Source organism: Fictibacillus sp. Mic-4 (assembly GCF_049843615.1).
In the GTDB taxonomy this organism is placed as follows: domain Bacteria; phylum Bacillota; class Bacilli; order Bacillales; family Fictibacillaceae; genus Fictibacillus_A; species Fictibacillus_A gelatini.
Window position 1 is genome coordinate 1 of sequence record NZ_JBBHZM010000015.1, and the last position, 91,077, is coordinate 91,077.

90 protein-coding genes and 3 pseudogenes are annotated in these 91,077 nt (G+C 43.1%); 22 read left to right on the forward strand and 71 right to left on the reverse strand.

Annotated features, from left to right (window positions below; all coding sequences use genetic code 11):
- The first annotated feature begins 610 nt into the window (after positions 1-610).
- Entirely contained in the window at positions 611-1,462 is an 852-nt protein-coding gene (locus WD019_RS11265; protein WP_425711542.1) for a pentapeptide repeat-containing protein, read from the forward strand.
- Positions 1,463-1,505: 43 nt separating this feature from the next.
- Here WD019_RS11265 and WD019_RS11270 read toward each other — a convergent pair whose 3' ends face one another.
- Together WD019_RS11270 and hutP are read right to left on the reverse strand one after the other, a co-directional pair.
- Positions 1,506-2,903, reverse strand: a complete 1,398-nt coding sequence (locus WD019_RS11270; RefSeq protein ID WP_081412697.1) for an amino acid permease — start codon at positions 2,901-2,903, stop codon at positions 1,506-1,508.
- Between the two features lie 450 nt (positions 2,904-3,353).
- Positions 3,354-3,803, reverse strand: a complete 450-nt coding sequence (hutP, locus tag WD019_RS11275) for a hut operon transcriptional regulator HutP (RefSeq protein ID WP_026678629.1) — start codon at positions 3,801-3,803, stop codon at positions 3,354-3,356.
- A 206-nt stretch (positions 3,804-4,009) separates the two neighbouring features.
- Between hutP and WD019_RS11280 the strand changes: the two genes are divergently transcribed.
- Positions 4,010-4,804 carry a serine hydrolase gene (locus WD019_RS11280; RefSeq protein ID WP_425711543.1) on the forward strand — a complete coding sequence of 265 codons (795 nt, stop codon included), beginning with the start codon at positions 4,010-4,012 and terminating at the stop codon, positions 4,802-4,804.
- A 245-nt stretch (positions 4,805-5,049) separates the two neighbouring features.
- Here the strand turns inward: WD019_RS11280 and WD019_RS11285 are convergent, their stop codons facing one another.
- A complete protein-coding gene (locus tag WD019_RS11285; protein WP_425711544.1) occupies positions 5,050-6,063 on the reverse strand; it encodes a S66 family peptidase in 1,014 nt (337 codons plus the stop codon).
- 329 nt (positions 6,064-6,392) lie between these two features.
- Here WD019_RS11285 and ftsW point away from each other — a divergent pair, with 329 nt between their 5' ends.
- A complete protein-coding gene (gene ftsW, locus WD019_RS11290) occupies positions 6,393-7,565 on the forward strand; it encodes a putative lipid II flippase FtsW (RefSeq protein WP_425711545.1) in 1,173 nt (390 codons plus the stop codon).
- Positions 7,566-7,625: 60 nt separating this feature from the next.
- On the opposite strand, the gene WD019_RS11295 is transcribed toward ftsW, so the two are convergent.
- Entirely contained in the window at positions 7,626-8,144 is a 519-nt protein-coding gene (locus WD019_RS11295) for a YbaK/EbsC family protein (RefSeq protein WP_425711546.1), read from the reverse strand.
- Between the two features lie 116 nt (positions 8,145-8,260).
- Positions 8,261-9,001 (reverse strand): GNAT family N-acetyltransferase, encoded by a 741-nt coding sequence (locus WD019_RS11300; protein ID WP_425711547.1) that lies wholly within the window; start codon positions 8,999-9,001, stop codon positions 8,261-8,263.
- Between the two features lie 129 nt (positions 9,002-9,130).
- On the opposite strand from WD019_RS11300, the gene glmS reads away from it, so the two are divergent.
- The 4 genes from glmS to WD019_RS11320 all read left to right on the forward strand — a co-directional run bounded on the left by glmS (position 9,131) and on the right by WD019_RS11320 (position 13,083).
- A complete protein-coding gene (glmS, locus tag WD019_RS11305; protein ID WP_425711548.1) occupies positions 9,131-10,966 on the forward strand; it encodes a glutamine--fructose-6-phosphate transaminase (isomerizing) in 1,836 nt (611 codons plus the stop codon).
- A gap of 218 nt (positions 10,967-11,184) precedes the next feature.
- Positions 11,185-11,559, forward strand: coding sequence for a GntR family transcriptional regulator (locus WD019_RS11310; protein WP_425711549.1), 375 nt, complete (start codon positions 11,185-11,187; stop codon positions 11,557-11,559).
- 2 nt (positions 11,560-11,561) lie between these two features.
- On the forward strand, positions 11,562-12,440 hold the full coding sequence (locus WD019_RS11315) for an ABC transporter ATP-binding protein (RefSeq protein WP_425711600.1): 879 nt from the start codon (positions 11,562-11,564) through the stop codon (positions 12,438-12,440).
- Positions 12,424-13,083 (forward strand): ABC-2 transporter permease, encoded by a 660-nt coding sequence (locus tag WD019_RS11320; RefSeq protein ID WP_425711550.1) that lies wholly within the window; start codon positions 12,424-12,426, stop codon positions 13,081-13,083. The genes WD019_RS11315 and WD019_RS11320 overlap by 17 nt, the downstream gene beginning before the upstream one ends.
- Before the next feature lie 94 nt (positions 13,084-13,177).
- Here the strand turns inward: WD019_RS11320 and WD019_RS11325 are convergent, their stop codons facing one another.
- The gene (locus WD019_RS11325) at positions 13,178-13,594 is read right to left on the reverse strand and encodes an Lrp/AsnC family transcriptional regulator (RefSeq protein ID WP_026678620.1); all 417 of its coding nucleotides are present in this window, start codon (positions 13,592-13,594) and stop codon (positions 13,178-13,180) included.
- 137 nt (positions 13,595-13,731) lie between these two features.
- Between WD019_RS11325 and WD019_RS11330 the strand changes: the two genes are divergently transcribed.
- Positions 13,732-14,313 (forward strand): DJ-1/PfpI family protein, encoded by a 582-nt coding sequence (locus WD019_RS11330; RefSeq protein WP_425711601.1) that lies wholly within the window; start codon positions 13,732-13,734, stop codon positions 14,311-14,313.
- A gap of 46 nt (positions 14,314-14,359) precedes the next feature.
- Here WD019_RS11330 and WD019_RS11335 read toward each other — a convergent pair whose 3' ends face one another.
- From WD019_RS11335 to ybaK, 3 genes are all read right to left on the reverse strand, one after another.
- Positions 14,360-14,797 (reverse strand): transporter, encoded by a 438-nt coding sequence (locus WD019_RS11335; RefSeq protein WP_425711551.1) that lies wholly within the window; start codon positions 14,795-14,797, stop codon positions 14,360-14,362.
- A gap of 68 nt (positions 14,798-14,865) precedes the next feature.
- A complete protein-coding gene (locus WD019_RS11340) occupies positions 14,866-15,069 on the reverse strand; it encodes a zinc ribbon domain-containing protein (protein WP_026678617.1) in 204 nt (67 codons plus the stop codon).
- Positions 15,070-15,211: 142 nt separating this feature from the next.
- Entirely contained in the window at positions 15,212-15,688 is a 477-nt protein-coding gene (gene ybaK / locus WD019_RS11345; protein WP_425711552.1) for a Cys-tRNA(Pro) deacylase, read from the reverse strand.
- 182 nt (positions 15,689-15,870) lie between these two features.
- On the opposite strand from ybaK, the gene WD019_RS11350 reads away from it, so the two are divergent.
- Positions 15,871-16,575, forward strand: a complete 705-nt coding sequence (locus tag WD019_RS11350; protein WP_425711553.1) for an MBL fold metallo-hydrolase — start codon at positions 15,871-15,873, stop codon at positions 16,573-16,575.
- Positions 16,576-16,707: 132 nt separating this feature from the next.
- On the opposite strand, the gene WD019_RS11355 is transcribed toward WD019_RS11350, so the two are convergent.
- Together WD019_RS11355 and ltaE are read right to left on the reverse strand one after the other, a co-directional pair.
- Positions 16,708-17,460: a Cof-type HAD-IIB family hydrolase gene (locus WD019_RS11355; RefSeq protein WP_425711602.1), complete on the reverse strand. Its 753-nt coding sequence runs from the start codon at positions 17,458-17,460 to the stop codon at positions 16,708-16,710.
- A 668-nt stretch (positions 17,461-18,128) separates the two neighbouring features.
- Positions 18,129-19,160 (reverse strand): annotated as a pseudogene (gene ltaE / locus WD019_RS11360) (low-specificity L-threonine aldolase); the annotation flags it as partial.
- A gap of 163 nt (positions 19,161-19,323) precedes the next feature.
- On the opposite strand from ltaE, the gene WD019_RS11365 reads away from it, so the two are divergent.
- Positions 19,324-19,731 (forward strand): VOC family protein, encoded by a 408-nt coding sequence (locus WD019_RS11365; RefSeq protein WP_425711554.1) that lies wholly within the window; start codon positions 19,324-19,326, stop codon positions 19,729-19,731.
- Positions 19,732-19,786: 55 nt separating this feature from the next.
- On the opposite strand, the gene WD019_RS11370 is transcribed toward WD019_RS11365, so the two are convergent.
- Positions 19,787-20,668 carry a YitT family protein gene (locus WD019_RS11370; RefSeq protein ID WP_425711555.1) on the reverse strand — a complete coding sequence of 294 codons (882 nt, stop codon included), beginning with the start codon at positions 20,666-20,668 and terminating at the stop codon, positions 19,787-19,789.
- A 426-nt stretch (positions 20,669-21,094) separates the two neighbouring features.
- Between WD019_RS11370 and WD019_RS11375 the strand changes: the two genes are divergently transcribed.
- On the forward strand, positions 21,095-21,601 hold the full coding sequence (locus tag WD019_RS11375) for a hypothetical protein (RefSeq protein ID WP_425711556.1): 507 nt from the start codon (positions 21,095-21,097) through the stop codon (positions 21,599-21,601).
- Between the two features lie 134 nt (positions 21,602-21,735).
- On the opposite strand, the pseudogene WD019_RS11380 reads toward WD019_RS11375, so the two are convergent.
- The 3 genes and pseudogenes from WD019_RS11380 to WD019_RS11390 form a co-directional block, all read right to left on the reverse strand.
- Positions 21,736-22,633 (reverse strand): annotated as a pseudogene (locus tag WD019_RS11380) (VanW family protein); the annotation flags it as partial.
- A 149-nt stretch (positions 22,634-22,782) separates the two neighbouring features.
- Positions 22,783-23,568 (reverse strand): glyoxalase/bleomycin resistance/dioxygenase family protein, encoded by a 786-nt coding sequence (locus WD019_RS11385; RefSeq protein WP_425711557.1) that lies wholly within the window; start codon positions 23,566-23,568, stop codon positions 22,783-22,785.
- A gap of 81 nt (positions 23,569-23,649) precedes the next feature.
- On the reverse strand, positions 23,650-24,717 hold the full coding sequence (locus WD019_RS11390) for a Gfo/Idh/MocA family protein (RefSeq protein WP_425711558.1): 1,068 nt from the start codon (positions 24,715-24,717) through the stop codon (positions 23,650-23,652).
- 345 nt (positions 24,718-25,062) lie between these two features.
- Here WD019_RS11390 and WD019_RS11395 point away from each other — a divergent pair, with 345 nt between their 5' ends.
- On the forward strand, positions 25,063-25,941 hold the full coding sequence (locus WD019_RS11395) for an AraC family transcriptional regulator (protein ID WP_425711559.1): 879 nt from the start codon (positions 25,063-25,065) through the stop codon (positions 25,939-25,941).
- Between the two features lie 198 nt (positions 25,942-26,139).
- On the opposite strand, the gene WD019_RS11400 is transcribed toward WD019_RS11395, so the two are convergent.
- Together WD019_RS11400 and WD019_RS11405 are read right to left on the reverse strand one after the other, a co-directional pair.
- Complete coding sequence (locus WD019_RS11400) at positions 26,140-27,564, reverse strand: amino acid permease (protein WP_425711560.1); 1,425 nt, start codon at positions 27,562-27,564, stop codon at positions 26,140-26,142.
- A gap of 233 nt (positions 27,565-27,797) precedes the next feature.
- A complete protein-coding gene (locus WD019_RS11405; protein WP_425711561.1) occupies positions 27,798-28,562 on the reverse strand; it encodes a MerR family transcriptional regulator in 765 nt (254 codons plus the stop codon).
- A gap of 427 nt (positions 28,563-28,989) precedes the next feature.
- On the opposite strand from WD019_RS11405, the gene WD019_RS11410 reads away from it, so the two are divergent.
- On the forward strand, positions 28,990-29,190 hold the full coding sequence (locus tag WD019_RS11410) for a cold-shock protein (protein WP_026677963.1): 201 nt from the start codon (positions 28,990-28,992) through the stop codon (positions 29,188-29,190).
- A gap of 35 nt (positions 29,191-29,225) precedes the next feature.
- On the opposite strand, the gene WD019_RS11415 is transcribed toward WD019_RS11410, so the two are convergent.
- The 9 genes from WD019_RS11415 to WD019_RS11455 form a co-directional block, all read right to left on the reverse strand.
- Entirely contained in the window at positions 29,226-30,431 is a 1,206-nt protein-coding gene (locus WD019_RS11415; RefSeq protein ID WP_425711562.1) for an acyl-CoA dehydrogenase family protein, read from the reverse strand.
- A gap of 128 nt (positions 30,432-30,559) precedes the next feature.
- A complete protein-coding gene (locus WD019_RS11420) occupies positions 30,560-31,825 on the reverse strand; it encodes a serine hydrolase (RefSeq protein WP_425711563.1) in 1,266 nt (421 codons plus the stop codon).
- 171 nt (positions 31,826-31,996) lie between these two features.
- On the reverse strand, positions 31,997-32,119 hold the full coding sequence (locus WD019_RS11425) for an FbpB family small basic protein (protein ID WP_081412656.1): 123 nt from the start codon (positions 32,117-32,119) through the stop codon (positions 31,997-31,999).
- 161 nt (positions 32,120-32,280) lie between these two features.
- Positions 32,281-32,526, reverse strand: a complete 246-nt coding sequence (locus WD019_RS11430) for a hypothetical protein (RefSeq protein WP_425711564.1) — start codon at positions 32,524-32,526, stop codon at positions 32,281-32,283.
- Between the two features lie 28 nt (positions 32,527-32,554).
- A complete protein-coding gene (locus tag WD019_RS11435) occupies positions 32,555-34,018 on the reverse strand; it encodes an NCS1 family transporter (RefSeq protein ID WP_425711565.1) in 1,464 nt (487 codons plus the stop codon).
- An 88-nt stretch (positions 34,019-34,106) separates the two neighbouring features.
- Positions 34,107-35,522, reverse strand: a complete 1,416-nt coding sequence (gene hydA, locus WD019_RS11440) for a dihydropyrimidinase (protein ID WP_425711566.1) — start codon at positions 35,520-35,522, stop codon at positions 34,107-34,109.
- 22 nt (positions 35,523-35,544) lie between these two features.
- Positions 35,545-36,816, reverse strand: coding sequence for an NAD-dependent dihydropyrimidine dehydrogenase subunit PreA (gene preA, locus WD019_RS11445; RefSeq protein ID WP_425711567.1), 1,272 nt, complete (start codon positions 36,814-36,816; stop codon positions 35,545-35,547).
- 29 nt (positions 36,817-36,845) lie between these two features.
- The gene (locus WD019_RS11450; RefSeq protein ID WP_425711568.1) at positions 36,846-38,219 is read right to left on the reverse strand and encodes an NAD(P)-dependent oxidoreductase; all 1,374 of its coding nucleotides are present in this window, start codon (positions 38,217-38,219) and stop codon (positions 36,846-36,848) included.
- A gap of 119 nt (positions 38,220-38,338) precedes the next feature.
- Positions 38,339-39,229 (reverse strand): nitrilase-related carbon-nitrogen hydrolase, encoded by an 891-nt coding sequence (locus WD019_RS11455; RefSeq protein WP_026677971.1) that lies wholly within the window; start codon positions 39,227-39,229, stop codon positions 38,339-38,341.
- A gap of 499 nt (positions 39,230-39,728) precedes the next feature.
- Between WD019_RS11455 and WD019_RS11460 the strand changes: the two genes are divergently transcribed.
- Genes WD019_RS11460 through WD019_RS11470 form a run of 3 tightly spaced genes read left to right on the forward strand, consistent with a single transcriptional unit; the run spans position 39,729 to position 40,994 of the window.
- A complete protein-coding gene (locus WD019_RS11460) occupies positions 39,729-40,091 on the forward strand; it encodes a CidA/LrgA family protein (protein WP_026677972.1) in 363 nt (120 codons plus the stop codon).
- Complete coding sequence (locus WD019_RS11465; protein WP_026677973.1) at positions 40,088-40,780, forward strand: LrgB family protein; 693 nt, start codon at positions 40,088-40,090, stop codon at positions 40,778-40,780. Before WD019_RS11460 ends, WD019_RS11465 begins: the two co-directional genes overlap by 4 nt.
- Before the next feature lie 43 nt (positions 40,781-40,823).
- Complete coding sequence (locus WD019_RS11470; RefSeq protein WP_081412657.1) at positions 40,824-40,994, forward strand: Fur-regulated basic protein FbpA; 171 nt, start codon at positions 40,824-40,826, stop codon at positions 40,992-40,994.
- 52 nt (positions 40,995-41,046) lie between these two features.
- On the opposite strand, the gene WD019_RS11475 is transcribed toward WD019_RS11470, so the two are convergent.
- The 4 genes from WD019_RS11475 to purU all read right to left on the reverse strand — a co-directional run bounded on the left by WD019_RS11475 (position 41,047) and on the right by purU (position 45,455).
- Complete coding sequence (locus WD019_RS11475; RefSeq protein WP_425711603.1) at positions 41,047-42,306, reverse strand: M20 family metallo-hydrolase; 1,260 nt, start codon at positions 42,304-42,306, stop codon at positions 41,047-41,049.
- Positions 42,307-42,705: 399 nt separating this feature from the next.
- Positions 42,706-44,259, reverse strand: a complete 1,554-nt coding sequence (locus WD019_RS11480) for a PucR family transcriptional regulator (protein WP_425711569.1) — start codon at positions 44,257-44,259, stop codon at positions 42,706-42,708.
- A gap of 94 nt (positions 44,260-44,353) precedes the next feature.
- Positions 44,354-44,503: a hypothetical protein gene (locus WD019_RS11485; RefSeq protein WP_425711570.1), complete on the reverse strand. Its 150-nt coding sequence runs from the start codon at positions 44,501-44,503 to the stop codon at positions 44,354-44,356.
- Between the two features lie 100 nt (positions 44,504-44,603).
- The gene (gene purU, locus WD019_RS11490; RefSeq protein ID WP_425711571.1) at positions 44,604-45,455 is read right to left on the reverse strand and encodes a formyltetrahydrofolate deformylase; all 852 of its coding nucleotides are present in this window, start codon (positions 45,453-45,455) and stop codon (positions 44,604-44,606) included.
- Between the two features lie 339 nt (positions 45,456-45,794).
- Between purU and WD019_RS11495 the strand changes: the two genes are divergently transcribed.
- Together WD019_RS11495 and WD019_RS11500 are read left to right on the forward strand one after the other, a co-directional pair.
- Positions 45,795-47,150, forward strand: coding sequence for an arsenic transporter (locus WD019_RS11495; protein WP_425711572.1), 1,356 nt, complete (start codon positions 45,795-45,797; stop codon positions 47,148-47,150).
- Between the two features lie 257 nt (positions 47,151-47,407).
- Positions 47,408-48,094, forward strand: coding sequence for a DUF2642 domain-containing protein (locus WD019_RS11500; protein ID WP_425711573.1), 687 nt, complete (start codon positions 47,408-47,410; stop codon positions 48,092-48,094).
- Positions 48,095-48,264: 170 nt separating this feature from the next.
- Here WD019_RS11500 and WD019_RS11505 read toward each other — a convergent pair whose 3' ends face one another.
- From WD019_RS11505 to WD019_RS11570, 14 genes are all read right to left on the reverse strand, one after another.
- Positions 48,265-49,113 carry a VOC family protein gene (locus WD019_RS11505; protein WP_425711574.1) on the reverse strand — a complete coding sequence of 283 codons (849 nt, stop codon included), beginning with the start codon at positions 49,111-49,113 and terminating at the stop codon, positions 48,265-48,267.
- 221 nt (positions 49,114-49,334) lie between these two features.
- Entirely contained in the window at positions 49,335-49,589 is a 255-nt protein-coding gene (locus tag WD019_RS11510; protein ID WP_026677978.1) for a GlsB/YeaQ/YmgE family stress response membrane protein, read from the reverse strand.
- Positions 49,590-49,778: 189 nt separating this feature from the next.
- A complete protein-coding gene (locus WD019_RS11515) occupies positions 49,779-51,026 on the reverse strand; it encodes a dihydrolipoamide acetyltransferase family protein (protein ID WP_425711575.1) in 1,248 nt (415 codons plus the stop codon).
- A 55-nt stretch (positions 51,027-51,081) separates the two neighbouring features.
- Positions 51,082-52,116 (reverse strand): alpha-ketoacid dehydrogenase subunit beta, encoded by a 1,035-nt coding sequence (locus tag WD019_RS11520; protein ID WP_026677980.1) that lies wholly within the window; start codon positions 52,114-52,116, stop codon positions 51,082-51,084.
- Between the two features lie 15 nt (positions 52,117-52,131).
- Positions 52,132-53,127, reverse strand: coding sequence for a thiamine pyrophosphate-dependent dehydrogenase E1 component subunit alpha (locus tag WD019_RS11525; RefSeq protein ID WP_425711576.1), 996 nt, complete (start codon positions 53,125-53,127; stop codon positions 52,132-52,134).
- Between the two features lie 202 nt (positions 53,128-53,329).
- Positions 53,330-55,171 (reverse strand): sigma-54-dependent Fis family transcriptional regulator, encoded by a 1,842-nt coding sequence (locus WD019_RS11530; RefSeq protein WP_425711577.1) that lies wholly within the window; start codon positions 55,169-55,171, stop codon positions 53,330-53,332.
- 259 nt (positions 55,172-55,430) lie between these two features.
- Positions 55,431-56,897: a sodium/pantothenate symporter gene (gene panF / locus WD019_RS11535; RefSeq protein ID WP_425711578.1), complete on the reverse strand. Its 1,467-nt coding sequence runs from the start codon at positions 56,895-56,897 to the stop codon at positions 55,431-55,433.
- Positions 56,894-57,190 carry a YhdT family protein gene (locus WD019_RS11540; RefSeq protein ID WP_425711604.1) on the reverse strand — a complete coding sequence of 99 codons (297 nt, stop codon included), beginning with the start codon at positions 57,188-57,190 and terminating at the stop codon, positions 56,894-56,896. The genes panF and WD019_RS11540 overlap by 4 nt, the downstream gene beginning before the upstream one ends.
- A 369-nt stretch (positions 57,191-57,559) precedes the next feature.
- Positions 57,560-58,624, reverse strand: a complete 1,065-nt coding sequence (locus tag WD019_RS11545; protein ID WP_026677985.1) for a Gfo/Idh/MocA family protein — start codon at positions 58,622-58,624, stop codon at positions 57,560-57,562.
- A complete protein-coding gene (locus tag WD019_RS11550) occupies positions 58,614-58,784 on the reverse strand; it encodes a hypothetical protein (protein WP_425711579.1) in 171 nt (56 codons plus the stop codon). Before WD019_RS11550 ends, WD019_RS11545 begins: the two co-directional genes overlap by 11 nt.
- 82 nt (positions 58,785-58,866) lie before the next feature.
- Positions 58,867-59,109 (reverse strand): Gfo/Idh/MocA family protein, encoded by a 243-nt coding sequence (locus WD019_RS11555; RefSeq protein WP_425711580.1) that lies wholly within the window; start codon positions 59,107-59,109, stop codon positions 58,867-58,869.
- Positions 59,088-59,237, reverse strand: a complete 150-nt coding sequence (locus WD019_RS11560; protein WP_425711581.1) for a hypothetical protein — start codon at positions 59,235-59,237, stop codon at positions 59,088-59,090. Before WD019_RS11560 ends, WD019_RS11555 begins: the two co-directional genes overlap by 22 nt.
- 67 nt (positions 59,238-59,304) lie before the next feature.
- Positions 59,305-60,066 (reverse strand): sugar phosphate isomerase/epimerase family protein, encoded by a 762-nt coding sequence (locus tag WD019_RS11565; protein WP_425711582.1) that lies wholly within the window; start codon positions 60,064-60,066, stop codon positions 59,305-59,307.
- 598 nt (positions 60,067-60,664) lie between these two features.
- Positions 60,665-61,864, reverse strand: a complete 1,200-nt coding sequence (locus WD019_RS11570; protein ID WP_425711583.1) for a Gfo/Idh/MocA family protein — start codon at positions 61,862-61,864, stop codon at positions 60,665-60,667.
- A 489-nt stretch (positions 61,865-62,353) separates the two neighbouring features.
- Here WD019_RS11570 and proB point away from each other — a divergent pair, with 489 nt between their 5' ends.
- The 3 genes from proB to WD019_RS11585 all read left to right on the forward strand — a co-directional run bounded on the left by proB (position 62,354) and on the right by WD019_RS11585 (position 67,162).
- Positions 62,354-63,493 (forward strand): glutamate 5-kinase, encoded by a 1,140-nt coding sequence (proB, locus tag WD019_RS11575; protein WP_425711584.1) that lies wholly within the window; start codon positions 62,354-62,356, stop codon positions 63,491-63,493.
- An 88-nt stretch (positions 63,494-63,581) separates the two neighbouring features.
- On the forward strand, positions 63,582-64,829 hold the full coding sequence (locus WD019_RS11580) for a glutamate-5-semialdehyde dehydrogenase (protein ID WP_425711605.1): 1,248 nt from the start codon (positions 63,582-63,584) through the stop codon (positions 64,827-64,829).
- A gap of 242 nt (positions 64,830-65,071) precedes the next feature.
- The gene (locus WD019_RS11585) at positions 65,072-67,162 is read left to right on the forward strand and encodes a DNA topoisomerase III (RefSeq protein ID WP_425711585.1); all 2,091 of its coding nucleotides are present in this window, start codon (positions 65,072-65,074) and stop codon (positions 67,160-67,162) included.
- A 59-nt stretch (positions 67,163-67,221) separates the two neighbouring features.
- Here WD019_RS11585 and WD019_RS11590 read toward each other — a convergent pair whose 3' ends face one another.
- The 21 genes and pseudogenes from WD019_RS11590 to WD019_RS11690 all read right to left on the reverse strand — a co-directional run bounded on the left by WD019_RS11590 (position 67,222) and on the right by WD019_RS11690 (position 85,189).
- Positions 67,222-67,575, reverse strand: a complete 354-nt coding sequence (locus WD019_RS11590) for an SCP2 sterol-binding domain-containing protein (protein WP_026677991.1) — start codon at positions 67,573-67,575, stop codon at positions 67,222-67,224.
- Positions 67,576-67,707: 132 nt separating this feature from the next.
- On the reverse strand, positions 67,708-69,228 hold the full coding sequence (locus tag WD019_RS11595; protein WP_425711586.1) for an amino acid permease: 1,521 nt from the start codon (positions 69,226-69,228) through the stop codon (positions 67,708-67,710).
- 37 nt (positions 69,229-69,265) lie between these two features.
- Positions 69,266-69,454 (reverse strand): hypothetical protein, encoded by a 189-nt coding sequence (locus tag WD019_RS11600; RefSeq protein ID WP_245595237.1) that lies wholly within the window; start codon positions 69,452-69,454, stop codon positions 69,266-69,268.
- A gap of 202 nt (positions 69,455-69,656) precedes the next feature.
- Positions 69,657-71,033: pseudogene (gene eat / locus WD019_RS11605) on the reverse strand (ethanolamine permease).
- A gap of 330 nt (positions 71,034-71,363) precedes the next feature.
- A complete protein-coding gene (locus WD019_RS11610; protein ID WP_026677994.1) occupies positions 71,364-71,741 on the reverse strand; it encodes a BMC domain-containing protein in 378 nt (125 codons plus the stop codon).
- A gap of 5 nt (positions 71,742-71,746) precedes the next feature.
- Positions 71,747-72,019, reverse strand: coding sequence for a EutN/CcmL family microcompartment protein (locus WD019_RS11615; RefSeq protein ID WP_026677995.1), 273 nt, complete (start codon positions 72,017-72,019; stop codon positions 71,747-71,749).
- A gap of 4 nt (positions 72,020-72,023) precedes the next feature.
- Positions 72,024-72,704, reverse strand: coding sequence for a hypothetical protein (locus WD019_RS11620; protein ID WP_425711587.1), 681 nt, complete (start codon positions 72,702-72,704; stop codon positions 72,024-72,026).
- On the reverse strand, positions 72,701-73,360 hold the full coding sequence (gene pduL, locus WD019_RS11625; protein WP_425711606.1) for a phosphate propanoyltransferase: 660 nt from the start codon (positions 73,358-73,360) through the stop codon (positions 72,701-72,703). Before pduL ends, WD019_RS11620 begins: the two co-directional genes overlap by 4 nt.
- A 31-nt stretch (positions 73,361-73,391) precedes the next feature.
- Positions 73,392-73,682: an ethanolamine utilization microcompartment protein EutM gene (gene eutM, locus WD019_RS11630; protein WP_425711588.1), complete on the reverse strand. Its 291-nt coding sequence runs from the start codon at positions 73,680-73,682 to the stop codon at positions 73,392-73,394.
- A gap of 32 nt (positions 73,683-73,714) precedes the next feature.
- Positions 73,715-75,229 carry an acetaldehyde dehydrogenase (acetylating) gene (locus tag WD019_RS11635; protein WP_051291477.1) on the reverse strand — a complete coding sequence of 505 codons (1,515 nt, stop codon included), beginning with the start codon at positions 75,227-75,229 and terminating at the stop codon, positions 73,715-73,717.
- Between the two features lie 24 nt (positions 75,230-75,253).
- Complete coding sequence (gene eutL / locus WD019_RS11640) at positions 75,254-75,922, reverse strand: ethanolamine utilization microcompartment protein EutL (RefSeq protein ID WP_211235570.1); 669 nt, start codon at positions 75,920-75,922, stop codon at positions 75,254-75,256.
- A 4-nt stretch (positions 75,923-75,926) separates the two neighbouring features.
- Entirely contained in the window at positions 75,927-76,862 is a 936-nt protein-coding gene (gene eutC, locus WD019_RS11645) for an ethanolamine ammonia-lyase subunit EutC (RefSeq protein WP_425711589.1), read from the reverse strand.
- Between the two features lie 17 nt (positions 76,863-76,879).
- Positions 76,880-78,241, reverse strand: coding sequence for an ethanolamine ammonia-lyase subunit EutB (locus WD019_RS11650; RefSeq protein WP_425711590.1), 1,362 nt, complete (start codon positions 78,239-78,241; stop codon positions 76,880-76,882).
- Positions 78,242-78,255: 14 nt separating this feature from the next.
- Positions 78,256-79,668, reverse strand: coding sequence for an ethanolamine ammonia-lyase reactivating factor EutA (locus WD019_RS11655; RefSeq protein WP_425711607.1), 1,413 nt, complete (start codon positions 79,666-79,668; stop codon positions 78,256-78,258).
- A gap of 128 nt (positions 79,669-79,796) precedes the next feature.
- Positions 79,797-80,396 carry an ANTAR domain-containing response regulator gene (locus WD019_RS11660; protein WP_026678003.1) on the reverse strand — a complete coding sequence of 200 codons (600 nt, stop codon included), beginning with the start codon at positions 80,394-80,396 and terminating at the stop codon, positions 79,797-79,799.
- On the reverse strand, positions 80,393-81,835 hold the full coding sequence (locus WD019_RS11665; RefSeq protein ID WP_026678004.1) for a sensor histidine kinase: 1,443 nt from the start codon (positions 81,833-81,835) through the stop codon (positions 80,393-80,395). The genes WD019_RS11660 and WD019_RS11665 overlap by 4 nt, the downstream gene beginning before the upstream one ends.
- Positions 81,836-81,967: 132 nt before the next feature.
- Positions 81,968-82,471, reverse strand: a complete 504-nt coding sequence (locus tag WD019_RS11670; protein ID WP_425711591.1) for a EutP/PduV family microcompartment system protein — start codon at positions 82,469-82,471, stop codon at positions 81,968-81,970.
- Positions 82,472-82,482: 11 nt separating this feature from the next.
- A complete protein-coding gene (eutS, locus tag WD019_RS11675; protein WP_026678006.1) occupies positions 82,483-82,824 on the reverse strand; it encodes an ethanolamine utilization microcompartment protein EutS in 342 nt (113 codons plus the stop codon).
- Positions 82,825-83,224: 400 nt separating this feature from the next.
- Positions 83,225-84,241 carry an NADP-dependent oxidoreductase gene (locus WD019_RS11680; RefSeq protein ID WP_425711592.1) on the reverse strand — a complete coding sequence of 339 codons (1,017 nt, stop codon included), beginning with the start codon at positions 84,239-84,241 and terminating at the stop codon, positions 83,225-83,227.
- A 36-nt stretch (positions 84,242-84,277) separates the two neighbouring features.
- The gene (locus WD019_RS11685; RefSeq protein WP_425711593.1) at positions 84,278-84,694 is read right to left on the reverse strand and encodes an organic hydroperoxide resistance protein; all 417 of its coding nucleotides are present in this window, start codon (positions 84,692-84,694) and stop codon (positions 84,278-84,280) included.
- Between the two features lie 21 nt (positions 84,695-84,715).
- Positions 84,716-85,189, reverse strand: coding sequence for a MarR family winged helix-turn-helix transcriptional regulator (locus WD019_RS11690; protein ID WP_425711594.1), 474 nt, complete (start codon positions 85,187-85,189; stop codon positions 84,716-84,718).
- Between the two features lie 202 nt (positions 85,190-85,391).
- On the opposite strand from WD019_RS11690, the gene WD019_RS11695 reads away from it, so the two are divergent.
- Positions 85,392-86,066, forward strand: coding sequence for a uracil-DNA glycosylase (locus WD019_RS11695; RefSeq protein ID WP_425711595.1), 675 nt, complete (start codon positions 85,392-85,394; stop codon positions 86,064-86,066).
- A 51-nt stretch (positions 86,067-86,117) separates the two neighbouring features.
- Here WD019_RS11695 and WD019_RS11700 read toward each other — a convergent pair whose 3' ends face one another.
- The 6 genes from WD019_RS11700 to WD019_RS11725 all read right to left on the reverse strand — a co-directional run bounded on the left by WD019_RS11700 (position 86,118) and on the right by WD019_RS11725 (position 91,021).
- On the reverse strand, positions 86,118-87,743 hold the full coding sequence (locus WD019_RS11700; protein WP_425711596.1) for a M14 family metallopeptidase: 1,626 nt from the start codon (positions 87,741-87,743) through the stop codon (positions 86,118-86,120).
- A gap of 450 nt (positions 87,744-88,193) precedes the next feature.
- Positions 88,194-88,727, reverse strand: a complete 534-nt coding sequence (locus tag WD019_RS11705; protein ID WP_425711597.1) for a hypothetical protein — start codon at positions 88,725-88,727, stop codon at positions 88,194-88,196.
- Between the two features lie 13 nt (positions 88,728-88,740).
- Complete coding sequence (locus WD019_RS11710) at positions 88,741-89,556, reverse strand: hypothetical protein (protein WP_425711598.1); 816 nt, start codon at positions 89,554-89,556, stop codon at positions 88,741-88,743.
- A gap of 23 nt (positions 89,557-89,579) precedes the next feature.
- Positions 89,580-90,035, reverse strand: a complete 456-nt coding sequence (locus WD019_RS11715; RefSeq protein WP_425711608.1) for a DUF600 domain-containing protein — start codon at positions 90,033-90,035, stop codon at positions 89,580-89,582.
- A gap of 54 nt (positions 90,036-90,089) precedes the next feature.
- Positions 90,090-90,494, reverse strand: a complete 405-nt coding sequence (locus tag WD019_RS11720) for a contact-dependent growth inhibition system immunity protein (RefSeq protein ID WP_035351524.1) — start codon at positions 90,492-90,494, stop codon at positions 90,090-90,092.
- Positions 90,494-91,021, reverse strand: coding sequence for a polymorphic toxin type 28 domain-containing protein (locus WD019_RS11725; protein WP_425711599.1), 528 nt, complete (start codon positions 91,019-91,021; stop codon positions 90,494-90,496). Before WD019_RS11725 ends, WD019_RS11720 begins: the two co-directional genes overlap by 1 nt.
- Positions 91,022-91,077: the final 56 nt, after the last annotated feature.

Here is a 91,077-nt window from a genome sequence, read left to right on the forward strand (position 1 = left end):
ACAGATTTTCGACTCCGAGCCTCATTTTTGTCCTTGAGACTCCTTCTATTAGACAGATTTTCGACTCCAGGCCTCATTTTTGTCCTTGAGACCCTTTCTATTGGACAGATTTTCGTCTCCGAGCCTTATTTTTGTCCTTGAGACCCTTTCTATTGGACAGGTTTTCGTCTCCAGACCCCATTTTTGTCCTTGAGACTCCTTCTATTGGACAGATTTCCACCTCCTAGCCTTATTTTTGTCCTTGAGACCCTTTCTATTGGACAGATTTTCGTCTCCAGACCGTATTTTTGTCCTTGAGACTCCTTCTATTGGACAGGTTTTCGTCTCCAGACCTCATTTTTGTCCTTGAGACTCCTTCTATTGGACAGATTTTCAACTCCAGACCGTATTTTTGTCCTTGAGACCCTTTCTATTGGACAGATTTTCGTCTCCAGACCGTATTTTTGTCCTTGAGACAGCGTCTATTGGACAGATTTTCGACTCCAGACCCCATTTTTGTCCTTGAGAAACTTCTTAAACGAAACGGAAACTAGATTTGATTTTGCAAGACAAGTATACTGATAGTAAAGGTGTTCTTTGCTTCAAATAAAACCGAAAGTAAGTGAGAACAGTGCAAAACCTACCAAATTTATTACGGGACGATCTGCGCCCCGACTGCGAGAATTGTTTCGGCCTATGCTGTGTCGCCCTTCCTTTTGCCGTATCAGCCGATTTTGCGTTTACTAAAAATGCTGGAGAAACCTGTCCTAATTTGCAATCGGATTTTCGCTGCGGCATTCATAAAGATCTGAGACAGAAAGGATTCCGGGGATGCACGGTATATGAATGTTTTGGCGCAGGGCAAAAAGTATCGCAAATTACATTCAAAGGAAAAGATTGGCGCAAAACTCCCGAAACGGCAAAGCTGATGTTTGATGTGTTTCCCATTATGCAACAGCTTCATGAAATGCTCTTGTATTTGACGGAAGCGCTTTCGCTACAGGCAACCGCTTCAATCCATAGCGATCTGTGCCGGGCACTTGAGGAAACAGAACGCCTTACCCACCTTCGTCCGGAATCTCTTATTGAACTGGACATGCCGGCACATAGGGCAAAAATTAATCTTTTGCTTTTGCGCGCCAGCGAACTTGTTCGATCCGGGCCGCTTCCAGAGCGTAGTCGTTCCAAAAAGCACCGAAAAAAGCCCGGCAGAGGAGCCGACCTTATTGGCGCCAATCTTCGAGGTGCTGACTTAAGAGGTGCCAATTTAAGAGGAGCGCTCCTCATTGCTGCCGACCTGAGGGATGCCGACTTAAGAATGGCCGATCTGATCGGTGCCGATTTCAGGGACGCTGATGTTCGAGGGGCCGATCTCACGGGGAGTCTTTTCCTCACCCAGGCCCAGATTAACGCCGCAAATGGTGACGCAAAGACAAAATTGCCATCCATGCTTAGCCAGCCGGCGCATTGGTCCACATCATAAAGCCTCCTGAAATTAGGTCAGGAGGCTTTTACAGCTTTATTTATTATTGAACGTTCCGATGCTCCTCAAAATCAATCTCACATTTGTCCAACGGAACGACTTTTGTTTTCTTGATGAACTTATACCCGAGCCACATGACAAGGAACAATGGTATGCCAAGGTAAGCGGCAATGACGCTGCCCCAATCGATAGGGTGACTCAGGAACGCCCGGTAGTTTTGTGCTAGCAAAACGATCATGCAAAGTATAAAGGCGAAAATCGGGCCGAACGGAAACCATTTTGCACGATATGGAAGATCGGAAAGCTTATAGCCCTGCGCGATGTATGCTTTTCGGAAACGATAGTGGCTTGCCGCAATACCGAGCCAGAAAATAAATCCTGTTACGCCGACTGAATTCATCAGCCACGTATATACGGCACCATCCCCGAAAAAGGAAGCAAAAAACGCCAACATTCCGACAACTGAAGTGACGATAACTGCTAAAATAGGAACCCCCCGCTTGTTCACCTTCCCGAAAAACCTTGGTGCAAGTCCATCTTGAGCCATCGCATACAACATCCGGCTTGTCACATAAAGACTCGAATTTCCTGCGGATAATACGGCTGTTAAAATAATGGCGTTCATTGCGGAGGCGGCAAACGCAAGCCCCGCTTTTTTAAATACCATCGTAAACGGACTGACCATGACTGTGTCGCCTTGCAAACTGCTAGTCGTATACGGAATAATTAATCCAATCACAAGTATCGCGAGACAATAGAATAAGAGAATGCGCCAGAAAATGCTGCGAACGGAACGCGGTACGTTTTTCGCGGGATCTTCACTTTCTCCTGCTGCGACACCGACAATTTCAGTACCTTGAAAGGAGAAGCCGGCTGCGATAAAAATGCCTAACGTCGCCATAAACCCGCCGGCAAATGGAGCATTGCCAACCGTAAAGTTTTTGAAACCGATCGGAGCCCCGCCCATGATACCAAAGATCATAAGGACACCGACAATAAGAAAAATGATAATTGTTGCTACTTTAATAAAGGAAAACCAATATTCCCCTTCTCCGTATCCTTTAACGGACAAGTAGTTCAGCAAGAACAATACGACTAAAAACAAGGAGCTCCATAGAAACGACGGGCTGTGCGGAAACCAGAACTTCATGACCATCGTCGAGGCGGAAAGCTCGGCAGCAAGTGTCATCGCCCAGGTGAACCAATAGTTCCAGCCCATCGCAAAGCCGAGAGCAGGGTCAATAAAACGGGTTGCGTATGTGCTGAAGGCACCGCTCACCGGCATGAAGGTCGCCAGTTCCCCAAGACTTGTCATAATAAAATAAACCATAATGCCAATAACAGAATAAGCGACTAAAGCGCCACCCGGACCCGCGTTATGAATGGCCGGTCCGCTTCCGAGAAAAAGCCCTGTGCCGATTGCTCCTCCTAACGAAATCATTGTCAGGTGGCGTGCCTTTAATTTACGTTGCAACGTATTGGATGGTTCTGGATGATCGGTTTTTGGTGCGAGTTCCAACTGATGATTTTGCAAAAGTCATTCCCCTCTCACATTAAGTTTGTTCATTGTTCGTAAAGAGTCCGCCAGTTTAACCAGGGATCCCTATAGGTATTGAAAGTGCTTTCATTTTTTTAAGAGGTGCCTTTCTTCTGGCAAACCGTTCGAGCCTCTTTCAATACGGAGGTCTTTCCAGAGTGGGCATAATTGCTTTTCGGTTTTCCATTAAGTTTCGCTCACCTCCTTAATTGTGGATTAGACGAATAATTGCCCCACTTGGGCTGCACATGATCAACGAGCACCCTTATTTTAATAAAAAGAGAGGATTGTACCGGCAAACGACTCCCTTTGCCAGTACAGCCCCCTCCTAAACTAAATGACTATGGGCTTTATTTAAATATGGTTGATTCCGAGTCCGATCGTTTCATGTTCCAGGCCGCGGATCGGTGCACCAATCGTTCCATATAGGGCTACCGCAATCCATTCGCCTTCTTCATGATTTTCGTAAGGCCTTCCGCGTACGACTGCAAACCTCAATCCTACGGTTCTTAATACATCTCCAAGCTCTGCCTGTCCTCTCGTCACACCTTGTAACGCTTCCATAATCGCATGATATAACGCGTGCATCTCCCGATAGAGGTTAGCATTAATTAATTCGGATCGCTTTGCCGCCGTCTCAATCGCCGCAACCACTTTTTGCATCTCCATCGAGCCCACTTTTCCCTTGCAATAGCTTGAGCCTTTCTCTAAAAGCTGATTTGCCAATCCAGCTTCATCTTCTTCATTTGATAACGCCAACAACATAGCATTGCGGCCAATTCGATTATGTGTGCCTTTAAGCATGAAAACGACTCCAATTTATGTTAATCTTCTAAAGAAACTAATAACTTATTGTTAGTATAAAAGTTATGTTTCAATGGTGTCAATCCATTTTCGACAGATTTTAAAAAGTTATCAGACTATTAAGGCAGCGGGATAAAGGAAAATAGGCCTTAATTTTGCGGAAGTGCCCGTTTCTTTTCCAGATGAAACGAGAAAGGATGAAAAAAATGTCATTTTATCTCCTTAAGGAACATCTTCAAGAAGTTGCCACAGGCATTTGCGGGAAAATGAGTATTGTACTTGAAATAGAGAATTTGCAAATAAGCATAAATGGAGATGATCCTTTTCCTTCTGCAAGCTTAATAAAGATACCTATTATGATGGAAGCTTTCAGACAGGCTCAGATCGGGATGTTGGATTTGGATGAAACGTATCGCGTGCCGTCAGAGGCTTCTGTAGGCGGGATGGGGGTAATTCAGCATTTGCGTCCAGAAATTGAACTATCGATCCACGACCTTATTACGTTGATGATTATAGTATCCGATAATACAGCGACGAATTTGCTCATCGATCTTGTAGGAATGGAAGCGGTGAACAAGCTATCTTCGGATCTCGGATGCAATCAGACCCTTCTCGCCAGAAAAATGATGGATGTTACAGCCCAGAAGAACAGAAAGGATAATTGGACATCGGCTTATGATATCGTCAAATTTTTAAAAGAAATTGATCAAGGAAAACTGTTAACTTCAAAGCAGCGAACGAATGCCCTTAAGACGTTGCGCCAACAACAATTTCATTCAAAATTGCCGGCTCTTATTTCAGAGAGCTTTTCAGAAGAGACATATGTCGCCCATAAAACAGGCGAATTGCCAGGAACAGAACACGATGCCGGCATCATTCAAGCGAATGGAAAACGCGCCTATATCGCCGTCCTGACAACAGACCTTGATAACAACATCACCGGACAGAAAGCCATCGCTCAAATCGGGAAGCTTGTTTTTGACCATATAATGGAGAAGTAACGTATTGCAAATTGCTCCTGCGTACTGTCCATCAATACGTTTTTATTGTCCGAATTCAGCATTTTATTTTCCAAAGCCCATTGATTATTTTCCAAAATGCTTAATTTATTTTCCAAAACCCTAATTTTATTTTCCAAGTGCTTAATTTTATTTTCCAAAATGCTGAATTTATTTTCCAACGTTCTATATTTATTTGCGAAAGTCCGGAGACAATGCAAAAAACCTCTTCATAAGAACAAAGAGGTTTATCGAAAGTGTTGCAGAACGGTCCCTTTCCCTTTCGCAACTTCGACTTCTGCGTAAGCCCCATTTATGAAAGTTATTTGCGGAGGAACATGGCCGCAGTCAATGTCATAAACAACAGGTAGTTGAAGCTCTTCTGAAAGTTCCTCATAAACATCCATGGCGGTGTACCCGCCGACCGGGTGATTGGCGGGACTTCGGCCAAACATGATTCCCGAACAATTTTCAAACCAGCCGGCCAACTTCATTTGCATCAATGACCTGCGTAGATCCGTTGTTGATAGCTCACAGTTTTCCAAATACCAGATGACCGATTCATTATTGATAAAGTTTTTTCTAAAGCTTTGTACATCTCCGTATGGTGTTCCAATCAAATGTCTGATAACGTCGATACATCCGCCAAGGAGGCGTCCTTTGATCTTTACATGATCGGATGATGTCGTTTTCCAATAGGTTGGTTCGGTTAAATGAAAGACACAAGGCGAAGGGTTAGCATGCTGCCACTTTTTTTGGTAGCTTGCTGAAGAAAGCTGAAGGACTGACTCGCCGGCTTTCGTCGATAAGACGGATTGCCACATGGCTGTCGTATCATCCGAATACTCCCCTCTTAAATCGACGAGATTCGCTCCATGAGCGGTGGCAATTCCCGTCTTTAATGTGATCGCCAATAACAAGGCGCTAGTATCTGAATAACCTAAAACCCACTTTCCCTTCAGATTCTCAAAATCTACATACTCCAGCATTTCAATCAACAATTCTCCGCCCCATGGAGGAATAATGATGTCGATATCGCTGTTTTGCATCATTTCATTCCATTCATCTGCACGTTTTTTGGCAGGGGCCGATTTTGCTTTATTTTGAGTCCAAACCGTATCACCACAAACGACTTTAAATCCCTTTAATTCCATCCGTTGACATGCAAGTTTGAACATATCATGCAGCTCTGGCTCGACTCCTGATGATGGTGCTGTTACCCCAATTGTCGCTTCTTTTTTCAAATGTGGATAATGAATCATATACACTCCCCCAAACGCTTTTCATGATTTTACCAGACCCGAAGAAAGTGTACAATAAAAATTCATCTTTTGGGCACACTACTCCCTGAGGTGAATGCATTGAAAGCGCAAAAAATACTAAAATACACCGCCCTGGCAATTGGCTTCGCCATATACATCCCGGTTAGCGTGTATCTTTTAATTTTATACATTTCACAATTGTTTAAATAGCGAAGGTGACAGATGCTGCTCGTTTTCTGTCGCTTTTTTTGTATAAATTTTTGCAGGGATTTATGGCTATTTTCCGAAAAAGAGAATAGTAAATCCTTTTTTTAAAGGGTGGGATCTCTATGATAAAAAAAATGATCAAAAACTATGATTATTCATTGATTATTATAACAATTGGCTTGTCCTTATTCGGCTTAATCATGATATATAGTGCCGGTTACTATGCATCACTTAAGTACAATTGGGGAAGCAACCACTTTTTTGTCAGGCAGCTTCTTTCCCTGCTACTCGGGCTTGTTGTCTTTAGTGGGGCCTTGCTGTTTCCGTATAAAGCATATAAAAAGTTAACGAAATTAATGCTTTTAGTCACTACCTTTCTTTTATTCCTCGTTTTTGTCATGGGAAAAGTAGTGAATAACGCCCAATCATGGATTAGCATCGGCGGGTTTAATTTCCAGCCTTCAGAGCTGGCTAAATTGGTCATCATCATTTATTTAGCTTATGTTTTATCGAAAAAACAATCGTATATTGATGATTTTAACCGGGCGATCGCACCGCCGCTTATTTTAGTTGTTTTTATCGCCGGATTGATTTTTTTGCAGCCTGATTTTGGCTCCATGCTTATTTTAGTTTCAATTGCCGGCGTGATCATCATTTGTTCCGGCGTCAAGCTGAGGCATATCTTGTTTTTAGCTGTTTCGACTGTTATTTTTGCGGCCATTTTCTTTTTATTTTTTGCATCAGATGAACAATTATCCCGTATTCGGGGCGCCTATCAACCTTTTAAATTTCGAGACGACGGCTATCAATTAATCAATTCTTATATCGCAGTTGCTTCTGGAGGATTACACGGGGTAGGGCTCGGCGACGGGATTCAAAAGCTCGGTTATTTGCCTGAAGTCCAAACGGATTTTATTATTGCTACCGTTTCCGAAGAGCTAGGATTTATCGGGGTATTGTGTGTCATAGCGTCGTTTTTTTACATTGTTTATAAAGGCTTTTTATTAGGGGTAAGGTGCAACGATACGTTCGGACGGTTTCTTGCGATTGGAATATCGAGCATGATTGGCATTCAGTCGATCATCAATTTAGGCGGGGCGATTGGCTTGCTTCCCCTCACCGGTGTTCCATTGCCGTTTTTAAGCTACGGCGGTTCTTCCCTGCTGGTTTTATTGCTTTCCATGGGGATTTTGATTAATATTTCAGCCTTTGTCAATATGAAAAAGAAGGAGGAACTAGTTGCCTCCCCTGAACCTCAATATAAAAAATTCACGTCCAGATCCTTATATTCCTAAATAACAGTCATGCCCGCCTAAAGGCGGGCATGACTGCTTTTTCGCAGCCTGTCTTTTCGCTCAGTTCCCTTCTTGATGAAGGACCGCTCCTTCACTTTCTTTAGCTTCCTCCCATCCCTTGCAAACATCGACCCATTCTGAGGAAAACGAGTATTGAACGAGTTCGTCAATTGTCAGTTCTATCGCCGAGTTCGAGCTTCCACAGGCCGGGAAGACCGTTTTGAAGCGTTTCAATGAAACATCAAGGTATACTTCAAGTTCATTTTTTAAGCCAAATGGGCACACTCCACCGATGGCGTGTCCAGTTTGCTCCAGCACTTCATCAGGCGTAAGCATGCGCGCTTTAAAACCAAATGTATTGCGGAATTTTTTGTTATCGATTTTCGCATCCCCGGCGGCGACGATGAGGATTGCTTTGTCGTCTTCTCCCCTGAAAGATAGCGTTTTGGCAATTCGAGCGGGAATGACGCCGATTGTTTCCGCTGCTTGTTCTACGGTGGCACTCGATGTGTCAAACTCCATCACATCATTTTCGCGATTAAATTGCTTAAAGTGGGCTTTCACCTTTTCAATGGACATCACCATCAACCTTTCCGAATCTGTTTTCTAGTATGATAACATTTTCGTCTGGAGAAAACGAACGAAGAATCCTGCTTGTAGACAACGTAATCATTACCATACCGAAAACAACTCATTCAGGCATTCTTCACCCTGTACCAATACCGATAACGTTCAGTGAACCCGATTTTGGCATAAAGCTTCAAGGCGGGATTATTATTCAAAAGTACGGCTAAGTAGCTATATTTGGCCCTTTTTTCTTTCCCCCATTTCAGCAAGTTCAATATGAGTTGTTCAGCGAACCCTTGACGTCTAAATTTGCTGTCTGTGACAATGTCATATAGCCCAATATGCTCCCTTTCAATTACACCGAGGCCACAGGCAACCACCTCTTCTTTATAGTAGAGTGAGATAAGACACTTTTTAGTTGCGATATTGGACAACATTTTTACGATCGTATCCTTGTATTTTTCTTCAACATGATTCAGTCGGTAAAAATGGTTCACCCACTCGGTGTTGACCGTTTCATCCAGTTTTATAGAATGAAGAACCGGCTCTTTTACTTTTTTCAGCTCCGCCGTTTGGACACTTGTAAGATCGACCCTGGAATAGTCCCTCTCATTTAAATGTTCATCCAGGTTTTCCGGTTTTACAAATGGAGTGATCTTAAAGGCCGGAAGCAAGCCCTGATTCAAGTAAATCTGCTCGCATTGTTCAATTTTTGCGTTCAAATCATAGGTAGAATAATAAATAGGGCTTATCGAGTTTGCCCGTTTCGTATACCCGTTTGCAAACCTGATCACCCAGCCATCATAAAGCAACGTGGATAAAGGCTGCCAGCTATTCAATGATAATTCTTCGATCAATTGAGAATCCATACACTCCTCCTTCTAAAGATAATGAATAATAATACTTAATTTTGCATAAAAACCCAACTGGAAGTTTGCAACCTGGTTGCTAAGAAGTTACTATAATAGTAGAGAGATATATGTAGCGAGGTGATGGTAATGAGTGGAATAGTCGGATACATTGGGAAACGGGAAGCCCGCCCAATCTTGTTGCATTGTTTGATGCGGTTGGATTACCGCGGTTACGATTCGGCCGGGGTAGCCATCTCCAATCAACAGCTTATTGAAGTCCGTAAAGAAGAAGGACGGATTGAAGATTTAGAGGCTTTATTGGCTCTTGAACCGGTCAATGAAGGAAATCTTGGGATCGGGCATACGCGTTGGGCTTCACACGGTACCCCTACCGCCGCAAATTCCCACCCGTTAAGCGATGATGGGGGCCGCTATTTTGTTGCACATAATGGGATAATTGAAAATTACCCGCAATTGAAGAAAAGTTTAATGGCAGAAGGATATGTTTTTAAAACGGATACCGATACTGAAGTTATTCCGAATTTGCTAGTACACTATGATACTGGCGATTTTGAAGAAACGGTGCGCAAGGTGCTCCCCCTGTTAAAAGGATCCTTTGCCCTTGCAATTATGTCCCAATCACAGCCCGATACGATTATCGCCATTTCCCAGGAGAACCCGCTCGTTCTTGGCTTTGGAAAAGGAGAGGCGTTTCTTTCTTCCGATATTCCCGCACTTCTTTCTTATACGAATGAAATATACCCGATCAAAAATGGGGAAATCGCTGTTTTAACCAAGGAGAACATAACGGTGAAAACGTTCGATGGCCAAATCGTTCATCCGGAGAAAACGTTTGTCGAATGGAACGAAGAGGAAATGAGATTGCAAGAATATGAGCATTACATGTTAAAAGAAATTATGGAACAGCCAAGAGCGATTAAACGAACGTTAAAAGATCGCCTGACTACAGGCGGGGTCGCCATCCCGGAGCTGGATCGCTTTTTTCAAAAAAGGGATATTTCCCAAATTCGCAAGATCGAAATTGTTGGTAGCGGGACTTCCTATCACGCCGGAATCGTTGGCAAAAAAGTGATGGAGAAAATGTTACATATTCCAGTTGAAGTCTCCATTTCGTCCGAATTTCGCTGCGAGCACGGCCCGCTCGATGCACATCATCTTGTCATCGTCTTAAGCCAATCGGGTGAAACCGCGGATACGCTCTCCGCATTAAAAGAAGCAAAAGCGCATAACAGCCCGGTCATTGCGGTTACGAATAAGAAATGGAGCAATATTGCCCGAAAAGCGGATTGTGTAATCAACACGATTGCAGGACCGGAAATGGCGGTAGCGGCAACGAAAGCGTACACTTCCCAAATCACTGCATTAATGTTGCTGGCCATTGCGCTGACGGAGAAAACAAATGGTCCGGGCATAAAGCATATCCCCGGCTTGTTGGAAGCGTTAGAACAACTCCCGGAAAACGTCGAAACGACCCTTGTCATGACACAGGATGCGATCGATCAATTTGCCCAGGTGACGGATGATCAGGAGCACCTCTTTTTAATCGGCAGAGGACTTGATTATGTTCTCGCATTAGAAGGAGCGCTTAAATTGCAAGAAGTTGCCTATTTGCATGCTGATGCCTATGCGGCTGGAGAAATGAAGCACGGCACAATGGCTTTAATCACTCCCGGCGTCCCGGTCATCGCGCTTGCGACACAAGGGCACCTTCGCGATAAAACGATCAGCAACATTAAAGAAGTAAAAGCCCGTGATGCTTTCGTCGTCGGAATTACGACGGTCGGCGATGATGAAGTAAGTGAATTTGTCGATCAAGTCATGTACATTCCTGAAGCCCATCCTTTTCTTATGCCGATTTTAGCCGCCATTCCACTCCAGCTTTTGGCGTATTATGCCGGAACGGTCCGGGGCTTGAATGTCGACCGTCCGCGCAACCTGGCAAAGAGTTTGACGGTGGAATAAGGACCTTATTCGCATGCGGCTCTTTTGTGACTTTGAAATTAAGTCGCATCGTTTATAAAAAAATGTATCTTTCACATAAAGTTATTTTTGCTCCCCCTTTGGATACGGTTATCTAAAGGGGGATTTTTACGTAACCCGCTTTGGATAAGATTGACACTACCGTTATATCTGTATATACTGATTATACACAGATATAACGAATAGAGGGATGTTATGAAGTGAATATTATTATCTCAAACTCTTCAGATGAACCAATTTATTTACAGATCGTTAATCAATTAAAAGAACAAATCGTTAAAGGAGAATTGACAGAATCACAATCGCTTCCGTCAATTAGGAAATTAGCTAAGGAACTAAACATTAGTGTGATTACAACCAAGAGGGCTTATGATGAACTAGAAAAAGAAGGATTTATCGTTACCGTTGCCGGTAAAGGCTCCTATGTCGCATCGATTAACAAAGAATTGTTTCGTGAAACCAAATTAAAAATAATTGAAGAAAAATTAACGGAAGCAATCCATACTGCAAAGCTGGTCGGCCTAACTTTAGAAGAACTGCAAGAAATGCTCAACATCATATATGAGGGGTGGTAATGATGAATAAAATTTTGGAAATTACCAATTTAAAGAAGGATTACAAAAACTTTTCTTTAAAAGGTATTAATATTACTCTTGAGAGGGGGTACATCATGGGCTTTATTGGTCCTAATGGCTCCGGAAAAAGCACGACAATCAAACTTATTATGAATTTAATAAAGAAAGATAGTGGTGAAATCAAAATTTTTGGTTTGGACAACGAGCAAAATGATATTTCGATTAAAGAAAGAATTGGTTTCGTTTATGACGAAAATCACTTTTACGAAGAATTGACAGTCAAGGAAATGAAGGATGTCATCAGGCCGTTTTATAGCAGATGGGATGAAGGAGTTTTCAATCAATATGCCAAAAACTTTGAACTACCTTTAAAGAAAAAAATTAAGCATTTGTCTAAAGGAATGAAGATGAAGTTCTCTTTAGCTATTGCCCTTTCGCATCATGCAGAACTGCTAATCATGGATGAACCCACTTCCGGATTAGATCCGCTCATTAGATCTGAACTATTAGATGTGTTGCAATCATTGTTACAAGACGAAAATAAATCCATTTTCTTTTCGTCCCACATTACATCTGACTTAGATAAAGTTGCAGACTATATTACGCTTATCGACAATGGGGAAATTATATTGAGTCAAACAAAGGATGAACTTTTAGAGGAATACTGTATTGTCAAAGGAAGGAAAAGCCAATTAGATACTCATCATGGAGTCAACTTTATCGGCTTAAAACAAAATGATTTTGGATTTGAAGCGTTAAGTAAAAATAAAAAAGACGTATTAAACCAATTGGGTGATTCCGTATTAATTGAAAAACCAACATTAGAAGATATTATGTTGTTTTTCACTAAAAGGGGAGATCATAATGTACCATCTCATTAAAAAAGATTTTCTTATTCAAAAGAGAAACTTGAAATTATCCATTCTTTTGTTATTCTTTTTTTCCGTTTCTTTCTCAAGTATCGGTACGACAGGTTTGATATATAGTATTTGTGCAGTCAGTTACTTTCTAGCTTTAGGAGCAAGTGCTTTAGAAGAGAAAAATAATAGCGATATGATGCTGGTCAGCCTGCCAATCAATAAACAAAAAATTGTCTTGTCAAAATATATTTCTGTCTATGTATTTACAGCATATTCGATTTTAGTCATTTACGGTATTGTTTTAATGGAAAGACTATTAAAACTGCCATTTAATGTTTTGCCTTTTACGATAGAGGCGATTGTTTTAGCCATTGCCGGCGTTACGTTATTATGTTCAATCGCTCTTCCTCTCATCTTTAAGGTTGGTTATTTAAAAGCGAAAATGTTTAACAACATATTATTGTTTCTCCTTGTTTTTGGGACAGCAGCATTAGCTGATAACCTCGTTTTAACTATTCATTTTACCTGGCAGCAAAAAGCATTGCAGTTTTTTAGTGAACTGTCGGAAATTGAAATGCTCGGTTTAATCATGATTCCTCTTTTAATTATATTTATATTCTCCTACTTTCTTTCTTTACTCTTTTATAAGAAAAGAGAATTTTAAATTCTAATCGTTAACGTTCTTTCACAATTGATCAAAAAGGAAGCTATCCGCCAATGGCTTCCTTTCTTGTTGACGGTCTTCCAAGGTTTTTTGGCTACACGAAATCTTTTTCATGTGCCGACAGCACAATGTTCGTTGATGGTGTGCCAAAGGGCATAGATTGATCGATAAATTCTTCCAATGTTTCAACTGATTTTGTCGCTACCTTTACGATATAACTGATTTCTCCAGCGACCCGATAGCATTCAATCACATCAGGGTGCGTATGGCAAAAGTGAGCGAGTTTTTTGCAATCCGTTGATTTAAATAAAATAATCGCCATAATTGAACGTTCGAGCTTATTTAAATTGATCTTTGCCTGATAACCTTTAATCACTTGCCGCTCCTCTAATCTTTTCACACGTTCAGCCACAGCCGGCGCCGATAAGTGGACGCAGGAAGAAATCTCTTTCATCGGCGTCTTTGCATTTTTCTGAAGCATCTTTACTATTTCGTAATCAATTTGATCCACGGTATCACCTTTTTTTATTAACAATATATACGATTTTTCAAGAAAAATAAAAGGAAATTCATCGAATTCCCTTTTTATCGTTATGTTTTTATAAGCCTCACTTATTTACAATTACTTATTGAAGGAGGTTTTTCATGATGAAAAAGGTTTTATTGTTATTAGCAAACGGATTTGAAGCGGTGGAAGCAAGTGTTTTTACAGATGTATTGGGCTGGAATAAATGGGAGGGCGATGGCTCTACTGAGGTTGTCACCGCAGGAATGCATCCCGAGCTTCACTGCACGTGGAACTTTCAGGTAACACCCGAAGTGCAATTGGATGAGATTGCATTAGAAGAGTTTGATGCGCTGGCGATTCCCGGAGGATTTGAAGAAGCGGGTTTTTATGAAGACGCATTTAGCGAACGGTTTCAGAAAGTGATACAGCATTTCGCTTTTCATAATAAGCCGATCGCCTCGATTTGCGTGGCGTCTTTAATGGTTGCGCATAGCGGCGTTTTGTACAATCGAAAGGCGACCACTTATAATCATCCAGGCAGCAAGCGATTGGAACAATTGAAACAATACGGCGTCCGGGTTGCCGATGAACGGATTGTCTGTGATGGAAATATCATTACATCTTCCAATCCCGGCACTGCTTTTGAAGTGGCCTTCAAGTTGCTAGAAATGCTAACTTCAAAGGAAATCACAAATCAAGTGAAAGAGCTAATGGGATTTTAAGAATATACAAAAAGCATGGGCGGCTGCCTCATGCTTTTTACAGTTTTTAGTGACAATAAAAAGATTGAATTTGCCGGGTGTCCATTCCGAAATAAACCCAGCGGTATCCCGTCCATCTAAATCCCGCGACTGATCGTCGTCCAACATACGTTAACCATGCCCAGAAACCATGGCCATGTTCAGGCCAAATATAAATGAATTGATGAATGCATGGCCGGATGGCTCCAGGGTCAACTGCATACGCCCCTAAATGGCCGGTTGCATGTTGGGGAACAAACGAAGGCGGCGCACCTGGAGGGCCGTAATGCTGGTGCTGTTGGCCCGTTGTTCCGTGTTGTGAAGAACCATAAGGCTGATGCTGTTGGCCTGTTGTTCCATGTTGAGGGGGACCATAAGAAGGCGGTGAACCCGGATATCCACCAGGCTGCTGATATTGTCCGCCATACCACGGATATTGCTGATACGGGTATTGTCTATTACTCAAAATTTTCAACTCCTATTGAAGTGGTAGTAATAGACTATTCAGCTCACTATTTTTTTGTATAGGCTTTTTCACCCAAAGAAAAGATCAATGACATTCGATGCTGTGCTTGAGTTTTTCTTATAAAACTCTGAATACCCACAATCCTTGCAAAACACGACGGTAAATTGATTGTGCTGGATATCAAACATTTTTGACAAACCCGTTCCTGTCATCGCTACATCCTTCGTGCCGGCATTTTTGCTGCCACATTTTATGCAACCTTTTTCGCTCATACGATCACTCCTTTTTTAAATAATATTTTCCTATTAAGTTTCTAATCACCAGAGGGGTTTTTCAATTCCAACACCAGCAATTTTTCTTCATAGTTCCGGTTTTTTTTCAAAATAAGAATTCCAGCGAAACATATTCATCCTGTTACTTTATAACATCCTCAAGCCGGGCGTTCGTTACCTGAATGAAGTCGTCTACCTTTAATTCGATTTGTGTGCCTATTTTTCCTCCGCTGACGATGATCGTTTCAAGAGATTGAGCGGATGTATGGATTACTGTTGGGAACAATTTCTTCATTCCTATCGGCGAACATCCGCCGCGGATATATCCAGAGACTTTTGTTATGTCCTTCACTGGAATCATTTCCAGCTTTTTTTCACCAGTTACCCGGGCCGCTTTCTTTAAATCCAGCTCCGCCTCAACAGGAATGACAAAAACATAATACTCCTTGCTCGCTCCTTGAGAAAGAAGCGTTTTATAGACTTGTTCTTTCTCTCTTCCAATCTTTTCTGCGACTGAAACCCCATCGATTCTTCCGTCATCTGAATCATAAGATAGCATGGAATACTCAATTTTGTCCCTGTCTAGAATCCGCATTGCATTCGTCTTGCCTTTTGCCATAGTGTTGTCCTCCAGCTCCTTGAGATTCATAATAGGTACTTTCGATAATTACCGCGAATACTCCTTCATGCTAACCTAAAATGAAAAATTCTTCTGATAGACGAATTAACGAAAAAAGAAGCTGCCCTCGCTTTGATCTCAAGTATACTTAAGATAGTATCTAATAAGGAGGGCTCTGATATATGGAAATCATCCAATTGGATTTGAAATTCAACTACAACGACATGGAGATGGTTATACATCCTTCGGTAATTAAAGATGAAAAGGAAATTATTTTGGTTGATTGCGGGTATCCCAATATGCTCCCAATTTTGGAAAAAGAACTTGAAAATAAAGGAGTTTCACCTGAATCCGTAACGAAAGTGCTTATCACTCATCATGACGATGACCATATGGGCGCATTATATGAATTTAAGAAAAAATACCCCGGCATTAAAGTCTTAGCAAGCGATATCGAAAAAGACTACATTTCCGGAAAAAAGAAATCCCTGCGCTTGATCCAGGCTGAAGAAATGTTGAATCATTTGCCCGAAGAAGAGAGAAATTTCGGTTTGGCATTTATTGAGAACTTAAAAAAAATAAAACACGTACCGGTTGATATTGCCGTCAAAGACGGCGATCATTTCGAATGGGCTGGAGGGTGTAAAATTCTATCAACTCCCGGGCATACCCCGGGCCATATATCCATCTATAATGAAAAATTGGATACAGTCATCACCGGCGATGCCGCGGTAGTTGAAAATGAAAAATTGAGCGTAGCCAATCCCCAATTTGCGCTAAACCTTACAGATGCAACAAAGTCTTTAGAAAAACTGGTTAACCTCAATGCCAGAAACTATTTTTGTTACCATGGCGGGACATATATAAATGAAAAACAAAAAGAGTAGCAAGATTCATTTAATCCTGATGTCTAGCCGCTGCCGCCACAATAAAGTTAGAACGCCCGTTTGACCTTATTTCAAACAGGCGTTCTTTTGTTTAGTTCCATATAATCAAACTTCATTGTCAATGCTTTAGATCTATTCTCTATCTAGAACCCAATGCCGGATGGCCTTGGCCACGCCGTCTTCTTCATTTGTCCCGGTAACCCAATCTGCCGCTTCTTTCACCATATCCTGCGCGTTGCCCATCGCGACACCAAGGCCCGCTTCGGTGATCATCGCAATATCATTCAGGCTGTCCCCCATGGCGATCACTTCATCCATTGTGATCCCCAGCTCCTTACAGACTCTCTTCAAACCCCTCGCCTTATTGATCCCGAACGCATTCACTTCAATATTCGTCAGGCTGGAGTTGCTGATTTCAAGCGCGTCATTTTTTCTGAGTTCCCCTAAAATCGTTTCTCGTATTTCATCATCCACGACGTTAAACCCGAATTTCAGCCATTCAAGATCCGCGCAATTTTCCGGAAACTCATCACGCCAAACGTTATCTGTTGAAACCGCCCAAAACTTGGTTTGATGTGTTTTTGACAGTTCCAGCATGGCCTGTATATGATCAAATTCAATCACATTTCTCTCGATCAAATTTCCATTGTTATCCCATATTTCACTTCCATTGACAGTGACAAGATAGGAAGAAAGCTTAAGGGATTGGGCATAATCCCGGCATGTCGTTAATGTCCTTCCCGTGCTCAGGACAACATGCACTCCTCTTTCCTGCGCCTCTGCGATCGCCTTCCGGTTCCCTTCCGATACCTCCAAATGATCATTCAACAAAGTCCCATCCATATCAAGCGCAATCAATTTAAATCTGTTTTTATGGTCTCCCACTCCAAACACCCTCTCCTCTTTTTACTATTAGAGTAGCACATGTGAAAAGCGATCAGCATTCAGAAATACTTTATTTTTCCTTAAAAAAATAAATAATCGATTAGGGAGAGCAATTTCTTAATCTCGCGTGTTTATCGATTTATTCGAGATCGGTATCTTTCATTTTCGGTGTGTTATCTTTCAATTCGGGATCGTTATCAATCAATTGTGCCAAGCAATTTCTTAATCCTGCGTTTATCGATTCATTCGAGATCGTTATCTTTCATTTTCGATGTGTTATCTTTCAATTCGGGCTCGTTATCAATCAATTGTGCCGAGCAATCACTTAATCCTGCATTTATCGATTCATTCAAGATCGTTTTCTTTCATTTTCGGTACGTTATCTTTCATTTCGGGCTCGTTATCAATCAATTGTGCCGAGCAATTTCTTAATCCTGCGTTTATCGATTCATTCGAGATCGTTATCTTTCATTTTCGGTGTGTTATCTTTCAATTCGGGCTCGGTATCTATCAATTGAGACGAGTAATCTCTTAACCCTGCATTTATCGATTCATTCGAGATCATTTTCTTTCATTTTCGGTGCGTTATCTTTCAATTCGGTATGCCAGGGCCCTGCAAAATAGCCGCATAAAAAAGCAGAAAGCCGGTCGCCGACTTCCTGTTTGCCTTATTTCCCTGCTATAATTTGAGCGATTCGCTCTATCGCCGTTTGCACCATTTCATTTGTCACTTCCCGATGGGTGACAAAACGAATGATTCCATCATCAAATGGTCCTGCCAAAATGCCGGCTTCCTTTAATTTTGTTAAAAATTGTTCGTTTGATAGTCCAGTTTCCCTTATATCGCAAAGAATGATATTCGTTTCAACGCCGTCGACATCGATCGTAATACCGGGAATAGCGGATAATCCTTCCGCAAACTGACGGGCATTCGCGTGGTCCTCTGCCAGCCGATCGACCATTTTTTCCAGAGCGACAATTCCCGGAGCCGCTAGTACACCGACCTGGCGCAATCCGCCTCCGAGACGCTTTCTCCATTTGCGTGCTTTTTTAATGAATGATTTGCTTCCAGCCAAAATGGATCCGACGGGTGCTGACAACCCTTTCGATAAACAAATTTGCACGGTGTCGGTATACTTCGAAAACTCTTTAATTGGTATACCCGAAGCTACTGCGGCATTAAACAGCCTTGCCCCATCAAGATGGACCGGAACATCTTTTTCTCGGGCAATCTCGAATATCTCTTTCATTGTCTGGATCGGAATAATTTTACCGCCCGCTTTATTATGCGTATTTTCCAAACAAATCAACCCTGTTTCGGGATGATGGATATCCTCGCCGCGGATCGCTTTTTTCACTTCAAATGGGTCCATCGCTCCTCTTGTCCCTTGTATTGGCCTTGTTTGAACGCCGGCAAGAGCTGACGCGGCCCCCGCCTCATATAAAAAAATATGGGATTCTTCTTCAAGAATCACTTCATCCCCCGGCTGGCAATGAGTCAAAATGGCAACTTGATTCCCCTGGGTGCCACTTGTGACAAATAGCGCATCTTCTTTCCCGAGAATCTCGGCTGCAAGTTTCTCCAATCGGTTAACGGTCGGGTCTTCCCCATACACGTCATCTCCAACTTCGGCATTCATCATCGCTTCTCTCATTTCTTTAGTCGGCTTCGTTACCGTATCGCTTCGAAAGTCCATGTCTGCTTCTCCCCAATGCGTTTTTTAATCATTATACACCGGATGTAGTTCAACCATCAGTAACGACGTTTGCATCTAATATGAACCGATCATTTGTATATATGCTCATTATTTTATATAGTTAACCAAATGGTAGTTTAAGTCATAAATAAGGTGGAAACTGAACATGAAAATCTCAAACCAAAAAATTACGACGTTTTTAACGTTTACGGGACAAGCTGAGGAAGCGATGAATTTCTACACTTCCTTGTTTGATCGTTCAGAAATCGTCAGCATTACCCGCTATGGAGAGGAGGTGCCGGGCAAAGAGGGAACTGTAATGCAGGCCGTTTTTTCACTGAATGGACAAACGTTTATGTGCATTGATTCCCCTATTGAACATGAATGGACATTCACTCCTGCCGTTTCCTTATTTGTCACTTGCGAAACGGAAGAAGAGATTGATCGATTGTTTGAGGAGTTATCTAAAGATGGTGCAGTTCTCATGCCACTCGCCGAATACCCATTCAGCAAAAAGTTTGGCTGGGTCAATGATAAGTTTGGCGTTTCGTGGCAATTGAGCCTGGAAAAATAACGACTTGAAAAAGAAGCAACGGCATTTGCACCGTTGCTTCTATTTATGGAGTGAATTAATGAATATCCTTCTTCTTAAACCGGCCTCCGCGGACTTCTGCGATGTCGGCTACGGCAAGAAACGCGGATGGGTCAATTTCTTCGACGATCGTTTTCAGCTTTGCTTCTTCAAGGCGGGTAATGACGCAAAAGACAACCTTTTTATCATCCCCCGTATATGCGCCTTCTCCTTGTAAATAAGTTACGCCGCGTCCAAGACGGGCCATAATAACGTCTCCAATTTCGCGATGTTTGTCGCTGATGATCCACGCCGATTTCGATTCATCAAGCCCCTGGACAACGACATCGATGGTTTTATAGGCGATTACGTAAGCTAAAATGGAGTACATTGCCCGATCCCAGCTGAATACAAAGCCAGCAGCGCCTAAAATGAACACGTTGAAGAACATAATGATTTCTCCAACCGAAAAAGGAACGTTTTTATTAATAAGAATGGCAAGTATCTCAGTGCCATCCAGTGCCCCTCCAAAGCGGATGACAAGCCCTACGCCTATGCCAAGTACCATCCCGCCAAAGATAGTGGCAAGCAAAATATCATCCGTAAATGCGGGAATCGGATGAAATAATGATGTAAAAAAAGATAAAACGATAATTCCAAAAAGGGTGGATATCGCGAAGGTTTTCCCAATTTGCTTTCGTCCGAGGAAGAAAAATGGAAGGTTGAGCAAGAAAATAAATAATCCCAGCGGCAAGCCCGACAGATGGGAAAGCATAATTGAAATGCCGGTGATCCCTCCGTCGATGACGCTGTTCGGCACGAGAAAGATTTCAAGCCCGGTTGCCATGAAAAGGGCGCCTAAAATAATGGCAATGGCCCGTTTTGCGATTTGAAGCTTAGGCAATCGTTGATGCTGCAGCTGTGATTTTACTAGTTCCATAGGATCCCTCTCTTCTATAAATGTTTTCTCGAAACAGAGGGAATGTTGTCGTTTAAAGGTGCTTTCTCCCAACTCAGATTCTGTTCTATTTCAATCTGCTTCATTCATCATGTGTCCCCGCACTTATGACCGACGCAAACGAGAATGTTCCTATTTTAGAATTCCTTTATTTAGATCTATTCTCTAGGAAGTCCTAAAATAGAAAATTCTGCAACTGTAAAAGGACTTCTTTTCTGAAATCCCCGGAACCTTTTGGCAAAGCGCCTCTTCCCTCGTCTCTCTATTATATATACGGTTTAAAGCGTAAAAGGTTTCATTTTTTTCAATGGTTACAAAAAAGAATCTACTTTGAGCGATTGCCTTGAAACAAGAGATTGATAACTTGAATACAATATAAGAGATTGCTAGAATCGAGGTGATCTTTTAGTGGATAACATAAATGAACATATCATCACAAGGCACTTGAAGGAAGTTGTCATTGTTCCAGAGCATGTGGAACGAACGGAATCGGCAGAGTTCCGAAAGTCTAAGAAAAGACTGAAAGAAGACGGACATTATAGATGCTGGGTGTGCGGATTGCAAGAGAATCTGCATGTGCATCACGTCGGCCTTGAATGGAGCCTCGCCAACATCGGAGACTTCGAAAAACTGAAAGAATTTCTTGAAATGTTTGACGTTTATGGGTATGGCCGTTTGCTCATAAACCAGCCGATAACGTCTGTAGATGATATACGAAATATGATGGTTCTTTGTCAGGAGCACCATACCGGCGTTAATCACGAAAACGGCGGAAGTGGAACTGGCATTCACGAGATTACATTTCCCATCTGGTTGATTCAGAAGCTGGCTAAAGATGGCGTGCATGCCGTTCCGCAAGCTGGCGAAACCTTGAAGGAAGCTGAAAAAACGGTAAAAGAACACGGGTCAGACTAAATCAGGTCGTTAGAAACGGCTCTTTTTTTTGCCTTTACTTGCCACTGATTTTTCATAGAGCTGGGCGTAATAAAAACCCGAAAGGGCATCGTTTTTTCGGGTTCTTTATAAAAATTTTGGGGGAATGTCCTGACATTAATTTCTTTTGGCACGGGTTGAAACGCCCGGAACTTTTCGCGGCTCGTAATTAATGACATCCGAAGAATAAAGCATAACAACCATGCTGCCTCCGTATTTTTTTGCCCGGATTAAAATCGGCTGGTTGTATTTGTTTTGAAAGCGAAAATCAGGCCCGTACCAGCTTACCGTAGCGTCTCGGCCAGGCGGATCATATGGGACGCTCCTGCTGTGGGAAAAGCGTTCAACAATTCGCAGACCCGCACGGTCAACAGCATTAAACAACGTTGATGACACCTGGCAAATTCCTCCGCCAATTCCTTCTGACAGCTCTCCTTTTACGATGACGGGGGCGCGCTTATATCCCTTTTCCGCGGTTCTTATTCCAACCACCTGATTAAAGGAAAACGTTTCGTTCGGAAACACGACATAATTGTTAATAGCTTGAGCCGCGAGGGAAATGTTGTGTGCGCGGCTTTGATTACGAGCGTTAAAATAAGTCACGTATTGGCCGATCTGTTTGACGCGAATATGTGCCAGCAGCTCGCTATCCACACGGGGATAAACATTCATCTCCGGAATTTCGATTTTAGAAGGTCCCTTGCCAAAAAAGTAAGCATAAAATTGCTCTTTAAATGAAACCCGATCAAGCCTGTGCCCTGTCTTGCCCTGGATAATAGTTCCTTGATCATTTATCCTCGCATTGACTGGCGCTTCATATGTTTTCTGATCAAGCTGGTTAATAAATTGATTGTATTTTTCCGCATTCATTATCGGTGTGCCGGGAAGTGGCATCGTGAAATCCGTCCGATGAACGACCGCAATCGTCTTGCCATGTTGGGTTAATGTTAAACTGTCAGAATGATTAAGGGGTTGGATAAGTAAAAGAAGTCCAGTAATCCATGAAAGTTTCATTATGTATACCTCCAACCTTAGTATGAACATGCCCCGCTTTTTTATGACCGCTTCTTCACTTTGCCCGGGCAACTTGAAAAGACGCCTTTCCAATGGAAAAAGCGTCTTTCCAGGATTTATCGAATATCCTCATTAAGGTCATTGGAACGTCATGAATTGAGGCTAGGCAAATTCAATCCCGGGATGAATGAGGCTTTAAAATTCGGGGTATGTTTGATCGAAAAATTGTAAGTTTCTTTTGAAAAGTGAAGCTCGTTTGAGTCTAATCGTGATCCTTCTATTTTCCCAGTTGCCTCGTGGATATATTCCTTATCAGGTGTGCCGAATGTCACTTTCATTTGAGGGGGCAACGCTTTCATAGCAATAGGAATCCAGGGCCTCTGTTTGGAAACAACGACAGCGTGGGCCGTTCCGCTTATGACGAAGTTAAAAAGGTCCGTTTCCTTTTCTGTTTTCATTCCGAGTGCGCTTTTTAGCCAATCGCGAAAAGCGGGAACGAAATCGACCGGAAAACCGATTTCCCTTAGATATAGTGCTTTAAGGCTACCGGAAGCAGTCAATGCATGCTCTGAAACGTATTGATGTGAAATGATTTCGAGTAGATTTCCATCTCCATCGCGAAAGTACATATTCTTCCTGCCTTCGGTTTCGTCAATATATTGGCCGTGTTCTTGCCTTAATACCAATAGACCTGATTCCAGCACAAAAGACGCTACCTTATCAAACAGAGAATATGGAACTTGAAAGGCTAAGTGTGCAGGAGCAATCGGTTCATATCTTTCTTTAAAACTTAACGTCGTAAATGGGGTGATCTGGAACCGGATAAAATCCGCCGTTTCATAGATAATAGGCAACTTCAGACGATTCAAGTAACATTGCTTCACTCCCTGTATGGACACTGTGTTTAATTCCAGATCTGCAAAATGGGTAATCATTTCATCACCTCAATCATTTTTCTAAAGTCTTTACTCAAGACGTGTATCCATTTCTTTTGAACGTTTTCAGCATTGGCATTCTTAGAACCTAACTTTTATCCCTTTATCGGATGATTGGCGAACGGCATCCAGGATGGCCTGGGTTTTATGGCCGTCGGAAAAAGTCGGTAGATCTGGATCTATTCTATGGCTTACAATCGCTTCATATAGTTTGTCAAGAAATGGCTTAAAGGCGGGATAATAACGTGAAGCCGTGTATGGCATATCTTTCGGTGCTAGAATGTCTTCTATATCAATGTTCTCTAAAGACTGGTTCTCAAACCCTAGCTGAACAATTTGATCATCATTTAAAACAACCGTGCCTTTAGATCCATAGATTTTCAAAACCGACCCGAATCCATGGTTGGCGGCACTCATCAATTGCATTTTAAACGTTGTCCCACTCTTGAACTTTCCACTAATAAAGAAGGAATCGTCTGCATCCCGATATTCTGTAATTCCATGTTCATCTGTAAATTCAGGAATATGTACGTTTAACTGCGCAATCAAAGTTGATACCTCCTCGTCCATCCACCAGAGGATAGAATCTATCATATGTGATCCCATCGCGCCTAACATGCCGCCAAAATTTTTTTGTTGGCCAGCCCATCCTATGTTTTCAGTCGTTAGTGCGTGATAACCCGGAAAACTAATATCGTAATCAATGTGGAGGACTTTACCGATTTGCTCTTCGCTCAATATTTTTTTTACAATTTGTCTGGCTGAAAGAAATCGCCATTCAAAATTGACAAAACCTGAACGTGACGATTTCTCTTGAGCGCGCATCATCTTTTTTGTTTCATCTAGATTAAGAGCCATAGGCTTTTCACATAAAACATGGGCTCCGTATGAAAAAGACGTGACCGCCATTTCACAATGCAAAGAAGGAATGGCTGCGATTGAAACCAGATCCAATTGTTCTTTTTCAAGCATTTCTTTCCAGTCGATATAAATATTTTCTATCCCTGTTTGTTTTTGGACTTTCCCAATGTTTCCCCTTGCCACACTACATACGGAGATCACGTCAAACCCCGGATGAGATTGCATGATCGGAGCATGCACATCGGCACCAAATCCTGTGCCGATGATTCCAACACGTAATGGCTTCATTTAATTTCCTCCCACTGAGCTAATTGCAAACCATTTCATCCAATATTCAGTCTATTTCGAGTATAACTTTTTCATAAACTGATTGCCAAATAAAGAGAAACGGATATCGTATGGTTTTTCTACTCAGACAGGAAAAGGATTTTTTAATATCTATCACGAATCCAAGAAAATAAATACAAAAAAGGAAACCGTGCAGGATATTCGGAAAATAGCGTACCGTTTTGATATCAGTTTTAAATACACTTCGTTAGATCAGTGAAGAATGAAAAACCGCAAAAAAAGTCAAGAACAACACCTCTTTCGCCGTTATACTTTGAATCAAAGCTAAGGGAGCCGGGTGAACACATGAAGTATTATGAAGGCATTCAGAAAGTGATCGATTATATCGAGGAAAATTTGAAGAATAAAATTTCGCTGGAGGACATCGCGAAGATTGCAGGCTATTCGATGTACCATTTCCATCGCATTTTTCAGTCGTATGTGAAGGAATCGGTATCTGAATACATTCGAAGAAGACGATTGACAAAGGCGGCATACGATATCCTTCATACGAAAGAAAAACTTGTCGATATCGCGATTGAATACCAGTTTGAAACTCATGAATCATTTACTAGAGCTTTCAAAAAAATGTTTCATGTAACGCCAGGATCGTTCCGACAAAACAACGAGAGATTACTTATAAGAGAAAAACAGCGAATCACTGAGCAAAAGCTACACTATCTAAATGGAGGGATGGCAATGGAGCCAAAAATTGTTGTGAAAGATCAATTTACAGTGGTTGGTATAGCCTGTTCAACAACGTTGACCGAGAGCAAAGTTCCGGCCCTTTGGGAAGAATTTCTTTTAAGAGTAGGAGAAATTAAAAACAGAATTTCACCCGATTTAATGATGGGAGTAAGTGAATTTGCCACGAATCACGTTCATGAAGATTTTTCATACATGGCATGCGTTCCTGTAAGCAGCGTCTATGATCTGCCAGCAGGAATGGTATGCAAGACCATCCCTAAAAGGGAGTATGTAGTTGTCACTCATAAAGGGAAGCTAAATTCACTTGGAAACGCTTTTGATTACATTTATGGCAGCTGGTTGCCGAAATCAGGATATGAGCTGGTGCAAGGAGATGATTTTGAAATCTATGATAAACGATTTTTAGGCGCAGACAATGAAGAGTCACAGGTCGATATCTACATTCCCATTCGAAAGACTGGTGAAAACGCTCTTTAGTTTAGAGAGGAAAATAAGGAGGATCAGGTGTTATTTCTTCGCCTGATCCCCCTGTCATTTTTCTTTAAAATGGCATGCTCCGTTAGACTAATGTTGATAAAAACGCGGTCATACGCTTCAAGCATCTGGTTCACTTCTTGAGTCAAAATACAAAATTTGCAACTGGCACCTTCTTCAGGTGCTTTTTTTTTCGAACATTTATAACGTTTCGCTCTGATTCTTCTTGAAGTCCCGGGCCTGTTTGTCGCTCACTTTTTTCCAGATAAAATAGGCAATTGTCACCGCGATCAAGAAAGGGAACCCAAGAGTCAATGTCGCCTTGAAATCAGGCGAAAACCATGTGGATAAAACGACGAGCGCCAAAAGCACGGCTCCAATGACCGTTAAATACGGGTACCCGATCATGCGAACCGGCAGTTTCCCTCCCCCCATCTGATTCCATCTTCGCCGGAAAAAAAGGTGGGTAACAAAAATCATAAACCACGCAAACATCGCCCCGAAACTCGATACGGAAATCATGCCCATGAAAGCTGTCTCCGGTGAAACGACGGTATAAATTGCAGCGATGGCAATCCCAATGGTTGATAAGGCAAGCGCCATTACGGGAACGCCTTTCCTGCTCAGCATTCCGAAGCTTTGAGGGGCATATCCTGCACGCGATAATGAAAACATCATGCGCGTTGAGATGTAAAGCTGGCTATTCATGGCTGATAGAGCAGCGATAAGGATGACAAAATTCATAATCCCTCCGGAACCGGGAATATTGATGAGCTCCATTACTTTAACGAATGGGCTTTCTTCACCGCCTGCAGCTTTCCAAGGGACAATCATCAGCATGAGAGAAAGGGTCAAAAGATAAAACAGGACAAGGCGGAAAACAGCGGACTTAAGTGCTAAAGGGACGGCTTTCTCGGGCTCTTTCGCTTCCCCGGCGCTTACCGCGATCATTTCAATACTCAAATAGCTGAAAAGCGAAAGAAAAATGGCGATCCACATTCCCCAGAATCCATTAGGAAAAAATCCGCCTGCTTTCGTATAATTTTGCGGCCCCATTTCCGGATGCCTTCCCGAGCCAAACAGAACGATGCAAGCCAGGACGATAAATCCGATAATCGCGATAACTTTGATCATCGAAAACCAATACTCGACACTTCCAAATAAATTGACGCTTGTCGCGTTTACATAGAGCAAAACGGCGGAAAATAGGAGAACCCATACCCATCCGGGAAAGGAAGGAAACCAATACTTCATGTAGACCGAAATAGCCGTTACTTCCGTCCCTACCGCACAAACGAGACAAAACCAATACGAATAGCGGACGGCAAACCCCGCCCATGGGCTAATGTAACGTTCCGCATAAGCGCCAAAAGATCCTGAAGTAGGATGGGCGACGGTCATTTCCGCAAGGCACCCCATAAGCAGAAGGGCAATGACGGCTCCTATGGCATAGCTGACAATGACGCTCGGTCCCGCTGTACGGATAGCAAGGCCGCTCCCCAGAAACAAGCCTGTTCCAATCGCGCCTCCGATTGCGATCATTGAGAGTTGGCGAGTCGTCAACCCTCGATTCAATCCTTTTTCTCTTTCCATAATGTCCTGGAAATAATCTTTTTGCTCCCCCATTGAACTTCCCCTTTCGAAGTTGAAATGATTTCTTTTGATTCATAAAACGATTGCTATGCGTTCTTTGTACATAAACAATGGAACATTTGTCAATTTCAAAATTTCAGAATATGGGATTGGAAACAAAAATATTTAGATCATAAAACTTTGATTCTGGCAATAACCATCGTTTGAAAAAATGAATAACAGCCATTACCCCTTTAAAGGTAATGGCCGTTACTAAAAAGGAACGCTTATTTTTTTATGCCTGTATAGATGTGAATGGCATCCCGCAAAAATTCAGCCGCTCCGGTTCCCACCTTATCATAGTATGCAGTAAACCTTTCATCATCTACATACATTTGGGCGACGCTGGCATGGGCTTCTTTTGTGTAGCCATCCCAATAAAACAATAGCCACCTGCGATGCAAATCCGCCGCCTTCTGGGCCAACTCTCCAGCCGGGTCACCTGTGGCGAACGCCTTTTTAAGTGTAGCCAAAATATCTTCGCTTAATTTTTCGATTTCCGCATATTGCTCTTTCGTCATGTTTTTAAGTTTTTGATTGGACTGATCGACGACTTCATTCCCATACTTCGAACGGATTTCCTCGCCATACATCTTTTCATTTTCATCAATCAGCTTTTGCTTGAAACCTTCAAATTTTTCTTGATCCGTCATTGTCATTCTCCCTTCTCGCGTAGCCAATGTTTTATCAACATTCGCAATCAGCTTATCCAATTGTTCTCGTTTTGCCAGAAGTTTGTCCCGATGTTCCTTCAGTGCATGGGTTAGATCAAACGACGGTGATGTTACAATTTTCTTTATTTGATCCAGGCTCACACCGAGTTCTCTGTAAAATAAAATTTGCTGCAGCAGATCGACTTCTTTTTGCCCATAAATGCGATACCCTGACGAATTGATTCTCGCCGGCTTAAGAATCCCAATTTCATCATAATACCGCAAAGTCCTCGTGCTGACCCCTGCGAGTTTTCCTAGCTTTTGCACTGTATATTCCATGTTCTCAACCTCCTGACAATTCCACTTTACACCTTTACGTAACGTCAATGTAAATAGCTTTTTGAAAAAAATTTTGCAAATTTATTTTACAATCGTTTCTTTCCATGTTATCATTAGTTAACCATTTTACTTAATTAATATATATGGATTTAAGAGCAAACCGTATTTTCATTTAGGTGTAGCGACTTTATAATCCCTGCACGTTGTAGAATGATAAATACGGTTTTTTACTTTTTCCAACGTATTAGAGGTTGTTCAAATAAGTCCGGGGGCTCACAGGACGTGAGTCAGTTCGATGTTATCACAGGATGTGATGGTGTCAGTCGTACTTCCTGGCCCTGTTTGTCCCCCTTTTTGAACACTCGTAATTTTGTAATTTGGTTAAATTTTGTACTTGAAGAGTACCTAAATGGAGGAAATTATTTTTATGCAAAACGGTAAAGTAAAATGGTTTAATGCGGAAAAAGGGTTTGGTTTCATCGAAGTTGAAAATGGTGATGATGTATTCGTTCATTTCTCAGCCATTCAAAGTGACGGTTTTAAAACATTAGAAGAAGGTCAAGCGGTTACTTTTGATGTGACTGAAGGCCAACGCGGGCCTCAAGCTGCCAACGTAAGAAAAGCATAATCGCAGCCAGCGTAAGAAAACCCTTTGTTTCAGAATTAAAATGAAACAAAGGGTTTTTCGTTTGCTGTTTTTAATGCATGATTGGCCAATAAAGAAAGGGTTGAATCGTCCATTGGCGGATTATGAAGCCCTGCCCGAACGTTCAAGTAATAGCGTTGGAGAGGATTGGCCTCCGACAAGCTTCTTGCGCCTACAATTCGCATCGCGTGATCGACAATGGAGATCGCGCTATTGGTAACGATATATTTAGCAGCCGCCAGCTCGGGCTTTAGTTCATTGCGGTCGGTTGCCGAATCGTATTTTTCAGCGACGCTATAAAGGAAATGCCGCGCTTGCATCAATTCCAGCTCCATTTTTCCGATCGCCTGCTCTACCGTCGGCAATTGGCCGATCGGATGTTTTAAACTGTTTGGCTGGTAATGGGCGGCAAAATCGAGGCAATAATTCCGGGCCGCTGTCGCGATTCCTAAATAGCATGCTGGAATATGGAGGAGCCAGCCGCTGTTTTTAGCGCTTGATTTTCCCGGAATCTTTTTTTCTACTAAATATTCTTGAGGAATCTTTACTTCATGCATGACGAGATCATGGCTTGCCGTCCCGCGCATCGCCACACTGTCCCATGTCTCTTCGATCGATACGCCCTCAACCGTTTTTGGGATGAGGAATTCTCCCACTTCATCGGTCCCTTCAATGGATGCTGTTACAAGAAAATAGTCTAAAACAGGAGACATGGTCGTGAACGTTTTCCTACCTGAAATGCTCCAGCCGCCTTTGTGTCTGGAGGCGGAAGTTGCCGGTTTCCCCCCTCTTGTCGGGCTCCCCGTCTGGCGCTCTGTTGCCGCTCGATTCAATAGCGCCCCTTTTTTGACTTGTTCACAAATATAGGAGAACATTGTTGGTTCCCACGTGCGATTTTCCGCCAGATCCATTACAATGCCGACATGCCAGCCGATCGATAACGCCGTTGAACCGCAGCCCCGGGCAATTTGTTCCTGGAATAGCAAAAAGTCATATAACGATATCTCTTCTCCCCCGAACTCTTTCGGCAATGATATGCTCGTATAGCCAATATCTTTCAAATCCTGTATATTTTCAAATGGAAACGAGCCTTTTTCTGTTAGCTCATGTTCCCGTTTCACAAACTGAGGTGTTACGGCTTTTAATTTTTTCATTATTTTTTGCTGTGTTTTCGTTTTGATAAAACCGTCGTTCACAATCGCCACACCCTTCTTTTTACACATTTTATTTCATCTAATGTCAGCCGAACATTTTAGATTAATCACATTATTACACTATTCCGATAAAAACAAAAGGTTTTTGCAATAAGATGATAAAAAGCCTGTCACATAAGACAGACTTTTTCTTTGAGTTATTCCATTGCTTTATAAACGATGGTGGCGATCTGTTTCGTCAGGACACCGGTATTCGGATAGCCGTCTTTTTTTAGGCCATTATTTTGCTTATTCGTTAATACGTAAATTTGCAAATTGTTTTCAGGGTCGATGATCATTTGTGTCCCCGTCGAACCGGTATGGCCAAACGTCAAATCGGAATGCAACGTTCCCATATACCAGTTTTTGTTTCGTTCCCATCCGTACCCTTGTCCAAATCGGTGTTCGGATGTAAATTCACGCAACTTTTTTTCATGATAAAGCCTCGTTTTTCCGTAAGTTCCTCCGTTTAGCATCGCCTGCCCCAATATGCTCAAGTCTTTGGCTGTCGAAAACAAACCGGCGTTCCCGCAAACCCCCCCGTTCGAATAATAACAGATGCCATCATTCACTTCTCCGACAAGCGTGTAATGTCTCCATTTTTTAAAGGACTCCGCCTTTTCTTTAGACATTGCGTTGTATTCCTCCGGATTTCCCCACGAGGTTGCAGCTACTCGATTTTTTAATTTTTTGCCAGGCTTAAACATCGTATCGGTCATATGAAGCGGTTTGTAAAATTCTTTTTCTAAATATACATCAAGAGGCTGCTTCGTTATTTTCTCAATAATAAATTGGAGCGTAATAAAATTAAAGTCACTGTAAACCCGTTTGGATCCGGTTTTGTAATTCAGCTTCATATGATCAATGTAGTCCAACATTTCTTTCGGGTTGGCTGCTACGAGATACGAAGGTTCCCACGATGCAAGTCCGGAAGTGTGTGTCAATAAATCGGCGATCGTGATATGTCCTTTGCCGTTTTTCCTGAATTCCGGAAGATACTTCACGACGCGGTCTTGAACCGAAAGCTTTCCTTCATCAACCAGTTTCATAATCCCCTGGGTCGTTCCCATCACCTTCGTAATCGATGCGAGGTCAAACATCGTATTCGCCGTCATTTTGCGCGGCCTGCTCAGCAATTGGCCCATATCATATTTATAGGCATAACCATACGCGCTTTCTTTAATAATCTTCCCGTCTTTTGCGACTAATACGACTGCCCCGGGAGTAACACCATGATCAATCGCTTTTTTTACAACGTTGTCGATCTCACTAAGTTTTCTCCCGTTGACGCCGGCTTTCTCAGGAGAGCTGTAAGTTACAACGTAATGTTCCGTTTTTTTTACCTGTGCACTTTTTCCAAACAAAAGAAGGATAGCCAGGCTTAAAATCCCTATCGCCAGTCCAATTGAAAATCGTTTGATCATTTTTTTCCTCCACAAACTCTGGATCTAGTTTCTTTCCTTTATTATTACCATACTAACAAAAAATAGCTTGGAGTACTTCTTTTATCTGCAAATAAATAAGCCAATCTCTCGAAAAGAGATTGGCTTTATTTAAAAATTCGAACAATTCACGGCGTGCTTTTAAATGAAAAACTATTTCGAGTATTTATCATCAATTCGTTTTTCAATTCTTGTCATTTCTTTTTGATCTTTCAGCAGTTCTTTCTTATTCTCTGATACTAGCTGCTTGAAAGATAATTTGATTGTTCTTCTCATATTCCATCACCTTACTTTTTCAATTTTTAACTCTGATTAAGTATACCTCATTTTTTGAATAGTTAAACCGTCAAATTGTTAAAAGTTTTTGAATGTTTGGTTAATAAATTGTGAAAATAATGAATACCCCGAATCAAAACATTCGGGGCATCCCTAAATTTTCACTTTGCATGGGTGGGGTTCCGTTGTTGCTCTATGATGATAGAGGAACAATATTTTCTTGCATCCGCATTCGAGATCTGCAACACTTCCTTTTTGCCCCTGTTATTACCTGGCATCTTTTCCCGGTGTTCAAATTCAACAATTGATCCATCTAACGTTTCTGTCACTTTCACAATCCGGTACCCTCGCTCAACAAGAAAATCGAGTTTTTCTTTTTCAGAAATGTATTCTTCATATGCTGACATCAAACCCCTCCTTTATAAAGGTTTTTTTCTATTGCACGCTTAATGGAGCCTGTTCCGGTACAGGTTCCTCGCCCAGTTCAATCGTCCAATCCCTTCCTGCAGTAATGCCAAGGTATTTCTCATCACTTGGGTCGCTCAGTTCGGCCTGCGGATATTTCTTAAACCACCAGAACTTCGCAAGCATGTAATAACTGAACGCACCTGCGGCAAACCCGACAAGAAATGAATAGGCCGGGAGAAAATAAGCGGCAATTCCGCCAATCCCCCATGAAAGCAAGCCTGCGATATTCACGCCGCCTGCATAATAAAATTGCCCGTTGTTTTCATACAGATCATGCACATTGACTCTTCGTTTTCGAATGAGATAATAATCGGCGTAAAGAATTCCGACAATCGCTGATAAAATCCCTCCGACGGTCAATAAAAACGGCACGAGCACAGCGAACAAATTCCATGGCTGGACGACGGAGCCGACAATTCCCGCCGCAAACACCCCGACATAAAATGGAACTTTCGGGCCTCCTACGTTCGAGAAGATAACGGCTGCCGGAATGACATTCGCCGCCGTATTCGTTGACCATTGGGCGAAAACGATCATAAGAAGCAATATCCCTAAAACAAAGCCGTTTGCTGCTTCTTGCAGGGCAACAACCGGATCATAATTTTGCACCGCGATATAAGAGACACCGCCGATGATGATCATAAAGGTTTGCGTTAATGGAAGAGCAACCATATTTCCCATAATCGCGTTTTTGTTTCGCTTGAACCAGTTCTTTTCATACTTTGGCGCCTTTATGAAGCGGGAGATGGAAGGAATGTCGGCAGCGAGCGTCGCCCAGAATCCCATATTGCTGAAGATAACGATGATGAAAGCTGTAAACGCTGCCGTACCTGTGACCGGACTTTCTACCCAGTTCCAGACGTGGCGCCCATGGGCGAGGGCTTTATCCGATAATGTCCCGTACATCCAGATCGAAATTAAAATGATGACAGGAGCGGCCAAATCCGCGAATTTTTCAACCGCCTTAATCCCAAACGCCGTATTCAATAGTTGGACAATCGCAAAGAGGATATAACAGATAAACCAATTGTCAAACCCCGTTAATGTATTTAAAATGCCATTTAAAGCAGTCGACCCAAAATACGTGTTAATCCCAAACCAGAATGAAGCGGTAAGACCCCGGACGACGGAAGGGATGTGGGTGCCGATCGTGCCGAACGGCGCCCGCATATAAACAGGAAATGATAATCCGTGTTCGATTCCGATATCGCCAATGAGCGTAATAAAAAATCCGGTCGCAAGGGTTCCAATAACCGTCGCAAGAACGACCCAGCCTAAAGACAAATGCTTAACACCTTCTCCACCAATCGCAAACGCAGCTAAAACGACGGCCATTCCAATCCACATTGTTGAAAATCCAAAACTACCAATCTTTCGGTTTTGGTGGGTAATGGGAAATAAATCAGGTGATTTTAAATAACTTCCTTTCATGCGACTCTTCCTTTCAAAGGACTATTTTTACACAACCCTGGCTGCGTCTAACTGCAGAATAGTAGATTCGTCTTTGTCTCAACGGGTGCTATTTTGTGACAACTTGTTTCGGCGCTTCGATTTCCTGGGAAAATTTTGCCCGTTTTAAATAACGGCCTCTTCCCGGTTCAGCCACTAATTTTTTATCACGGATCACAAATTCTCCTCTTGATAGGACGGAAATCGGTTCACCTGTAATTTCCATTCCTTCAAACGCATTGTAATCAACGGCCATATGATGGGTTTTCGCTGAAATGGTACGTCTGGCGTTCGGATCGAAAATGACAAGATCGGCATCGCTTCCTGCCGCGATCGTTCCTTTTTGCGGAAACAGGCCAAACAGCTTCGCATTTTTCGTTGATACAATGTCAACGAATTGATTCAACGTGATCCGGCCTTTTTTCACTCCTTCCGAGAACAGGACGCTTACCCGGTCTTCAATGAACGGGCCGCCGTTTGGAATTTTGGTAAAGTCGCCTTTTCCAAGATCCTTTTGCCCTTTAAAGTCAAATGAGCATTGATCCGATCCGAGCGTTTGCAGCTGGTCGTTTTTCAACGCGTTCCAGAGCACATCTTGATGCCACTTTTCTCTAAGAGGCGGTGACCAGACGTATTTCGCTCCCTCAAAATCTGGTTTTTCAAGGGCAGACTGGTCAAGCAGCAAGTATTGCGGGCACGTCTCCCCGTATACTTGAATTCCGTTGTTCCGCGCTTCAATAATCTTGCCTACTGCCTGGGCGCAAGAAACATGGACGACATACAATCGGGCGTTCGCAAGCCCTGTCAGCATGCATGCCCGGCCTGTTGCCTCTCCTTCAACTTCTGGCGGTCTTGTAAGGGCGTGGTAAATCGGGTCGGTCTTTCCTTCTTCAAGCACTTTTTTACACAGGTAATCAATGACATCCCCATTTTCGGCATGAACCATAACAAGCGCGCCGTGCTCTTTCGCTGTTACAAGCGTATGGAAAAGCGTTTCATCATCTGCCTGGAATACATTTTTATACGCCATGAACACTTTGAAAGATGTAATTCCATCTTCTTCAATCACTTTCGGAATTTCCTTTAACACGTTTTCGTTGATTTCCGAAATCATTAGATGGAAGCTGTAATCAATAACAGCTTTATCTTTCGATTTGGCGTGCCATGTTTTAATCGCATCTTTCAATGGCTTCCCTTTGTCCGTCAAACAAAAATCGATAATCGTCGTTGTTCCGCCAAACGCCGCCGCTATTGTCCCCGTTTCAAAATCATCTTTCGTGACGGTTCCGCCAAACGGCATTTCCAAATGGGTATGCGGGTCAATTCCGCCGGGGAAGACATAACAGCCATTTGCATCGATCACCTCTGCACCTTCAGAAGGCAAATCCGTTCCGACCGCTTTAATTTTTTCATTTTCGATTAAAATTTCGGCTTTAAATGTATCTGTGGCGGTGACAATCGTTCCGTTCTTAATGATTTTTCTCATGATAAAAACCTCCTAGTATCGATTACGATTGATTCGTTAAACGGCTAATCGCCATCTGCCGTTCATTCCATGTCATCGGCGGTTTTTCATAAGGGAGTTCGACCATGTCAATCGCTCCATCGACCGGACAAACGATCGAGCATAAGTTGCAGCCGACGCAATCTTCCTCGCGAACTTGCAAATACGGCTCTCCGTTTGCATCAATTAGTCGTTCAATGCACTGATGCGATGCGTCTTCACAAGAAATGTGACATTTATTGCAGTTAATGCATACGTCGTTGTTGATACGGGCAACGACCCGGTAGTTTAAGTCAAGATTTCCCCAATCGGAATATTTTTCAACAGATTTCCCGACAATTTCACGAACCGAGGAAATGCCTTTTTCATCGAGATACGAATTGAGGCCGTCGATCATGTCTTCAACAATGCTGAAGCCATGGTGCATCGCAGCGGTAGCGACCTGGACGTTCGTCGCGCCCATCAGCAAAAATTCTACGGTATCCTTCCAATTGGAAATGCCGCCAATCCCTGATATCGGCACATGAATGTCGGGATTGCGGGCACATTCGGCAACCATGTTCAGCGCAATCGGCTTGACGGCTGGACCGCAATATCCGCCGTGCGCTCCTTTCCCGGCCACGTGAGGAATCGTGTTCCACGTATCAATGTCTACGCCTGCAAGACTGTTGATCGTATTGATCATGCTAACCGCATCCGCTCCGCCTCTGACAGCTGCTCTTGCCGTTACAGTGATATCGGTAATATTCGGCGTTAATTTCACAATGACCGGCGTTTCTGCTACTTCTTTTACCCACATCGTTTGCGCTTCCACTAAATCCGGCTGTTGTCCGGAGGCCGCTCCCATTCCCCGTTCCGCCATCCCGTGCGGACAGCCAAAGTTAAGCTCCAGACCATCGACGCCTACATCTTCGACCCGCTTGACAATGTCATGCCATTTTTCACGTTTCGGCTCTACCATAAGCGAGGCAATGATCGCATGATCCGGAAACCGTTTCTTCGTTTCATAGATTTCCTTTAAGTTCACGTGAAGCGGACGGTCTGTAATAAGTTCAATGTTATTAAACCCGGCTACTCTCTGGCCGTTAAAACTAACAGCGGCAAATCGGGAAGTCGTATTAATAATCGGTTCGCCAAGCGTTTTCCAGACGGCCCCTCCCCATCCGGCTTCAAAAGCGCGCTGGACTTGATAGCCGGAATTCGTCGGCGGAGCCGATGCCAGCCAGAACGGATTCGGTGATTCTATTCCTGCTAGATTGCTTCGTAAATCAGCCAAAGGTAAAACCTCCCCACTACTAGATTAAGTTAAGCGCTTTCGATGCCAGCCTTTGTCAGTTGCTTATGGATCGCATACGCCGTATCTTTTCCTTGCTGGGCAGCCGTCACGACCATTGCCTCTCCATGGCCATCTCCAAAAATTACGTCGCCCGCCGCATAGATTTTCGGATTGGAAGTCTGGCAAGTTTCTAGATTGACTTTTACGATGCCCCGGTGGTGTTCAAGCCCGAACGCTTCGATGACGTCAAGATGTCTTGTCTGGCCTATCGCTTTGACCACCGCATCGACTTCAAGAATAAATTCCGATCCTTCAACCGGTATCGGACGGCGGCGTCCATCCGCACCCGGCTCTCCTAATTCCATGCGCCAGCATTCGAGCTGTTTGACGTTTCCCTTCTCGTCCCCGATGATTCGTTTTGGAACGGTCAGCCATCTAAATTCAACGCCATCCTGTTTGGCAAAGTCGTATTCAAAATCATAGGCTGTCATTTCTTCTTGCGTTCGGCGGTAAAGAATTTTCACATTCGCTGCACCAAGCCTGACTGAACACGTTGCGGCATCAATGGCTGTATTGCCCGCACCGATTACGGCTACACGCTTTCCGACAAGTCCTTCTTTCAAATCAGCTGTCTTTGTCGCTTCAACAAACTCGATCGCATCATGCACACCGGCCAAATCTTCCCCTTCAATGCCGAGCATCGGCACTTTTCCCATCCCGATTGCCAGAACGACCGCATCAAAATTTTCCGTTATTTCATGGGCTTCAATATCGGCTCCGACCCGGACATTCGTAATCATTTCAACACCAAGCTGTTCAACTTGCTTCACTTCCCATAACGGAACTTCTTGAGGCAAACGGAACGAAACGATTCCGTATGTATTTAATCCTCCTGCCTTATCCTTTGCCTCAAAAATCGTCACTTCATAACCCAATCGCGCAAGCTCTCTTGCGGCTGATAAGCCGGCCGGTCCGCTTCCGATTATTGCTACTCTCCTTCCATTTTTTTCACCCGGCTTAAAAAGTGACTGTTCATTTTTAATCGCCCAGTCCGTCGCGTACCGCTGCAAGTCGCCAATCCTGATCGGCTTTGTGGAATGGTTTAAAACACAGGCTCCTTCGCATAGTTCTTCCGTCGGACATACCCTCGAACAACTGGCGCCAACCGGATTCGCTTCCATAATTGTTCTTGCAGACCCTTTTAAATTTCCGCTAGCGATTTTTTTAATGAAGGATGGAATGTTAATCCCGGTTGGACAGGCTTGAATGCATGGCGCGTCATAACAATAAAGGCAGCGGTTGGATTCATCCCTTGCTTCAGCTGGCGTCAAGCCTGCCTTTACTTCCTGGAAGTTCCGCGCAAGCTCGGTTAAAGAGATAAACGCACTCTTTTTTGTGCCCACAATTTTGACCTCCCTGTCGTCATTTCATACAAACATTCGATAACCTGGTTTTGTCCAGGCCTTTAGGTTCGGACTCTACTTATGCCCCGGAGTGCAAGTATTCTTGCCCATGGAAAAACCTATGGAAGAAGTGCCTGTATTTCCTGATACGTTTCCGGACGCCTGTCTCGGAAAAACTGCCATGTGTTGCGCACTTCGCGTATGAGATTCTTGTCCATTTCACCGATGATTACTTCATCCTTGTCGCGGCTGCCGATCGCGACCAAATTCCCCCTCGGGTCACACAAATATGACTGACCGTAAAATTCCCCCATATTCCACGGCGCTTCAACACCGACACGGTTAATAGCAGCAATATAATAACCGTTTGCGACAGCGTGGGCGGGCTGCTCCAGCTTCCATAAATATTCGGAAAGCCCCGCCACCGTTGCCGACGGGTTAAATACAATCTCGGCGCCACCCAGGCCAAGCAATCTTGCTCCTTCCGGGAAGTGCCGGTCATAGCAAATATAGACTCCGATTTTCGCAAAGGCGGTATCAAACACCGGATAACCCAGGTTTCCCGGCTTAAAATAATACTTTTCCCAAAAGCCGTGCCCTTCAGTTCCTACTTCAACTTGCGGGATATGGTGTTTGCGGTACTTTCCGAGATAGGATCCATCCGCGTCAATGACCGCAGCTGTGTTGTAGTATGTGGCAATGCCTTCTTTTTCGTAGATTGGCAACACAATGACCGCACCAAGCTCACGGGCGAGCGCCTGGAAGCGGCTTGTCGTCGGTCCGTTTGGAATTTCTTCTGCGGCATCGTACCACTTTGGATTTTGTTCCGTGCAAAAATATGGCCCATAAAAAATTTCTTGCAGGCAAATGATTTGCGCCCCTTTTTCAGCCGCTTCGCGGACAAGCTTTACGTGCTTTTCAATCGCCTTTTCCTTATGGACATGAACCGGCTCATTGCCATCTACATCATTTGACGCTTGAATAAGACCAATTCTCACACAACTGGACATCAAATCTCCCCTTTATATATGGATTTAGGCATGAAAAAGCAGGATGAATGGTGAGTGTACGAAAAATAAAACGAAATGACTGTAGTTTACTAAGGAAGGATATGTGCGAGTAAACAAGAGTAGACGTCTTTTACATTAAAAAAGAGCATGATATAGGCAGGAAAATGCAATAAAGGATCGAGAGTTGAACGGCTTCACCTCCACGATAATAAGTCTTGAACGAGAACTAAAACCCCACACTAATAATCTGAATATTTCTACTATACCACCTTTCCAACCGGCTTGCATTATACAGTCTGTCAAATCGTCCATCTTTTTCATTTGACATTTTGTTAATATAGAAATCTCTGAACTTTATGTCAGCATTTTTGACATCATTTTTTTATTTCTGAAATTCCATGTAAGATTTCCTTACAAACATAAAGATGATCGATCGTATGTTTATTAAACTGAGGATGAAGCTTCAAAGAGAACACATCAATGAAGGCGGTGATCCTTATTGTTACGGACCATTACTCAGTTTTTCGTTCTTTTAGCCACACTCTTCATCGGAAATTCGATCGCGGGCTTTTTCCGCCTTTCTTTCCCCGGAAGCATTATCGGCATGTTCCTTCTTTTATTTTTACTGCGAACTGGCCTTGTTAAAATAAATTGGGTTTCTACTGCCGCCAATCTCCATTTAAAGCACATGGCTGTTTTATTTATTCCAGCGATCATTGGCGTTTTTTTCAGGTTGGATTTACTGGAAGGCCTTGGCTGGAAACTGATCTTGATTTTAGCAATAAGCTGCTTGCTAAGTTTGTTCGGGGTCGGTTTTGCCGCTGAATTCTATGAAAAATTGACAAAGGGGAGAAGAAAATGACGATGGCGTTGATCGGTCATTCATTGTTCAGCACGTTTATTACAGGTGCGAGCTATTTACTCAGTTTACAACTATTCTATCGGCTGAAAAAGTTATGGCTTAATCCTCTATATACAGCAACTATCCTTCTTGCGCTGCTGCTCGCTTTTTTGAAAGTAGATTATTCAACTTATTCTAACGGCACAAGCATCTTTTCCATTCTTCAAGGAACGGCAGTTGTTTCAATGGCTATTCCCCTTTATTTGCAATGGCCCGTATTAAAAAAGCACTCCCTTAAAATCAGCTTCAGCATTGCCATAGGAAGTTTCTCAGGAATGGCGTTTATCTGGTTAACGACGAAAGCTTTGCTGATTAAAACAGATATTATCGCTTCGCTCATGCCAAAATCAGCGACCCTTCCAGTTGCATTGTCTGTTTCTGAGTCGCTTGGAGGAAAACCAACTTTAACGGTCCTTTTCGTATTGCTATCCGCTCTCTTTTCACTCATACTCGGTCCGAGCTTTTTTAACTGGGTAAACATCAAAAGCGATTTTGCCAAAAGTTTGTCGCTTGGGGCATGCGCACAGGCTCTTGGAGTCAACAAAGCCTTTCAATGGGGAGAAGAAGCTGGAGCCATCGGAAGCGTCGGCATGACCACATCCGCTGTTCTTATCTCGTTTCTTATTCCGCTCTTCGCCTTTATCATCTAAAAAATTCCCTGCGTAAGCTTTAATAGCGAAAGGGGTGAACTTTATGGGGAATCTTTTTAGAAATGCAATCGAAAAAAAGAAGCAATATTACATCCATCAGTTAATCTCTTCAGGGCATTATCAAAAATCAGATCAGCATCTATATCAATTGACATTAAGCGAGCTAGAGCATTTTTATAAATTGTTGCAAGCTTCAAATAAAGCGAATCGATAAAATAAGTCAGGGGCATGCTCTTTTTTGGCCCCTGCCTTTATCGATTATGCATTTATTTATTTCGAGCGATTTGCAGCGCTGTTCTGTACAAAAGTTCTGTTCCAAGCGCGAGATCTTCCGGCGATGAAAATTCCGCCGGATTGTGGCTGATTCCGTCTTTTGAGCGGACAAAGATCATGCCGTAATCGCAAGCATACGACATGGCGAGCGCATCATGAAATGGGCCGCTCATTAATTCTGGCGTCTCTATGCCCATATTCGTTCCTTCTTGATGGATAATCTTTTTGATCCAATCAGCACAATATCGCGGTTCGCTGTTTGTATCTTCTCGAATTTCAAATGTCAGACCATATTTATCGGCAATAGCTTCGATTTCCCGGCGCAGTTTCTGTTCATATTGATCGCGGCGCCTTAAGTCGATGTCGCGCAGATCGACCGTAAAGGCGACTTCTTCCGGAATGATGTTTCTTGAGTTAGGAAACACTTGCATATTCCCGACCGTACCGACCGCTTTAGTATCGGGATCCTGCTGTACCATTTGATTGAGGAAGAGAATGATCTCCGCCGCACCTAAAAGCGCGTCTTGCCTCATATTCATCGGCACTGAACCAGCATGGCCGGCAAATCCTTTCAGCTTGACCGTCCACCAGAGCGGGCCGGAAATCCCTGAAACAACACCAACCGGTTGATTGGCTCGATCAAGAACCGGGCCTTGCTCGATATGCAGTTCAAGGAAACAGTGAATGCTTCCTTGTTCATATTGAGATTCCGAAAACTTTGCCGGGTCGCAGCCAAAATCTCTTAACGCTTGTTCCCTCGTTATCCCTTCTTGATCTTTTCTTTGCAAGTCGCTTTCTTCAAGCTGCCCCGTGATTCCTTTGGATCCGAAAAGGCCTTTGTTAAAGCGCCAGCCTTCTTCATCGCAAAACGAAACGACTTCAATTGGACGTTCCGGAATGATTCCCTGTTCCTTTAACGTTGCGGCCACTTCAATTCCGCCGAGCACGCCAGCGGTTCCGTCATAGCGGCCGCCATATGGCTGAGAATCAAGATGGGATCCGATCATCAGCACAGGGGCATCCGGGTTCTTTCCTTCATAACGGCCGATTAAATTGCCGAAATGATCGATTCGGACACTCATTCCTGCTTCTTCCATCCAGCCTCTTGCCACATTAAACGCTTCTTTTTCAACCTCTGATAAAGCCGGACGGCACACGCCCGTTTCTCCAATTTTCCCAATTTGGCCCATAATTTCAAAGCGTTTCTTTAATCGTTCCGCATTGATTTGCAGTTGCTGAACGTTCAACTTTATGTCTCTCCTTTCTTTTTTCCAATCTTAACTGAATACTAGATAATAAATGAGGTATGGTGTATCAGGTGGCCGAAGTTCTTTAAGCTGACTTATGTGGTCTTTCAGCCAAATCGTGTGTGCTCCGGATAATAAATAACGAGGATAAAAAAACTGCGACAAGCTCAATTCCAATGAGGAGATTTTTGCATGACATCATTTTATGCGGATAATCTGGTTTACACCACGTACTTTCGGCAGCCCACTTGAATTTTCCTGCTTAATTACTCTATTTTTTTGCAAGTATATTTACTATATTTAAAATTTCATCTTTCAGCTTATTTATTTGAATATGTGCATGCATTTAGATAGAACAGTTAAAAGCTTAAGCGTGGCCATACAACAGCCACGCTTAGTTGTTTCTCAGGCAAGGTACTCATAGGCCATTATGGCAAATTCCAACGCCTGTCGTTTCTCCGGTTCCATAAAATCTTTTCCAAGCAATTCTTCAAGCTTTTTTATTCGGTGGTATAAAGTTTGCCGCACGATAAACAAGCTCGTCGCGGTTTCTTGCTTAGAGCCATTGCAGGCAAGGTATGCCTTTAACGTCTCCATTAAGTTCGAATTGTTTTTTTTATCATTCTCTATAATCGGTTGCAAGTAATCCGAAATCATTTCCTCAAGCTCGCTTGCAGGCAACCTCGCAATGACCCGGTACATATGCAAATCTTCATAAAGAACCCCCACTCTGTCTTTCCCCATTTTCTTTTGGACTTGAATGGTTTCTCCTGCCGTTTGATAACTGATGTGAAATTCGCTCAGCCGCTTTATCCGTTTTCCGACCCCGATAAAAAGAAGTGGAACCTTTTTATTGTTTTTCACTTGCGCAAGCCCCGATTCCAGCCTTTTCTTGTATGTTTTTTCTTCCCGTTGGTCAATCATTAAAAAAATGAGTTCATTTCGTTTGGAGAATGTAAAAAGAAAAAACCCATGCTGTTCAAAAATGGATCGGAACAAAATTTGAAAATATGTATACTGCATTGGATCAGAAAATTCCCCGAGCTGGCAAATAGATACGGCTCCCCCGCTGTTCGTTAGCTTGACCCCCACTTCCGAAATATAGCGCTTAATTTCTTCATCGGAATGCCTTCCTTCGAGCCAATCTTGAATCCAGCACGTTTCTTTTGCCCTTCTTTTTTCTTCGACAAATAACTCCCGCAATAGTTCATTTGCTAAAGCCGTTGCGCTACGGTCGATAAACAATGCATCCGATTCACTGACATCAGCCGATTTTGAAACGATGATCAGTTCCGCAAATTGGTGGTCAAACGCCTGAATGGGCTGTTTGATGATTCGCTGGCAATCCGCCGGAACATCCTGAATGAGCCGGACCGTTTCTTCTTTTTCACTTTCGCTTAGTTCCGGAACAAAGCGGAATTTTTCGTTGCATTTATAGATCACTTGCATGCCTAGCGTTGCATGAAGCAATTGTAAAATGTTTGTTTGCGCGTTCGGCCCAAGAAGAAACTGATTCAATTTTTGCGAATAACTTTCAAGTTCCGTCACCATCTTATAATGCTGCTCCATCATATAAGAGTGCAAATCATGCGTAATATCAATAAAACGGACTTCTTCATAAAACACGATAAGGGGAAAATCATGGGTGTCGGCAAGGCTTTTGATTTCCTCGGGAATCACAGAAAGATAAGTCCCCAATTCAATGCACAAGGCTGATACGTTATGGTCGATCAATTGCTGCAAAAAGGTGTAAAAGTCTTTTTTGTTCTCTTTCCAAGCAACACCTGTTGTTAAAATTAGTTCTTGTCCATTTAAGAGTTTTCCGATGTGGGTGACTTCCATAACGTGAGCCCATTTGACAATACGGTTTAACCCTTTTTTTCCGGCGATCACTTTCGCTTTTTGAAACGTATTTCTCTTGAGACAATCGTTCACGGTTAATTTCAAATGAAGAACCACGCGGCCGGCACCTCTATCCCGTCATTCATTTTATGATAATTTACAATACTTTTATTTTACTATAATTTGTTGTCCGAAATCTATGCGCGACTCTTTATAAAAGCTCATTTGCCATATATAGCGCGCTTTTTCGATTTTCAAGGTATTTCATCGGCTGTTCTTCTCTTATTTTATAAACATCAGATAGATGAATAGAAGTTACGATAAGCTCTTCGTTATTTCCTGCTTTTTGTGAACAACCCACCACTCTTGTTACATTTTGAAAAGGGAGACTTCTTTCAAAACATGTTAAAAGTATAGAAAAAATCCGTCCAAACTAAACAGGGACGGATTTTTTATTTTATTTAGCGAAAGACTACTGTTTTATTTCCATGTACCAGCACTTTGTCATGCAGGTGCCACTGTACCGCCCGGGCGAGCACCATCCGCTCAACGTCCCGTCCGACCCGCTTTAAGTCCTGGATTTCATGGCGGTGGTCGACCCGCTCGACATCTTGTTCGATGATCGGACCTTGATCCAATTCTTCCGTTACATAATGGGCGGTTGCGCCAATAATCTTAACGCCCCGCTCATACGCCTGGTTATACGGCTTTCCTCCTACGAATGCCGGAAGAAAAGAATGGTGGATATTGATGATTTGATTTTTATACTGGTCAATCATGCTTTTCGGGATAATTTGCATATATCGTGCCAGAATAATGGTGTCAACGTCCGCTTTTTCTAGCAATTCCAGATGTTTGACCGCTGACTCTTCGCGGTTGTCTTTCGTTGTCGGCACGTGATAATACGGAATTTCAAAAGGAGCGACAATCGTTTCCATATCAGGATGGTTGCTGATGACCATCTTAATGTCCGCCGCCATCTCCCCGATCTGCCAGCGCCATAGTAAATCTTGCAGGCAGTGGTCTTCCTTAGAGACAAAGATCGCCACCTTCTTCTTTTCATCAGCGCTTGTGATTCGCCAATCCATTGTAAACTCGTTTGCCACTTCCGCAAATTGTTCCCGCAATGCTTCTATCTTGCTCTCCAGACCATCAAGCTGAAATTCGATCCGCATAAAAAAAAGGCCGCCTTCTGGATCAGTTGTATGTTGATCCGAGTGGACAATATTCGCTCCTTGCTCGGACAAAAATTGTGAGACAGCTGCAACAATGCCGGGACGATCGTTGCAAGAAACTAATAACCTTCCTACCATAAACTTTCTCTCCTATCCATTGCCGGAATACAATCCCTTCGATTGTTCCCCGGGAAAAAACATATGTTTATCCAATGGAAACAGTATATACAAGTATGCCCGTTATAGCAACAATAAAATGCAATTGGTAAAACCTACTTTAATATCACAAATAGATTCATCTCATTTTAGATTAAATATACTAGACTATTATCCTTGAGAGACAAACATACATTTTAGAAGAATTAAATGATTATCCAGTTCCTTCTAAATAAGGGTGAATATAATTATAGGGGATAGGACATGTAGGGTTAGATGTCTCTATGTCCTATTCCATTTGATTATGAAGGGAGAATATAAATGACTTTCAGTGTCGGCATAGCAATCGTTGTTTTTTTGATGACTATGTTAGTCATTTTTTGGAGGCCGGGCGGTTTAAATGAAGCATGGCCGGCATCCATTGGAGCAGGAATTATATTGCTGACAGGTCTTGTAACACATAAAGATATTACGGACATTATCAGTAAAATCGGCGGGGCATCCATCACGATTATGGCGACCATCGTCATGGCCGTTATATTGGAAAGCTTTGGTTTTTTCCACTGGGCGGCAGCGCGGCTGGCAAGTATGTCAAAAGGTTCAGGCTATCGTCTATACTGGTACATCCAGTTGCTTTGCTTTTTGATGACCCTTTTATTTAATAATGATGGCAGCATCTTGATTACAACTCCGATTTTAATTTTACTCCTCAAAAATCTTCAATTAAAGCCGCATCAACAAATCCCATATCTTTTAACAGGGGCACTTACCGCTACAGCTTCGAGCGCTCCCATCGGGGTAAGCAATATCGTTAACTTAATCGCATTAAAGATCGTCCACATGACGCTATATATGCATACGGCAATGATGTTCATACCAGCATCGCTAGGATTGTTGTTCATGTCCTGGTTGATGTACGTTATGGTGAAAAAGAAACTGCCGAAAAAGCTGCCAAATTCAGCGTTTGACATTGAGCATATATTCTTTACGAAAAACTTCCATCCGCTAAAAGGGCAAATTTCAGTGGAAACGAAGCGGCAACGCACCAAATTCATGTTGAAAATCTTGCTGTTTGTTTTCATCATGCGCTGTTCCCTCTTTGTTGCTTCTTTTCTATCCATTCCAATTGAGTTTGTCGCAGTGCTCGGATCAATTGTTTTGCTTATGTGGAGATGGTACCACTTACGAATCAACCCTATTGATATTGTAAAAAAGACGCCGTGGCACATTTTGATTTTCGCTTTCTCCATGTATGTTATTATTTACGGCCTTCACAACGCAGGCTTAACAACGCTCCTTTTAGAAGTATGCGAGCCAATCGTCAAGCAGGGATTATTTCAAGCAAGCTTTATCATGGGCGGATTAGTCTCCGTTTTATCTAACTTTTTTAATAATCATCCGGCCTTATTGATCGGAACCCTTACATTGACGGAAATGCACCTGAATCTCATTACGCTAAAAACAATGTATCTCGCAAGCATTATCGGAAGCGATATCGGGTCATTGCTGCTGCCCATCGGGACGCTTGCCTCGTTAATGTGGATGTTCATCTTAAGAAAAAACAATATTAAAGTGAAATGGAAAGATTATTTGAACATATCGCTTATTGTCATTCCGTTAACCGTATTTGTCACATTGTTTTTGTTGTATAACTGGATCCAAATCGTCTTCTCTTAAAAGAAGAACTTTCTTTTTGATGAAACCTTTGCACGAAATATGGTGACGAGTCGATGCCCTATTTTTCATTTGATGGTAAAATTCTGCCGGAATAAAAAAGAGCCTTTCGTCCAAAGACGAAAGACTCTTGAAAGATTTCCCAAACGGGAGGATTTTTAAACAATTTATACTTTTATTATATTGTACGACAAATCATATGGTGATTTTGAAAATAGAAAATGGTAAGTTTTTTAAAATTATTGAAAAGAGGGTTATTTATGAGCAATGCCAAAAATGAATATGAGCACTTAAAAGGAAAGATTCTCGAAATTGAAGTCTCAGGGAAAAACTTCATCATCGGAAAATTGCTGGACTACGGCCCCGACATTTTTGTCATCCACAACGGAAAAGACTTTTTATATGTGCCATCGATTCATTTACAACGAATACAAGTTGCGGATGAAATAGCCGAGTCGTCAAGCGGTGTTGACTTTCAGCATTTAGCGATTGATTATTCTGAAGACTCTCCTATTTCTTTAAGGAAAATATTAATGAATGCCAAAGGACAATTTGTCCAGGTGTATGTAACCGGAAATAAATCCATCCACGGTTATGTGACAAACATCATGAATGATTATTTTGTATTTTATTCCCCCATTTATAAAACGACGTTTATTTCACTACAACATTTAAAATGGCTCATTCCTTACCGCGAAAACCACACACCCTATTCATTAAATGATGAAATGCTGCCTGTCCGGCCAGCTACCGTCCCTTTATCACGAACATTTGAAGAGCAATGCAAAAGGATGCAAAATAACCTGGTTGTTTTTGATTTAGGAGAGAATACAAAGAAAATAGGGCTTCTAAAAGATGTAGTAAACAACAAAATAAAACTGGTCAGCGCGGGAGGAGAAACCGTTTACTGGAACTTGCAACATTTGAAAACCCTTCATACGCCTTAAGCTTTTATGTAAAAGATCGGAATCGGCAATTCGCCGATTCCTGTTTTGTTTTGGCATTTTTTTAGAGATTGGCTGATAAATTTTTGAAAGTGGCTGATATTTAACAAAAAGCGGCTGATAAATATCTTAAAGTGGCTGATATCCAAACACAAAAAGTTGAAATCGGTTCTTTATATATCCAGTCGGATCCGGTTTCCTGAAGGATCCTCGGTCAGGCAACTACCATTTTCCTCTTCTACAGGAGCTCCTATCGCCTCTAACCGTTCAATTGCACCTGCCCTTGCCTCTAGAGAGGGGTAAACAAGGTTAAAGCATTTCAATCCAACGCTGTTTTCCAATGGCGCGGGAGCCCCAACCCCGTTCCATGTATTAAGCCCGATGTGATGATGGTAACTCCCGGTTGATATAAAGAGCGCATGGCTGCCATATCTGCTTACGACGTTAAAGCCAAGAGCTTTGCAATAAAATTCTTCCGCTTTCGATAAATCGGAAACGTGCAAATGAATGTGACCCATTATTGTGCCGGCAGGAAGCCCTTTCCATTCTCCTATCCCTTCAGAAAGAAGGTTTTCCGCATTCAGCGGTTCGGTCGCCATAATGACTTCGCTATTTTTCCAGTTCCATTTGGAAGAAGGCCGATCCGCGTAAATCTCAATCCCGTTCCCATCCGGGTCAGCCAAATAAATCGCTTCACTTACAAGATGGTCCGACGCTCCTTGAAGGGGATAACCGGTATTAATTAAATGGTTCAATGCATTGGCTAAATCAGAACGTTCGGGCAAAAGCAGGGCAAAATGATAAAGCCCCGTTGTGCGTGGCTGTTTTGGAATTACATTCTCCGGTTGTTCAATTGTCAAGAGCGCTGTTTTGCCGTCGGTTGTCAACACAGCTTTTCTTTCCGCTTGTTGAAGTACTTTAAAGCCGATTACTTTTTGATAAAATGCAAGTGACCGTTCTAAATTGGCCACTTTTAAATAAACTTGCCCCACAAATGTATTTGGTGCTCGATGAAAGTTCATTCTATTCCTCCTGCTAAACTTGGTGGCAATCGGCGGCCCTTATATGATATTTTCTTATCATTTACGCCAATCACCTGATTTATTTAATTTCCCCAACACGAACATTATTGTTAGTTAGTTACTTTATGTAAGTTATTTTATTTTTGTTATTATAATTTGTCAAGCACCTGCAAACTAAAAAAGAGATCATTTTCTAAGAATGATCTCTACATCTCTATCGTTTAAAACCGGCCCCGTGAGTTTCTTAAAACCAGCCCTGCGATAAAGACGATAATGATGGCGCCTAATAAAGCGGGAACAATGTGAAAACCTTCTATGACTGGCCCAATTGGCCCTAAGACTTCTGAGCCGAGCCATGCACCAAGGAAACCGGCGATAATATTTCCGAGAATTCCTCCTGGCATATCACGCCCGATCAGAATGCTCCCGAGCCAACCAATAATGCCCCCGACAATAATCATCCAAATCAATTCCATAAGTGCCCTCTCCCCTCTTTTAAGTGATCAAATGGTACTCGAAGTTCCCCTATATTCTTATTTCTTTAGTCTATTCACTCATGAGGAGTTCCGTTATAGCTCCACTCAAAATTACTTTCGCAAAGAGAGAGGTGCCGACTCCATTTTAAAAGCCGATTGCGTATCGAAACAATCGGCTTTTGCCATGGTCTAGTAAACAACCATCCGGTATGGGTTCTCTAAATACATCTTAATGGTCGATAAAAATTCGCTTGCAGGCGCTCCATCTATTGCACGATGGTCGAACGTCAAACTAAGGGGCAGTGAATGGCAAGGCTTCAATTCTTGGCCGACGTAAGCTGGTGCAGTCGTAATCGTCCCGACTCCAAGAATTCCGACCTCTGGGGGATTTAACACTGGCGTAAAGAATTCGACGCCATAAGCCCCCAATGTTGTAATCGTAAACGTTGATCCCTCCATTTCATCTCTGCTTAAAGTTTGTGATCTTGCTTTTTCGCTGAGTTGGCGTATTTTCTCTGAAAGTCGGCCAATGGGTAATTCCTCAGCGTTCATAACGACAGGAACGACAAGTCCTCCGTCTATGGCAACCGCTATTCCGAGATGAACGCCTTCATATGTGTAAATTCGATTATCTTTATATAAACTGTTCATGCGCTCATGTTTCTGAAGTGCCAAAATGGCAGCCCTTGCAACAAAGTCAGTTACGGTTAATTTCACCCGTTCCCCGGCTTCTTGCATGGAAGCTCTCATTTTTTTTTGCAAATCAAGTAATTCTGTAACATCGGCCCGCATTTGAATCGTCAATTGGGCGCTCTCCTTGAGACTGTCAAACATTCTTTTTGCAATAACCTTTCTCATCCCCGCTACAGGATGGATGGTAACTCCATTCTTCCACGTTTCTTGCCTCTCTTGATCTATATTTTTTATAGTTTGATTGTCTTCTTCTTTATTTCTTTCCTTGCTGTCCCTTATTTTTATGGCCCTCTCAATATCAGATCTCGTCACCCTTCCCTGCGGCCCCGTGCCTGTTATATCCTTAACATCTATGCCAGAGGCTCTCGCAAGTTTCCGGGCTGCGGGCGAAATGCGCGGCTTCACATGAAGATCAGGCAACTTTCGTTCGATTTTCGGTATGCTTTCAACGGCTGAAGCGGTTTCTTGCGCGCCAGGACTTGTTTCCCCCGTATCGATTGTTTCGCCAATCTGCCCGATAAAGCCGATCGCCTTGCCGACTTCCACTGTTTCGTCTTGTTCAGCGGAAATTTCCAGCAATATGCCATCATCCGGGGCTTCAATGTCCTTTTCAATTTTTTCGGAACTGATGACGACGACCGTCTCTCCTTTTGTTACCGATTCTCCTTTCTTTTTCACCCATTCGACAATCGTCCCTTCTTCCATGCTCATTCCGAGTTTTGGCATAATGATTTCAGTTGGCATGACGCCACACTCCCCCTTTCGATCTTTAAATCAGTAACTTTTTTTCTAATCTCCATCAAACAGCAACAATTGTTTCATCGCCAATGATTTCAGCAACCGCTTGCAAGACTTTTTCAGGCGTGGGCAAATAGAGATCTTCTAAAACGGGGGAAAATGGTACCGGGCAATGTGGGCCGGTAATCATTTTGATCGGAGCATCTAAATTATCAAATCCCTTATCCGCCACAAGCGCTGAAATATCGGTTGCCGCGCTGCACCTTGGGGTCGCTTCATCAATGACGATAAGCCTGTTCGTTTTCGCAACGGACGTCAATATGGTTTCCTCGTCAAGTGGCGACAAGCTTCTTGGATCGATCACTTCCGCTTCGATCCCTTTTTTCGTCAGCATTTCAGCTGCTTTAAGCGCCGTATGGACTTGTTTTCCTATAGCGACAATAGTGAGATCGGTTCCTTTCCTTTTCACATCCGCTTTTCCGATCGGTATCGAATAAAATCCGTCCTCCACTTCCCCTTTTACGTTATAAAGCGTTTTATCTTCGAAAAAGATGACCGGGTCGTCATCAAAAACTGCTGAAAGTAAAAGCCCCTTGGCGTCAGCCGGTGTTGACGGGACGACGACTTTCAGCCCGGGAATATGGGTGAAAAGGGCATATAAGCTTTGTGAATGTTGCGCCGCCGCACGAAAGCCTGCTCCGTGCATCGTCCGGATGGTCAAAGGGACTTTCGCCTTTCCCCCGAACATGTAGCGAAGCTTTGCCGCCTGGTTCATTACCTCATCAAGACAGCTGCCAATGAAATCATTGAACATTAGCTCGGCAATTGGCCGCAGTCCGGTTGCCGCCGCTGTTACAGAAGCTCCAATATATCCCGCCTCCGCAATCGGAGTGTCAATGACCCGCTCCCTTCCAAATTGTTGGACAAGCCCTTTCGTGACCCCCATGACCCCGCCCCATGCTTCGTCATCCTGCAAATGATCGACGGCGGCGCCTCCTGCCACATCTTCGCCCATTAAAATGACATTCTCATCACGTTGCATCGCAAGCTTCATCGCTTCATTAACAGCCTGGGAAAACGATAGTTTTCTAGTCATCTTTATACCTCCGGATTATTGATAAGTGACATAAACATCCGTCAATAGTTCCTTTTCATCTGGATAAGGGCTTTTCTCGGCAAATTCGACAGCATTCTCGACAGCCGTCTCGACTTTTTCCTCAATATCATTGAGTTCTCGCTCTGACAATAGCCGCATAGAGAGAATGTTCTCTTTAAATCGGGAGATCGCATCCAAGTCGTTAAGATGCTTTTCTTTTTCTTGCGAGGACTTATACGTCTGGGCATCTCCTTCAAAATGGCCGTAATTCCGAAATGTCTTACATTCAATCAATGTGGGGCCTCTTCCGTTTCGCGCCCGTTCGATGGCATGTTCTGCCGCTTCAAAAACAGCGATTGCGTCTTTTCCGTCAACGGCAACGCCAGGGATGTTGTAGGCGGCCGCCCTGTCGGATATGTTGGTGCAACTGGAAGCGTATGTGAACGGGGTCGCTTCAGCGAAGCCATTGTTTTCCGCAACAAAAATAACGGGGAGATTCCAGATGGCGGCTAAATTTATCCCTTCATGGAACGTCCCATGGTTGTTTGCCCCATCGCCAAAAAAACAAACAGCTACCGCTTCGGATTTTTTTATTTTGGCCGTTAATGCGGCCCCCACGGCTAGCGGAAATCCCCCGCCGACAATGCCATTGGCTCCAAGCATTCCTTTTTCGACATCGGCAATATGCATCGATCCCCCTTTGCCTTTGCATAACCCTGTAGCCTTTCCGTAAATTTCCGCCATCATTCCATCGAGATCGCATCCTTTGGCTATACAATGCCCGTGGCCGCGGTGCGTGCTCGTAATGTAATCTTTACCGTTCAAATGAGCGCATATGCCAACGGCTACCGCTTCTTCACCGGCATAAAGGTGGACAAATCCAGGAAGAACGCCTTTACTGAAAATGTCATGAACTTTGTCTTCAAATCGGCGAATTTCACACATTTTCTCGTACATCCATTTCGCTTTTTCGCGCGTAAGGCTTTTTAATTCCGATCGAACCACCGTCATCCTTTCTCCTCCATTCATTATAAAATTTAAGGGTAAAGCACCCTCTCATTCATCGAAAATGCAAAATTCATGCCAAAAAAGAAAACGGTTACAATAACCGTTTTCTCAAAGATCCGCTTTATTTTTCACTTTGAAATGTGAGACGAAATGAGACATCGTTCCAATTTGTCTCATTTTTTCTCATTTGCCCGAAAACTCCCCCTTAAAGGTGATATTTCTTCATTTTCCTGTAAAACGTGCTTCTTGCCATTTGTAGTTTTGATGCGGCGAGCGAAACGTTCCCTCTCGTTTTTTCCAGGGCGTCTATCATTCTCTTTTTTTCCATTCGCTCACGATAAGAAAGACCCATTTCTGCTAGAGATGAAGCCTCATTATTTTGAATCGGGTCAGCCGCAATCATTTCTTCGATGGAAAAATGACGAGGCAAATCATTGCCATAATGGATCCTGAGCCGTTCCATAAAGTTGAAGAGTTCACGCACATTTCCCGGCCAGCCATATTCCATCATCCGGTCCATCACCTCTTTTGGCAATGCTGCCAGCCAATTATTTTTCTCGCAATAATAGTGAATAAAGGAAGGAAGATCTTCTTTTCGTTCTCGTAGCGGGGGGATATGGATCGGGTAAACAAAAATTCTGTAAAAAAGGTCTTCGCGAAATGTGCCCTTTCTAACCAGTTCCCGCAAGTCGCGATGCGTTGCCGTAATAACTCGCACATCAAGTGGAACAGGATCCGTCCCTCCGATTGGAACTATTTGCTTTTCTTGTAGCACCCTGAGCAGCGCTACTTGCATTTCATGGGGAATTTCGCCGATTTCATCAAGGAAAAGCGTGCCGCCATTCGCTTGCTCAAATTTCCCTTTATGCCCTGAGCGTTTCGCGCCAGTAAATGATCCGGGCATAAAGCCGAACAATTCGCTCGCCATCAATTCTTTTGGAATCGCTCCACAATTGACCGCAATGAAAGGTCCTTCTTTCCTGGAACTGTTCAGATGAATGGAGCGGGCCATCACTTCCTTGCCAGTCCCGGTCTCTCCCCAAATATGGATGGCCGCGTCCGTTTTTGCGGCCCGTTCCGCATTTTTCAAGACCCTTTCAAACTCTTTACTTGTTCCTCTTACGCCGTCAAAATGGAACGAGGAAGAGAAATTCCAGCTTTTTGTTGTCGGATGGTTGTTTTCCAAATGGATGCGATAGCCGATCAATTCGTGATGAGCGCTGGAGTAGACGGGAATCCTTTCTTGAATGTGATAGCCATATAACGCGATATCCCGCAATTGTAACCCGTGCCAAAGAGAAAAGGTTTCATGAAGGCAACGGTTCATCCAGACCACTTGTTCTTTTGGGTTGCAGAAGAGGATCGGAACATGAAGGTTTGCGACATTCGGTATTTGCTCTAACAATTCGAGTTCGTCTTCTTTCGCTTGTCTTTGCAGTTGCTGCTCGATTGCATAGGAAGCAGCGACGACCATTGCGAGGATATGTTCGTGAATGTAGTGATCGATTGGATAGGACACATCAAGGACGCCGGCCAGTCCTTCTTCAACAAGAATGGGGGCTGAGGAACAAACCCACTGTTGGGATGCAATCGAAAAGTGCTCCGTTCCCATTACCGTGATCGGCTCTTTTATTCGTAACGCCGTGCCGATGGCATTAGTGCCCACCTCATCTTCGGTCCATTTGACGCCTTCGTGGAAATTGATCGATTCCGCTAATTTTACCGCTTGTTCATGGCCGTTGGCATATAGCACATATCCTTCGGGGTCGACAAGCAGAAACATTGATTTTGTTCCGTTAAAGAACGTTTCTAATTTTTTTATGAATGGAAGGGCTGCTTTCAGAAGCTTTTGATTCTCTGTTTTTCTTTTCAATAATGATTCTTTCGAAAGAATCTTTTCACCTTTTCCATTATAAGGGTTTACTCCAGCATGACGGCAAAGGTGCCAGGACTCTGCAATTCTCTTATTGATTCTCGATTCATCAAGCGAGCCTTCCCGGACAAAACGTTTCCAGACCTCTTTCCTCAATGGGCTTGCAATATCCATTTCCTTCACCTCGACAAAGGTTTATAGAACTCTGTGAATGTATTCTATGAAGCCGTTTAATTTCCTTTCGTACAGCATTGATTTTTGTTCAAAGCCAAACTTGCCGCTGCACAAGTTGCCTTCTCCATTTTCATTAGCGTTCCGCCCCCTATTGGAAGAAGCTTTTTTTAATACGGCATAAAAAATAGGCGGAGGATAAACCCCGCCTATTTCCGCTAAAGTTGCGAAATTTCGCCGCATTCGTTTACGCTAATTCTCACTATACATTCCAAAATTTGCTTGCGGTTAACCGCTCTTCTTCTCTTGTCATGCTTCGCGTTGCCAAACTAGCAAAAATGTAAGCGGCGAACGATAAAACAATCGGAACAACAACGGTATGCATCCCTAAAAGATTAGGAGAAAACCGGTCAAGACAAATATAAGAAATGACGCCAACAACCATCGAGCTTACCGCCCCGTAGGCATTTCCTTTTTTCCAGTAAAGCCCCAATACAATGGGCCAAATAAAAGCGGCTTCCAGACCTCCGAAAGAGAATAAGTTCAACCATATTAAAAAATCGGGCGGATGGATGGAAGCAAAAAATACAAGAATACCGATTACTGCGGTTACCCCTAAACTCATGTTCCTCACTTTTGCCTCGGATGCATGTTTATCCATATAATTTATATATACATCCTTGACGAGGGCGGAACTCACCAACAGCAACAGCGCGTTCACTGTTGACATAACGGCCGCAATGGGAGCGGCAAGGACAATACCGGCAAGCCATGAAGGCAGGACTTTCATTGTAATAAGCGGCATGACCGTATCCCCCACTTTAATTCCCGGCATGACGGCCCTTGCAAAAACGCCTGTTAAATGCATCCCTAGCATGATGAAACCGACGACGACCGTTCCAATAATCATCGCCATATGCATCGCTTTCGAGTTTTTATAAGACATCGCCCGGACCGAAATTTGCGGCAATCCAACGACCCCGACTCCGACCAATATCCAAAAAGAGGAGATATACAACGGCGTTAATGAATGATCGGCGCCGAATGGCGATATGAGATCGGGGTTTTCAGCCGCCAGGTCTTTCATAATATTGGAAACGCCACCCCCGGCAATAATCGTTCCAACTAATATGATGAGCGTCCCGATAAACATAACCATTCCCTGGATCGTATCTGTAAGAGCGACTGCCCGAAATCCTCCGATAACGACAAAAACTAGGACGGATACCGAAAAGATGAAAAGCGCAGTCGGATAAGAAACGCCCATAAATGACTCAAGCAAACGACCTCCGCCAACCCATTGGGCAGCCATCGACGAAAAAAGAAAAATGACAATGCTGATCGACGATAAAATGACGACCCATTTGCTGCTATACCGCTCTTTCAAGAAATCATTCAATGTGACCGCGTTAATTTTCCTGGCTATGATCGCAAACTTTTTTCCTAATACCGCTAATGTAAAATAGCCAGTCACAAGTTGTGACATTGAAAGCAATACCCAGGCAAGGCCTGTATTATAAGCGATTCCAGGTCCCCCAATAAAACTTGACGCGCTTCCATAAGTGGCGACCATCGTCATCGCGAGTACGAATCCGCCAAGATTGCGCCCCCCTAAAAAATACTCTTGAAGAAATTCGGGTCCTTGTTTCACATATTTTGAAGCATAAAACCCGACAAGAAAGATGACCGCGAGAAAAAACAGTAAAGGAATCACGACTTCCCAATTCATTGTTTGCCCCCCTTACCGCTTTCCTTCTCAAACGGCACGTCCGAAAAGAAAAACTTTACCATTATATAAACGGCGATGGAAAATACGATAAATCCTACTATACAGCTATAAAAAAACCATGCAGGAAGCCCGAGAATATAATCATACTCTTTTACCGGTTTTCCACCAAAGCCGTATGCAAAACCGTACCACCAAATAAAATTGAGAATGGCCAGCCCAATTCCCATCAGCGCTTCTCGGTTCGATATTTTATACCTTGGATCCATCCGGTCTGTTTCCTTCGACCTTTTCATCATTATCACCCATTCTTCATTAATCCTTCTTTTCGTGAAAATTATACATGTTTTCAACCGTCCTTAAAATGATGGATACTTTACCTTATAGCTGTCGCAACTAATAAATCCGCCGATCCAGGTTTAGCCATTCAAGTAAAGGAGCTGACGAAAGTTGCATACGGGCGTTTCCTGTACGAGCTGCAGCTTATTGTCTGAACGGAGTTATTTATTGTCCAAACTGATCAACTGATAAGCGAAAAATCAAATTTTTTTGTCCATAGATAAAGAATGATTGTCCGAATCGCACTTTTCCATATATTATTTAGGAACTGTTATCCTCTAGCAAAAGAAAGCCCCTCTCCTATTATAAGGAAAGGGGATTTCTCACTATGCTTTAACACTTACATCGGAAAGTATAACAGAACTTCCTTTCTTAGCAGATTCGTATAATCCGTTAATGAGCTTCTGCAATATTACGCCTTGTTCCGCTGTGCAAATCGGCTGTTTGCCAGCTGAAGCGCATTCGACGAACCTCTCAATTTGAAGGTCGTAACCCGCTTTTTTCGGCAGGGAAGACGGAGTAATATCAACAAGTGTTTCGTGCATTTCTCGATAAATTTTAAGTGGAAAGACGTCGGCCCCGCCTTGATCACCCATGAGTGATACATTCATTTCCTCATGTTTTTCCACATTGGCAGCGAATGCTGATTCTAATAAGATCGACGCGCCATTTTTAAACGTTATCATTCCTCGCGCCATATCTTCGACGGAAAAGTTTTGCCAGTCCCAATCCCCCATCAAGCCTACACCTTTACGAGTGCCCAGCTTTTGATAGGTGACCCCAAGCACCGTGTCCGGTTCTGGATAGCCCATTAAATACAATGCCGTATCCAGCATATGGACACCGATGTCAATGAGCGGGCCTCCGCCTTGGAGTTCTTTATTTGTGAAGACTCCCCAGCCCGGTATTCCTCGCCTTCGCAATGCGTGAACGCGTGCGGCATAAATTTCTCCAAGTTCTCCTGCGTCAATAAACCGCTTTAACACCTCAACTTCCGGGGAATGCCGGTAATGGAGCCCATACGTTAAGATTTTCCCCGCTTTTTCGGCCTCTTTTGCCATTTGTTCAGCTTCTTCGACCGTCATCGCCGGCGGTTTTTCACATAGGACATGGCAACCTGCCCGGAGTGCTGCAATCGTTGCCGGAGCGTGGAATTTGTTCGGAGTACAAATACTTACCGCATCAAGTTCCACTTCCTTAAGCATTACTTCATAGTCAGAGAACACGTGTGTTATTCCAAATTGATTTCCAGCTTGAACAGCCTTCTCTTTCACAACATCCGATATAGCGACAATTTTCACTTTGTCACCACATTTCATATAGTTTGGAATATGCACAGCTGTCGCAATTCCGCCTGCCCCGATAATTCCTACACGTAAACTATTTGCCATTTTTAATTGCCTCCACTATTTCTTTAATTTCTACCCTTCGACCTTCTTGATGAGACTTTGTGCTCGCTTCGTTAATTAATGTTAAATGGTGTATATCTTCTTTTGAAATCGTAATTGCCGCTCCGCCCACTATTGAATGAACCCATTGCTCAAGCGGCATTGGCAAGGCATCGGGCAACTTTTCAGGAGTGACCCACCCGTTTTCCTTAAAATGCCGGCTTTTGATTCGAACTTGATTGTCTTCAATCAGCAGCGCGCCTTCTGTTCAATGAAACCATTAATTGAACGTTGGCTTCTTCAACCGCTGAAAAAATCTCATCGCAATCTTCCACAGATAAAGCAAGCACTTTTTCTGTGAAAATATGTTTTTTATGTCGTGCCGCTTCGATCATGATGTCCTTATGTAAATTCGTCGGTGCATCCACAATGACCGCATCAATCGAAGGATCGGCAAGCCCTTTCTTCAATTGCGGTTCAAACGCCACCCCGAGCTCCCTCGCCCATTGTCTTCATCCCAGACAAGTTGAATCGATAAATGAGCATTTTCCTGGGCCTGCCTGGCATAATCGTTAGCATGAACGTGCCACCTGCTTAACATTGCAACATTAATCATTTCAACACTTCCTATTAATGGCTAAAAGTAGTAACGGTCATTATTTTCAAGGGATATTAATTGATGCTCAATTGACGCCGACCAAATCTATTAAGTTTTTAATATTCGTTTTTGCACTTTCCATAGGATCCGAATCAAACTGCTCCTGCTCCACGATAAACCATTTTGTATCATATTTCTCGCCAGCTTGAATGAATCCTTTTATATCCAATACCCCTTCGCCGATTTCGATGCTTCGCTGTTGGCCATTTTTTCTACCCATGTCTTTAATGTGTAGCGAAACGACGCGTTCACCGTATTTCTTGATCAACTTCGCAGGCTCAAGCCCGGCAAAAGTTGCCCAATAACAGTCTAATTCCACTTTCACCAAATCCGGGTCACAATTCTCAAACAAGAGATCAAATCCCGGCTTTCCATTAAACCGCTCAAACTCAAAAGCATGGTTATGGTATGCAAAAACAAAACCGTTTTGTTTGCATTTCTGACCGATTTCATTAAACATTTCCGCTGTTTTTTTATAATCATCGCCTGTATTTCTAAACTCTCCAGGCAAATAAGGGCATATGATCAAGTTATTTTCGATTTTATGATTATATTCCAGCGTCTCTTCCAACTGGCCCCCCTGCAATAAATCAAGGCTGGTATGACTTCCCGCCGCCACAATGCCTTTATCGTCCATTACTTTTTTTAGCTCTTTTGCGGGCGTGTTGAAAAAACCGGCAAATTGCACCCCGCTATACCCCATCTCAGCTACCCGATTTACCGTCCCTAGAAAGTCTTTCTCAGCCGCTTCTTTTACGGAATATAATTGCAATCCGAATTTGCCCAAATTGATCTCCTCCTCTTTTACTATTTTTTCAAAAAAGCATTTTTCCTCCTCATTATGCGAAAAATCTTTTAACGAATTTTTTGAAATCATTCAAATTAAATCCCAAAATGGGTTCCACGTGTGACATAGAAAGCGGTTAAAAAATCTTTAATTCCCCGACTAGTGCCCTTTCAGCTAAGAAAGTTCTTATTTTCAAGAATCCATTTTCGCCTGTAAAAACATAGAACTTCTCTAGTGTGGTGCTATTTTCATGGCATTTGGACAATAAAAAGTTGATTTCCGACAATAAATCGCTCCATCGGACAATAAATAGCCTGTGTCGGACAATAAAATTGGTAGTTTTTTCGCTTATTGTCCAAAAGTAAGATGTTATTGTCTAAACCGGATGACTTATTGTCCAAATAAGAGCACTTTTTGTCCGAGTACAAAATCATTTTACATCATGTAACGATTCGTGATCGTTTTTCCTCATTTCAAAGATCTAACGAGGTGTTCTTAAAATAAAAATGTTCGATTACTGAAATTCAAACTATTTTTCTAGAAGGGGCACTAGTTCGGTTGCCGAATAACTATTTTGGCTAACTATGAGTAAAGGATGCTACTTTTGATCATTCGGCACTTGAGCTTCAATTTCTTTGACTGATACCCATCTCTTCGTTTCGGCAGATTTCTCTACGGCTTCTAATACAGCCTGGTTTTTGGCGCCATCCTCAAAATTCGGCTCAGGACTGTAACCTTTATTTATACCATCCATTAGGTTTTTCACTAAATGAATAAAGGTGTGTTCATACCCAATAATATGACCGGATGGCCAGTAGGCCCCCGCAAAGGGATGAACCTCTTCCGTGCAATGAATCGTCCGGAATCCTTGCAGCCCCTCTTCATCATCTGCAAAATAAACTTGGAGATGATTCATGTGCTCCAAATCCCAGCGAATCGATCCTTTTTCGCCATTAATTTCAAAGCGGTTTCCATTCCTGTTACCACCCGCAAACCTTGTAGCTTCAAACGTTCCAATCACTCCATTCTCAAATCGCGCGAGGAAAAGGGAAGCATCGTCTACATCCACTTTTCCTTTCGAACTTAAAGGTCCTGTGACGCTCCATCCATCGCTATTTGCAACGATAGGACGCTCTTTAATAAAGGTTTCAAGGATGCCTGTAACTTCTTTAAATTCACCGACTAAAAAACGGGCTAAATCAATGCTGTGGGCGGCGATATCGCCATGGGCTCCTGACCCGCATATCTTTTTGCTCAATCGCCAGACAAGCGGAAACTCAGGATCCATCATCCAATCTTGCAAATATGTAGCGCGGATGTGATGAATCTTCCCTATTCTGCCAGCTTCAATGAGCTTCTTTGCCAATTGTACCGCCGGGGCAAACCGGTAATTGTGGCAGATGGCGTGGGTAACCCCATTTTTTTCGGCTACTTCTTGCATTTTTTTCGCTTGTTTATAATTCATGGCGAGCGGTTTTTCACATAATACATGTTTTCCTGCCTCCGCAGCAGCAATCGCAATCTCCGCGTGCATGTTATTCGGCGTCGCAATGTCAATCAGGTCAATGTCATCCCGTTCAATGAGCTTGCGCCAATCGGTTTCATACGTATTCCACCCCATCTTATCCGCCGCCTGTTTGACACCGCCTTCGTTTCGGCCGCAAATCGCCTGAAGCACGGGGATGCAATCGGAATCAAAGAAAAACGGCATATCCCTGTAAGCGTGGCTATGGGCTTTCCCCATGAATTTGTATCCGACCATCCCAATCCGAACTTGCTTTTTGCTTACACCCACCATCGCTATTTTGCATCCTCCCTCGTCCGTTAAATTCGATTATTTTCACGTAAGTACTTCTGTATGAAATGTTTTTTCCCTTCTAGAATAATTTTCACCAACAAGAATATTTAGATTTGCGGGAAAAGTCATTGACTTTTTCTTTTCTCTTCTGCATAATATTTTTTAAAAATTATCTTACGGTGTTAACAGGGGACTAGTAGATAGAACTTGAAGTGATAGAGAGCGGATTCCAGTGTAAAAATGAACAATGCCATTATTGTTTGTGAATTTACCAGGCTGAAAGATTCTGCCACTAAAAGCTATTGAACCTGCCCCTTGAGCTGTCTGGCTAATAACCAGACCGTCGCCCTCGTTACGGGAATGAAGAGAGCATTCGCTTTTAGTCTTAATGAATGCTAAAAAAGGTGGTACCGCGGATCCAGACTTTTTCCGTCCTTTTATATAAGGATGGAAAAAGTCTTTTTTAGTTTGAATAGGAGGATGGCTCAAATGAAGAAAAAGCGGGTGGCTGTAAAAATCGGAAGCAGTTCATTGATCAATGAAAACGGCGGATTAAGCCGGGAGAAAGTATTCGAACACGCTCAGGCGATTGCCTGCTTAAAGAAACAAGGATATGAAGTGCTGCTTATTTCTTCCGGGGCTGTTGCTGCCGGCTATGCGGACCTCGGATTCCCCTCGCGTCCTACTACCATCGCAGGCAAACAGGCGGCAGCAGCCGTCGGGCAAGGATTGCTCATCCAGGCTTATACCGAAACGTTTAAACAATTTGGCATTGTAAGCGCACAGCTTCTTTTAACACGGAATGATTTTAAACGGAAGGAACAATACCAAAATGCTCATGCCACTTTAATGGAACTTTTAAAAAGAGGCGTCCTTCCGATCATTAATGAAAATGATTCTGTTTCAATCGAGGAATTAACGTTTGGCGATAACGATATGCTCTCTTCTTTAGTGAGCGGTCTTGTCCATGCCGACTTTTTGATCATTTTGACGGACGTTAACGGCTTTTACAGCGGCAATCCCCGCACAGATCCTTCTGCCAAACGTTATGACTTTCTTCCGGAAATAACGGATGACTATATTCTTCAAACGAAAAATTTCTTCGGCTCCAAAGTGGGCACGGGGGGCATGATGTCGAAACTATTAGCCGCCAAAACCGCCTTATCACTTGGCGTCAACGTGTTTATCGGCACAGGCTCTGGAGAAAAGAAGCTAATAGAAATTATTGAAGGAAAGGGAGATGGAACGTATATCGGAAATACTCCAGGAACGTTGTTAAAAACACCAAAGCAATGGATCGCGCTGCATTCTCCCATCTCCGGGACGATCAGTGTGGATGATGGGGCGGCAAATGCCGTTTTATATGAAGGAAAAAGCTTATTGCCGATCGGAATTCGAGAGGTGAACGGACAGTTTTCGCCGGGAGACGTCGTTGAAATTGTGAATAGCGCAAAAGAAGTCATTGGAAAAGGACAGGTGAATTACTCTTCGCAAGAATTAAAGTGGATCAAAGGGATGACAAGCCAATATGCAATGGAAACAACAAAAAGAAGCCACCCTGAAGTCATTCATCGGGATCAATGGGTGGCAGTGAACAACATTGCAAACAGCAATGTTGTTCGGAAGTGAAAATGAAGGACGGGAATGGCCAAAATCGGCTAATCCGGATTCCAGCCATCTTTTTGGAAAGGAGAAACATTATATGAATGAATTAATGGTGAATGAGTTAATTGTGAAAGCCGAAAGAGCAAAAGGAGCATCCAGGAAACTCGCGGCGAAAACGACCGCGCAAAAAAATTACGCCTTAGCGCTGATTTCCAAACAATTGGTTGAAGATGCCGATTACCTTTTAAAAGAAAACGATAAGGATGTCAAAAACGCAAAGCATGACGGGGTTCATGAATCATTGATTGACCGCCTTTTATTAACTAAAGAGCGAATTTTGAGCATGGCGGAATCATTGGAGCAACTTGCTGAACTCGAGGATCCGACCGGTGAAGTATTGGAAGAATGGGAACGCCCCAATGGACTATTCATTCAAAAGGTTAGAGTGCCGCTTGGCGTAGTCGGAATGATTTATGAAGCAAGGCCGAATGTTACTGTTGATGCATCAAGCCTTTGTTTAAAAACGGGAAATGCTGTGCTCTTGCGCGGAAGCTCATCGACCATTCATTCGAATCGGGCCATTGTGAAAAGCATTCATCGCGCCATTGAACAAACGGATCTCCCTGTCGATTGTATCCAGTTGATCGAAGATACATCAAGGGAAACCGCCGCAAAAATGTTCACATTAAAGGAATATCTCGATGTACTCATACCGCGTGGCGGGAAGAAATTGATCCAGACGGTCGTCGAAAATGCGTCCGTTCCTGTTTTAGAAACGGGTGCCGGAAACTGCCACATATTTATTGATCATTCCGCAGAGAAAGAAATGGCGATTGACATCGTCTTGAATGCAAAAACACAGCGCCCTTCTGTCTGCAATGCGATTGAAACCGTGCTTGTACACGAAGATTGGGAACACGGCCATCTAAAAGAGCTCATCGAACGCCTTGAACAAAGCGGTGTCGAACTGCGTGGCGATGAAAATTTGCAACGCCGTTTCCCTTCTCTTCTGCTGGCGACTGAAGAGGATTGGGAAACTGAATATTTAGATACCATTTTAGCGATGAAGCTTGTCCGTGATGCAGATGAAGCGATCGCCCATATTAACCGTTGCGGCACTAAACATTCCGAAGCGATCATTTCAGAAACAGCGAAAAATGTGGAGCGTTTTTTCCAATTGGTCGATGCATCTACGCTATACCATAATGCCTCGACTCGCTTTACCGACGGATTTGAATTTGGCTTTGGCGCTGAAATCGGCATCAGCACGCAAAAGCTGCACGCCCGCGGGCCGATGGGGCTTCCGGCGTTAACCTCAACGAAATACATTATAAAAGGAAATGGCCAGATACGAACGTAACCGATTTTTTTGTTATACTAGTGATTGAAATGTTTCCTCCGGATAAAAAAAGCGCTGCTTTGGAAAATAAAATTCAAGGTTTGGAAAATAATTTCGTGAGTTTGGAAAATAAGTTTGCGAGTTTAGAAAATAAAAACTAAAGTTCGGACAATATTGCAGTTAGGTGTTCAATAAATAACGTGCAATAAGACTATTTTCCTGCGTTTTTTTAGAAACTTTTCGCATCATGAAAGGAGTTCTGCATGAAATCACTAGTACTTGCTGAAAAACCGAGCGTCGCGCGGGACCTTGCCCGCGTTCTCGGCTGCAATAATAAACAAAAGCATTACATCGAAGGTCCACGCTATGTCGTCACATGGGCGCTTGGCCATCTCGTCGAATTAAAAATGCCAGAGGATTATAACAAAGACTATAAAACGTGGCGCCTTGAAGACTTGCCAATCATTCCAAAACAGATGGGGCTGAAAGTGATCCGGCAAACGAGCCCGCAATTCCGCGGAATTGAACAGCTTGCAAAACGAAAAGACATAAAAGAACTTATCATTGCGACCGATGCCGGACGCGAAGGAGAACTTGTCGCCCGCTGGATCATGGAAAAAGTCCGCTGGCAGAAACCGGTGAAGCGGCTCTGGATCTCTTCTCAGACTGACCGGGCCATCCGCGATGGTTTCAAACAGTTGAAACCGGGAAAAAATTACGATTCTCTCTATCAATCCGCCGTTTGCCGCGCCGAAGCCGACTGGCTAATTGGATTGAACGTCACCCGGGCGTTGACAACAAAATATAACGATCCATTGTCAGCTGGCCGTGTTCAGACTCCGACGCTGGCGATGATTCTAGAACGGGAAAAAGAAATTCAGTCGTTCGTCCCAAAAGAGTATTGGACAATTCACGCGAAAATCGGCCCACTTGAAGCGATGTGGGAACGGAATGGAGAAAAACGGATTTTTGACGGCGAAAAGGCTACTGCCCTATTCAACAAAGTGAAAGGGCAAAAAGGAATCGTGAAAAAAGTAGAACGCAAAGAAAAAAGCGAGCCCCAGCCGCTTCCGTATGATTTAACTGAGTTGCAGCGGGATGCGAACCGCCGTTTTGGCTTTTCCGCTAAAAAAACGTCAAGCGTGCTGCAAAGCCTATACGAACAGCATAAACTCGTCACGTACCCGCGCACCGATTCCCGCTATTTGACGAAAGAGATGGAATCAACGATGGCGGACCGGCTTCAAGCCATCTCCTCCGGCTATAAAGAAGAAGTGCAGCCTATTTTAAAACAAAAAGGGAAAGTGCTAGCCAAACGCGTCTTCAACGATGATAAGGTAACAGATCATCATGCGATCATACCGACGGATGAGCCGCTTCATTTAGGGGACCTTTCGACCGACGAACGAAAGCTGTATGATTTGATTGTCCGGCGTTTCCTTGCGTTATTCTATCCTGCGTATCGGTATGAAACGGTTCATGTGCAACTGGAGGTCGAAGGCGAAACGTTTACTGCCCGCGAAACTTCCATAATCGACAAAGGCTTTAAAACAGTAACCGGGAAAGATGACGAAGAAGACTCTTCAAAACCTCTTTCATCTCTTACTGTTGGACAAACGCTATCGATCAAAAACGAAAAGTTGGAGAAAAAGCTGACCGAACCGCCAGCGCGTTTCACAGAGGCCGATTTATTAAGCAAAATGGAAAAATACGGGCTCGGCACGCCGGCAACACGGGCAGACATCATTGAGCGCCTTCTTGGTACAGAAGCGATTGAACGGAAGAACAACCGCCTGACGCCAACGCCTAAAGGAAAGCAACTGATCGAGCTTGTCAATGATGAATTAAAATCGCCCGAGTTGACCGCCCGTTGGGAACGCGAGCTAGAATCTATCGCCCGCGGCAAAGGAAATGCCGAAGAATTTTTGCGCAACATCCGAAAGCAAACGAAACAGCTTGTCTTTGAAATTAAAGGAAGCGAAAAGTCGTACCGGGCCCATAATTTAACAGGTTCCAAATGTCCGGAATGCGGGTCATTTATGAAAGAAGTCAATAGCAAGGATGGTAAAGTGCTTGTCTGTTCCGACAGAGAATGCGGCTTCCGTAAGCGAAAAGACCCGAAGCTCTCCAATCGCCGCTGCCCGCAATGCCATAAGCGCATGGAGATGCACGAAGGAAAAGCGGGGCTTTACTTCCAATGCCGTCCATGTAATGTCGTTGAAAAAGCACAGGATAAGAAAAAAACCGTATCCAAGCGTGAAGAGCGCCAGCTCCTGAAAAAATACGCAAAAGAAGAGCCGGTCGGCAACAGCCTTGCCGATGCCCTTAAGGCGGCGCTGAAAAACAAAGAATAGCAACGTTAAACCGCAAGCGAAATGGCTTGCGGTTTTTCTGCGATTTCTCGTTAGAGGCATTATTCGATATCGTATTGATGCAGCACTTTCTCGATCTTGATCGCTTTGCCCATATCACCTTTCACCTTTAACTTCCCCGTCATATAGGCTACTGCTCCATTTAACTTTCCGACGATCAATTTTTTAAAATCTTTCATCTTCAACTGCAACGTGCAATCCGCTTTAATCGGCGATTCTTGTTTAATCACAGCTTTTCCATCTGCCAAATGCAGCTGGAACGAATCACTCTCATCAATGATGTCAAATTGATAGATCGCGTTCATTCCTTCAATCGGTTTCGGATTGGCATTCAACACCATTTCCATTTTCTCTTTCGTCTCCTGTAGCGTATAATCGAGGATGCTTTTAGCCATACTCCGCTTTCCCCTCCAATAATTGTAATGTTCTGAATTAATACTATATCAAATGGTTGGGGAACACAATGATTTACCCGGGAAACAACTCATAGGATGAAGCAACTGCCCGCACAATCCTAATAGTTTAAATTATTTATACTCCGCTTCTTTTTGCTTAATTTCTTCCGCTGATAGATTGAGAGCCGCCTGCGGCCCTTCAAACCGCTTTTTATAATAGCCGAAGTCCATAATGACTAAAAGGATGAACATTCCAATTAGTGCATAGGCAGCGTTTTGATTCGGCGGGATGACCATGACGATGCAAATAAATACAATCCAGATTAAGCTTAAAACATTGATTGCTTTGCTCCAGCTTCCCAGATTCCACGGCCCGAGGTGCTTCGGTTGAAAAATTCCTTTTGCTTCAGCCCTCAGCTTTAAAAAAATGGGAATGCCGTAGGCCACATAAAGCCCGACAACGCTGACCGCCGTTAAAAAGGCAATCGTCGTATATGTCGTATCGGGGTTCACTTTTTTAATTACGTAATCGACAAGTGCAAGCACAAAAGATAGGATGACGGCAAGCCAGATCGCTTTTGCAGGTGTACGGTATTTTCGGCTGACTTCAGACCATTGATTGCTAAAGGGCATCCCTTTATCGCGGGAGAAAGCGTACATCATCCTTGAAAATGATGTAATGGAAGCCAGCCCGCAAAACCACATCGCAAGGGTGACGAGCCATAATACGACATAGCCGAAAGTTCCCCCAAGCGCATGATCAATGACATAAATAAAGGCATTGTCGGAAGCGACCGCTCCTTGAGCATCTTTAATTGAAAGGGTGACGAAGGAAAGCATGATAAAGCCAAAAACAAACGAGAAAGCGACAGATGAGAATATCCCCCACGGGGCGCGCACTCTCGGCATGACGGTTTCTTCAATTGCATGGGCGGACGCATCATAACCGGTAAACGTCCATTGCGATTGCAAAAGTCCGATTAAAAAGGCTAGAAAATACGGTTTTTCCGAAAACGTCTGGCCGACTTGAAACAAATAATCTACCGGCTTTAAGCCGCCTTTTGTGAAGAACGCAAGACTGATGACAAGAATGAAGACAACGATGATGTGATACCATGCGGAAAAATCATTCAGACGGGCAACCACGCGAATACCGACATGATTTAAAATGCCATGAAGCAATAAAACGATTCCAAAAACGATCAATATCGTCGTATCCGTAGAGGTGTAGCCAAAGACATTAGCTATAAGTGGGTCGGCAAACAAGGCGACAGAATAATCGATGCCCGCGACGATTCCGATCTGGCCAATCAGATTGATCCAGGCCGTATACCATCCCCACCTTTTATTGTTAAGAATAGCAGCCCAGTGATACAATGCGCCCGCTGTCGGGATCGCTGATGCCAGCTCCGCCAGCGAGGCGGCGACGAGCAAACAGAAAAGGGCAACAATTGGCCAGCCAAATCCCATCATGCCCGGTCCCCCATACAAAAGGCCATGTCCATATAGCGACACCGCGCCTGTTAAAATCGATATGATAGAAAATGAGATGGCAAAATTTGAAAATCCGCCCATGTCCCGAAGCAATTCTTGCGCATAGCCGAAGCGGTTTAAATCCTCTTTATCTTGCAGCGCTTGCTTATTATCTGCCATAAACAAACCTCCCTTAATCGACAATTGTCATTGCACCCTATACATCTACATTTGCATTTGAAACTTCCAAATCCACGCCTGACCGATTTGTCTTCCCTTTTGCCCCGAGAAAATGTTCATGATGAGCTTCATCAAAAGCCCGAACGCTTTGATTGGCTTTCATGCCAATCGCAACTGCTGCGCCGAGCGTCAAACAGACGAATAAAATGCCGAGAATTAGCATCATTTCACCTCCTTTCCTTTCATCAAAAAATGTAATAAAAAAGAAGCCGACAAATATACTCCGGCGGGGAGTAGATTTGGCAAGCTTCTTTGCTCATTTATTTACTTGCTTTCATTATAAAAACAGTACAGATAGTTGTCAATATTCAAACTATTCATTCAACCAATAACAAAACCGCATGCCTTTGCATGCGGTCTGTTGCCGGTCAACCAGCTTTTTCATCTATAAACTCTTCGGACATCGGTCTGATTTTTTTCGAACCGACCAGCGCATAGTAGACGATGGCCAGAGCTAATATAGCGATGATCACAACCCAGAGCGGAAGAACTAACCCGAAAATTGGCAATTTTGTTGTCATAATGCTATATTTCAAAATGCAAAATAATGTAAACAAGCCTAAAATTAAAGATACTGCCGGAACGATCGGATAACTTACTTTAAATGGTCGTTCTAAATTTGGTTCTTAATTTGGTTCTTTCTTTCTTAAAAGAAAGAGAGAAATCAAGCTAATGCAATACATGAGCATAGCGCCAAATACCGACAATATAATAAGCGCGTTGGCAAAATTCGCGGAACCGGCACAAATTACCCCGATCGCACCTGGAACGATTAATCCCCAGTGCGGCACTCCTTTTGGATTGAGCCTGGATAAAAACTTTGGCAAATAGCCTGCTCTCGCCATTGCAAACGTTTGGCGGGAATAACCGATAATAATGCCGTGCAAACTTGCAATTAAGCCGAACAATCCGATAACGGCCAAAAATTTCGGCAGCACGCTTCCCTCGCCATATGCATTTGCCAGTGCTTGCGGTAGCGGAAAATCTGCAGGAGTTCCTTTTCCCCCGCCTAACCCGGCAGTGACGATTAACGTGAATATGGTTGCCGTTGCTAACGTGATGATTCCGGATATAAACCCTTTCGGAATGTCTTTCTTTGGATTTTTTACTTCTTCTGCCGCCATCGCCCCGCCTTCGATCGCAAGGAAAAACCAGACAGCAAAAGGAAGAGCTGCCATTACGCTCGCAAACCCATTCGGAAGGGCTTTTTCATTAAAAATATTGGCCGCTTCAACATGGGGAATGCCGGCAACATAATAAGTAGCCAACCCAATTAAGGCGAAAATGGTTGCAACCAATTCAATAAGGGCCGCTCCCTTAACACCGATCATATTAATCAAAATAAAAAAGATAAATACGCCTACCGTGGCATACACCGGATTAACGCCAGGAATCAAGAAATGAATATATGCCCCTGTTGAAACAGCGATGGCGGGTGGTGCAAAAACAAACTCCAGCAAGCATGCGATCCCGGCAATATATCCGCCGAAGGGACCCATTGCCCTTCTCGCGTAAGCCGACGGTCCTCCGGCATGCGGAATAGACGTGGACAACTCCGCATAGCTGAAAATAAAGGTAGTATAAAAGATCGTCACGATGACAGCGGCAACGATCAATCCAACGACGCCGCCTTCATGGAAACCGTAATTCCAGCCAAAATACTGTCCGGATATGACCATTCCAACCGCAATCGCCCATAAATGAATAGGAGTAAGCGACTTTTTCAAATCGTTCTTTTTCTCCATGCGATCCCTCCTTTACGATTAAAAATCTAGTGCCCTTTCTAGAAAAGCAGTTTCGATTTCAGTTACTTTTGTGAAATCAGAAAAAAAATATCATGATTATTCCAATTCATTAAAAATATCTCGTTCTCCGACAATAATTTACAAATTTAGGACAATAAGTACACCATTTTGGACAATAAAACTTACTTTTTGGACAAAAAGTGTAAAAAATACAAATTTTATTGTCCGATTGAGGACCCTTATTGTCCGACACTACCGATTTATTATCGGAAATCGATAGTTTATTGTCCGAACGTCTTAAGTTTAGATTAAAAGTAGAAAGTAGGGGCACTAGTCCTCTTTTTTCTTTCTTTTGCTTTTCGGTTCATCCTTTTTCTCGGAAGAAGCTGCCGATGATGCCTCATTACCTTTTGAGGTGGCTGTCTCTTTAGTATTTTTTACCGGTTTCAATAATATGCCGACTTCCGAGTCTGGACGCGGGATCACATGTGATGAAACGAGCTCGCCGACGCGCTTTGCTGCTTCCCTGCCGGCTTCGACAGCCGCCTGGACGGCCCCGACGTCGCCTTCTACTAAAACGGTCACCAATGCTCCATCAATCTTTTCTTGCTTGATGAGTTTGACATCGGCTGATTTAACCATCGCATCCGCCGCTTCAATCGAGCCGATCAATCCTTTTGTTTCAATCATCCCTAAAGCCTTTCCCATTTTCTTCACCTGCTTTCTACATCAATTGAATCAACGATCCCAACAACGACAGAATCAATGGGCAAATCTTTTTCCGGTACGGCAAACCTCGCCGCACTTCCGGTCGTGACCATCACTTTATCCCCGATTCCGGCCCCGATTTGATCCGCAGCAATAATTGGCGCTTCCACAGGGGACCCGTCCGGCATTTCAAATTGCACAACCAAAAACTTTAGCCCGGTCAATCCATCTTCTTTCCGGGTCGCCCATACATTTCCGATCACTGTTCCTAATCGCATTGCATCACCGCCCACTATCCTCAAAACAAAGTTGAATTCCTTTTTTCCTTGCGGCATCTTTAGCCAGTGGCGTAACAATTGTGGCTTTGTTCAACAAAACCTTCTCACTATGAATGTGATTTATTTTGCTTTCCGTCAATAATTTTTCGTGATAAACAACTATGTTTTCCGGTTTTCCAGTGAAAGCCGCTTTTGAAAGCGCTCCATCTAATTGCTCAAGAGTCGTGACAAAAGCGCCAAACGTTTCAAGCCGTTTTCTCTGGTTTTCTAAATATTGTTTATAAGCGGAAGTCGTTTCCGAGCCCCATGCCCACTCTTCTTTTTCAGACAAAACAAGAGTGGCAGGAATGTTTAAATGAAGCACTCTGGCTAATAGCTTGGACTTATAAGTGTCGGTTAGGCCAATCGCACCGCGAACGATGAAATCTTGATCGCTATTTAAAAAAATGACATGGGAAAATTCATTGGTTATTTCCTCTTCCTGGGTGCTTGCCGCCACGCTAATGTTCCAATATGGCCGGCATTTTTCAATGACTGTCTCAAGTCCGGCCCCGCCTTTACTTTCATCGTCGATAATCAATAATCGGGGCTTGCTATATGCTTCTTTTTCTTCGGAAAGCAGCCGCCGAACGACCTCTTCCACGATTTTCTTTACTGTATCAATATCCAATTTGCCCGTATTCATTGCCCTCCCCTGCTTTCCCGTTTAAACAACGTGCCTGTCTGCCCTTTTGAAATAAATGCCGCATTTGCCTCATCGGTATCGATATGCATTTCAAGACGGTACCTGGAAGATACGCGCACGAGCACTTGCTCAAAGGTAACCGGCCGTTCAGACTCAACTTTAACGTCGACATATTCCTGATCTTTCACCTTATAATGTTCGGCATCTTCAGGGGTCATATGAATATGCCGGCCGGCGATAATCAATCCTTCATGGATATAAATGCTTCCTTTCGGGCCGATTAACGTACATGGAGATGAGCCTGATATGTCTCCCGATTGCCTGAGTGGGGGAGTAACACCGAGCTTTAGGGCGTCCGTCCGGCTAATTTCAATCTGGGTGGAGCCCCGGGCCGGTCCTAAAATCCTGACCCGTTCGATGCTCCCTTTCACACCTGCAATTGTAATTGTCTCATTTGCCGCAAATTGTCCTGGTTGCGATAAATCGGACCGTTTCGATAGCTTAAACCCGTATCCAAACAGCATTTCAAGATGTTCCTTTGAAAGATGGGCATGTCTTGCGGAAACAGCAATCGGGACAGGCTTAAAGCGATTTTGGCGCTGTTCAAATTGCTTCATGACCTCCTCCACAATGGAATGTACAGCTTGTTGATTAATCACTACTTGCACCACCTTTTACAACTTGCTGCTACATCGTTTCAAGTTTTGGAAGAATGCTTTCAAGCTCGTTGTGAGGGCGCGGAATGACGTGAACAGAAAGAAGTTCACCGACACGCTGGGCAGCAGCGGCTCCGGCTTCTGTAGCCGCTTTGACAGCCCCGACATCTCCTCTCACTAAAACAGTGACCAATCCGCCGCCGACATGCACTTTCCCGACTAAATGCACATTTGCCGCTTTTACCATCGCATCTGCCGCTTCAACGGAAGCTACCAATCCTTTTGTTTCGATCATTCCTAAAGCTGTAAGTTCTCTTGACATTGTAAATTCCTCCTAAACGTAGTTTTTTATTTTTATAAATGGCTTATCGCCTTGCTGACCATTCTGACAATCGTTTCTTTGTCTGCCGCCCCGGTTGCCCCAACTTTTGCCACGACCTCGCTCACAATCTCTTTTAGCAAATCTTCTTGATTAGTTGCCGGGCTCTTTGGTTCGGCGCTTGATTTGATTTCTATTTCTTTCGTTTCATAGGCCATTCGTTTTTTATTCAACAAATGGGTGACCGTTACATTATCAGAAGTAATATTTCCGCCAAAAGTTCCGCATCCAAGCGTCAGCGATGGCTTCAAACCTGTCGTAGCGCCAACGGCACCGAGCGCGGATGGTGTATTGACGAGCAATCTAGAAACTGGCATTTGTAGCGCGAATTTCCTTGCGATTTCTTCGTCGGTCGTATGGAGCGCCAGCGAATGCCCTCTTCCGCCCAATGCAAGCAGCCTGTCGCATACCGCCATTGCCTCGTTCCAATCCGAGACGGTATAAAAGCCAAACACCGGAGCTAATTTTTCAATGGAAAAAGGGACGCTCTTCGCGATGTTCGACTCAAAAGCGATTAAGAGCCGCGTGCCGTCCGGAACGTTTATATTGGCCATTTGAGCAATCACCCGGGCGGACTTTCCGACGATTTTCGGATTTAATTTTCCCGCAACAGGAGAGATGACTTTTTCCATCTTCTCTTTCTCATCATCGTTTAAAAAGTAAGCGCCCTCGTTTTTGAATTCCCGGATGACCATTTCTTTAATGGATTGATCAACGACAAGGGCTTGCTCAGATGCGCATATTGTGCCGTTATCGAACGTTTTGCTGGCGATGATGCGCTTTACCGCTTTTGCCACTTCTGCCGTTCGTTCGATATAGGCAGGAACGTTTCCCGGTCCGACTCCATAAGCGGGTTTTCCTGAACTATAAGCCGCCCTGACGAGCCCTCCTCCGCCGGTTGCAAGGATGACGTTCACATCGGGATGCTTCATCAGCTGCTGGGTTGCTTCCATTGTCGGGCTCGTAATCCAGCCAATCAATCCCGCGGGGGCGCCCGCTTTTTCAGCGGCCTCCCTGCAGATTTTGAGCGCCTCGACCGTACATTTTTTAGCGGAAGGATGCGGGCTGAAAACAATGGCGTTTCCCGCCTTGACAGCGATTAGCGTTTTATAAATGGCGGTTGAAGTTGGATTCGTCGTCGGGACGATCCCTGCCACGACTCCAAATGGGGCCGCCACCTCTACAATTTTCTTTTGCTTATCCTCATAAATGACGCCGACGGTCTTCTCATCTTTGATCGATTCATATACTTCTTTTGAGCCTACATGGTTTTTGATCACTTTATGCTCGACAACCCCGAGCCCCGTTTCTTCTACAGCGAGGCGCGCCAGCTCATATGATTTCTCATAGGCGGCGTCGGCTATCGCTTTGACGACGTTGTCCACTTGTTCTTGGGAAAATTTGCTGAACGCTAACTGGGCTTCCTTCGCCATTTGGACGGCATTTCTCATTTCCTGCAAGGTTTCGAGGTCTTTATCTATGTCTATCATCAGAATCACTCCTTCCCAAGTTGCTTAATAGAACGAAATCGGCTTTCTGGCGATTTCGATGATGCTGTCGCGAAATGCATCGGCCGCCGCCTTGCAGGCGGATTGGCTGCCGGTTAATAAAGCACCGCCAAAGTTTGTTTCTGAAGGCGGCCCGAAAAATGTCTGCATCGTCACATCGGCGGCTTTAAGCGCTGCATCAAGTCCATACATCGCTTCAAGCGGCGGGGCGATTAAATAAGCAAGAGGATCCCCGATTGGAATATTAGCGATCTTTGACAAATAACTTCCGGTCCTTGGCACAACATGGGCATATAAAGCATGAGTCCCCTCCTCATTTAATGATTCAAAGTAGGCATCGTGCTCAATGACCGTTTGGGCTGCTTCAATCCCACTGATCACTTCATCCGGGCTCGGCCCGGCAATGATCCCGATGAATTCTCCCGATAAAGGGCCTGAAGAATGGCTTGCCCCGGCATAAAAGGACTTGGCGTAAACGACTTCCACTTCTGATTGTTTTGTCGCTTCATCCAATGCGGTATATCCGACGTCATCGATGGTCGTCGTCAACATTCCAAGGCTTCTCTGGTTCGGCTTTAATTGAAATTGCTTATATAGCCCTTCATCAATATTGGGAATGATTCTTACAGCAAGGATTTCTGCTTTTATCGGCTCTAAAGACACTGTAATCTCCATCCTTTTAACGTTCTTTTTTCACAAGCGAAACCCCGCTTGCCTCGTATTTTAAAATTTTTTGAATAACACTCCCGAGATACGCCCCTGCTTCTACTGGAGGAATCCCTCCTTCATGGATGTTTGAGATGACCATCCGGTCCGCTTCAATCGTCCCTTTTCTCGGTTTATAGCAAAGATAGGCGCTGAGAGATTCGGCGCTAACAAGACCAGGTCTTTCGCCGATAAGAAGAACGGCCACTTCCGGCTCCAAGATCTCCCCGATTTCATCCATCACCGCGACCCGGCCATTTTTAATAAAAAATGGCGTTCCTTCTTTCAAACCGAGGCTGTTTAATGATTGCTGGAGCGATAAATAAACGTCTTCCACGTTTTTTTCGATCGCCTCTGAGCTTAGCCCGTCTGAAATGATGACTTGCACTTGCGGGGCCTTTACGCAAGTTTCTGAAATCTTTTTCTTTGCTTCTTCGGACAATTTTCTGCCAAGATCCGGACGGCGAATGTATTCTTCCTGGTTCTGCACCATTGTTTGCACCGAAAACCAGTTCATTTTTTCCAAAAGTTGTTCTGTCACTTCCCCGTAAACCGCGTCAACAGCCGCCGCGTGATCAAGCCGGAATTTAAGCAACGTTTTCGTCTTTGGCCGCACTCCTGCCCGGCCAATGCCTATCCTTGCAGGTGTCTTTTTGCAAGCGTCCAGCAGCTGCTCTTTTTCTTTTGGGTCATCAACGAACGTTTCGAACGCCGGCTCCTCTTCCGGGGTTTCTTTTTCCTCGCGATTCCTGGCGTACTTTGAAAAATCAGGCACTGTATTTAAGTTCCCGTGCAATTTCACCATTCCAGCCGTTTTTGCCGGAACTTGTTGGTCCGGTTTCTCTTTATCCTTTGAATGAAGCTCCTTGAGCACCATTTCCGTGATCTTCTCTACTAAACTGGCATCCATTGTTCAATCACCTCCTATCAAGAGAAAATCGTCAAATCGCCTGCAAGCTTTGTTAATTTGCCACTTTCCATAATCCCCATTTCCTCCAGCCACTCTTCAAATAACGGTGAAGGCTTGCGGCTCATTGTTTGGCGCAATGTTGCGACATCATGGTAGCTCATCGATTGATAATTGAGCATGCAATCATCGCCCATTGGCGTCGCAATGATAAAATTGACGCCAGCCGCCGTCAAAAGGACGCCTAAATCTTCCATGTCATTTTGGTCCGCCCGAATATGGTTCGTGTAACAAATATCCACTCCCATCGAAATGTCGTGCATCTTGCCCATAAAATGATCTTCAAGGCCAGCCCGGATGACTTGCTTGCTGTCATACAAATACTCGGGGCCGATAAAGCCGACAACAGTATTTAACATGTACGGATTATATCTTCTCGCAAATCCATAGTTTCTTGCTTCCAGTGTCACCTGGTCGATGCCATAGTGGGCTTCCGCCGAAAGCTCGGATCCTTGCCCGGTCTCGAAGTAAAGGCGGTGCGGGCCGGATGATGTTCCATATTTATTGATCATGTCATTCGCCTCATCAATAAGAGCGGCATCGATTCCAAATGATTTATTCGCTGCTTCCGTGCCTGCAATGCTCTGGAAAATCATATCCGCAGGCGCCCCTTGCTCAATTGCCTTCATTTGCGTCGTAACATGGGCGAGCACACAGTTTTGCGTTGGGATTTTCCACTTTTCGATAAAATCGTGAGTAGCGTGCAAAAGCCGCTTTACGCTTTCAACAGAATCGTCGACCGGATTAATGCCGACAACCGCATCTCCAATGCCGTAAGAAAGCCCTTCTTTTAATGAAGCGATCATCCCTTCTACGCTGTCGGTCGGGTGGTTCGGCTGCAATCTCGAGGCAAGCACTCCTTTTTGCCCGATTGGAATGTTGCAATGGGTGATCACTTCTAATTTATTAGCGGCATGGATAAGATCCAAATTGGACATTAATTTTGTCACAGCGGCGATCATTTCGCTGCTAAGCCCGCGGCTAATCCGCTTCAACTCATTTCCCGTTGTATCGTCACTCAAAATGTATTCTCTTAGTTCCGCCACCGTCCACCCTTTCATAGATGAATAGATCGGTTCATTGATAAGTCCATCGATGATTCGTGAAACTTCATCTTCTTCAGGTGAAAGGAGCGGGTAGTTGCGGATATCAGCGAGTGTAATATTGCTTAGCACTTGTTTAGCTGCAATTCTTTCCTGAACCGTTTCTGCGGCTATCCCTGCCAGCCGGTCGCCGGATTTCTCTTCATTTGCTTTTGCGAAAACTTCTTTTAAATCTTTAAATTGGTACACTTGACCAAGCAATTTTGTCGAAAGCTTCATGTCAATCACCTTTCTTATGAATGAAATGCAAGGGTCTTTACGACAACTGGAACGACCTCCGATTGCAACATATGACCGATATCTAAATAATCGCCGTTTTCAACCCGGATTTGATCGATGCAGATGATCTCCCTTCTGGACTTCAATGCTCCTAATGACTGCCCGAGGGCTTTCGCTATATCATTGGCCACGACAATGACCATCGGATGGTTATTTTGATACTGGCGCTCTAGCCCGTTTAAAAGCCAGCGGGCCAGGGCTTGAACTTCGCTAAATCGCAAAACATTCAATCCGGTCAAGTAAAGTGCGAAATTATTTCCTTCCTGCTGAGGGTCATACAAGTTAATTGCATGGTCAATGGCATTGTTGATTTTGCTTTCCCCATCTTTCATCCCTTCCATTCTCACATGATAGACCGGCAGATTTTTTATCGGAAGCTTTGAAGGGTGTACGTGGATGGTTGCCCCGCTTATTTCCGTTGTTTGCGTACCTGCGCCGAGAACGGTAGCCCTTACCGTTTCCGCCGGTTCGATCCACTGCCATTGCCTAAGCCGTTCGCTCGCTCTTAGCCGCTTAGCAAGACGGGTTCCAATGTCATCGTATATGGCCCGGCTTTCTTGATGTTCCAATCGGTATAAACATTCACTTACTCCGCCTGAAAACATGATCGCTTCCACTGTTTCTCCCCATTGTGGGGCGTGCCCTAATAAAAGAGGATTTTCCTCTACTCGTTTCTTTCCGAGCAAAACATCACACAATGAATCTGCCATAAAATCGAGTATAGGACCCAGCCTTTCATCATTTTTTGGCCCCCCTACTTCAAGCGATAACCCGAGCTTTTTCGCAACTTGCTTTACCGAAGGTGCAACATATGAGATTCTTTCATTTTGAAACTCTATCAATCTCCCGCCGATATGAAGAGTGCATGTTCCTAATAGATTCCCCCGCTTGTATATGGCAATGTTAGCCGTCCCGCCGCCAATGTCGATATTGGCAATCACTTTGCCAGTTTCTATTGAATAGTCATAAGCCCCGGAACCTTTCGCCGCAATGACTCCTTCTAAGTCAGGCCCGGCTGTAGCTACGAGAAAATCCCCCGCCTTATCCGAAAGAAAATGGATGATGTCGCCCGCATTTTCTTTCGTCGCGCTTTCACCTGTAATGATGACCGCTCCCGTCTTTACTTCTTCTGGGACAATGCCCGCTTTTTGATATTCTTGTTGAACCAATTTATAAACAGCATCGATATTGATAAGATGCTTCTCGCCGATGAGCGGAGTTTTAAAAATAGGGCTTTTGTAAATGACGTCTTTATCGATAATTTCAATCCGGGGGACATGGGACGATCCCGCTGTATTGGTAAGAGTGAACCGGCTGATCACCATCTTTGTCGTACTTGTTCCAATATCAATGCCTGCGCTGATCATCGTCTCCTTCTTAGATTCCCTTATCAATTGATCACCCCCATTTCTAGTTTCGCTAAAACGAGAAAAAGCCTAATAAAACAATCCATCTAAAGATTGCTTTATTAGGCTCCGTTGCCTGATTTATTCTTTTAGCAAGAAATCCTGGCGCTAAAGTCAAGTTGTTTATGCTTAATGACATAGTTGGCGACATCTTTCATGACCAACCGGTGGTTCATGCAATACGCCCGCAATTTTTTGTAGGCTTCTTCTTCCGTAAGATTGTATTGATCGATTAATATTCCTTTTGCCTTTTCAATAACTTTTCGATCTTCAATTTTTTGTTCCAGATTTTTAATGTTTCCTCTTAAATCATTCATTCTTTTTGTTTGCGCGAGAGCGATTTCCACAGCGGGAATCAGCTGTTTTTCCGTAATCGGCTTGACAAGGTAGCCGATGACGCCCGCGTTTTTGGATTGCTCGATGAATTCCGATTCGCTGTAGGCCGTCAGCAGCAAAATGGGGATATGATACGCTTTATCAATGATCTTTGATGCTTTTAGCCCATTCATTTTCGGCATTTTTACATCCATAATGATTAAGTCAGGTTGATTGAGAGCGGCAAGTTCAATGGCGAGTTCGCCGGTGTTGGCTTCCGCTACAACATCGTAGCCTGCTTCTGTCAGCATTTCTTTCAAATCCATGCGTAAAATGGATTCGTCATCTACGACCATGATTCTTGGTTTGCTCACGATTCTCCCTCCTCTTCTAAACAGAACTGCACCTTGGCTGTAGTTCCCCTGCCGCTATTCGGATAGATATCAAATGTTCCCGAAAGGTCAAATTGTGTCAGGTTCCTGACGATTTCAAGCCCTAATTGTTCTTTTTTATCATCAGGATTGAAGCCGACGCCATCATCTTTTACGCTAAGGGTAATCACTTCATTCTCTTTTTTCAGGCTGATGTCAATTTGCCCGCCATTGCCGTTTTTATAGCCATGTTTCACGCTATTTTGCAAGATTTCCGTGAAAATAAGGGCAAGCGAAACAGCTTGATTGGATTTTAATGTGATGGAGTCAAGAGCCATGACCATTTTAATCGGATTTTCTTCGAGCTCGGTATTGTAAATGAGCATCTTTGCAATTTTTTCGAGAATTTGCTTGATATCGACTTCTTCTATTCCGCTATATGATAAATATTCATGGACTGTTGCAATGCTCAATATCCGGTTGAGGCTTTCTTTATACAACGCCTTTGTCTCTTCCGGAACGCCTCTTCTCATTTGGAGACGAAGGAGGCTGGCAACAGTTTGCAAATTATTTTTTACTCGATGATGGATTTCTTTAATGACTGCCGACTTTACCACTAATTGGCGCTCCTTCTCACGCAGATCGGATATGTCCCTCAAATTGACTAGCAGCTTTCTCTCTGTTTCTTCCGATTGCAGGCCGATGATTCGCTTAATGTAAACTCTTCCACGATGGGTCACTTCCTGCTCGACAATTCCTTTTTGAAAATAGTCTTCTTTTTTGACAAACGGAAGTATTTCTTCAAGCCTCTTATTTTTGTAATTGAATGGTCCGCCTTCTTCATAATGCATTTGCAGTAAGCTGATCGCAAAATTATTTGCGTATAAAATTTCCCCATTTTCATTCAGCAAAAGAAGAGCTTCTTCGATGACATCGGGAATGGAGGGATCCCTTGATATCAAATCCCAAAATGTCCGGCTGAATTCCTCCGTCGTTTTTGATAAAAAAGCAATTTCCTTTTCATGTTTCACCTGAGTGGTAATATCTTTTTCAGAGATGAGCAATCCAATCGGTTTTCCCGAATGGTTTAGAATAGGCATTACATTCTGGTTGACGTGCACGCCTTCATGGGTCACCGCCCTGTTCACCATTTCAGGCTGGCCTGTCCGATAAGCTCTAAAAACGGCCGGTTCATATGTTTCGTAAATAAAGTTGCCGACGACAGGCTCCTTGTATAATCGCTTATCAGTAGTTGGAAAAGCTTCGGCTACGACTAGAGCCTTTTGGTTGTCTTTCACTATGCAATCAATAAACACATGAGATTGGGACAAGTCTGCAATGGTTTGCATCATCTTGCTTTTTTCAATAATTAGCCCGATTTCTTCATCGGCCAATGATGTATGCTGTTTGCAAAGTTCTTGAATTTCAAATGATTTGTCCATGCCGAAAGCCCCTTTTAACGCAGAAAGGCACCTTCAACACAGCACGAATCTACCGCTTGAAAGGCGCCTTTGCCTTATACGTATCCTTTTGTAATTTCAGAATACTTTATATTTTTATAAATGTAAAGGGTTTCATATAAATACCAATGTTTCATCATCACAATGACCGCTGTAGTATTGAAAAATTTCCTTCATGGAATTGCATGTTACGAGATTTGGAATGTGCCCGATTCCCTTTTTCGTGTAAGCTGAAGTGATGACAATTGGCCCTTTATTGATCGTTTGCTTGAGAAGCTTAATCGCCCTTGAGACATCGGCCCCTTCCTTGTCTTCTTTCGTAACGACTCCTATTGGCAATTTAGGGATGCCAGTAGCAAAACCCGGGGGAAAAATGGATTTAGCGGACGTCGCATCTTGCAAATAAATCGTATGGGTGACTTCAAGAGCTGTCGCCATAATGGATTTATAATATAAAGGGTTCTCTGCATACTCTCCCGGCGTATCGACGATCCAATCTAAAAATGTAAGGCTTTGCGTTTTTCTTGCTTCTCTTTCAATGCCTAACAGTGCATTCGTCAACGTAGATTTTCCGGCCCCGATAGCGCCTATAATCATGACGCGGTTCTTTTTTTCCATTTCTTCTCTCCTTATGATTTTGTAATCGTGGATGGCGTATAGCCAAGGTTTTCGGACAAAAACATATTGATTCGCTCCATAGCGAGCTCCACTTCGGATACACTTCCTACGATTACAAGACTTCCGGTAAACCGGTCTAAAAACCCTAACGACACACTCGCCGCTTTGGTGGCCAGATCGCCTGCAATAATGACCGTTTCGCTTGGCGTCAACGTCAAGATCCCGATCGCCCCCGACTCGATGATTCCAAGTTTATCAAACATGTCGGGATCAGGATTGGCAATAATATGGCTTAACGTCACTTGTTTTCCCGGCACAAACTCCTGAATAAAGCGCTTTTTTTCATCTGGCAATTTACAGTTCCTCCTTTTTCAACTCAGGTTCATACGAGTACGGAAAATAAAAATGGCAGTTTGGAAAATAAAATTAGTGTTTTGGAAAATAAAATCTGCAATTTAGAAAATAAATCCTGCAGTTTGGAAAATAAAATCTGCAATCTGGAAATAAATCCTGCTGTCTGGAAAATAAAATCTGCAATCCGGAAAACAAATCCTGCTGTCTGGAAAATAAAATCTGCATTTAGAAAATAACTCCTGCAGTTTGAAAATAACTTATTGATTTCAGACATTTTGAATCAGTTTTGGCCATAAACAGCATAAAAGGCCCCTGTTCATCTTGCGAACAGGGGCCTCATTGCCCGACGATTTTTTTCTTATTATATCATTGGTATAGTGAAGCGAACAATACAAGTTTTTATAAGGAACGTTCCGCCACTTTCACAAGCTGCTTCCCGAGGTTTTCCCCTTTAAAAAGGCCGAGAAACGCTTCAACTGTATTTTCGAAACCTTCGATGATGTTTTCTTTATATTTGATTTTTCCATCTTTTACCCATTTGGCGAGGTCGGCCATGCCTTCTTTAAACCGTTCCTGGTAATCAGAGACGATGAAGCCTTTCATAAGCGCACTATTGATCAAAAGCTGAGTCTGAATACGTGGCCCGACATCCGCTTTCTCTAAATTATAGAGAGAAATTTGGCCGCACAATGGAATTCTCGCTCCTTTATTGATAAGAGAAAGGACCGCATCCGAAATGGAGCCGCCAACATTGTCAAAATAAACGTCAACGCCATTCGGGCAAGCTTCCTGTAGCTTTTCTTTAATATTGTCAGCCGTTTTATAATTGATCGCTGCATCAAAGCCAAGTTCTTCCGTTAAATAGGCGATTTTTTCTTCTGATCCGGCAATGCCGACGACACGGGCTCCTTTAATTTTCGCAATTTGTCCAACGACCATTCCTACCGCACCGGCAGCTCCGGATACGACGACCGTTTCTCCTTCTTTCGGCTGCCCGATGTCAAGAAGGCCAAAGTAAGCGGTGAGCCCCGTCATTCCAAGCACGCCGAGGGCCGTTGTAATTGGCGCAAGATCGGGATCAATTTTCCCAATCCGGTCGGCACTTACGACAGAATATGTTTGCCAGCCGAGATTACCGAGCACGATATCGCCTTTTTTAAATTGGCCTGATTTTGATTCAACGACTTCACCGACGACGCCGCCCTGGACAACTTCATTTAGTTCATAAGGGGGAACGTATGATTTCCGGCCGCTCATTCTTCCGCGCATATACGGATCAACCGATAAATACAGCGTGCGAATTAATACTTCACCGTCAGCAGGCGCCTTTATATCTGTTTCGATGAATTTAAAATTTTCTATAGTTGGCGTGCCTTTTGGACGGCTTACAAGTAAAATTTGTTTGTTTTTCTCCATGGATATCTCCTCTTTCTTTTTATCTTTTTTAAAACTTTACTTTACATTCAAAGTGACTTCGATATTCCCGCGTGTTGCTTTGGAATACGGACAGACTTGATGTGCCGCTTCGACCAACTCCCTTGCCGTTTCACTCTGCACTCCTTTTACGCTCACATCTAGCTCCGCTTCTAATTGAAAGCCTCCGCCATCATCTTTGCCAATTGAAACATTCGCGGTGACTTCTGTTCCCTCTACTTTTACCTTCTTTTGACGGATGACAAAATTTAAGGCACTGTCAAAGCATGCGGCATACCCTGCGGCAAATAATTGTTCGGGATTGGTCGCTTTCCCGCCTGATCCGCCTAATTCTTTTGGCATCCTCACATCCAAATTGAGCACATCATCAGACGAAACTACCTTCCCGTTTCTTCCGCCTGTGGCAGTCACTGTTGCAGTATACATTTTTTCCATATGATTTCATCCTTTCGCATCTCAGGCCTTTTTGCTTCTGCAAACCTTTTGTAACAATGATTTAAACTCTTGAATGAGGTCTTTATACTCACTGGCTGACAATCCGCTTTTCTTGAACAACTCTTCCGGAATATCCGACGCTTGCTGTTTCAACTCCATCCCCTTTTCAGTAAGATGGATGAGCACTTTTCTTTCGTCTTCCGTTGAACGCTTCCGCTCAATGAACCCGGCAGCTTCCATCCGTTTTAATAGTGGCGTCAACGTTCCGGAGTCTAAATATAATTTCTCCCCGAGCTCTTTAACGGCAAGACCATTTTTCTCCCATAATACGAGCAGGACAAGATATTGTGGGTAGGTGATCCCGAGCGGTTCGAGCAACGGGCGGTATAAATTGATAATCTCTTTTGAACATGCATAAATTGCAAAACATAATTGATGATCGAGCTTTAGAGCTTCTTTGCTGCCTGAGAAAAGGCTGCTTTCATCATCTGCCATTGAATCATCTCCTTTTATTAATTTATATCAATTAAATTGTGCGCAATTCAATTGATGTCGATTATAATACATATTTTGTTGCAACGTCAAATTTTTATACTTTCTTCACTCTATTAGTCTATTGCTTTAAGCATTTGCCGATTTTCTAATAACCTGCTAGTCTTTAAGTGGACATCATTTATTAAGGAGCGTTTATCAACCAATGGCAATTTTAAAAAACGATTGGGCACCTTTATTGGAAGATGAATTTCATAAATCGTATTACTTGAACTTACGGCGATTTTTAATTGAGGAATATAAAACGAAAGAAATTTACCCTGACATGCATGACATTTTTAATGCCCTTCATTTCACTCCTTATGCTGATACGAAAGTGGTCATATTAGGGCAAGATCCATACCACGGACCGGGGCAGGCGCATGGCTTGAGCTTCTCCGTCAAGCCCGGGGTAAAGCCACCGCCTTCGTTGCAAAATATTTTCAAGGAATTGCACGATGACCTCGGCTGCTCTATCCCTAACCACGGCTGTCTCATTCCATGGGCGAAGCAAGGGGTTCTTCTTTTAAACACGGTCTTGACGGTGCAAAAAAGCAATCCGAATTCACATAAGGGGAAAAATTGGGAAGTCTTCACAAACCGGATCATCTCCATATTAAACGATAGGGAAAAACCGGTTGTATTCATTCTTTGGGGAAAACATGCCCAGGAAAAAATGGAGCTGATCGACACGAAGAAGCACCCTATTATCCGTTCCCCTCACCCGAGCCCGTTTTCCGCACACCGCGGATTTTTCGGCAGCCGTCCATTCTCAAGGGCGAATCAATTTTTAAAAGAAATCGGCAGCACCGAAATCGACTGGCAGCTGCCGGATATATGATGAAACTCAAAAAAGGCTACAAGCTATGTTGCTTGCAGCCTTTTTTACCTTTTATTTCACCTTTAATTTATCGGCCTGCATGTAGCGATATACAGGTATTTCATCACCGATGTCGACAGGCAGATAATTGAACGTTACGTAACTGTCGACCGATTCCGGCTCAAGGGCGAGCGAAATCATATTGGCCTCTGGTTGTGCCATGCTGAATACGTAGCTTCCTTTCGGGAAAAGAACGTTTTTCGTTGTGACATTCGTTTTGACGCTCGTTAAATAGTGGCCTTCATAATATTCAGTATCCACTGTTTTATCAGTCACGGTAAAGGCTTCGACAGGCACTTCCGTATCTTTCCGGAGCTTTTGCACTTTCACCCCATAGATCTTGAGCTTTTCCGCAATCTGATGGTAAGCCGGTGGGATAATGTAGGCGGTAGGACGTTCCCGCTCTAGTACCGGTCTGGCATTGGTCGCGCTGAAATACTCTACCTTCACTTTCGTTTTTTCCCCTTTTGCGATATCGACTACATCAAGGGTTTGATTTTCTAGAGGCGTATTTTCACTCGTTACGACAATCGGATCATCATCATTGACAGTTTTTCCTTTTTGGACAATATCGGCACGTGCCTTATCGACAACCGCTTTCACTTGATTCGCATGGTTAGCAACATAGGTCAGAATATCCGTATGTGTTGCAACCTGACTGGCGACACGCCTTGCAAAGCTTTCACGCCCGATACCGATGCCACGGGTTTCAACTAAATATGAAATGCTCGGATTAAGCCCCATAGAATTCCTTCCAATTCGCGGTTCGGTGCTGCCCTCTGTCACTTCTAATTGATCGCCCTTCTTTTCAACCGTATAATAATCCTCAACCGAAAAATGGTCATTTCTCAGATCTTTTTTTACTTTATTTAGCAGGCTATCGGAGGTTGTCCTTACGTATTTCGGAATGTTGAGGTTTTTTGCTGACAGAACGAGCAGGTCATAGGAACTGAGCCCGCCTTCCTTTCCAATCCCTGAAAAAGCTGAGCTTTTAACTGTATATTCATGCGCATCGATCACTACTTCGGGATCATACTTTGCTTTTGCCTGCTGAATGGCTTGCACTTCAGGAAGCTCGAATTTCATCTGGTCGCGGTTTCCATCCATTCCATTTGCCATATACCGTACGAATTTATACGATCCGTCCGGGTTAACGCGGGGGACGATGATGACATTGATGTGATTTAATAAGTCTTTCCCGAGTTTTTGGTGAGCAAGCTTTTCCGCCATGACGAGGGTCGACTCCCCTCCGGCCGGCTCATTCCCATGGATTTGTCCCTGGAGCCAGACCGTCGGTTTCTTCTTTAGATTTTTTCCCTTGCTGAACAAAATCAGCGGGATTTCCCTTCCTTCAAGCGAACGTCCAATGATTTTAACGGACATATACGGGTTTTTCCGCTCCAATTTTTTTATGAAAGCAATCATTTCTTCCTGGGATGTAAAATTGGATTTTCCAGGTGCAAAACCGGGTGTATCAAATGATACCTTTGGATCAGGAAACAAATTCAGCACTTGCTCCGGCTGCTTGTACGTTTGCCCAAAATACGGAGTAAAATCAGCCCGGCCTATGTTGGGGAGAGAGAAGAATCCGAGGCAAAAGACAAGCAAAGATAAATATACGAGCCTTCTTTTCGACATGAACCCACGATCCTTTCTTTATCATTTTTTAAAGGATTATAGACTATTTTCAGAATAATTTGTATACTACGTCGAAAAAATGAGGAAAATGACATGCGTTTAGTTTTTCAAAACCATGACTTTTTACACGACTTTTTTAGTTTTCCTACAATCTACCTAAGCGTTATGAAATAAGCCTTGTATCTCATTAACAATTTTTTCTTTAATTCCAATATCCAAAAGTGCTTTCTGCCAAACTTCCGATGTATTTAGAATTTAAAAATCATTTCAATTTGCTTAAACAATTTTCGAGAATTTCAACATAATCATCATAATCTTCCTTGTATAACCAATCAAGATTTTCAAGATTTATCTGAATATCACGTTTTAAATTAGAAGCGATCTATAAGTATCAGAGTATATCCAGTGGTGTTTAATATTATACAACCCAAATCTAACAGTTATTGTTTTTCATTCAAATAGACAGTTAAAAATACTGACTTCATCTTCATCCTCATATAATTCCAATGAAATGTTGGGGATCTTTATTTCCAATATCTCTTTGTCTAAAATTTGAATTCCTTCTCTATTTAAAAGTTTTAAAATCTCTTGTTTTGCTGATACCAATGTTTTGTTTGATGAATTCCCCAGTTCCTTCATTTTAATTTCCCCATTGATATATTCATATCTAAAAGGAATAATTGAACTATAAGGAGCTATCACTGAAATATAGATAGCTAAACCCTCTACATAACTGCGTTGTTTAACATACTCTTTAAAATCATCTGTCCAAAGTTTTATTTCTGATTCAAATTCTCGAAATAAAAATGTTGTAAAACACCTTGAATAATTAAAATCCGTTAAATTTTCAATTAAATATGGGCCATTTAAATGGCTACTAATTTTTTTAAACCATATATCAGTATCTACATAATTTAATAAAACATGTCCAAAATCAGCGTTATGAAATAAGTTTTGTATCTCATTAACAATTTTTTCTTTCATTTTAACCTCCAGATTATCTTTTAACAGGATATCCATGAATATACCCTTTTTTGTCCATATGGACTTTTACCTTAGTTTCTCCATTTGGTCCTATAGGCTTTTGAAAGTCAAATTTTTTAACACTTCCGTCTGGTTTCACTATTTCACCCTTTTGCCAAGCTAATTGAGTTAACTCTACTCCATTTGTACCTTCCGGCCAAGAAGATTTACTTTGAATATGATTTGGGTGGCCTAAAACATGTTTACCTTGTTTTCCAGCATCTACATTTGGTGCATCAGGCACCCTACCATTTACAATTCCTTGACCAGGTAATTTTTCATTTTTACCAATTACCTTTATTTTACTTACACTATTGCTATTATTTTTATGAGTATTATGATTCACATCACGCACATCCGGACCATTCGAAAATCTTCGCCATAATTCTTCTTGTGACAAAAACTCGTTGGCCGGAACATGTAATCCTTCTGGTGTGATCATAATCGTTTTCGGAGCCGTGCGAATCCTTTTCACTCTTTGCACAAACTCCACCGATTTATCTTTGGCCGCTTTCAGTTTCCCTAATGCCTTCAGTCGACTAACCCTGGTTATGTCGCTTGCTTTTACTGCCAATTTAAATTCCCCGTATGGAATGACGATTTGAGCGGCGACATTCCCGACATATTCCGCCCGGCTAAAAGCGTCTCCGTTTACAATATCTCGTTTCCATGAAGCATAGATCGCAGCTCCCGCATATATAGCGGTCTCCATGCGGTGCTGATCGGCATAATCAATCGCTTCCAGCGTTTTTGTACTAACCACCGCACTTAAAAAGACCTTGATCGGCATAATCCTCAAGGTCTCAAACTTGGTTATTGGCTATCTTTTTTTACTTCTTCATACCACTGGTCAAAAATATCATCTGGTAAGAGTTCATCATCATTTGAATAAATCAAATCATATCTATAATGACCTTTTAAGCTGTTTTGTTTCACATTATAGTGTAATTTGATTTCTGTTGGCATTTCTCTTCCAAATTCTATACACTTTTTATGGATTTCCTCCAAATTTTTGATTCCAATATCCAAAACTGCCTCCTGTCGAACTTCCGATGTGTCATAAAACTTTTCATTCCCAACTGCATCATTAACATTATTTTTAAGAACGACTTTTCCATTAATTTTATAAAAAACGTCAAACGCATACATTTCAGGTTCATATGAGCAATAAATATATATATCATCAGCCTGATTTTCTACATATTCTAAGCAAATAGCAACTATATCCGCTTGTAATTCAGTTAAATAATCTTCAAATACTTTCTGCAGATTTGCTCCCCCTATTTTCAAGGACTCTTGTGTATCAATAGTTCAATTTCAAAATCATTTAAATTTATTTAAAAAGTTTTTAAGAGTAGTAACATAATCATCATAATCTTCCTTGCATAACCAATCAAGATTTTCAAGATCTTCATAAATATCAAGTAACGTCCGTTTTAAATTAGATGCATTTGAATTGTTTATATCAACGGAAGATAGTATTTCTAGTAATTGACCATCATATAATTCTCCAGCCAAAGGATCTTTTTCTAAAAACTCAATTGCTTTTTTTATAGCCAAATCAGTAAATATATTCTGTCGGATCATTTTTGAAACATCATTAATATCAATTTCCTCTGCTCTTTTATTTAATAAGTTTTGATACCAGCTATCGAGTGAATATACTGTTTCTTTTTCAAAAGTAGTTATATTATAAATTTCCCTGATTGTTTTGTCCTTGTTACACATTATTCTATACCTCCGTACGGTTCAAATAAATCTTCTATCTTTCGAATATTCTTTTTCACCTTTTTTAGTGCTTCATTTAGTTCTATTTTTATTTCGTCTGAAAGATTTGGATTTTTTAATGAACCTTCAAGCCCTCTTTCGATTTTTTTTAAGCCTTTATATGAATCTTTCATTTCTTGCAAGTGGTTCCAATAGCCTCCACCTGGTTTAGGCACAGGATTCCCCTGTAAATCTCTTAAAGTACCTGAAAAATCTTTTTCAGTAAGATGATTATCTATAATATTGTCTAAAGTTTCTAAACTTCTCTTCTGAGCCCGTGATAACTCATTCACAATTTTCCCAGTAACCTTAGTCCCATCCCCACGAATACGATGATTCACATCAGGCGCATCCGGACCGTTCGCAAACCTTTGCCATATTTCTTCTTGTGACAAAAACTCGTTGGACGGAACATGTAATCCATCCGGTGTTGTCATAATCGTTTTCGGAGCCGTGCGAATCCTTTGCACTCTTTGCACAAATTCCACTGACTTATCCCTGGCAGCTTTAAGTTTTCCTAATGCCTTTAACCTGCCTACTTTGC

Bases quoted from the DNA above. Each gene is read 5' to 3' on its own strand.
- WD019_RS11270 (WP_081412697.1), bottom strand. From the start codon at position 2,903: ATGATTTCGTTAGGAGGAGCAATCGGCACAGGGCTTTTTCTCGGAAGC.
- hutP (WP_026678629.1), bottom strand. From the start codon at position 3,803: ATGCTTAAAGGCACACATAATCGAATTGGCCGCAATGCTATGTTGTTG.
- WD019_RS11280 (WP_425711543.1), top strand. From the start codon at position 4,010: ATGTCATTTTATCTCCTTAAGGAACATCTTCAAGAAGTTGCCACAGGC.
- WD019_RS11285 (WP_425711544.1), bottom strand. From the start codon at position 6,063: ATGATTCATTATCCACATTTGAAAAAAGAAGCGACAATTGGGGTAACA.
- ftsW (WP_425711545.1), top strand. From the start codon at position 6,393: ATGATAAAAAAAATGATCAAAAACTATGATTATTCATTGATTATTATA.
- WD019_RS11295 (WP_425711546.1), bottom strand. From the start codon at position 8,144: ATGTCCATTGAAAAGGTGAAAGCCCACTTTAAGCAATTTAATCGCGAA.
- WD019_RS11300 (WP_425711547.1), bottom strand. From the start codon at position 9,001: ATGGATTCTCAATTGATCGAAGAATTATCATTGAATAGCTGGCAGCCT.
- glmS (WP_425711548.1), top strand. From the start codon at position 9,131: ATGAGTGGAATAGTCGGATACATTGGGAAACGGGAAGCCCGCCCAATC.
- WD019_RS11315 (WP_425711600.1), top strand. From the start codon at position 11,562: ATGAATAAAATTTTGGAAATTACCAATTTAAAGAAGGATTACAAAAAC.
- WD019_RS11320 (WP_425711550.1), top strand. From the start codon at position 12,424: ATGTACCATCTCATTAAAAAAGATTTTCTTATTCAAAAGAGAAACTTG.
- WD019_RS11330 (WP_425711601.1), top strand. From the start codon at position 13,732: ATGAAAAAGGTTTTATTGTTATTAGCAAACGGATTTGAAGCGGTGGAA.
- WD019_RS11340 (WP_026678617.1), bottom strand. From the start codon at position 15,069: ATGAGCGAAAAAGGTTGCATAAAATGTGGCAGCAAAAATGCCGGCACG.
- ybaK (WP_425711552.1), bottom strand. From the start codon at position 15,688: ATGGCAAAAGGCAAGACGAATGCAATGCGGATTCTAGACAGGGACAAA.
- WD019_RS11350 (WP_425711553.1), top strand. From the start codon at position 15,871: ATGGAAATCATCCAATTGGATTTGAAATTCAACTACAACGACATGGAG.
- WD019_RS11365 (WP_425711554.1), top strand. From the start codon at position 19,324: ATGAAAATCTCAAACCAAAAAATTACGACGTTTTTAACGTTTACGGGA.
- WD019_RS11370 (WP_425711555.1), bottom strand. From the start codon at position 20,668: ATGGAACTAGTAAAATCACAGCTGCAGCATCAACGATTGCCTAAGCTT.
- WD019_RS11385 (WP_425711557.1), bottom strand. From the start codon at position 23,568: ATGATTACCCATTTTGCAGATCTGGAATTAAACACAGTGTCCATACAG.
- WD019_RS11390 (WP_425711558.1), bottom strand. From the start codon at position 24,717: ATGAAGCCATTACGTGTTGGAATCATCGGCACAGGATTTGGTGCCGAT.
- WD019_RS11395 (WP_425711559.1), top strand. From the start codon at position 25,063: ATGAAGTATTATGAAGGCATTCAGAAAGTGATCGATTATATCGAGGAA.
- WD019_RS11400 (WP_425711560.1), bottom strand. From the start codon at position 27,564: ATGGGGGAGCAAAAAGATTATTTCCAGGACATTATGGAAAGAGAAAAA.
- WD019_RS11405 (WP_425711561.1), bottom strand. From the start codon at position 28,562: ATGGAATATACAGTGCAAAAGCTAGGAAAACTCGCAGGGGTCAGCACG.
- WD019_RS11410 (WP_026677963.1), top strand. From the start codon at position 28,990: ATGCAAAACGGTAAAGTAAAATGGTTTAATGCGGAAAAAGGGTTTGGT.
- WD019_RS11415 (WP_425711562.1), bottom strand. From the start codon at position 30,431: ATGTGTAAAAAGAAGGGTGTGGCGATTGTGAACGACGGTTTTATCAAA.
- WD019_RS11420 (WP_425711563.1), bottom strand. From the start codon at position 31,825: ATGATCAAACGATTTTCAATTGGACTGGCGATAGGGATTTTAAGCCTG.
- WD019_RS11425 (WP_081412656.1), bottom strand. From the start codon at position 32,119: ATGAGAAGAACAATCAAATTATCTTTCAAGCAGCTAGTATCAGAGAAT.
- WD019_RS11430 (WP_425711564.1), bottom strand. From the start codon at position 32,526: ATGTCAGCATATGAAGAATACATTTCTGAAAAAGAAAAACTCGATTTT.
- WD019_RS11435 (WP_425711565.1), bottom strand. From the start codon at position 34,018: ATGAAAGGAAGTTATTTAAAATCACCTGATTTATTTCCCATTACCCAC.
- hydA (WP_425711566.1), bottom strand. From the start codon at position 35,522: ATGAGAAAAATCATTAAGAACGGAACGATTGTCACCGCCACAGATACA.
- WD019_RS11455 (WP_026677971.1), bottom strand. From the start codon at position 39,229: ATGTCCAGTTGTGTGAGAATTGGTCTTATTCAAGCGTCAAATGATGTA.
- WD019_RS11465 (WP_026677973.1), top strand. From the start codon at position 40,088: ATGACGATGGCGTTGATCGGTCATTCATTGTTCAGCACGTTTATTACA.
- WD019_RS11470 (WP_081412657.1), top strand. From the start codon at position 40,824: ATGGGGAATCTTTTTAGAAATGCAATCGAAAAAAAGAAGCAATATTAC.
- purU (WP_425711571.1), bottom strand. From the start codon at position 45,455: ATGGTAGGAAGGTTATTAGTTTCTTGCAACGATCGTCCCGGCATTGTT.
- WD019_RS11495 (WP_425711572.1), top strand. From the start codon at position 45,795: ATGACTTTCAGTGTCGGCATAGCAATCGTTGTTTTTTTGATGACTATG.
- WD019_RS11500 (WP_425711573.1), top strand. From the start codon at position 47,408: ATGAGCAATGCCAAAAATGAATATGAGCACTTAAAAGGAAAGATTCTC.
- WD019_RS11505 (WP_425711574.1), bottom strand. From the start codon at position 49,113: ATGAACTTTCATCGAGCACCAAATACATTTGTGGGGCAAGTTTATTTA.
- WD019_RS11510 (WP_026677978.1), bottom strand. From the start codon at position 49,589: ATGGAATTGATTTGGATGATTATTGTCGGGGGCATTATTGGTTGGCTC.
- WD019_RS11515 (WP_425711575.1), bottom strand. From the start codon at position 51,026: ATGCCAACTGAAATCATTATGCCAAAACTCGGAATGAGCATGGAAGAA.
- WD019_RS11520 (WP_026677980.1), bottom strand. From the start codon at position 52,116: ATGACTAGAAAACTATCGTTTTCCCAGGCTGTTAATGAAGCGATGAAG.
- WD019_RS11525 (WP_425711576.1), bottom strand. From the start codon at position 53,127: ATGACGGTGGTTCGATCGGAATTAAAAAGCCTTACGCGCGAAAAAGCG.
- WD019_RS11530 (WP_425711577.1), bottom strand. From the start codon at position 55,171: ATGGATATTGCAAGCCCATTGAGGAAAGAGGTCTGGAAACGTTTTGTC.
- panF (WP_425711578.1), bottom strand. From the start codon at position 56,897: ATGAATTGGGAAGTCGTGATTCCTTTACTGTTTTTTCTCGCGGTCATC.
- WD019_RS11540 (WP_425711604.1), bottom strand. From the start codon at position 57,190: ATGAAAAGGTCGAAGGAAACAGACCGGATGGATCCAAGGTATAAAATA.
- WD019_RS11545 (WP_026677985.1), bottom strand. From the start codon at position 58,624: ATGGCAAATAGTTTACGTGTAGGAATTATCGGGGCAGGCGGAATTGCG.
- WD019_RS11550 (WP_425711579.1), bottom strand. From the start codon at position 58,784: ATGCCGCTTGAGCAATGGGTTCATTCAATAGTGGGCGGAGCGGCAATT.
- WD019_RS11560 (WP_425711581.1), bottom strand. From the start codon at position 59,237: ATGATTAATGTTGCAATGTTAAGCAGGTGGCACGTTCATGCTAACGAT.
- WD019_RS11570 (WP_425711583.1), bottom strand. From the start codon at position 61,864: ATGGTGGGTGTAAGCAAAAAGCAAGTTCGGATTGGGATGGTCGGATAC.
- proB (WP_425711584.1), top strand. From the start codon at position 62,354: ATGAAGAAAAAGCGGGTGGCTGTAAAAATCGGAAGCAGTTCATTGATC.
- WD019_RS11585 (WP_425711585.1), top strand. From the start codon at position 65,072: ATGAAATCACTAGTACTTGCTGAAAAACCGAGCGTCGCGCGGGACCTT.
- WD019_RS11590 (WP_026677991.1), bottom strand. From the start codon at position 67,575: ATGGCTAAAAGCATCCTCGATTATACGCTACAGGAGACGAAAGAGAAA.
- WD019_RS11595 (WP_425711586.1), bottom strand. From the start codon at position 69,228: ATGGCAGATAATAAGCAAGCGCTGCAAGATAAAGAGGATTTAAACCGC.
- WD019_RS11600 (WP_245595237.1), bottom strand. From the start codon at position 69,454: ATGATGCTAATTCTCGGCATTTTATTCGTCTGTTTGACGCTCGGCGCA.
- WD019_RS11610 (WP_026677994.1), bottom strand. From the start codon at position 71,741: ATGGGAAAGGCTTTAGGGATGATTGAAACAAAAGGATTGATCGGCTCG.
- WD019_RS11615 (WP_026677995.1), bottom strand. From the start codon at position 72,019: ATGCGATTAGGAACAGTGATCGGAAATGTATGGGCGACCCGGAAAGAA.
- WD019_RS11620 (WP_425711587.1), bottom strand. From the start codon at position 72,704: ATGAATACGGGCAAATTGGATATTGATACAGTAAAGAAAATCGTGGAA.
- eutM (WP_425711588.1), bottom strand. From the start codon at position 73,682: ATGTCAAGAGAACTTACAGCTTTAGGAATGATCGAAACAAAAGGATTG.
- WD019_RS11635 (WP_051291477.1), bottom strand. From the start codon at position 75,229: ATGATAGACATAGATAAAGACCTCGAAACCTTGCAGGAAATGAGAAAT.
- eutL (WP_211235570.1), bottom strand. From the start codon at position 75,922: ATGGAGATTACAGTGTCTTTAGAGCCGATAAAAGCAGAAATCCTTGCT.
- eutC (WP_425711589.1), bottom strand. From the start codon at position 76,862: ATGGATGCCAGTTTAGTAGAGAAGATCACGGAAATGGTGCTCAAGGAG.
- WD019_RS11650 (WP_425711590.1), bottom strand. From the start codon at position 78,241: ATGAAGCTTTCGACAAAATTGCTTGGTCAAGTGTACCAATTTAAAGAT.
- WD019_RS11655 (WP_425711607.1), bottom strand. From the start codon at position 79,668: ATGATCAGCGCAGGCATTGATATTGGAACAAGTACGACAAAGATGGTG.
- WD019_RS11665 (WP_026678004.1), bottom strand. From the start codon at position 81,835: ATGGACAAATCATTTGAAATTCAAGAACTTTGCAAACAGCATACATCA.
- WD019_RS11670 (WP_425711591.1), bottom strand. From the start codon at position 82,471: ATGGAAAAAAAGAACCGCGTCATGATTATAGGCGCTATCGGGGCCGGA.
- WD019_RS11680 (WP_425711592.1), bottom strand. From the start codon at position 84,241: ATGGAGAAAAACAAACAAATTTTACTTGTAAGCCGTCCAAAAGGCACG.
- WD019_RS11685 (WP_425711593.1), bottom strand. From the start codon at position 84,694: ATGGAAAAAATGTATACTGCAACAGTGACTGCCACAGGCGGAAGAAAC.
- WD019_RS11690 (WP_425711594.1), bottom strand. From the start codon at position 85,189: ATGGCAGATGATGAAAGCAGCCTTTTCTCAGGCAGCAAAGAAGCTCTA.
- WD019_RS11695 (WP_425711595.1), top strand. From the start codon at position 85,392: ATGGCAATTTTAAAAAACGATTGGGCACCTTTATTGGAAGATGAATTT.
- WD019_RS11700 (WP_425711596.1), bottom strand. From the start codon at position 87,743: ATGTCGAAAAGAAGGCTCGTATATTTATCTTTGCTTGTCTTTTGCCTC.
- WD019_RS11705 (WP_425711597.1), bottom strand. From the start codon at position 88,727: ATGAAAGAAAAAATTGTTAATGAGATACAAAACTTATTTCATAACGCT.
- WD019_RS11710 (WP_425711598.1), bottom strand. From the start codon at position 89,556: ATGCCGATCAAGGTCTTTTTAAGTGCGGTGGTTAGTACAAAAACGCTG.
- WD019_RS11720 (WP_035351524.1), bottom strand. From the start codon at position 90,494: ATGTGTAACAAGGACAAAACAATCAGGGAAATTTATAATATAACTACT.